This window comes from Allomuricauda sp. F6463D (genome assembly GCF_023015965.1).
Lineage (GTDB): Bacteria > Bacteroidota > Bacteroidia > Flavobacteriales > Flavobacteriaceae > Flagellimonas.
On sequence record NZ_JALKAN010000002.1, the window covers coordinates 173,014 to 288,356 of the forward strand.

A 115,343-nucleotide genomic window follows, 5' to 3' on the forward strand; every position below is an offset into this window, starting at 1 on the left:
GTACAAAATGCCCTACGTTATTTCCCCGAATCATGGCACGCAGAGCTTGCGCCAGAGTTTGCCGAAGAATTAAAAACCTACGGTCGTATCTACATGCATCGGTTTAAACCTGACTATCAAATGTATGCGCGATCTATCTCAGAATATCCGGCAAAAACACATCAGGCAGCCGCCATTATGCTCATGATCCAGAACAATTTGGACCCTGCTGTGGCACAACATCCCGAAGAACTCATCACCTACGGTGGCAATGGTGCGGTATTCCAAAACTGGGCACAATACCTGCTCACCATGAAATATTTGGCGGAAATGACCGATGAGCAGACCTTACACATGTATTCCGGACATCCGATGGGGCTTTTTCCATCATCCAAGGAAGCGCCACGAGTGGTGGTCACAAATGGCATGATGATTCCCAACTACTCCAAACCTGATGATTGGGAAAAATTCAATGCGTTGGGAGTAACTCAATATGGACAAATGACGGCCGGCTCCTACATGTACATCGGGCCACAGGGCATTGTTCACGGAACCGCCATCACGGTGATGAACGCTTTTCGCAAAGTATTGAAGCAAAACGAGTCACCTGAAGGGAAAATCTTTTTAACTGCTGGATTGGGCGGTATGAGTGGTGCCCAACCTAAGGCGGGAAACATTGCTGGAGGAATCACCATTTGTGCCGAGGTAAACCCCGAAGCTGCTAAAAAACGTCATGCTCAAGGTTGGGTGGATGAATTATTAGTGGATTTAGATCTATTGGTAGTTCGCACGAAAGAAGCTGTAAAAAACAAGGAAGTGATTTCCCTGGCCTACATTGGCAATGTGGTGGATGTTTGGGAGCGCTTTTACGAAGCCAACATTTTTGTTCATTTGGGATCGGACCAAACCTCTTTGCACAATCCTTGGGCCGGTGGATATTATCCCGTGGGACTTACTTTTGAAGCATCCAATGCCATGATGGTCGAAAATCCCGAAGCGTTCAAAGAAAAAGTACAGGAATCGCTTCGAAGACAAATCAATTCCATCAACAAACACACCGCAAAAGGCACCTACTTCTTTGATTATGGCAATGCCTTTTTGCTGGAAGTCTCCCGTGCGGGCGGTGATGTTATGGCTGAAAACAATATCGATTTTAGATACCCATCCTACGTACAGGATATTTTGGGGCCCATGTGTTTTGACTACGGCTTTGGCCCATTCCGATGGGTATGTACTTCGGGCGACCCCAAGGACCTCCAAAAAACGGATGCCATTGCATTGGAAGTGATGAAAACCATCAAATCCATAGCTCCTAATGAAATCCAACAGCAGATGCAGGACAATATCAAATGGATTTCGGAGGCTGAACAGAACAAATTAGTGGTAGGCTCGCAAGCACGAATCCTATATGCCGATGCCGAGGGACGAAGCAAAATTGCCGACGCTTTCAATACTGCCATAGCGAAAGGTGAAATCAGCGCCCCCGTGGTTTTGGGCAGGGATCACCACGATGTGAGCGGTACGGATTCTCCTTTTAGGGAAACCAGTAATATTTATGATGGCAGCAAGTTCACTGCCGATATGGCCATCCAGAATGTGATCGGGGACAGTTTTAGGGGAGCTACTTGGGTTTCCATTCATAACGGTGGCGGTGTTGGTTGGGGAGAAGTCATCAATGGCGGTTTTGGCATGGTACTCGATGGTACTAAAGAGGCTTCCAACCGATTGAAGAAAATGTTATTTTTTGATGTGAACAATGGTATTTCCCGGAGAAGTTGGGCACGGAACAAAGAAGCTCGCTTTGCCATTGAACGAGAAATGGAACGCTCTCCAAATTTAAAAGTAACTTTGCCCCATCTGGTGGAACCGGATATTTTGGACAATCTTTTTTAATCTGATGAAACACTACGAACCCCCAAAACAAGACCTCTGGACGGGTCGCATCTCCAATAAATGGCTGTACCTCCACGAAAAGGTACATTGCACGCCTTTGGAAGAAATTGCCGAAGCCCAGAAAAAATCCATTGCTCTTTTGGGATATGCTTGTGATGAAGGGGTACGGCGCAATCAAGGTCGTGTTGGAGCGGTGGACGGTCCAGGTGTAATCAAAAGTAATTTTGGAAAAATGCCCAATCATTTGGGGAGCAACGTGCTTTTGCATGATGTGGGTTCAGTTGTTTGTGTCGATGGCGATATGGAAGCTGCTCAACAAGCGCTTTCTGATGCGGTCACAACTCTTTTAGAGAAAAAACAGTTTCCCATTGTTTTGGGTGGCGGGCATGATGTGGCTTATGGCCATTACCGAGGTATCAAAAATCATTTGGATGCAAAAAAAGAAGGCCAGACCATTGGCGTTATTAATTTTGATGCGCATTTTGACCTTCGGAAAAATACGGAACAAAGTAATTCGGGCACTCCGTTTTACCAGATTGCCAAAGATTGCGAAAAGGAGGGCATTGATTTTAATTATCTCTGCTTGGGTATCCGAAAAGATGCTAATGATAGAACCCTTTTTCAAACGGCCAGAGACCTCGATGTCATCTATGTGATGAACGATACTTTCCAAATTCCTCTGCTGGAAGAAATCACTACCTGGATCAATGCTTTTGCCAAAAACGTGGATCATATTTACCTCACCATTGACTTAGATGGTTTTTCCTCCGCCTATGCTCCCGGAGTGAGCGCAGCTTCACCCATGGGTTTTAGTCCGTACATCGTTTTGGAATGTTTGAAAACCATTATTGGTTCTGGAAAACTGATCAGTATGGACATTGCTGAGATGAACCCCAAATATGATATTGATGGGCAAACTGCAAAATTGGCTGCTTCTTTGGTGCACCATGTGGCTCACAGTATTTCCAATAGTTGATAAAAACAAAAAAAGCCTTCCAAATGGAAAGCCTTTCATTGGCGAGCATCGGTTTGATGCTTCAACCTGATTCCAATCATCGCGACTGGAATCCAACACAACGAGACAAAGATATGATGATTTTTCCGAAATAAGGACAGCAGAAGTTGTTGATATTTATTTTATGGATTATTTCCTTTTTGTTGGAATATTTCCATAATTTAGCTTCCCCTTCAGCTAAACAATGAAAAAGACGATTTTACATCTTGATCTGGACACCTTTTATGTGTCCGTGGAACGCATCATCAATACAGAGCTCAAAAACAAGCCCTTATTGGTAGGTGGCACCAGTGATCGCGGGGTAGTCGCAGCTTGCAGTTATGAGACCCGTGGATTTGGGGTGCACTCCGGAATGCCCATGAAAATGGCCAAGGAACTTTGCCCAGAAGCCGTGGTTATCCGTGGAAATGCCGGTACCTACAGCAAGTATTCGGATGTGGTTACGGAAATCATCAAAGAAAAGGTTCCGCTTTTTGAAAAATCCAGCATTGATGAATTTTATGCCGACCTATCGGGTATGGACCGTTTTTTTGGTTGCTACAAATTTGCCACGGAAATGCGGCATAAAATCATTCATGAAACTGGTCTGCCCATTTCGTTTGGCTTATCTGTAAACAAAGTAGTTTCCAAGGTGGCTACGAACGAAGCCAAACCAAACAATCAACTTAAGATAGATTTTGGTTTGGAAAAACCATTTTTGGCTCCGCTTTCCATTAAAAAAATCCCAATGGTGGGCGATAAAACCTATCAAACTCTAAGAAATCTAGGAATACGACAGGTAAAAACCGTACAAGAGATGCCCATGGATATTATGCAAAGGGTACTGGGCGCCAATGGCAGGGTAATCTGGAAAAGAGCCAATGGCATTGACAATACACCTGTGATTCCTTTTCATGAGCGAAAATCCATTTCCAACGAAAGAACTTTTGACAGGGACACCATTGATATGGTCAAATTGAAGGGCATCTTGATTGCCATGACCGAAAACTTGGCCTACCAGTTACGAAGGGGTGATAAACTAACGGCATGCGTTGCGGTAAAGATTCGGTATTCTGACTTCAACACTTATTCCAAACAATCGCGCATTCCATACACAAGTGCCGACCATGTGCTCATCCCAAAAATATTGGAGCTGTTCAATTCCCTGTACAACAAACGGATGTTGGTTCGGCTCATCGGGATTCGATTCAGCCATTTGGTCTCTGGCAATTACCAAATCAACCTTTTTGAGGATACCGAAGAGACCTTGAACCTCTATCAAGCCATGGACCATGTCCGAAATAGGTTCGGTAGTCGGAGTGTTCTACGTGCTTCTGCCATGGGAGCCAAGACCATTGGCAGCATGCACAATCCCTTTAATGGAGAACCACCTGTGGTTTTGGCGCATCGGAAACAGTGATTAATTTCCAATGAGCAATTGACAACTGATAATTGATAACTGACACTTGTATTTAAACTGCCACACATATTACAGTTTACGGTTCGGAACCTTCTCGGAGGTGGAGCTATTACAATTGGCGCAACAAAACCATGTGTCCCAGTTAGTGCTCACGGACATCAACAACACCTCGGCCGGATTGAATTTTGTTCGAAAGGCAACCGATTTTGGGGTAAAGCCTATTTTGGGTATTGATTTTAGGAATGGAGTCCAACCCTGCTTTATTGGGGTTGCCAGAAACAACGAAGGGTATCTGGAACTGAATGATTTTTTGTCCCAGCACCTTCATGATAAATCAAAGATTCCAAACCGCGCCCCAACTTTTAAAAATGCATTTGTCGTGTATCCTTTTGAACAAGTACTGCTCAACGAACTGAGTCATTTTCAAGACCATGAGTATATCGGAATTTCCATTAAAGATCTGCGCAGGCTTCCGTTCTCGAAATTGGCAACGCTCAAAGACAAGTTAGTGGTTCAGCAACCCGTAACATTCAGGAATAAACAAGATTTTAATGCCCACAGATTGCTCAGGGCGATTGATAATAACCTATTGCTCAGTAAACTTTCAAAGGAAGAAGAGGCGGACGAGGAAGAAAAAATGTACCCTGTGCAAAATCTAGCCGCTGCGTTTTCAGAGTTTCCCCATATCCTTGAAAATACAGAAAAATTACTCAATACGTGCAGCATCCATTTTGATTTTTCCAAGGACAGAAAACCTCAAAATCTAAAAACTTATTTGGGCAGTGTGGAAGAAGATGAAAGACTTTTGGAAAAATTATGCATCGAAGGCCTCCCCTATCGGTATGAAGAAGTGAACGACTCCATTAAAAATCGATTGAACAAGGAGTTGGAACTCATCAAAAAAATGGGCTTTGTCTCCTATTTTTTAATCAATTGGGACATCGTTTCCAAAGCAAGGCAAAGAGGCTTCTTTTATGTGGGGCGTGGCAGTGGTGCCAATAGCATTGTGGCCTATCTGCTCCGCATCACCGATGTAGACCCCATGGAGCTTGACCTCTATTTTGAGCGCTTCATCAACCTTTACCGAACCAATCCACCCGATTTTGATATCGATTTTTCGTGGAGGGATCGCCCCGCGATGACGAAATACATCTTTGAACGCTTTGATCATGTTGCTCTACTGGGAACCTACGTCACTTTTAAAGAACGTGGCGTTATCCGGGAATTGGGCAAAGTGTTTGGGCTCCCACCGCAAGACATTGACTTTTTATTGACGGGAAGATATACTTTGGAGCAACTTGACCATGTTTCAAGATTGGTAATAAAATATGGAGGCCTGTTAAAAGGAAAACCCAACTATTTGAGTATTCACGCAGGGGGGATTTTGATCAGCGACAAACCCCTGCATTGGTTTTCGGCCACCCATCTGCCCCCAAAAGGATTCCCCACCACACAGTACGATATGGTCATCGCCGAAGATGTGGGGCTCTACAAATTTGATATTCTCGGACAGCGTGGATTAGGCAAAATCAAGGAGGCTTTGGAAATTGTTGCTTACAATCAATCTGAAAAATATGAGGGAATAGATATCCACGACATCAAAGGGTTTAAAAAAGACGCTGTAATCAACAACCTGATAAAAACCGCGCAATGCATGGGTTGTTTTTATGTGGAATCGCCCGCTATGCGGATGTTGTTGAAAAAATTACAGGTCGATACTTATTTGGGATTGGTGGCCGCCAGCTCCATTATCCGACCGGGCGTGGCCAAAAGTGGGATGATGCGGGAGTACATCCTACGCCATCGGAACAAGGGCAGAACCGAGGAAAAGGCCCACCCCGTAATGCTGGAAATTATGCCCGACACCTACGGGGTCATGGTCTACCAAGAAGATGTGATCAAGATGGCCCATCATTTTGCAGGATTAGATCTCGGTGAGGCCGATGTACTACGAAGGGGCATGAGCGGCAAGTTCCGTTCCCGGGAAGAATTCCAAAAAGTACAGGATAAATTTATTTCCAATTGCAGAAAAAAGGGATACGCAGAATCCCTGATCTCGGAAATCTGGAATCAAGTTGCCAGTTTTGCGGGCTATGCTTTTGCCAAGGGACATTCCGCTTCGTATGCCGTGGAAAGTTATCAAAGTTTATTTTTGAGGGCTTACTATCCATTGGAATATATGGTAGCCGTTCTCAACAATGGAGGCGGATTTTACCGTTCGGAATTTTATATACACGATGCCCGTATGATGGGTGCCACCATCCATCCACCCTGTGCGAACAAAAGCATGGCAGCAAACCATATTTATGGCACTCATATTTATTTAGGAATGATGTATCTCCGCGATTTGGAACATAGGGTCATGGAACGCATTGTAAAAGAGCGGATGCTTCACGGGAATTTCACCTCTCTAGAAGATTTTCTGGACCGTGTGTTCATCCGCATGGAACAACTCTCCATTCTGATTCGTATCGATGCTTTTCGGTTTACAGGAATCAACAAGCACGAACTCCTCTGGAAAGCCCATTTAATGTTGTCCAAAAATGACCGATCGGAACACCCAAAACTGTTTCCGCCAAGGCATCAAAAATTTCAAATGCCCCAACTGAACACCACCGATTTGGAAACTGCTTTTGAACAATTGGAACTTTTGGGATTCTGTCTTTGCAGTCCTTTTGAGCTTTTGGAAGAACCCCCTAAAAACACCAACGGACAAAAGGACCTACAGCAGTACCTCAACAAACACATAGATATTTACGGATATTTGGTCACCGTGAAAAACACCTCTACGCACCACGGCAAACGCATGTATTTTGCTACTTTAATGGATCAACATGGTGAAGTGTTCGATACGGTGCTCTTCCCTCCGATGGCGGCCAAATATCCCTTTCGTGGCAAGGGCATTTACCGGTTTTATGGCAAAGTAGTAGAAGAATTTGGCTTTTTGAGCATTGAGGTCATCAAGATGAAAAAGGAAAACTATATCCAAGACCCGCGGTATGCGGATATGAGGACAAGCAAAAAGCTATTGGGTTCGAACAAGTGATCGGAATACCGTAACTTAGGGAAGCAATAGAACCATCACATGAAAATTAGAATCAAGGGGAATTCTGTACGTTTTAGGTTGACCCAAAGCGAAGTAAAACAGTTGTCCGAAACAGGTTCAATAACAGAGAACACTGTATTTGGAACCAATGTTCTTCAGTATAAAGTAAAATTGATGCCCTCGATACAAAACCTACGGGCATCGTATTCCAACAATCAAATTGTAATGATGGTTCCGGAACAGGACGGAAAAAATTGGTTCCACAATGAGACTGTTGGTTTTGAAAATGGGATGGAGCTTCCCGAAGGGAAAGAGTTGCATCTATTATTGGAAAAAGACTTTACCTGCCTTGAAGACAGGAATGAAGACCAATCGGACAATTATCCCAATCCAAAACTGCAACATTAACCATGATGGACAAAGCTACAAAACGGAATATCTCTCTGACCGGAGACATCAAATTCACAGGCCTCCGGCTAAAGGATCCCATGCAAACCTCCGCAGGCCTTTTGGGAGTAAAGGAAACATTACGGCACAGTTTTAAGGAAATGGGCGTAGTCCGTTCTATGCGCGCCCTTTTGGAAATGAACCAAGAAGATGGTTTTCGCTGTCCCAGTTGTGCCTGGCCCGTACCTGAACATCCATCCAAAATTGCAGAGTATTGCGAAAACGGGGCAAAGGCCTTGGCCGATGAAGCTACCCGAGAGCATATCGGAGGAATTTTTTTTCAGGAACATTCCGTGGAGGAACTTTCTCGATTGAGCGATTTTGAACTCAACAAATTGGGTCGAATAGTGGAACCCATGGTACTGAAACCAAACAGTATACACTATGAACCTATCTCTTGGCAAGACGCTTTTGAACTGATTTCAGAGGAATTGCACCGTTTGGACAACCCGAACAAAGCCATATTTTACACCTCGGGAAGGTCCAGCAATGAAGCTGCTTACCTCTACGGTATGTTTGCCCGTGCTTTTGGCACCAACAATATGCCCGATTGCTCCAATATGTGCCATGAATCATCCGGGGTGGCGCTTACCGAAACTTTGGGTATTGGCAAAGGTTCGGTAAAGCTTGATGATCTGTACGGCGCGGAAGTTATTTTGGTTGTGGGACAGAACCCGGGAACCAATCATCCTCGAATGTTATCCGCGCTAGAAAAATGTAAAAAGAACGGAGGAAAGGTCATCAGCATCAATCCATTGGCTGAAACAGGATTGGCCAACTTTAAAAATCCACAAAGTGTTTCTGACATGTTGGGGAACGGACAACCGATTGCGGATATCCATTTACCCGTAAAAATCAATGAGGACATTGCTCTAGCCAAGCTTCTTTTGAAAAAATTGATCGCCCTTGATACCAAAAACGACAATGTACTGGACCATGAATTTATTGTGGAATATGTAGATGGTTACGATGACCTCTTAAAAGACCTGGACCGATACGATATGGAACATCTTCAGCAGCGAACAGGGGTGTATATGCGAAAAATTGACAAAGTTGCGGAATTGTTGGCCGAAAACTCCAAGATTGTCATCTGCTGGGCCATGGGCATTACCCAGCACAAAAATGCAGTGGATTGCATTAAGGAATATGTGAACATTTTATTGCTAAAGGGCGCCGTAGGGAAACCATTTGCTGGTACCTGTCCCGTTCGTGGCCATAGCAATGTGCAAGGAGATCGTTCGGTGGGCATTATGCACTACGTGAGCAGAACCTTAAATCACAATATCAGAGAGCACCTTAATTTTGACCCACCTACAGAAAAAGGATATGACACTGTAGAGGCCATCCATGCCATGCACGAGAAAAAGGCCAAAGTTTTTGTCTGCCTGGGAGGTAATTTTGTGATGGCGGCTTCAGACACAAAATATACGGCAGAAGCAATCCAGAATTGTGATTTAACGGTCCAAATAAGTACCAAACTGAACAGAAGTCACTTGGTTACCGGAAAAACCGCATTATTGCTCCCCACCTTCGGTCGTTCCGAAAAAGATGAGAAGAACGGAGACCTACAGTTTTTGACCATAGAAAGCAGTACCGGTAAAGTGCGGCAGAGCAAAGGTTTGTTGAAGCCAGCATCGGAGCATATAAAAAGCGAACCAGAAATCATTGCGCTCCTTGCCCATACATATTTTAGAGGCAATCATTCCATGAATTGGCACGCATTGGGACAAGACTATAATCTTATCCGAAAACTTATAGATAAGACCGTAAGGGGGTTTGAAAAAACGAGTGAACAATCCAAAGGGTTTGGGTATTATCTACCAAATAATGTGCGAGATCGAGATTTTCGGATGCTTCCGAATGGAAGGGCCCAATTATCTATCACCTCTTTGCCAGACCATGGGCTAAAGCCAGATGAATTGCTCCTAATGACGATTCGCTCCCACGACCAGTTCAATACCACAATTTATGGATTGAACGATCGTTACCGGGGTATCCACAATGAGCGTCGTGTGGTTTTTATGAACGTGGAAGATATGGCCAAAAGGAATTTGACCAAATTGGATGTGGTACATCTGCACAGTACTTATGATGGAATCCAGCGAACTGCTGAAAAATTTATCGTTGTACCCTATGAAATCCCGAAAGGAAACATGGCCGCTTATTTTCCAGAAACCAATGTATTGGTTCCCTACAATCATTTTGCAGATAAGAGCCAGACTCCTATCAGTAAATCAATCAAAGTAACTGTAGAAAACGTTTAATGATTTTGATTATTTAAAAGCTGGGATTCCTGTGATGTCCGCACCCGTAATCAACAAATGGATATCGTGGGTACCTTCATAAGTGATGACACTTTCAAGATTCATCATGTGGCGCATAATGCTGTATTCGCCGGTAATCCCCATTCCACCCAACATTTGTCTTGCTTCGCGGGCTATTTTTATGGCCATTTCCACATTGTTTCGCTTGGCCATGGAAATTTGTGCGGTGGTTGCCCTTCCTTCATTCTTTAATTGTCCCAAACGAAAAGCAAGCAATTGTGCCTTGGTGATTTCGGTGATCATTTCGGCCAATTTCTTTTGCTGAAGCTGATATGCGGCAATGGGCTTACCGAACTGGATACGCTCCTTGGCATATCTGAGGGCGGTATCGTAACAATCCATAGCGGCACCAATGGCTCCCCATGCTATTCCGTAACGTGCCGAATCCAAACAGCCTAATGGTGCTCCCAAACCACTTTTACCTGGTAGCAGGTTTTCTTTGGGCACCTTTACATTATCAAAAATAAGTTCCCCTGTGGCAGAGGCACGCAACGACCATTTGTTGTGCGTTTCTGGCGTGGAGAATCCTTCCATACCACGTTCCACGATTAAGCCATATATTCTTCCTTCCTCGTTTTTGGCCCAAACCACGGCAATGTCCGCAAAAGGTGAATTGGATATCCAAAGTTTGGCACCGTTCAGCACATAATGATCCCCGGCATCCTTAAACTTTGCCTCCATACCACTAGGGTTAGATCCATGGTTCGGTTCGGTAAGACCAAAACAGCCCATCCACTCGCCCGTTGCCAATTTCGGTAAATATTTTTTTCGCTGTTCCTCAGAGCCATAAGCAAATATGGGATACATTACCAAAGAAGATTGTACGGAAGCCGTGGAACGCACACCACTATCACCACGCTCAATCTCTTGCATGATCAATCCATAACTAATCTGGTCCAAACCGGCCCCACCGTATTCCTCAGGAATATATGGACCAAAAGCACCAATTTCAGCCAATCCACCAATAATCTGTTTGGGGAATTCTGCCTTTTGGGCATACTCCTCAATAATTGGTGAAATATCCCGCTTTACCCATTGACGGGCCGCATCACGAACTAGCTTGTGCTCTTCGGAAAGTAAATCGTCTAAGTTATAGTAATCTGGGGCTTCAAATAAATCGGGCTTCATTCAGAATAAATTTTAGGTAAATATAACATTTCATCTGCGTATTGTTACATTTTTAAATAAAATGCTTTGGTCAACTCAATATATTCTTTGGTGTACTGATGTCTTCCCTCCTCTATAACCAACGTATCGGTTTTTGGTTCACATAGATGGAAAGTAAACTCCATCAAACTTCTTTTAAAATCGGTTTGGGGGTTACCCTTTACTCTAGTAATTCGATTAGGAAACAATCCAGAGTCTTTGGCAAGGTCGATAAAATTTGCTTCCTCGTTAAAGGGAATAATCACAGTAAAAATTCCGTTTTTAATCAAAAACTTCGAAACGCCTTCGACCAATTCCCCAAAGGGCAACGAACTGCTTTGTCGGGCCTTGTCCCTAGATTGGTCACCACTTGGGACATCTTCAGCGTAGAACGGAGGATTGGAAACGATCAAATCATATTTTTCATCCATCTCATCCACAAACTCATCAAACCCTGCATGGTAACAAAACAGTCTATCCGCCCAAGGTGAAGCTTCAAAATTAGCTACACATTGCTCGTAGGCACCGTCATCCAACTCTATTGCATCTATAATTTCTGCGGTGGATCGTTGTGCCAATTGCAAAGAAATCAGGCCTGTTCCGGCTCCTATATCCAAAATCGATGCTGGATTTGTATCCAATGGTGTCCATGCACCGAGCAAGACCCCATCAGTTCCCACTTTCATGGCGCATTGGTCTTGGTCTATCGTAAATTCTTTGAATTTAAAGGGTTTCATTATATCAAATATAAAGCAATATCCTGTACAACATTTACAACTATCAACCCAAACCCATCATCCGTTAATTGATATGCCCCATCCGTTAATTCTATGGTCAATTCTTCAGTTGAAAATGGTTATTTCGCAATCAATTTTCGGGGTAATCCCGGATAAAATCATTTCCAAATTAATTAAACTTTAGAATTTTAAATTATGAAAAAAATCTTATTTGTATTCCTACTTATGCTGGCCGTGACACAGGTATCCCAAGCACAAGAAGAAGGTAAATTCCGTTTTGGATTAGATTTAGGCTACACTATGCCTAGCGGTGGTGGTGGTGTTTTAATCGCTATAGAGCCTAAGTACAATATTGCGGACAATATGAACATTGGTCTTCGTTTGGAATCTGCTGCCATGGCCAAAAATGTAGGAGAAACTGAGGCTGACTTAACCGCAAGCATGTCCTATATCGGTACATTTGATTATTATTTTAATTCAGGCTCCTCTTCTTTTGCTCCATTTCTTGGAGGTGGTGTTGGGTACAGCACTCTTGGCAACTTAAGCACAAGTGTCGACACTGAATTAGTAGATGCAGAATTTGAAGTAGATGGAAAGTTTGGAGGTCTTATTAGAACAGGTTTTGAAGCAGGTAAATTTAGATTGGCTGCTACTTACAACCTTATTGGCAAGACCGAATTGTTCGAAGGAGCAGAGATTAAAAACTCATATTTCAGTATATCCCTTGGATTCTACTTTGGTGGAGGCAAGTGGAAAAAATAAAATTTCGTCTAGTTTTATTAAGGGAAGAGGGGGGCAATTTCGCCTCCTTTTTCTATTTAGGATACTTTTCAATTTAGATATAAATCTACCAGCCCTTCTGGTGTTTTTACATGTATTGTTTTATTCTCCCTATCCACCTTGGTAATGATCGCATCACTAATGGGTATCAACAATTCTTTGTCACCCTTTTTCACTTCGAACAAATCTTGTGATGTACTGTCGTTTACCGATTCAACAACACCTATATCTCCATACACCTCGTCCATCAAAGTAAAGCCTATTACTTCATGGAAATAAAATTTATTGCCTGTTAATGGAGGCAACATGGTAAGTGGCAAGTATAGTTCTGAACCAATAAGCTTATCTGCTGTAGGTTCATCCTTCACTTCTTCAAAATCGATTCTAAGCAGGTTGGATTTGTGCAAGCGACATCTATCAATAAAAAATGGAATCAGATTGTTTCCTAGTGAAACAAGCACTGATTCCATTTTTTCGTAGCGTTCGGGTTCATCGGTATCCAATTTAACCAACACCTCCCCCTTAAAACTATATTTTGAAACGACTTTGCCCAGATAGAAACATTCTTCTTTGCGCATCGTCTTAATTTCTATTCTTCTTCTTTGGCAGCTTCCTCAGTTGCAGGAGCTTCTTCGGCAGGTGCTTCTGCAGTAGCTTCCTCAGTTGCAGCTTCAACAGTTTCTTCTGCCGCTTCTTCAACTACTTCTTCTTCTGGCAATGCAGCGGCAGCTCTCTTAGCACTTACTTCTTTTTCAGCTTCCAATGCTTTGGCTCTTGCTTCTGCTTCCGCTTTGCTCAAACCATCTTTCTTGTCTTGGATTTTTTGTTCTTTCTCTTCCAACCACGCTTTGAATTTCTCCTCAGCCTGCTCTTCGGTCATCGCACCTTTACGAACACCGGCCAGCAAATGATGTTTCATCATCACTCCTTTATAAGAAAGTATAGTTCTAGCAGTATTTGTTGGCTGTGCACCGTTCTGTAACCATTTTACCGAACCATCAACATCAAGGTTGATTGTTGCTGGATTGGTGTTTGGGTTGTAAGTACCCAGTTTTTCCAAGAATTTACCATCTCTTTTAGCTCTAACATCTGCAGCAACTACCCAGTAGAATGGTTTACCTTTTTTACCGTGTCTTTGAAGTCTAATTTTAACTGGCATATCACATTAATTTGTAGGGTGCCCGACCCTGATTATTAATTCTTTTTAATCGCTTGTTCGTTAAGCGGGTGCAAATATACATTTATTTGCTTATAGGACAGCGTTTCAACAAAAAAAAGTTAAATCCCTTTAACAAGTAACGGTCGTTATGTTAAACCTATTTTAAACCATCTCAACCATTTGGTATTCTGATAATTATCTGTAATTTATTTATAGTCGTTGTCGAAAGCCGACAGCCACAAACTTAAAAATGAAGATGATATTATGAAGTATACTGTAGAAATGTCAAACAAATTGAATGAACTTTTGGAAAGAACCTATGATGCGGAAAAAGGCTTTAAACAAACCGCAGAAAAAGTTGATAATAAAACATTAAAAGATTTTTTCCAGAACAGCGCTAAACAGCGATATAAATTTGGTCACGAATTAAAAGCAGAAATCGTATCCTTTGGCCAAGAACCGGATAAAGGTGGAAGTGCTAAGGGAACATTGCATAGATCATGGATCAATTTTAAATCATTATTTACGTCAAACAATGAAGAGGCGATGCTGGAAGAAGTACAACGCGGTGAAAAAGAAGCCATTGAAACCTATAATGACATTCTCCACGACAAAGATTTTGTGCTGCCACCATCCACTGAAAGTCTTTTAATGAGACATAGAAACGCGATCAGGGAAAATTTAGAGAAAGTAAACCTTTTTGAAACAGCAGTTTCATAATTCCAAAAGTCACTATATAATAATCAAAAAGCTGGGAATATCTCCCAGCTTTTTTAGTTGATAACTCCTTACAACTCTATTTTACCAAATCCATCTTCTTACGTACTTTTATTCTTTCCTTTATTTTACCGAGACGGATAACTTATGTACTTAATTTTTGATACGGAAACCACAGGTTTGCCCAAGCGTTGGAACGCTCCTATTACCGACACAGATAACTGGCCAAGATGCGTTCAGATAGCGTGGCAGTTGCACGATGACCTTGGAAACTTGATCGAGCACCAAGATTTTTTAATAAAACCGGAAGGGTTTAACATCCCTTACGAAGCAGAACAGATACACGGCATATCCACTGCATTGGCCGAGGAAAAAGGCGTACCGTTGAATGAAGTTTTGGAAGCCTTCAATCAAGCATTACAGCAAACCAAATTTGTAGTGGGTCAAAATGTGGGCTTCGACATCAACATTATGGGGTGTGAATTCCATCGTGAAGGCGTAGAAAGTCCAATGACCCAACTCCCCGTTCTCGATACCTGTACCGAACACACCGCGGAACTTTGTAAAATACCCGGAGGTCGAGGTGGTAAATTCAAGTTACCTACCCTTACCGAACTGCACGAATTTTTGTTCGGAGAACCCTTTTCCGAGGCACACAATGCAACGGCAGATGTTGAAGCGACTACTCGTTGCTTTTTGGAACTGATCCGTAAAAAACAGTACTCTTACCAAGAACTCGATGTTCAGCCTGACTATTTTGAGCGTTTCTCTGAGGCCAACCCAAAAGAGATAGAACTCATTGGGCTAAAACACATCAACCTAAAAGCAGCTTCAAAAAAGATTGCAGATGCCCTTTGGGCAGAAGACACTGGAGGAGTTTCTGATGAGGAAATAAAGGAAAATGTGGAAACATTGGAGGAGGAACCTTTTGTCCACCTGCACAACCACTCGCAGTTTTCGGTGCTTCAATCCACCATCAACATAAAAGATTTGGTAAAAGCTACTACCAAACATGGCATGCCCGCCGTTGCCCTTACCGACCACGCCAATATGATGGGCGCCTTTCATTTTGTAAAAGAAGTGATGGGACACAACAAAGCGGTAAAGGCCAAAAACGAGGAACTCATAGCCAATGGTGAACAACCCACCGAAAAAGAAATCACACCCATAGTAGGTTGTGAATTCTTCGTCTGTGAAGATCACACCAATAAAAATGTAAAAGATTATGGGCATCAGATCGTACTCTTGGCCAAAAACAAAAAAGGGTATCACAATCTGGCCAAAATGTCTTCCATTGCCTACACCAACGGATTTTACTATGTACCGAGAATCGATAAAAAAATTATTGAGCAGTACAAGGAAAACGTAATCGCGCTCACTGGAAACCTATATGGTGAGGTACCCAACAAAATTCTGAATGTTGGCGAAAAACAGGCCGAAGAAGCTCTTTTATGGTGGAAGGAACAGTTTGGCGACGATTTTTACATTGAGATTATGCGCCACGGCCAAGAAGATGAAGACCGCGTGAACCAAGTATTGGTAAAAATGGCAAAAGAACACAATGTAAAGCTGGTAGCTACCAACAATACCTATTACTGTGATAAAAAAGATGCCGATGCGCATGATATTTTATTGTGTGTAAAGGATGGAGAAAAGCAATCCACCCCTATTGGCCGTGGTCGAGGTTACCGCTACGGATTGCCCAATCAAGAGTATTATTTTAAGTCTTCGGACGAAATGAAGGAGCTGTTCAAGGATATGCCCGAAGCCATTTTGAACATCAAGGAAATAGTGGACAAGATTGTACCCTATGATCTTGCCAGCGATATTTTGCTTCCAAAATTTGGTATTCCTGAGGAGTTTAAGGATCCAGAAGATGAAGTAGATGGTGGCAACCGAGGTGAAAATGCATATCTAAGACACATTACCTACAAAGGGGCCGAAAAACGCTACGGAGAACTAACCGACGAAATCAGGGATCGGATAGATTTTGAATTGGAAATTATCAAAAACTCAGGTTATCCAGGATATTTCTTGATTGTGGAAGACTTTATCCGCGAAGCTCGGAACATGGATGTATCCGTGGGACCTGGAAGAGGGTCGGCAGCAGGATCGGTAGTTGCGTACTGTTTAACGATTACCAACATCGACCCTTTAAAGTACGATCTGCTTTTTGAGCGGTTCCTCAATCCGGATAGGGTATCCATGCCCGATATCGATATCGATTTTGACGACGAAGGCCGTAGCCGCGTGATGGACTACGTAATCAATAAATACGGTGCCAACCAAGTGGCGCAAATCATTACGTACGGTACCATGGCTGCAAAATCGTCTATTAGGGACACTGCACGTGTATTGGATTTGCCTTTAAGTGATGCCGACCGCATTGCCAAGTTAATACCCAACATGTCCAAACTCAACAAAATATTCGGGGTTGATGAGGCAGTGTTAAAGAAAAAATTCCGTGCCGATGAACTTGAAAAAGTACACGAGCTCCTGAATATTTCCGAGACCGACGATTTGGAAGGACAAACCGTTAAAATGGCCCGTGTACTGGAGGGCTCTTTGCGAAACACTGGAATCCATGCCTGCGGGGTAATCATCACACCAGATGATATAACCAACTTTGTCCCTGTTTCCGTCGCCAAGGATTCAGACCTATACGTTACCCAGTTCGATAACTCCGTAGTAGAAAGCGCCGGCCTGTTGAAAATGGATTTCCTGGGACTTAAAACCTTGACCTTGATCAAGGACACCGTAAAAATCGTAAAGGCACGAAAAGGAATAGATTTAGTGCCGGATGATTTTCCATTGGATGATGAAAAAACGTACGAACTCTTCCAAAGAGGAGACACCGTAGGTATATTCCAATATGAATCTCCAGGGATGCAAAAACACATGAAAAACCTGAAACCTACGGTTTTTGATGATCTTATTGCCATGAACGCCCTTTACAGACCGGGGCCGATGGAATACATTCCCAGCTTTATTGCCCGTAAACACGGTGAAGAAGAAATCACATACGACCTCCCCGATATGGAGGAGTATCTTAAGGAAACTTATGGAATCACCGTATACCAAGAGCAGGTAATGTTGCTCTCCCAAAAACTGGCGGGATTCTCCAAAGGTGATGCCGATGTTTTACGAAAAGCCATGGGTAAAAAGATTTTTGCCCTACTTGAAAAATTAAAACCCCAGTTCTTGGACGGAGGGGAGAAAAATGGTCATCCGCGGGATGTGCTAGAAAAAATATGGAAGGACTGGGAAGCTTTTGCCTCCTATGCTTTTAACAAGAGCCACTCCACATGTTATGCCTACATCGCCTACCAAACGGCATATTTAAAGGCCCACTACCCTGCCGAATATATGGCTGCTGTGTTGTCCAATAATATGAACGACATAAAGCAGGTGACCTTTTTTATGGAAGAATGTAAACGTATGGGACTGGAAGTTCTAGGGCCAGATGTAAACGAATCCTATTATAAATTTGCCGTGAACAAAGACAATGCGGTACGTTTTGGCATGGGTGCCATTAAAGGGGTTGGTCGTTCTGCAGTGGAGACCATTGTGGAAAACAGAAAGGATGGAACTTACAAATCTATTTTTGACCTAGCAAAACGTGTAGATCTAAGAGCCGCCAACAAAAAAGCATTCGAGAACCTGGCCTTGGCCGGGGGATTCGATTCGTTCGGTGATACGCACCGTGCTCAATATTTTCATGATGATGGCGATGGCGTCTCTTTCTTGGAAAAAGCTGTTAAATATGGTTCCAAGTTCCAAGAGAACCAAAATTCGTCACAAGTAAGCCTGTTTGGAGAGGCAAGCGAAGTACAGATCCCTGAACCCATTGTTCCACCTTGTGATGAATGGGGCACCATGGAAAAGCTTCGTCGCGAAAAAGAAGTGGTAGGTATTTATATTTCGGGTCACCCGTTGGATGACTTCAAAAAAGAAATAAAGGCTTTCTGTAAAAACACGGTGAGCGATTTTTCCCGATTGGAAGAATTTGTGAACAGGGAACTAACGGTTGCAGGAGTAATCACCGATGTGCAGCACCGTGTTTCCAAAAATGGTAAGGGCTGGGGACTCTTTACCCTTGAAGATTACAACGAATCGTTTGAACTTCGAATCTTTGGCGAGGAGTACTTAAAATTCCGCCATTTTTTAATGATTAATTCCTTTGTACATGTCAGAGCCTATGTTCGTGAGGGCTGGGTAAACCGTGATACAGGAAAAAAAGGCGACCCAAGGCTACAGTTCAACGATTTTAAGCAACTTCAGGATGTAATGGATGCCTTTGCAAAGAAACTCACCATCAAACTGAACATAGATCATCTTCAAGAACAACGTATCAGAACACTTAAGGACACTTTAACATTGCACAAAGGTGATCATCCCATAAGTTTTGTAATTTATGAGATGAAAGAGGAAATCAAGTTGAATTTGTCCAGCAGAAAACAGAAAGTAAAGATAAACAGCGAATTACTTTCCGAATTGGAAACCCATGAGATTCATTATAAATTAAATTAGAACCATAATTAATAGTAATGGTGCAATAATTAAAATGAATACTTTCTATGTAAGTTACATGGGCATTATTTGACTAACTTTGTATAATATTAAAATAAATAAAATGGCACTAGAAATAACAGATGCAACTTTTGACGAAGTAGTTTTAAAAAGCGACAAGCCTGTCCTAGTTGATTTTTGGGCAGCATGGTGCGGACCTTGTAGAATGGTAGGTCCGATTATTGAAGAAGTAGGACAAGAATATGACGGCAAAGCTGTTGTTGGCAAGGTAGATGTTGATGCCAACCAAGAGTTTGCCGCTAAATACGGTGTACGTAACATCCCTACTGTTTTGGTTTTTAAAGATGGCGAGGTTATTAACCGTCAAGTAGGCGTATCTCCTAAAAAAGTTTATACAGATGCTATTGATGCAGCTTTATAAAACTGTATAATAAACTTATTTTTAAAAAAGGTTTGGCAAATGCCAAGCCTTTTTTATTTTATCTTGTCCGAAGAAACAAGATATGGACTTACGATCGGAACTTAGTAAAGCAAGACTTTTTAAAAATTTGGAACTTTTGGCAAACCAAATTGTTGAAGGATTCATTAGTGGTATCCATAAAAGTCCATTTCATGGTTTTTCTGCTGAATTTGCCGAACATAAAATTTACAATCCCGGTCAAAGCACCAAACACATAGACTGGAAGCTCTACGCCCGTACAGACCGTCTATACACCAAACGTTTTGAAGACGAAACCAATCTCCGCTGCCATATGATATTGGATAATTCGGCATCCATGTATTATCCCGAACTAAAAGAACTGTCTTTGAACAATCTAAATAAAATTGGGTTTGGCGTGCTTTCCATTGCGGCTATAATGCAAGTTCTAAAAAAACAACGCGATGCTGTGGGACTTAGCATCTATTCCGACACCTATGATTTCCATGCCTCAGAAAAGAACAGTGAACGGCATTTTCAGATGCTCTATACCAAATTAAATGAGGTAGCGGCGAATAAAAATCACGCTAAAGAGACCAAGACTTATACCTTTCTGCATCAAATTGCTGAAAAAATCCACAGAAGGAGCCTTATCTTTCTGTTTACGGATATGTTTCAAACAGAAACAGAGGACACAAAACTTTTTGAAGCGTTGCGCCATCTAAAATACAATAAACATGCTGTGGTTCTTTTTCATCTTTTAGATCAAGAGCATGAACTTAATTTTGATTTTGACAATGTTCCCAAACGATTTGTAGATGTGGAAACCGGTGAACATATAGATCTATATGCCGATTCTATTAAAAAAGCCTATTCTGAAAAAGTGTTGGAATACCAAAAGGACATAAGATTGAAATGCGCTCAATACCAAATAAAATATGTAGCGGTTGACATAAGATCGGATTTTTCCCAAGTGTTGAATTCGTTTATGATTGAAAGGCAAAAATTTGTTTGATTATTTTTTTAAAAAAATGTTTTGCCGAATCCGAAATGAGAGTGTATATTTGCACTCGCTTTAAAAAAGCAATGAACAAGATTTGAATCCGACTGTAGTCGGAGTCTTCTAAAGATAAAATCATTGGTCTGGTAGTTCAGTTGGTTAGAATACCTGCCTGTCACGCAGGGGGTCGCGGGTTCGAGTCCCGTCCAGACCGCATAAAGCTCCGAGAAATCGGAGCTTTTTTTATTTCATTTAGTATTTTTGACCAACAAAATACAAGGTTCACTATAACGTTTTTCATACTTCAATTTACAGGCTTACAAACGTTATAAAAAACATAAACCCCACTATTATTGGGATTTAAGGGTAACATTACTTACCTTTGTTCAAATGAACGTCAAGCTCCACGAGAGAAAAAATTGTAGAATCCTAAGTTTTAATTATCTGGTATTCAGAAACCAGCCAGATAAGTTCATTCCGCCTACCTTATAATTATCTTCCCTTAACCTAGGAAGTAAACTAGCGACAATGGGGTGTCTATACATTTCCATTATTCCCTATTTGTAACCATTAACAAAAAAATAGAACCGTTATCGTTCAAAACAAAAGCATGGTAATCAAAACCTACGATGCCTATACAAGACTTTCTACAATGGAGGCAGACCGGTTTACTAATTTCCTTTTTAATTATCAAGAAGGAAAAAAAGCCGAGAAGAACGCTATTAGAAAGGCAATTCAATATTCCACAAAAGATATACCTGGATTGGGTGGATATGTTTTTTCAATGGAAGAGAAAGATGAAATTCTGGGACTGGCCGTTGTGAACAAAACAGGTATGGGAGACTATATTCCGGAAAATTTCTTAGTATTCTTTGTAATACACAGGAAGTATAGAGGTAATGATATTGAACAAAAACTATTGGATTACACCCTTCAATATTGCAAAGGCGATGTAGCCATTCATATTACAAGTGAAAACCAGTATCCGAATATAAAATTTTTTGAAAACAAAGGGTTCAATGCAACCCATTTAGAAATGAGATTGAACAGATAAAACATAATATGCTAAAAATTGAAGTTAAGTCAGGTGAGAGTATCGAAAGGGCTCTAAAACGCTACAAAAGAAAATATAGGAACACCAAGCGTTTAGACCAAATTCGAAGTCACAAAGAATACACCAAAAAGTCTGTAGAGCGTCGTAGAACATTAAAAAAAGCGCAATACAAAGAGCAATTCCTACTCGAACAGGAAGACCAATAAAATTATTAATCAAAGTATCAACAACAAAATGAAACTTTCAAAGATTAAAAGAGAAACGAAATATGAAAAACGCTATAGTGTTAAAATGGGGGAACTTACTACCCAGGTAACTTACATTCGAAAATACATCATGGGACTCCCCGTTCGCACCTTGCACAAATACCGTGAAACTTATGACGGAAAAGTAAAGGATTGCAAAGAATGTAATGTATTGGCATAACACCTTTATAATAGAATATTTAATTTCTTAATAAAACAAATGAAAGTATTGGTTATTGGCGCAGGTAACATGGGGCTTACCTATGCCACAGGTATGTCTAAGTCCAAATTGTTGAAAAAACGCAACATAATGGTCTTGGACAAGTCAAAAGAAAAGTTGGAAGAAGTGAATCAAATTGCTTATTTCGACGCTATTGACAGGATAGAAGACTGTGTACCACAAGCAGATATTATTTTTTTAGCCGTAAAACCTTATCATGCCGAAGAACTTTTTCAACGCATGAAAAAACTGGTTAATCCAGAACAATTGTTCATTTCCATAATGGCAGGAGTTACCATCAATTATATCCAAGAATCCTTGGGAATCAAAAAAGTGGTCAGGGCTATGCCCAACTTACCGGCACAAGTTGGTAAGGGTCTCACAAGTTATGTTTCTGCCGAAGAGGTTTCAAGATTGGAACTGTTCATGGTGGAAGGCCTATTGGACACTACAGGAAAATCGCTCAGGGTGAAGAATGAAAAATTCATTGATGCATCCACTGGAATTTCCGGGAGTGGTCCGGCATACGTTTTTTACTTTATGCAAAGTATGATGGAAGCTGCACTGCAAATGGGCTTTTCCGAAAACGTTTCCAAAGTATTGGTGAGCCAAACTTTTACCGGTGCGGTAGAGTTGTTCAACCAGAACAGCCATAACCCCGATACTTGGATGGAAATGGTTGCCTCCAAAGGAGGAACAACCAGAGCTGCCTTGGACTCCATGGAAGACAACAATGTAAATGAATTAATCAAAGAAGCCGCCTTTGCAGCATTTGGAAGAGCTGTAGAACTTGGCGAAGAATACTAAATATGTATAAACAACTAGTGGTCATCAAAGTAGGAACAAATGTGATGACCAACAAAGACAACAGAATTGTAAGACCTGTGCTCAATAATTTGGTACAACAAATTGCGGAGCTTTACGAAAGAGGCATCATAACCATCTTAGTATCCTCTGGATCGGTAATTGCCGGCAAGGAGGTATTGGGCAAAGCAAAAATCAAAGATAAAACGCAACGTAGGCAAGTGTATTCTGCCATTGGGCAACCCAGGATGATGAGGCATTATTACAACATCTTTAACGATTACGGTATGAAATGTGCCCAAGTATTGCCCACCAAAAGGGATTTTAACCCTGGGGTCCATAGAGACAATATGATTAACTGTCTTGTAGGCCTCCTTTCCGAAGGAGTAATACCGATTGCCAATGAAGATGATGCCGTTTCAGTATCCATGTCCATGTTTTCGGACAATGATGAACTCGCTACATTATTAGCACAATTGATGAAGGCCGATAAGCTTATTATGATGACGGATATTGATGGGCTTTACGATGGACATCCAGATAAAAAAGACTCAAAGGTTATAAACAAAGTTGAACCAAAAGAAGATCTGGACAAGTATATTGAAGAAGGAAACAAACAAGAAGGTGAAGGACGTGGTGGAATGGGTTCCAAATTAAATTATGCCCAAAAAGCGGCAGCTGCGAACATCCCCTCTTTTATTGTGAACGGAAAGAGAGAAAACGTACTCCTTGATATTATAGAAGGAAAGAATGTAGGAACAGAAGTTTCAAAAACAGAGTAATGAAATTATTAAATACAGATTTAAAAAATAAAGTTTTACAAGATATGGAGCGAATACTCGATGAAAATCGGGATGAGCTGCTCCAAGCAAACCAAAAAGACCTGGACGCGTTCAATCGCGACGATCAGGCTTTGTACGACCGTTTGGTAGTTGACCAAAAAAAGGTTGACCAAATGATTCAGGCAGTTAAGGAGGTTCGTATACAGGAAGACCCTGTTAACAAGGAAATTTCCACAAGGGAACTGGACAATGGCTTGGAAATCATCAACCGAACAGCACCGTTCGGAACCATTATGATTATATATGAGTCACGTCCAGATGTAACAGTAGAAGCTGCCGTACTTGCGTTCAAAGCGAATAACAAAATATTGCTCAAAGGAGGTAAAGAAGCCTATCATAGCAATAAAGCCCTTGTTAAGTTCTGGCACCAAGCATTGTCCGAAAATGGATTGCCAAAGGACTTTATCCAGTTCTTGGAAATGGACAGAACCCAGACACAGGAATTTTTAAGAAATCCAGACCAAGATTTGGACCTTATTGTTCCTCGTGGAGGTGAACGACTAATCGCTTTTGTAAAAGAGCATGCCAAATGTGCAGTTCTTATAAGCGGTCGGGGGAACAATTTCCTATATGTGCACAAAGAAGCGGACTGGGCAAAAAGTTTAAAAGTGATCCTAAATGCAAAAACCCATAAAATTTCGGCCTGTAATGCTTTGGACAAAATTTTAATGGATACCCAAATTGAAGGTTATGAGGACAAGCTTAAGGAATTGAAGGAAGTACTCACACTGAACAATGTCTCCATTATAGTGGACCCTATAGTTAAAAAGGTTCTGACTAATGAAGATACCATCACCGATAAAGCAATCTGGCAAGAAGAATTTTTGGCCATGAAATGTGTGATCGGAGCAGCAAACAACATTGATGAAGCCATACAAATAATCAATAAAAACTCTGGCGGACACTCTGCTTCCATTATGACAGAGAACAATGATGTGGCAAAGGTTTTTATGGAAAGTGTGGATTGTGCCGCAGTATATCAGAATGCCTCTACCCGATTCACCGATGGAGGTCAAATGGGGGTCGGAGCAGAACTGGCCATTAGCACCGATAAATTACACCACCGAGGTCCATTGGGCCTAAAACAATTGGTCACCAACAAATACTATGTATTTGGAGATGGACAAATAAGAGTGTAGACCACATATAATATAAAGTATAAAGGGGGCAAATTAGCCCCCTTTATTTTATAAATAACTGTCTTTCTATTTTCTAAATCCTCCCTAAGACATTAAAACCTTAATTTATTAACAATTTTCGCATCTTTTATTGGTCAAATTTTAAGAAAATATCTAGATTTATTACCTAAAATAGATTAAGTATGGGAAAATTTGAGATTAAAACGGATAAAGCTGGTAAGTTCAGGTTTAATTTAAAAGCTGGTAACGGCCAAGTAATTTTAAGCAGTCAGGGATATTCATCCAAAGATGCTTGCGAAAACGGGATCGAATCTGTAAAAAAACATTCACAGGACGATAAGTATTTTGAAAGAAACAAAGCAAAGGATGGAAGTCCATTCTTCAACCTAAAAGCTTCCAACGGACAAGTTATAGGTAATAGCGAAATGTATTCTAGTGATTCGGCCATGGAAAACGGTGTTGCCTCTGTAAAAAAGAATGCACCGGATGCGTCTGTGGAAGAAGTTTAAAAAACTATACCATTCATTAAATATAGAACAGCCCTAAGGGCTGTTTTTTTTGCTTGTTTTTTTCCTTCCTCAAATCAAAACGGCCATTCGTTAGTTCAAATAAGTCATCCGTTAATCGGGGTACTTTTATTCCATATATTGCTATTATGTTTGTCCTGCAATCAAAGCGTTACACAATTGAAAAATCAAGATCAATTTTTAACGTATGCACATATAGCAATTCACTTTTGAAGACTGTTGGTCATTAAAGTGTTTAGTTTAGTTGAGGTTTCCGTTACGCCAAGGAATTTTAAAATTCCTTGGTTGTAATGGTTTTTTTGTTTTTATATCCAACTATTATTAAGTAGGATTTTTCCGATAGCATAAAAAAAACATATACTCAATTCACCCATCCATCAATTCATAAGCCCGATTCGTTTATTAGCATCTAAATAGCATTATTATTTATGTTCTATTTGTGTTTTCAAAAACATGAAACCCAAATAGTAGAATATGAAAAATAAAATAATGTATTTAAGAAAACTAGTTATAGGTTTATTACTAGTTTCTACCATCAATGTAATCCAATCTCAATCTTACATTGGATTTTTAGAAGATAATTATAACGGTGTTCATGGAATTATATCTAACCCTGCCAACATTGCAGACTCCAGACTAAAAATGGATATAAACTTAGCAGGAATAAGCGCCCTCTATGGTAACGATTATATCGGATTTAATTTAAGCGATGCTTTTGCCGATTACAGCTCTGTTTTTGATAATGCTGAGACGTACCCATCAATAGACAACTTTTTGGCCTTTAATATAGATGTTATGGGCCCATCCGTAATGCTCAGCATCAATGAGAAAAGCTCTCTTGCTATTTTTACCCGTGGAAGGGGGGTTTTTAATTTAAATGAAGCTAACGGTTACCTTTTGGAAAAGGAAGGCGGTTTTAATGAAAATGAAGATTTCAATCTAGTGGAAAATAGTATATATGGCTCTTTTACTGCTTGGGGTGAAATTGGAGCAACTTATGCCAGAGTACTTTTAAATGATGAAGAACATTTTTTAAAAGGTGGACTCACAGGAAAAGTACTTCAAGGTATAGGTAATGTTTATATAGATGGTACCGGAATTTCAGTAGACTATAATGCTGGTGCAAGAGAAGTAACCACAACAGGGGAAATACGACTTGGTGATACCGGTAATATCGATGAAAATGGGAATACAGGAGAAGCCCTAGACCTTGACAATGGTTTTGGAATAGGTGGAGATATCGGATTCGTCTATGAGTGGAGGCCAAATCATGCCCGTTACACTAAAATGAAAAGTGATGGGAGTAGCGTTGATGATAGAGGAGCTAATAAATACAAATTAAAGTTGGGTCTTTCCATTACTGATCTAGGAAAAATATTGGACGTAAAAGGTACCGATCGTTTGTATAATCTTAATAAAATTCAAGATATTGATAATTTCGACGGAGATGTTTTGGAAGAAGCATTGTTGGACAACTTTGATCAAATATCGAGCACACAATCCAGAGACTATATATTACCCACAGCATTGCACACCAATGCAGACTTAAGTCTAAGCTCCAAATTTTATCTCAATCTTAATGCAGATATTTCACTTACATCCAAAACCAAAGCAAACACCGGAAGTATATTAAACCAGTATAGGCTTACCCCTCGCTACGAAACCAAATGGTTGGCCGTTTACTCACCTATCAGTCTTTTGAGCGGAGTAGGTTTTCAATGGGGTGCAGGATTTAGACTAGGGCCTATTTATATGGGGTCAGGTTCTGTTTTATCTTCAATAATAGGCAAAGACACTAAGGGTCTTGATTTATATGCTGGTGCAAAAATTCCGATATATCAAAGTAAGTTACGAGATAAGGATAATGATGGCATAATCAACAAAGAGGACAACTGTCCCGATATCGCCGGGCCTATTGAAAACCAAGGATGTCCCTGGAAAGATTCTGATGATGATGGAATATTGGATAAAGATGATGATTGCCCAGATCAAGCGGGCCCAGAAGAAAATAATGGATGTCCATGGAAAGATTCTGATGCAGATGGTATTTTGGACAAAGATGATGAGTGTCCAGAAACTCCAGGTTTAAAACTATTTAATGGATGTCCAGATACCGATGGTGATAGCATAGAAGATCGAAAAGATCGTTGCCCTGAAATTCCAGGTAAAGTAGAATATTCCGGATGCCCAGATACCGATGGTGACAGCTTACCAGATATTGATGACGATTGTCCAGAACTAGCAGGACCAATAAGCAATAATGGTTGTCCGGAAGTAACACAAGAAGTGCAAAAACAACTGAACGATTATGCGAAAACAATTTTGTTCGATACTGGAAAAGCCACTATTAAAACAGAATCTGTATCGACAATGGTAGATATCATTCAAATATTGAACGAATATCCAACAGCCAAATTCACTGTAGAAGGTCATACAGATAGTGTGGGTAGTAGCAACAGCAACCAAAAGCTTTCCGAAGACAGGGCTAATGCTGTGTTGAATTTCTTGATAAATGAAGGCATATCCAACAACAGATTGACTGCACTTGGATATGGTGAAGAAAAACCAATAGCATCCAATGCAACAAGAGACGGGAGACAACAAAACAGAAGGGTAGAAATCAATTTGATCAAATAACCATTCTTAACAAATATTGTATGTAAGAACTAGGTTTAGTGTAACTCTCGAGTTCCTATTACACGTTAGATGGTTCGGCCACCAAGAAAACTTGGTGGCTTTTTTATGAGTATTCCATTACAAGAGTTGTTCAATTACAAATACTTATAGTGCATTTTATTTATGAATAAACTTACAAAAATGTTGTTTTCCAAAACAAGTGATTTCTCATCTATAAACTAATTAGGGGCATTCGTCAATTCTAAAGCATCACTCGTTAATTAAGGGGTAATTATTTAAGACATAGTTCTTTATTTTATATAACCAAATCTTACCTGTTATACTCTTTTCAAGAAAACAACAGAATAAAATCAATTGCTTATGATGGTATTTTTACTCAAATTTTTCCTAGGACATAAACTTGGAAGAGAGTTCTCAGCAAAAAAAAATCAAATCTTTTTCTGTTGCACAATAGTATTGTTTACTTTACTAGTATCGCAACAAGCAACTGGACAGCATGTAGATACTTGGCTAACTGCGGACAGAGCGGTAAACTCACCACCTCTTCCCTCTCCAGGGCAACTCCAACTGTTTACCCCATTGCCTCCTGCCGACGGTACTCCGGTAACAACATGGTACGATTTTATCGACTTTACCGAACAAGATGCAGTGAGGCACCCTTTAAATCCAGCCGATTACCCTTTGGCTCCTCCTGCAGGTTTTCAACATTCGTTTGGAGCTCCTCCTTTTCTTACTCCTGTTGGGTCAGTACCAGGAATACCCACTTTAAGAAGAAACGTATTTAATTTTAACCCTGCAATAGAATTTGATGGCAGTGGAAATGGGCAAGCACTTCATTTTCGATCAGATTCTAGAAGCGAAACCACAATTTTCATCGTGTTCCGTGCGCAAGGAGCAGGTAATTCCGCAGAAACTCAAAGATTACTTTTTGGAGGCGATATAGAAACACACCATAACTCCACCACCAATCTATCTTTGGGTGTTTCGGATGGTAATCGCTTTTCAGTGGGAAGAACATGGGCTGGTGTAGGCACTTATTTTCAAGGCGGTGGAATAGACCTACTTGGAGAACCAACTGTGGGAGTCTTTGTACGGGATATTGACCCTTTGAGCTTTGAAGAAGAAAATCTTATAACAAAGGTAAATGGACTCAACGACATCAATACCTCAAGAAATCACGCACTTGCCGCAGATGACCTTTATTTATACAATAGGTTGGGCAAACATTTTAACAACAATGATTCCAATGCAAATCTTACTGGAGATATAGCAGAAATTCTTGTGGCCGATGGATCATTAGATGCTAATTCTATTCAAAGAGTAGAAAGTTATTTGGCCATAAAGTATGGAATAACATTAAACACTACAGGACAATTAGGCAGTATAGTAGGTAACCAAGGGTATAATTATTTGGCAGCAGATGGCACCATTATATGGAATATAGACCCAACATATCAATATGATATTTCGGGTATTGGTAAAGATAGATATGAAGATTTTGATGCAGGACTACCGGGTACACAAGGAGACCTTAAATTAAGGTACAATTTCTATCAACGCATATCTAAAAGTGTAAATACAGAAGCAAGGGTAACAATATCCACAAACTCCAATTTTACAACAGATAATCTTGATAATTCAAGAACATCAATAGATACAGGCCCTTCTTCATTCTCCTACGACCATAATTATCTTTTATGGGGAAACGATCACGCCAGTATAGCTTTGACCAACATCGAACTACCTATTTCTGGGGGTATTACCGAAAGAATTTCTAGAGAATGGAGAGTACAATCTACCCAAACCCCAGGGCGAACACCCATATCCGGAGTAAGTATTCGAATGGATCTTTCAAGTTCCGGTGACCTTCCAAATGAAGCTTGTCGCATACAACTCATGATAGATAGAGATGGAGATGGCGATTTCACTACTGGGCCTATCGATTTTGTAACAGCTACAAACGTAGTAGGCACGGATGTCTTTTTTGACAATGTTGATTTTGATCACCTAGACGTATTTTCGATTGGTCTAATAGAGGTTCCTGAGCTCGACGAGCCCGCAGAAGATGATGTTGTGGTTTGCGACGAGTATGAACTACCCCCTATCTCGGGGAACAACCTGACCGGCAACGAGGCTTATTTCACCCAACCCGACGGCAACGGGACAGAGTATGCCCCAGGGGATATTATCGCCTATGCGGACTACTCTCCTGGCGACTACCCCTTGACACTCTACATCTATGACGAAACGGGAACCACGCCCAACTGCTTTGACGAGAAGAGTTTCGAGCTTACCATAACAGCCAACGCAACAGCAGATGCAGGGTCCGACGAGACCATCTGCCAGGGAGATGACCTGGACCTCGCCCTATCCACCACCGTCCCTACCGCATCCGGGCAGGACGACCTGGCATGGAGCAGCGCAGGGGACGGGTCCTTTGACGACAGTACCATCCTGACCCCCGTATACACCCCCGGACCCAACGACATCATCGCCGGGAACGTGGTGCTCACACTGGAGGCCACCAGCACCAACTGCGGCGACGCACAGGACACCATGACACTGACCATAACAGCCAACGCAACAGCAGATGCAGGGTCCGACGAGACCATCTGCCAGGGAGATGACCTGGACCTCGCCCTATCCACCACCGTCCCTACCGCATCCGGGCAGGACGACCTGGCATGGAGCAGCGCAGGGGACGGGTCCTTTGACGACAGTACCATCCTGACCCCCGTATACACCCCCGGACCCAACGACATCATCGCCGGGAACGTGGTGCTCACACTGGAGGCCACCAGCACCAACTGCGGCGACGCACAGGACACCATGACACTGACCATAACAGCCAACGCAACAGCAGGGGACGACAGCGTCATTGCCATCTGCGAGGGGGATATTCTGACAGATGCGGATCTTTTCGCCCAACTCGGAGGCAACCCTGATATCGGGGGAACATGGAGCCCTGCCTTCGTAGGAGCCGGGGTCTACACTTATACCGTAGCTGCAATAGCTCCGTGTACCACCAATGCCACCGCACAGGTTACTGTGACCCAACAGCCAAATGCTGGCAATGATGCAGTCTTATATATTTGTCAAGGTGATACCATCACTGCGGCGGACCTTTTCAACGCACTTGGGGGAACACCTCATAATGGAGGAGACTGGAGTCCAGCTCCCATGGGGGCTGGCGTGTACACCTATACCATAGCTGCAGACGGAAACTGTTCCACCTCTACAATGGCACAGGTTACGGTAATTGAAGAAAACTTGGGAGCATCAGTAGATCCCGTCTATTACTGCAATGAGAACAACCTCCCCTCGAATTCGATTCTGGTAACATTTATAGATCCATCTGTAAACAATAATCTCTTGTATGCTCTAGATTCTACAGATCCAAATGACTTTATATTAAGCCCAAATTTTAACAACATAAATTCTGGTGACCACAGTCTCTTCATCATGCGCAATAACGGATGTCTTTTTGAGTATCCGTTTACCATTGAGGATATTGAACCTTTGGAACTTTCTGTTTCAAGTTCCAACATTAATCAGATCATAGCGAACGTGACTGGTGGATATACTCCTTACACTTATTACTTTGATAATGAAGACGGGACATCCTTCAATACATATACCCTTAATCAAAGTGGTTCTGTTGCGGTTAGGGTTGTGGACGATAGAGGTTGTGAAATCATAGAAATCATCACATCAAACTATGAAGATCTTCATATTCCAGACTTTTTTACACCAAACAATGATGGACAAAATGATTACTGGGGTCCAAGGAATATTACACGATTCCCGGATATCGAGACTTACATTTTTGATAGATATGGAAGGAAAATTCAGATTTTGGGTCCAACAGATGAATGGAATGGGGAATATGAATCAAAACCAATGCCTTCTGGAGATTACTGGTATATCGTGAAACTTAATGATGGGTCTGGGCGTGAATTCGTTGGGCACTTCACATTATATAGATAAAATTTAATAGATAAATGAAGAGAGTTCTAATTTTCCTGATATGTATGAATCTATTCCTTGTGAAAGGACAAGAATTAACCGTACCCCAATTGTCACAATACTTGTCCGACAACCCATTTATAATGTCTCCTTCATTTGCAGGAATAGGTAATTACGTGAAAATACGAATGAACGGAGTTACCCAATGGGTCGGTATTAAAGATGCCCCTGACACACAATCTTTATCGGCTGACGTGCGTTTAGGCAACAGATCGGGGGTTGGAATGGTCATCTATAATGATTCCAACGGTGAGACAAAACAAAGAGGAGCAAAAATCTCATTTGCACACCATTTGACCATTGATAAATATGATGATCATTATTTTTCATTCGCTCTTTCTTTTAATCTTAATCAAATTAGGATTGATATCGAAAACTTTGATCCGCAAGCTAAAGAGGATTTAGCGATAATTAACGATAGGGCATCGAGCAATCCAAATTTTGACATAGGAACTTTGTATCGACGTGGTGGATTTTACATGAGCATAAATGCGTCAAACATTCTCAATAAAGAATTCGAAAAGTTCAATCCGATATATGAACCGAACATCCTACGTAACTATTACGTTTATTCAGGCTATAAATTCAGAAAAAATAGGAGAACTGATTTCGAAATAGAACCTTCAGTCTTCTTTCAATATTTTGAAAATGACGGCAGGTCTATTACTGATGTAAACACTAAATTCAAGTGGTATGATTTTCTTGACTATTACTATGCGGGACTAACCTATAGATTTTTGAACGATCAATTGGGGTCACCGCTTTACATAGCACCTGTTATCGGACTTAAAAAAGGAGATTTCTATTTTGGTTACTCTTACCAAATAATTATGAACGAAATACTGGGCTACTCAAAGGGTACCCATGTAGTAACCTTGGGAATTGACCTATTTCAAGGAATTTCTAATTGTAGTTGTACTTATTAAAATTGATACTATGAAAATATTACCTAAATCTTTGTCAAAACTCAATCTAGTTCCTATTATTCTGGGTGTTTTTTGCTCGTCTTGCAGCCAAGACGATGCAATTCTATCCGTATTGGAAAGCCCAAAGGTTGTGTTGGAAAAATCGACAATGGATACAATTGTGTATGCCATAGTGGACAATTATGAAATTCCTATTTACCTGTCAGTTCCAAAAGGTTGCAACAATGTCAACTATCCTGCCGTGGTTGTCATGCATGGATCGGACGGTATGTGGACGAACCATGACTCAAACACTGGAAAAATGTCCGGACAAAATAGTGAATGGAGAGAACTGTTTGATCAGAACTGTATCGTTGGAGCCTTTGTAGATAGTTACTCTGGAAGGGGTGTATCTACAAGAACGGGGAAATGGATTACTGCTCCGGACAATTTTAAAATAAGTTCTCAATTTGTTCGCCCAAAGGATGCCAATGCTGCTTTGGAGGTTCTAAAAAAGCTGAAATTTAGTGATGGAACCAATGTAGTAAGGCCACAAGATATAGGATTATTAGGATTTTCCGACGGGGCAAGTGCCGTAGCATCCACTCTTTATGACACAAATAAAACTCCAAATGATTGGGAGTGGTCACAAAGTTTTGATGATAAAAAATATGATACTTCTTCCGGGGTATTGCCACCTGCACAAAAACCTAAAAGCGGGTTTGCTGGTGGAGTTTTCTATTATGGCGGCTCTGGAGGTTATAATTATTGGGGAGCAAATGCTTGTGGCGACAATGGTTTAAAGGGAAACATTTATGTACCCTATGCTCCAATGTTGTATCAAATTCCTGAAGAAGGTTATCTATCGGAAAACACGCTTTGCCTCATTGAATTATTGAACGAAAAGAAAGCTCCGGTGGAATTCAATTTTTATAAAGGAGTTGGCCATGGTTTTGATTTTGATGACAATAATCAAAGTTCAGTAGCAAGAAAAAACGCATTAAACTGGTTTAATAAAATATTACACATGGAGAAATAAGACCTATAACCAATACAAAATTGCCAGAATACCAATACCCTCCTGCTAAATGAGCATTTGTTAAATCGGATGCTAACTGGAACCTATATTTATAAGATTCTACAACCTCCCCAGGAGCAGAACCATCAACCTCGATAATGAAATTTGAACCGAAAGCCCAAAAAATGGGCCCAAATCAAAACACCTAAAACTTAATCGAAGATGAAAGGGGATTTTTTAGAAAACTGGATATTAGACTTGGTAAAATCAGAATATGAATTTGGTAAAATACCAAAACACGCCTCCTACAAACTAAGGGAGCGTATGGATGATTTTATTGAAGTGACCATTGAATGGGTCGACACAGATACGAATAACTACAAAATTGTGTACCATGCCAGAGCTTATGGAAAAATGAAAATAAATGACAGTATTGAAATCGCAAAAGATCCGGTTTTTGAATTAGAGAACTACTACACTTTAGAGATTCATACTTACATCAATCACATAAAAAGAAATTACAGCACGAGAAAAATTGCAAACTATGATGTAATGGGAGTCATTGGTCAAATGGATAAAACCAATAAAGAATAGTGCTTTTGAAAGTTGATTCAATAATTAATGGCCCATTCTGGACATTAAAAACCTATTATTTACAAAACTCGAATAGGTTTTATTTGAGAACCAACCATGCACTATCAATTATTGACCCGTCGAGATGCATTTCGTCAGTAGAAATGAGCATTTAATCGATATGTTTTCATCCGTCAATTCAGAACATGCATCCGTCTATTCATGGGTCAAAACTTCAATTATTCTTCGTTATTTGAACAATAATTAAAGTTCCCATATTTTTAATTTAAACAATCATCATGCATTTATTAACAATCATTTGGACATTGCTATGTGCACTTATAATCATAGGGTATCCTTTATATCTTTTAAAAAGATCTGCTACCACAACAAAAAGGCATGGAGAGTTATACGAACCAAAAACTCAGAATACGGTGGAGTTACTATCATTTGATATTAGAGAGCAACTGCCTGGTTGGTCCATTACTTTGGATGTTCCACAGATAACCGAAGAAATACTGAATAACAATCCAATATTGTTTTATTTGGAATCGGATGAATCCTGTTTAAAACTACCTCTTAACAATGCCACAATGGGCTATAAGGTAAATGTCTATAAAAATGTAGGGAAAGTTTATGTAACCTTTAAATCCGTTAAGGATGGAGTATCAAATTTTTATATTCCAACATGGCACTTGAAGAAACTGAAGGTTCTAATCATTAAATCAAAAGATAAAAGAATAAATGGTGATTGGGACGTTAGATCAAATGGATCCCTCATACACAAAAATTTAAAAAAATCAGGCATTAATGTAAATGATTACGAGGATGTTCTGGGTTATTTCAGCAACATCACATCCATTGATTTTAAAGGACATTATATTGCAAGAATACCCAATAAACAATTTCATAACCTATCTAAAATGCATCGTAAAGAACATGAATTATCCAATACAGCTTAACCATAAATCAAACTCATGAAATAATTAGTGTCCCCCTGCAAAAGTAAAGTAGGATTCTCCCTTAAAAAGGGGGTTCTATTTTACTTAAAACTGCTTATGTAATTTACTTAAATGAACTCAAAATGGCTATCCATGAACTCAAACCCTATCTACATCAAATTGCTGTTACATTTTAAATCTAGACAATGTAGATTTAACCATTGAGAAATATAAATATTGGGCTGCACTATGGACTTTAATGTTCATGTCTTCGATTCTGGCGATGAAGACGGTGTAGCCCAAAATATAATATCATAACATATCAATAAAACTCACCATTAGTAATTTCTTCAGCTGAAAGCAAGTATGGGGTTATGCTGCGCAACAGTTATCATAAGAAAAGAAAATGGTGAGTTGTTTTTCGTCCTTATATATCGGGAAAACTCTCTTTGATCAGAAATTTAGGAAAGCGAATGACAAGATTTTGAGATATACAATTAACTCTTCCCCCAAAAATGATTATTTTAAACAGGCAAAATTATACATAATTGCCATATCTAAGTTATGCAACAAAATAATTTGTAACCAAAAATATGCAGTAATGATTATTACACTTTTTTTAATCCAATGGTAAGAAATAGATGTGCCAATTAATCAAATATATAAATAATAATCAAATTCCCCAATAAATGAAAGAAAAATCTTTACAAATAATCTCCATAAAATATAACCCTGTCAATGCTTCAAATGATAAACAAACTAAGGTCTCTAAATAATGAGCAAATCATTATTTTAAAAGTTTATCATTGTTTTAAGTCGATTCTACAAATGTTTGGAGTACGATTATATTCCTTTAAAAATATAGTGTTTTGGACCTATACTTTTATAGTTTTTGGAATCCAATTTAACACACTGTCTGCACAAAATCTTTCTGCTGATCGCAAAACAAAGGAAGTTCCCTCTTATTTTTTAAAAGACAAGGCCAACGAGTTAGGAATTGAGGATATCCTTAAAGATGAATATACCTTCGCTCCATTTACTAATAAATCAATGGACGATCTTAATGCCTCCTATTGGATTCGTATTGATTTTAAAGATGAGCTTGACACTTTAACAACCCAAAAAATATGGCGTCTTAGAACAGCTGTTTTTAGTGAGGCTACTTTATATTACATGACTGAAAACACACTAAAACAAAAAGCTTTCGGGCAATTTGACGGTAATGAAAAAGATTCTTCTTTTTTCTACCCCAATGGCTTTCCATTTCAAAAACAGAATCTAATTTCCGGCAGATATTTGTATGTAAAAGCTCAAATGCATTTTAAGACTACTTACACGTTGCCTTTCCGCTATCTATCCAATGATTCCAATCGATTTTACACTACCTATTACACGGTACAGGAAGTAAAAAAAATAATTCCATCCATATTATATTTTGGTGCTTGTTCAATTCTCTTTTTGACCTTTATTGTAGTATACCTAAACATAAAAAAAACTGAATTTCTGTTTTACTCCCTATACGTATTTTTCTCTGCAATTTATCTTTCAGCAGCCAACATACCTTCATTACGATTCCTATCAGAAAGTAAAATAGGTTTCTGGACTGTACTTGTTTCACAAATACTGATCAACCTATTTTACCTGTTATTTTCCAAGCTATATCTAAATACCTCTAAGCACTATCCTTTACTCAACATCATAATCAACATTGTTGTGATAATTTTGGTTTTGTTGATATTATCACATGGTTTTACTTATTTCTCCGGTTTTTATATTGAGCAAGGAAGCATTCTAAATTTTCAAAGAGGTCTAATGACGCTTTTTGGGCTATTTTCTATGACGTATCTATTGTATAAAGCAAAAGATATACTTGTAACGTTTATAGTAGCGGGGTCATTTATTTATATGATTGGTGCATTGGGCTATTTGTTCACATTCAATAAATACTATATGATGGGTGGCTCCACTATAGAAATTTTTATTTTTTCTTTGGGGCTTGCCTACAAGATCAAGCTTGGTTATGAGGACAAATTGACTTTGCAAAAAGAAATCTCGATGAAAGAGATAAGTATCAAGCGAGCTCAAATGAACCCTCATTTTATTTTCAATTCGCTAAACTCAATTCAACACTTAATTCTAAATAACAACAAAGTATCCGCCTTAAGTTATCTTTCAAAATTTGGGAAACTGACCAGAAATATACTTGAGAGTTCCCATATGGCAACAGCAACACTTAAGGAAGAGATCAATTTGTTAAAATCGTATCTTGAACTGGAAGCTCTAAGGTTCGACAACTCGTTCAACTATTCTATAACCATAGATGATGAGCTCGATATCGAAAGTGTGGAAATTCCTTTAATGCTCATTCAGCCTTTTGTTGAAAATTCCTTGATTCACGGTCTAATCGGCAAAAAAGTAGGCAAAAAAAATATAAGCCTTAGATTTCTAAATAATGATGACCACTATATTGTTGAAATAGAAGACAATGGAATTGGAAGACACTCTAAAACAACTATATTTAGAAACGAAGAGCATAAATCACGCGGTATGGGCATCACCAAAAAAAGGTTAGAAATGCTTGATATAGATAATAAAAATAGAAATTCAATAGAAATTGTGGACAAATACGATTCTGACAATCAACCCAGCGGAACCAAAATAATTATACGAATTCATAACCCCTTAAAATAACCCTATGATTTTAAAAGCAGTTATTATCGAAGATGAAAAACATAGCAGGGAAACCTTAAAATCTATGTTGGAAGAATTTTGTAAAGATGTCCAGGTCATAGCAATGGCGGACTCCGTTGAAGAAGCAATAAAGGTTTTGTCCGTTTATAGTCCGGATATCGTTTTCTTGGATATTGAACTTCAATCTGGAGTTGGATTTGATGTTTTGGATAAAATAAAAGACCCAAACTTTGAAGTAATTTTCACAACGGCTTTTGAAAAATATGCGATAAAGGCCATAAAATTCAGTTCTCTTGACTACCTCCTTAAACCAATTGATTTGGATGAACTTCAACAATCGGTAGAAAAAGCCAGAACACGAATGGACACTAATGTTTACAGAGAACAATTGGACACTTTAATGCAAAGCATTTCAAGAGGAAATGTCAGACCCGAAAAAATTTGTTTGGCCACTACTGCCGGCATGGAATTTATCGCAATTGATGACATTATAGCTTGTAAAGCAGATGGTTCTTACACTGGTTTTATTCTGGAAGACAATAACACTCTATTGGTGAGCAAACACTTAAAAGAGTACGAAAACCTGTTGTCAGAACATCAATTTATGCGTGTTCACAATAGCTATGTCATCAATTTAAAAAAAGTGAAAAAATATATCAAGTCGGATGGGGGCTATGTGATAATGAATAATGATTTACAAGTAAACATTTCACCAAGAAAAAAAGATGATCTGATAGAAGCAATGAAGCGTTTATAATATTCAATCTTTCTTGTTCACCAACCCTTTTGTGAATTCGTTCAAAGCATCTACCTTTTGTTCAAAATCACCTTTCAAGGTTTTGCGGTATTTGTTTAGGTTGTTTACAAGGTCGTCTATGTTTTCGGGAAGAACGTCCTCAAAAAATTGACGTAAACGTTTTGCAGTAGTGGGGGATTTACCATTTGTGGATATAGCAACTTTTACATTGCCCTTGGTCACGATGCCGCCCATATAAAAATCACAGAACGGTGGATTGTCCGCCACATTAACCAATATACTCCGTTCTCGACAATCATGATACACCTGCTCGTTCACTTCAGGATTGTCAGTACAGGCCACTACTAAGTGTTTTCCTTTCAAAAACTTTTCGGCATAAACATCTTTCGTTATTTCTACATTGTGTTTTTCGCCCAGTTCCAAGGTGTCTGACAAAAACTCCGGAGCCACCATTTGTACTTGGGCATTAGGGCTCGACTTTAACAAAAATGTCAATTTTTCCAAACCTACATTGCCTCCACCAACGATGAGCACGTTCAAATTCGATACCTTTAAAAAGATGGGGTACAGTTCATTCCTCTCCATAGTAGATCAATTTTACTGGCCATACATTTGTTTGCCATGCTAAAGATAACCACTATTTCTGGCCGCAGAATTTTTCTTTAACCGAAGAGGCTCCTTTCAACCTTTAAAATGTGGGTGCTTCTTTCTGTTTTGTAGATGATTTGAACTCGTACCGAACAAACAGCTCATGTGAGCCACCCGTATAGCCTGCCAAGTTGGATGTAGTAAGATCATAAGCGTAGCCTGCACTAAAATTCGGATTGATCTGCATTCCCAACAAGGTAGAGAAAGAATCATCCCAGCGGTAAGCCAGCCCAAAAGTGAAGGTTTCCTTGAGCATTGCATTTACCGAAACATCGGCAATCATTGGGGCACCTGGCACCCATTTCACAAAGAAAGCGGGCTTTAACTTTACATCAGGAGTCAAATCCACCACCTTCCCACCTATAAAATAGTAATGTAACCGTTCTGCGGCTATTTCTTGTTCCTCGCCATCGTAATGCTTTTGCGAAAAGAAATTGGGTATGGCAAAACCAAGGTATCCCTTGCCAGAATCATAATACAATCCTGCTCCAAGGGTTGGAAAAAACTTGCTTTTAATATTGTTTTGAAAGGCCACATCTGCATCTTCGGTAAGTCCTTTGGAAAAATCCACATCAAAAATGCGACCGCCCAATTTCATCCCGAAGGAAAGTTTGTTATTGGCACTGTCCAATTGAATCGTGTAGGAGACATTTCCGTCCACTGCTATTTCGGAAGAAGGTCCCAAGGCATCCCGGGAAATAATCCCTCCTACCCCAAGATTATTCTCCAAAGGTGAATCCACCGCCAATACTTGAGTATTTGGAGCTCCATTAACCCCAACCCATTGGGAACGATGCAACAATAAAGCCGTCAAATGCCCATTATTTCCCGCATAGGCCGGGTTTACACTCATGGTATTGTACATGTATTGGGTGAATTGAGGGTCTTGCTGTGCATACATAGAAACCGAGCACAGGACCAACAGCAACAAATAAATTTGCCTATATCCCTTTGTTATATGTTTTGTAAAAACAATCCCCATATTTATCTGTTTATATACAACCAATCTGTTCGTGGTTCGGACCCATCACCCAAATCCAATACGTAATAATAAGTGCCCACTGGCAATTGGTCCTCTGGCTGAACTATGGCGCGCCCATTAGGTGTACCATCCCAATCATTTTTATACGATCTTGTTTGAAAAACAATATTTCCCCATCGGTTATACACTTGGAGGGAATTGTTCGGATACCTCGAAATACAATCAATCTTAAAATAGTCGTTGACACCGTCCCCGTTCGGTGAAAATTCGTTGTAGACCACCAAGCAACTTGGATCCACAAAAGCTTCGGCCAAATTATTGGTCTCATCAACGTCCCATTGGTCCACGTAGGCCAAACTGACCCTGTTCACGTAGTCCTCAATATCCAAAACCTTTACGGTGAGCAACAATGTTGCAGTTTCGGAAACGGATAAGGATTCCACCTCCCAAAAAAACGCTTCTGGGTCAAATGTACCTACGGTTGTTTCCGAACTAATCAATTGATAGCCCAACGGCAATTCTTCCTGTATACCAATATGAGTCGCATTGTCCACACCTTGATTGGTAACAGTTATCTCAAAAACAACCTCATCCCCAATGTTCGGCATAGCGTTGTCCACACTTTTTGTGATCGCGATATCAGTAATTTGAGGCACCACAAAAGCCATTGCCTCATCGTCATCCACCATACCATCGGTAAAATCATCTTCTTCAAGTCCCATTGATGGGTCACTATCAGGATCGGGATACAAACTTGCCGAAATAAACGCTTCGTTCAAATATTCATCTTGTGTTCCTGTTGGTGGATTGACCATGGCCAAAATTTCCAAACTTTCGGAATCCTGGTCCAAAATAGTTCTGTTCACACTCCATATTCCTGTTGATACATCGTAGACCCCAGCAGTTGACGTATGTGATTGATAAGTATAACCCGATGATAAAACATCGGTGACCTCAACATTTTTGGCATCGGATGGCCCATTATTGGTCACGTTTATCACAAACCGAACCACATCCCCAACATTGGGATGGCCATTGTCGACCGTTTTGGAAAGTGACAGATCATTTAGTCCACCGGGAACTGGAATTACTGTTGCTTGATCATCCTCGGAACCTAGGTTATTGTTTGGACTGGAATCTGGGTCATAGGTATCCAACGTAATTAGTTCTGCCGTGTTCTTGTATTCACCGCTTGAAAGCACAATCGCCCTGACATTCAAAGTTTCGGTTGAACCATCGGCAATAGCAGACAAATCCCATGAACCTGCAATTTCATCATAGATTCCAGATGATGTAGTAGCCGAGACAAATTGGTAGCCGTTCTGCAATTTATCCTCGATAACCAATCCCGTAGCATCATTGGGACCATCATTGGTTACTTGAACCGTAAAAACAACTTCATCCCCTACCTCTGGATTTAAATCGTTGACTGTTTTGGTTGCTGAAATATCAGTTACTTGTCTTGGGGTGATCGATTGTTCGTCTTGATCATCTTCTGATAGTATATTATTGTTTGGCGTGGAATCGACATCAAAAAAAGTAGCACCTAATACTTCTGAAGTGGTTGTGTAATTCCCCGTAGGGTTCACCTCTGCCAATATGTTCAACTCTATCTGTGATTCCAAAGCGATATTGCCCACGTTCCAGAACCCATTAGATGGATTGAACAGTCCACTTGAATCATCCGAAACATAGGAAAAGCCATCAGGCAATATAGTTTCAATTCCAACACCGATCGCATCACTTGGCCCTTCGTTGGTCAACGTAATGGTAAAGGTGACCTGCGTACCAACGTCTGGAAACTCATTGTCAACATTCACCTGCAAATTCAAATCTGCGGATGGAACAGGAGTTGTTCCTGCGCTATCTTGGTCATTTTCAAAAACATTGTTGTTGTTTGGGATTGAATTGGGATCGTATTGATCGGAAACAAATACTTCGGTAACATTAAAATAATCCCCGGTATTGTTTACCATAGCCACAATGGACAAAGTTTCTGTACTACTATCAACTAAATCACCATTGAGCACCCACATTCCTGTGGTTTCATTATAAATTCCCGCTGTGGCTCCATGGGAAACATAGGTATATCCATCAGGTAACAGGTCCATTACTTCTACCCCTGATGCATCACTCGGCCCCAGATTGGTAATATTTATGGTAAAAATCACTTCTTCGCCCACATAAGGACTAAGTATATTCACAGATTTGCGCAATAGAAGGTCTGCAACCGGAATCACAATAGGTTCAACGGTCTGTTGATCGTCTTCTAATTCGTTGTTGTTGTTTGGACTGGAATCCACATCGGTTTCAGCAACATTGGTCAGCTCTGCTGTATTTATGTAATTCCCTGTTGAGAGCACTTCTACTGTAACCTCCAAGGTTTCGGAATCACCACTGGCAAGGTTGCCCACAACCCACGACCCATTTGTTGCATTATAGGTTCCTACTGAGGGTATAGCATTGCTAAGTTGATACCCTGATGCCAAAACATCGGTAACCACCACATTGGTAGCATCACTTGGGCCATCATTTTGAACTGTAATTGTAAAAACTATTTCCTCTCCCACTTCGGAAATCAGCTCATCAACGGTTTTGGTCACTGCAATATCCACCAAAGGTTCCGGGATAATGGAAACACTATCTTGATCATCTTCACTGATTATATCGTTGTTTGGGGTCGAATCAATATCCGTTTGATCATGGCCAGTGATCTCTGCTGTGTTATTGTAATCTCCGGAAGCGTTTACGGTGGCAACTATGCTAAGACTAGTGGAACTTCCACTTGCCAACGGCCCCAAGTTCCAAATTCCGGTGAGTTCATTATAGGCCGTTCCACCGTTGTCCGACACGTAAGTATAGCCCGAAGACAACAGGTCCGTTACTTCCACAGAAGTGGCTTCGCTTGGACCATCGTTAGTAACAGTAAGCGTAAAACTGACATTATCGTTCACCAATGGGGATGTTTTATCAACTGTTTTTGTAAGAGATAGGTCGATAAGTGGCTCCGGGGCCACGATAACATCACCTTGATCATCTTCTGAAGAAACGCCATTAGCTGGAGTTGAATCAATATCGTATGCATCCGAGGCTATTATCTGAGAAGTATTGGTGTGATTACCAGTTTCATTTACCAAAACATCAATGGTAAGTGTCTCCGTATCACCATTCACCAAGGTTCCCACCTTCCAAAAGCCGTTTGTAGGATTGTATGTGCCGGTTGTTGCGGCGTATGAAACAAAATTGAACCCAGACAACAACTGGTCAACGACCCTAACATTGGTGGCATCGTGGGGACCATCGTTGGTAATGGACACCTCAAAACTTATCTGTTCACCTACGTAAGGGGACAAATCGCCTCCAACAACCGTTTTGACCAACGATAGGTCGGCCTGTAACGGAGCAGCGGTAAGGTTGTCCTCATCATCTTCACTTTGGTCTCCGTCATCATTGTTGGGCGTACTGTCAACATCCAATTGATCTGTAAAAACTACCTCGGTAATATGGGTGAATTCACCAATGGTACCGGTTGGGGTGGAAACTATCGCATCAAAACTCAATGAAGCCGTATTTGACCCCACAGGAACATTGATTCCGGTCCAAGTTATCTTATCTGTAATAAAGCTAAAAGTACCTCCATTGTCAATTGCAGTAATACCTGTAAAACCAGAGGGAACCAAATTTTCAATGGCCACCCCTGTGGCATCCACATCACCTAAATTGCTAAGGTTGATGGTAAAAGTGACAACATCACCAATATTTGGCAATGAATTACTGGCCACCAATTCCAATTCCAGGTCAACACCTTCAATGGTAATTCCGGTAGTATCCGAAGCTGTATCGCATGTGCTATCCGAAACCGACCATTCAAAAATATAAGTTCCGAGTTCAATGTTGAATATTTGGGTATTGGGATTGTTCGTATCATCAAAAGTCACCAATGTTGGGCCTGATAGTTGCACCCAAGTTCCAATTCCAACTGGCGGAGTATCTGCGTTTAAAAATACTGAGTCGGTCTGGTCAAAAGATTGATCTAAGCCTGCATTGACCACGCAGGATTGTGAGTGCAACAATCCAAATGAAGTGAACACAAAAAAAACTACCAATAAAAAACTCCTTGAAACTAGGGAGGATTGGGGTTTGTTCATAGTTTAGTTGATGAGGTTCCTCTTACGTGGTAAGACGTAACCAAACTTATTAAGAACGGGATAAAAATTGGAAGTTATGTTGTAGGGCAAGTTGGTTTTGTTGTGAAACCACAGAAAATAGATGAAAGAAAAATCTTATAATAATAGCTATTTCAGATTTAAAAACTCCATTATTTTTAAAACAGTCCACAAAAAAGGCCGGTATGTAAAACTACCGGCCAATATTATATTTTAATCCTCTAGCCTTTATTGGGCATCATCCTCCCAATAATTGCCCCGCTCTGGACGGGCATTTTTAGCAAGTGGTCCAGTGAGTTTTTTACGAGTTCTATACACTATTGGTGTGGTTTCATATTCACCCTCCCAAACTTTCTTGTTTTTGGCCATGGGACCAGTCTCAATATTTTGTTGGCCATGTACAAAACCAAATCCAAGAAACATCATTATAATTACAGAATAAGCATTTTTAACCATATATTTTTGTTTTTCTTTCGATACAATGTCGATATTATAAGAATATCATAAAAATACTCCGTTATAATTCTTTGTTAAATCATCCAGGTATTTTTTAACTTTGATTAACATATCTTTTTAATAAGTTTGCATCTTAATGAAACAAATTCGTCACAAAAGGAGCCTTTCTTGCTTGTTTCTTGTCTTTTTCTTGGCAACGAAGCTTATTGGCTTGCATTCGCTTACCCATACTGACGACAACGATTACCGTGATCATTGTGAAATATGTCACAATATTGCATCTGAAAGCCATACGCCAGGAATTACCAATGATTCCATAGAGCCAATAATAGAAAACAACACAATTGCCTTACAAAAGGAATTTGGCGCTGAATATAATTTTCAGGCATCCGGAACACTTTCCGTTAGTCACCTCTTTTGTCGGCCACCCCCTGTAGTATAATTTATCCCTTTCATTATTTCGGTATTTAATTTTACCCTTTCGGGCAATGGTTTTTGTTCAAAGCTCTAACATTCATTTTAATGAATTATGAGCATCAATATTGACATCTAACCAGGATACTTATCTAATTTTTCTACCGCAATCGAATGAATAAGGCCTAACCGTAAGTGCTTCTTACCAAAGAAGCGAATAAAGAATTTTCCAGTTTTTACAATATGATCAAAAAAATGTTAGCTGCTTTGCTGCTCACCGGTTTGTGTACAATAACATCTGCCCAAGAATCTTATACGGTTAAAGGTTTAATCGTTGATATATCCACGGAAAACCCAATTATAGGGGCCAATATTGTTGGCAACAATATACATGCGATTTCTTCTCTAAATGGTGAGTTCGTGCTAACAAATGTGCCCAAAGGAACACACTCTCTTGAAATTTCACACATTGGTTATATGAAGGAAAAATTTACCATAGCGGTTAATCAAAACATTGACAATGTAACCATCAGATTAAAAGAAGCAGTTACCAATTTGGAAGAAGTTGAACTGTTGGGAAAGAGCGAAAAAAGGAAAGCCCAAGAGCTTTCCACGATTTCGATAGGGGTATCCAAAGAGTTTTTAGAAAACAACCGTGAGAACAGCCTCATGCAAACTTTACGGAAAATACCTGGGGTAAGCACTATATCCATTGGGTCTGGGCAATCCAAACCAGTAATTAGGGGACTGGGATTTAATAGAGTTAGTGTAGTGCAAAACGGCATTAAGCATGAAGCTCAACAATGGGGGAATGATCATGGACTGGAAATAGACCAATATGGAATAGATAACATTCAAATTATAAAAGGACCCGCTTCTTTATTATATGGTTCAGATGCTATTGCTGGTGTTGTAGACATTCAGCCCCCAAAAGTACCAATGCCCAACTCATTTGATGGCGAAGTGAACCTGTTGGGCGAGACCAATAACAATCTTCTGGGAATCTCCACTGGAATCCAAGGAAGAAAAGAAAGTTGGTTCTACCGAGGACGAATTACCTACCGTGATTATGGTGATTATAAAGTACCTACTGATAAAATTTATTACGAGGGTTACATTTTTGACCTCCATGAAAACCACCTTAGGAATACCGCGGGCATGGAAGCCGATGCCAGTTTCAGTCTGGGCTATGTTTCCGATCATATTAAATCAGAGACATTTTTTAGTAATGTAAATGCAAAAAACGGCTTTTTTGCCAACGCCCATGGCTTGGAGGTAAGGTCATCTTCGATTGATTATGACAGCTCTGACCGGGATGTAGACCTTCCTTATCATAACGTAAATCACTTTAAGATTACCAATAATACTACAATTTACAAAGGGTTACACACCATACAATTGGATTTAGGATTCCAAAACAACCAAAGAGAAGAACATTCAGAGCCTGTTCCCCATGGCTACATGCCAACACCTCCTGATAGCAAGGAAAGAGTGTTTACCAAAAACACCTATTCCCTTAATCTAAAGGACACCTATAAGCCTAATGGAAAACACGACATCGTCCTCGGGGTGAACACTGAATATCAGAATAACAATATTGGCGGTTGGGGCTTTTTGATTCCAGCATACGAGCGATTTGTTGCCGGCATCTTCGCCTTTGACCATTATAAGATTAATGAAAATTTACATTTACAAGGGGGCCTTAGGTACGATGTAGGGTTAATGAAGACCATGGCTTACACCGATTGGTTCCCGTCCACTGTAAGCAATGATGATGGGACCACCTCATCCGTATATTTACAACGGGCACAAAAGAGAAATCTGGATTTTGGAAACCTGAGCGCTTCCATAGGATTGAGCTACCTTAAAAAGAATACCACGTACAAAATCAATCTTGGTAAAAGCTTCAGGATGCCGTTAGCAAACGAACTTGCATCGGATGGTGTCAATTATCACATGTATCGTTATGAACGTGGCAATATTGATTTAGATCCAGAACAATCCTATCAACTAGATTTCGATATCGATCATTCTACCGACCTCTTTGATTTTGGGGTAAGTCCTTTTTTCAACTATTTTGAAAATTACATCTATCTCAACCCCACATCAAACTATTATGAAACTTTGCAGATATACGAATACACACAAAACGAGGTCTTACGTTTTGGTGGAGAGGCGCGCATAGGTTCCAATGTAACAGATGCTTTGCGTTTGGATGCTTCTGTGGAATATGTGTATTCCAGACAAATGAGCGGCCCCAAAAAGGATTTCACTCTACCTTTTACTCCTCCTCTATCCACCTTGCTTTCGGCAAACTATCAGTTCCAGGATGTATACTTCTTACGTGCACCTAAGATTAGAGTGGATTATCGGGTAACGGCGGCTCAAAATGAAATTGTACCACCAGAAGAAAAAACAGAAGGCTATCAAGTATTCAACCTGTCCGCTATGGCCGATATAAAATTGTTCAACAATAAAAATCCATCGCAATTACGCATAAAACTTAATAATGTATTCAATACCGAATTCTACGATCATACCAGTTTTTACCGGCTCATCGAAGTTCCTGAACCTGGCAGGAACCTATCCATTTCGATGACCATTCCATTTTAAATGAATCAAATGAAGTCTAACACCAAAAACAGAAGTAAAATGAAATCATTTTTTAAACCATTAGCAATTATTGCATTTTTAGGAGTTGTTCTACAATCCTGTAGCAGCGACGACGACGAGGGTGCTGATGCCGTTGCCGCCCCAGTAATTTCCAATTTTGAATATGGAGAAGGTAGTGACCACTCCACAGATCAGGTAGCCTATAAAGGTTCTGACCTTCACCTTGAAGCAGAAATTACAGCAGAGGGAGTTGTTAGCAGTATCACCTTGGACATACACGCTCATGACTTAGAACTTGGTGAAGGGGAAGTAGAGTGGGATTTAGAACAAACCTTTACAGACGCCTCTTTGCTCGTTATCAACCCAACATTCCATGAGCATATCGATATTCCATCCGATATCCCTGCAGGAGAATATCATATCACTTTGACTGTAACGGATGAACTGGGAAACAGCACTGAGATCGAAGGTCATATAGATATTTTAGACCCCATAACAACCAGTGGTTTTGAAATGGATGAAACCGTGGTCAGAGGAAGTGATTTTCATGTGGAATTTTTAATTGATGCAGTCAATGGAATCCATGAAATTACTGTGGATGTTCATGCCCATGGTCTAGAATTAGCTGAAGGTGAAGTGGAATGGGATTCAGAGACCGTTTATTCCGAAGGATTCCACGGGCTGACCGAAGCAGAGTTCCATAAACATATAGATGTTCCAGATACTGCTCCAGCTGGAGAATACCACATTATTTTTACCATCGAGGATGAAGACGGGAATATCCATGAATTTGATGATCATATCGATGTAACAGTCTCCTAGTTTAAAAAACAGCCACAGCGTTTTTTAAACGCTGTGGCTACTTTTAAAATAAAAATTCAATGAAAATGAAAATTAAATATTCCTATTTCTGTCTTCTCTTTTTATTCCTAGTATCCTGTTCCAGTAGTGATGGCTCCGATATTGATGAAGAGAAGCCCAGTATTACTTTAAATTATACTGACGGATTTCCACAGGCTTGTGAAGTACTGGAAAGAGGTCAAACCTATATATTTAGGGCCTTAGCAACGGACAATGAAGCACTGACAGCATATAGCTTGGACATCCACCACAATTTTGACCATCACACCCATGACAATCAGGGAATCGAATGTGAATTGGAAGACCTTAAAAATGCAGTTAACCCAATGATCTATATGGAAAACTTTTCGATAACCGAAGGTGGTTCCTCATATGAAATCAGTATCAGCATCACCATTCCCGAAGATGCTGATGTCGGTGACTACCATTGTGCATACTCCGTAACGGATGAAACCGGATGGCAAGGTAGAACCTCCGTGGACATTAAAATAATCTAAAATCTTTTCTAGTTAGTTGCAAAAAAAAGGAGGTGTCGATAATTCGAACCTCCTTTTTTAATTGATTAAATCTGATTTTTACGCTTCGCAGCTAGCACAATCTTTCTTTTGTTTGAATTTTTGAGCAGCGTTCATACTGTGTTGATAATACAACGATTTCAACCCCAGTTTCCAAGCAGTTACATGAATCTTGTTCACATCTTTTGTTGGCATATCGGGATGAACAATAATATTCACCGATTGTCCTTGATCTATATGGTTCTGCCTATTCGCAGCTTGGTACACAATATCCAACTGATCTAATTCCGAATACGTTTTAAATATCGCTTTCTCTTCTTCAGTTAAAAACTCCAGGTGTTGAACGGAACCATCCATGTCGCGGATACTTTTCCAAACTTCTGATGTGTTCTGTCCTTTTTCATCAAGTAAATCCATCAAGAACGGGTTTTTGATGGTCACCTTGATTTTTGCGATATCTTTTACATAGCAATTGGACCAAATTGGCTCGATACCTTGTGATACCTGCCCCAAGATAAAAGCAGATGAAGTGGTCGGTGCAATAGCGTTCAATGTCGCATTTCGTCTTCCGTACCCCTTCAAAACCTCTGGTTCACCAAAACGCTCAGCCAATTGCTCAGACGCTTTGTACGAACGCTCCTTGATTTCTTTGAATATCTCACTGTTCAAATTGTAAGCTTCCTGGCTGTTGAATGCCAACCCTTTAGATTGCAACAAAGAATGCCAACCCAATGCTCCCAAGCCCAATGAACGGTTTTGCTTGGCAAAATTATATGCTCTTTCCATAAATAGGAAGGTTTGTCGGTCTTCCCTATCGGAAGAATCTCTATATACTTCCAGTTTTTCTATAAACTCGGTGATAACGGCATCCAAGAAATGTACCATGGTTTCCACGGCATCTGTTTTTTTCCATTTATCATAATGCATCAAATTGATACTGGAAAGCACACAAACAAAAGACCAGTCATCATTGGATGGCAACATAATCTCCGTACACAAGTTACTGGCATGAATTCGGTGATTCTTATCTTTATAAACATCCGCAGCACCATCATTGGCATTATCGGAGAAAAACACATAAGGGTAGCCCATTTCACCCCTACGTTGCAATACTTTTGCCCAAACCGTCCTTTTTTCCACATCACCTTCGACCATTTCCTGCATCCATTGATTGGTTACGGTCACACCATGTGTCAATTGTTGGATAGGATTACCTTCGGTACCGATTTCCAAAAACTCCATGATATCCTTGTGATCGATTGGCAGATATGGAGAAAAACGACCACGACGCACCGAACCTTGACTTACCACATCGACCATGGATTCGAACAACTGCATAATATGAACTGCTCCGGAAGCTTGACCATTATTTTTAACAGGAGCACCTCTATGCCTTATTTTACCAAAGTATCCCGATGTTCCACCACCGAGTTTCGACATCATTCCGACCTCAGATTGGGTATATAGTATATTACCCATATCATCATCAATATGTGACCCAAAGCAACTTATGGGCAACCCACGTTTTTTTCCAAAATTGGACCACACCGGAGAAGCCAAAGAGAAAAACCCTTCGGACATATAACCATAAAACTTATCTGAATATCCTGGAATTTGAAGAATTTCCTCAGCTCTATCACCAATTTCTCGGATACGTTCCTCTGGGCTAACTCCTTCGGTAAGGTATCCAGAGGCCAAAAACTTTCGGCTATACTCGTTCAACCATTTGAATCCCTTGCCCTCTTCATTCTTGAGCTTAGATAAGGTATCCTTTCTTGCATTTACAAGTTCTTGTGTTTTGTCATCCTGCTTATGGTCGGTGACCTGGGTAGTTTGTGTTCTCTTCTCCATAATTTAAAAAAGGTCGTCGCTAGTTATACTTTGTGTTCTTTTACTATAGTTGATGGATCTCTTTACAAAAAAGTCACCATGTTTTGTCCCTATGATCTCGTCATCAAACCATTCTGTTTGCTCCAATAGTTTTTGATCGACATCGAATATTTTGGAAATCCCAATGCTTTCCAATGAGTTGTTAAATCTGTTCTTGATGAATTCATTGACCAAGTTCTTGGGCAAGAAGTCCAATTCTCCTTCTTCAAAGATCCAATCCACTATTTTACTTTCCGCTTCAAATGCCTTCTCGCATATATCTTGGATCATGGCCTTGTATGCATCATCGAACCATTCTGGATGTTCTTTTTTGATGATGTTGATCACATCGATACCAAAATCGCCATGTATCTGTTCTTCTTTTGAAGTAGCCTCCACCACGTTGGAAATTCCCTTAAGGACATTCTTATGTTTATTGAATGCCATAATAATCAAAAACTGGGAGAACAATGATACGTGCTCAATAAAAAGGGAAAAAAGCAAAATAGATTCTGCATACTCCTTATTATTCTCACTCTTTGCATTTTTAAGTGCAGTCTCCAAATACTGCACCCGTTTCATGATTACAGGTTTTTTCTTCAGGTTCTCAAACTCTTGATTCAGCCCCAAAATTTCCAAAAGATGTGAATAAGCATCATGATGGCGTACTTCACTTTCTGCAAAAGTTGCACCTACCGAACCTATTTCAGGTTTGGGCATACGATGATAAATATCACCCCAAAAGCTTTTAACCGCTACTTCTATCTGGGAAATAGCAAGCATTGTATTTTTTATGGCACTGCGTTCCACCTCGGACAATCCGGATTTAAAATCTTGGATATCGCTGGTAAAATTAAATTCAGTATGTATCCAATAGGAATGTCTTATTGCCGGAACATACTCATACAATTGCGGATACTCGTAAGGCTTCAAATTGATGCGCTTCTCAAAAATATCGGACTCACGCATTTGAGCCCTTTTATTTCTGTAAATAATATACGCTTTTGCTGCATCATGGAACTTACTGTCCATAAGTTCATTTTCTACTACATCTTGAACTTCTTCAACCGTGGGCAAATAATGTTCATCCAGGCTTTTTCGCTCTAGCAGTTCTCGGTTTACGTTGGCAGCGATGGTCTGCGCATCGGTTATCTGACCATGCTCTACAGCTGTCATAGCCTTCAAGACTGCATTGGTAATCTTGTGTAAATCAAATTCTTGCGTACTAAAGTCCCTCTTAGTTATGTGAGTAATCTGCATGAAGAAAACGGTTTGGAGTTGTAAAAAATAGCTTGAGTGTAAAATTCACATTTTCTTTACTTTGATTTTCAGTTAGCCCGATCAGGTTCTTAACACAATTATCAACATTTGCATTTTTGAATAACAAAAATCGATGGGAACAAACGTAGAATAAGGGTTTCGGAAAAAAGCCGCCCAGTGTAGCTTTTAAAATCATTTTTCAACGGGTTATTAACAAAATCTTATAAAGCGCTAAACAGCAACAGGTTTGATACACCTCTCCCCTCTTTACTGTAGCACTAAAAACATATCCAAAAAAATTCGTCGATTACTTTTCATGGTTTGTAGAATAATTTACCTCGAACATCTATTAGATCGGAATACAGAGAGTTTATGATAGAATTTTGGATATAAAATGTATCACAATGAAGATTCATATCATACTATCCTTTCTTTTCACCGGACTATTTCTCAAGGCACAAGAACCAGATTCCTTGATTGTCAAAAAAGTTTGGTCCCTAGAGGACTGTATAAACTATACATTGGAAAACAACATTACTATAAAACAAGTGGAATTGAGAATGAACAGTTCCGAAGTTAATCTCACCCAATCCAAATATGCCAAATTACCAAACTTGAGCAATAGTGCCTCACAGAATTTCTCATGGGGTTCATCTATTGATCCGATTACCAGTGATTTTGTATCAGAACAATTAAATTCCACCAACTTGCAATTAAGCACTTCTGTGACTTTGTACAATGGAAATCAAATGAACAATACCATAAAACAAACTATTAGTAGAACAGAATGAACTTTACGTGGAGGAAGCCAAAAACAATATCTCTTTGAGCATTTTGGAAGCATACCTCCAAATACTCTACAATAAAGAAAACATTGAAGTGGCAGAAAACAACTTGACGGCATCCGAAAAAGAAGTTGAACGTGCCAAGGCCAGATTGGATGCTGGCAACATAGCCATGATAGATTATACGGACGCACTATCGCAAGCAGCGACCAACAAAACCAATTTGATTTCCGACCAACATAAAGAAAAATTTCAAGCATACATCGAGAACAATTCCCTGTAACCACTAAAAAAGGAAACATGGAAATATGAAAAATATATCTTTCCAATGATATATTTGTATGTCCATTTATAAATGGGCATGTAAAAAATCTTCTTATATTTGGCTGCAAATATTTAATCTTCCTTGACAGTTAAAGGGTCATCCATATTTTTCGTCTTCCTATACCTGGTGGCAATGGTCAAGCCGGTATTGCCCGTATTCGAATATGTGGTGAACCAAGATTATATAGCAGAATACCTTTGCATCAACAAAGACAAGCCCATGCTCAATTGTAATGGAAAGTGCTATCTGGCCAAAATGTTGCAAGAAGAGCAAAATGAAAAGCAACAAAATCTACCTGCTATAGATCTAAAGGAATATCCAATAGGTTTTGTTGAAATCCTTCTCATAGATTTTCAAACAAAATTTCACAAAAAAAATGGTTTGCCCGACCTATCCGCCGGGGAGCCAAAACGATTCATCGACCCTATTTTTCACCCTCCCAACTGTTGATTCCAATTAACAAACTTGGCCACTTCCCAATTTATGTTGGGGAATACTTTTGTACGCCATAGTTTTTCAATTGCCCTTACATTAAAAGGCAAAACCTATTCATTAAATCATTTTTAACAAAGGGGGCTCTATATTCAACTTTTTGGGCTTCCCATAATATCATAATTGAAATCAACCATGAAATCATTTTATAAAATATCAGCATTTTTGTTCCTAGTTGTTTTTGCAGCCTCTTGTAGCAGCGACGATGACGGAACCATGGACCTAACCGGAACGGGAGAGGTCAAAATCGAATTTGACAACAGTATGGCTGGTGACGACCTTCTGTTATCCGCTTCAAGCTATACCAATTCACAGAACGAGACACTTACAGTCAGTCGTTTGAACTACATCGTAAGTAACTTTAGATTGACCGACGAAGATGGTAACGTTTTCACCTATCCTAAGGACGATAGTTATTTTATCACCAGTGAAGAAACTGGCAGCACGGAGATTGTTCTTACAAATATCCCTGCGGGAAGATATACTTCACTGACCTTCGGGATTGGGGTAGATCAAGAAAAATACCTTCAAGGTGCCGAAGGACAAGGTGTCTTTCTTTCAAAAGCAGAAGAAAGTGATATGATGTGGGCCTGGCAAGCAGGCTACAAGTTCCTGAATTATGAAGGTACTTTCACCTCGGCCACGGTCACCGATGCCACTAATTTTAAAATTCACGTGGGCAGCCATGGATCTAGCTTGGACAATTATAAAGAGACCTCTTTGGCTTTGGGAACCGAAGCCTTGGTCAGTGATGATATGTCACCCATAATACATCTGGTTGTGGATGCCAGTGCCATTCTTGATGGCACCAATAAGATGTCCTTAACCGAAAAGGCAGTCATTATGGTAGATGGGGAAAACTCACCCAAAATTGCTGAGAACATCTCCAATATGTTCTCTGTGGACCATGTTCACAATGGAGACGGCAGTTCCCACTAAATGAGTTTATGGGCTGTCCATTTAGGGCAGCCCTTAACCCTAAAACCAAGTAATGTTATGAAATATCTATTATGGGTTCCATTGTTTTTGGCATTGGGCTCTTGTAATGACGATACTGAATACATTGAGGTGGAACAAGATGAGAGGTTAGCCGTTACCGTTCCCTCAAACTTTCCTCCAATGGTATATGATATAGAAGAAAACCCTCCCTCCAAATTCGGCTTTGCTTTAGGGAAAAAATTGTTCTACGATGGGAAGTTATCCTCCAATGGTTTCATTTCTTGTGGCTTTTGTCACGAACAGCGCTATTCCTTTACGCACCATGGACACCAATTTAGCCATGGAATAGATGATCTGGAAGGGACCCGGAACGCACCTTCCATTGCCAATATGGCCTTTTTCTCTGAGTTTGCTTGGGACGGAGCTACCAGTCATCTGGACCTGTTCCCCATTATTCCCATTACCAATGAAGTGGAAATGGGAGAAACCATGATCGGTGTTCTTCAAAAATTACAGGCGGACAGTGATTACCAGAAAGCATTCGATGCTGCATTTGAGGAAGGTGGCGTAAATCACGAAAACTTTTTAAAAGCCATTGCACAGTTCATGGTGATGATGGTATCCTACAACTCCAAATATGACAAATATGTACGCAATGAAGATGGAGTTACATTGACCGAACAGGAACTCCAAGGTTTGTCCATTTTTAATGAAAAGTGCGCTAGTTGCCATACCACCGACCTATTTTCCGATGGAAGTTTCAGGAACAATGGTCTCCCGCCAAATCCAAACATCGATGATTTGGGCAGGGCCTTGGTAAGTGGGAGTACCGACGACAATTACAAGTTCAAGGTGCCCAGTTTAAGAAATGTTGTTCTTACCGCCCCTTATATGCACGATGGCAGGTTTGGAAGTTTGGAATCCGTGTTGAACTTCTATCAAAATGGCGTACAGGACTCCTCCACTTTGGATCCCCTGCTCAAAACTGAAGAAGGTCTGGGAATTTCTTTAAACGATACTGAAAAACTTGCCTTGATTGCCTTTTTGAACACCCTTACCGATGAGGAATTTATTAATGACGAACGATTCGCCGAATATTAACTTATGAAAAATTATATAACAGTTTCTTTTTTATTGATCTTGGGAATGCACGCTGGCGCAGCCAACGAAATACCCACAGGACCAAGTCCACAAACCACATCTACCACTTTGATGTACGATGATTTTTGCGATACTTGCGGTTGTAGCGGAAATGGAGGGAGTATGGGATTTGGAACCGGATTGAACAACAATTTTATCGGACTTAGATATATCACCCAGCGTTATCAATCCCGTGATGGAATTTTTGCCAATTCGCCATGGATCGATGAACACTTCAACACATTGCAATTGTGGACACAGGTTCCGCTTGGAGAACGGTTTATAGTCAATGCCGTACTCCCCTATCAGTTCCATTCCAGGGAATTTGCAGATAACACGGAACAGCACATTGACGGAATGGGTGACGCCACCATTCTAGGGTTCTATCAAATACTGAAACAAACCTCCGATAGCATCATTTCAATCAAACCACAACACACCTTGCAATTGGGAGGTGGAGTTAAAATGCCCACGGGCAAATTTGATGAAGCAAACCTTGAAGGCAGTGTTAACCCCAGTTTTCAATTGGGGACAGGCAGCTGGGATTATTTGTTGGCGGCCAATTATGGCATTACCCATCGAAATTGGGGCTTGTCAGTAATGGCCAATTACACCATAAAGTCCAAAAATGACAAAGAATATCATTTTGGAAATCAATTTAATTATGCCCTCAACACATACAAAACCTATTATTTTGGGACTAATTTCTCGTTAACCCCACAACTTGGTATTGGTGGTGAGTATTTTGACAAAAATGAAGAATATGGCTTAGAGGTAGCCGATACCGGGGGAAATGCTTTTTTTGGCAAATTGGGCACCGAGGTGAATTACAACCAATATGCGCTTGGTGTTTCTGCCATGCTACCAATTTCACAGGACCTGAACAATGGAAAAGTAGAAGTCAAAAGTAGGTTCTCCGTGTATCTTAATATCAATATTTGAAAAAAAAGCTGCCTAAAAATCGATCTACATCAACCTGAACTTATTTCAGAGACGCATTTCGGCACATTTTAGGCAGCTTTATTCCATTAAACTAGGTTTGGTTAAATTTTAATTTTTACACCGCCATTCACCACAAAGCCATCTACTGGCGCGTAAATATCTAAAAACTGTGGATCGTTCAAGCTTCCGGTATATATTTGATCAAACCGTGTTTGACGAGTATCCAAAAAGTTTTCAAAATTCAGGAAAATCGAAAAATTCTCACCAAATTTCTTTTCACTCATTAAGCCCATTATCCAATAGGATTGTCCTGTTCCTCCTGTGCTTAATTGTTGCGGGCTATAATAATAAGCTTCCAGGCCTACCCAAAATTTCTCTTCTTTTTCATACATCAACACATTGTTCAGTCGATGTTTTGCCACCAATGGAAAATCGGTAACAACCCCATCTTGATGTTGTTTTACATTGGCATGGGTATATCCCGTAAACAATTTAAAATCTCCATACTTCACCTTCAAGTTCACCTCGGCACCACGGGTATCCACATATCCATCTGGCTGGTAAAATGTATAATAACCTCCATTATCCAATTCCAATACCATGGGGTCATCTATTTTAGTATAGAAAAGTAAGGTGTTCAAAGACATGGTTACGCCCGGAAATGGTATCCATTTATAATTTATATCAAAATTACCTCCTATGGATCTTTCAAGATCAGTTTGATCTATATCTATGGGCAATACATTTCTAAATTGCACCCGTTCTGCATCTTCGGTGAAAACGGTGGGCGTTTTATACCCCATTCCACCTCCCAACCTAAATGTCAATGCTTGGCTAGGCTCATACAACACAGATAGCCGCGGCAATGCCATTGCACCGTAATCCGAATGAAAATCTGCGCGAAAACCAGTTTCCAAGGACAAGGTTTCATCAATGGGCCATACATTTTGGGCGAACAGTCCAAATATCTGGTAGGATTGATCAAGAGCTTCAGATTCAATTTCCCGAGTATCATTAAAGTATTCTGTCCAAAGATTTGCTCCAAATACCCACTCCATTTCATTGTCTGAATTCTTGGAATAGTTAAGTTCACTAAAAGACGATCGTTGATATCCTGAAAATGTAAAGTCGGGCACTGCAATAATCCTATCGTAAAAACTAAAACTGTTCTTTACCTCTATACGGTTTTGATCATTGAAGGAATGTTTGAACCCCAATTGAGTGGAGAATCTCTCGGTTTCGTTCGACTCAAAATAAGGATCGGTCACATTTTCGCCTTCAACATATTCCATATTGCCACCAAGACGATCCTCCCAGATGGCGTTTACACCCAACAACAATTCGGTCTGTTCATCCAAGTACCAATACAATTTTGGGTTCAAGGTAACCCTATCAAACTCTGGAATGGCAGTCAACCCAATATCGGCAGGGTCATAGGGTGTTCCTAAATTGTAGGAAGCGAATACCGTGGTCCCCACTTTATCAAATTTTTGTGAATAAAACCCACTCAAATCCAAACCAAGGGCTGATGTTGCATTTGCCATAAAGCTTAACTCAGGTGTGTCTTCCGGTGTTTTGGAGATAAGGTTGACCAAACCAGCTATAGCTCCTCCTCCGTAAAGGGTGGAGCTGGAGCCCTTTATTACCTCAACCTGTTTTAGGTCCAATGGGGCAATTTGCATTAAACTTAAGCCACTCGCAAATCCTGAGTACAAGGGGAACCCGTCCCTAAGCAATTGCGTGTACTTGCCATCTAATCCTTGAATCCGGATACTGGAATTATAACTGGTAGCGGAGGTCTGTTGTGTGCGTATTCCCGTGCTTTCATTCAAAAGCATCCGAATGTCACCAGGTTTCATATTTCCCTTTTCGGAGAGTTCCTCTCCAGCAATCACCTCCACCCGTGTCGGGATATCTTCTATGGTCCGTGTACTTCTAGTGGAAACCAAAGTAATCTCTTCCATTTCCTCGGTTTGTGGAACCATGGCAAAGGTTTGTCCTTGAGATTGTTGGCTCAATGGAAATGTAAAGGTTGTTTCTATTGGGGCATATCCCAAATAACTCAAAAGCAGTTTATAGGTACCGTTGGGGATGTTTTCCATATGAATATTACCATTTTCATCGGAAATAGCGCCCTTTTCCAAGGCTTCCAAAACAGCAGTAACCCCTATCAATGGTTCATCACTATGGGAGTCTTTCACTGTAATATCCAACGTGTTCTGTGCAAAAGATGATACCACCCCAAATAGGGACAGCAGTATTACTATTTTAATTTTCATGTATTAGGTTTTTTGAAACGATTGTGTTCTTGACCTAAAAGTATTGTCAAGAAAGTTTTGAACTAACAATTACAACAATTCAAAAAACCTGGGGAGGTTTTAAATCAAAAAAGTAAACTTCCTTGGACAATGGCTCCATATATGGCACTGGGAGTACTTTCATGACAGATTCAAAAGAATCCAATTCGATTAACTCATAATTTATGGTAAATCCCGAACATCTACCACAATTATAAAAGGGCGAGCAAGGTGATTCATTTTGATGTGGAACATCATCATGTGAATCATCATGTTCACAATAATTTAAAGAAGAAGATATTGCGCATGAGTCTTTGTCCTGACAACATGGAAATGATGACAAGGCTACAATCAATATGGACAAGATGACCGCCAAGATTTTCATACCCCAAAAGTATGAAAAATTAAACTTGATAAATGGGAAGAATGTATAGGTTCAATCAAAAAATCACAAAAAAAGAATATACATTTAATATTACCCAATTAAGGTTTTGGCCATTATGAACAGGGTTTATGTCTATGACGATAGCACATGCACTATAAAACAGCTTTTAATAAAGATAGACCAACAATATTAATCCATACAGATTTCACATTCCCTGTTTCACGTTTGGGTCTCAATTATTTTTTTGATTGAGAAAATTGCGGAGAGAACAATCCACCTTACCACAAGCAACACATTGAAAATGGGGACAAACATCTTTGTGTCTCGTCAAGGGGTATAAAGGATAAAAATAGTTTTACTACCACCATTGAATATGGCGGGTGTTTTGAAAACGAAAAAAATAGACAGGATTTTTTTAAAATAATCGGGAATGATGCCGTCATCTAGAAATTATCCGTGAAGTCACATCTATAACACATAACATATAATCAAAAATAAAAAAGGCCGAGATTTAAATCTCGGCCTTTACAATTCGTACCTTGGGAGGGAATCGAACCCTCACTCCCGAAGGAACTGGATTTTGAATCCAGCGCGTCTACCAGTTCCGCCACCAAGGCAAATGATACTACACTTTTTCAAATGCGAGTGCAAAGCTAAAAAAATATTTTTATTTATCCTCAAAAATACTTTCATTTATCCTTTAGCAACCCAATTTAATTCTTAAATTTGCACCTCTTTATTTAAATCCACTTTAAAACGCTAGTTAACAAGAGTTTGTAATGGCCTATCAAGTTCCCGAACCTAAAATTTTTGCATGTACCCAAAGTGTTGAGCTGGGTAAGAAAATCGCTTCCTCATATGGTGCCGAACTGGGGAAAGTCCAATTTTCACGCTATAGTGATGGAGAATTTCAACCATCGTTCGAAGAATCCATTAGAGGAGCACGAATTTTCATTATAGGCTCTACAAATCCAAGTTCGGAAAATTTGATGGAAATGTTGCTGATGTTGGATGCGGCCAAAAGAGCCTCTGCCAGACACATTACAGCTGTTATACCATATTTTGGATGGGCTAGACAGGACAGAAAAGACAAACCTCGTGTTCCTATCGCAGCAAAACTAGTAGCCAAAATGTTGGAGACCGCAGGTGCAACAAGGATCATTACTATGGACTTACATGCGGACCAAATCCAAGGTTTCTTTGAAAAACCAGTAGACCATCTGTTTGCATCCACATTGTTTTTACCGTATTTGAGAAATTTAAATTTGAACAACCTTTGTATCGCATCACCCGACATGGGAGGCTCCAAAAGAGCCTATGCCTATTCCAAAGCACTGGAATGTGATGTGGTCATCTGTTACAAACAAAGAGCAAAGGCAAATATAATTTCCCACATGGAACTCATCGGTGATGTAAAGGGGAAAAATGTAGTTTTGGTAGACGATATGGTAGATACCGCAGGTACCCTTACAAAAGCTGCCGATTTGATGATGGAAAGAGGAGCTGAAAGTGTACGTGCCGTAACAACACATGGATTGCTTTCTGGTAATGCATATGAAAGAATAGAAAAATCAGATCTAAAGGAATTGATTATTAGCGATTCCATTCCCGTAGATTATAATAAGGTAAAGGTAAAGGTATTGTCTTGTGCTGACTTGTTCGCTGATGTAATGCACAGAGTTCATCACAACACATCAATATCTTCAAAATTTTTAATGTAAATCAATTTAATTTATAACAATGAAGTCAATAACAATCAAAGGATCCCAAAGAGAAAGCGTGGGCAAGGTTTCTACCAAAGCCTTACGTAATGCTGGAAAGGTCCCTTGCGTGCTGTACGGAGGGGATAAACCAGTGCATTTTTCAGCTGATGAAATCGCATTTAAAGATTTGGTGTACACTCCAAATGCCTACACTGCAGTAATCGAATTGGAGGGTGGTCAAAAGTTTGACGCCGTATTACAGGATATCCAATTTCATCCTGTAACCGATAAAATCATACATATTGATTTCTATCAGTTGTTCGAGGACAAACCAATTACAATGAAAATTCCAGTGCGCTTGGAAGGAAATTCTCCTGGTGTACGTAATGGTGGACGTCTACTTTTCAGAAAAAGGAAATTATCCATTAGGGCACTCCCTAATCTACTTCCTGATTTTATCACTGTAGATATTTCCAAGCTAAAAATTGGTCAAACAATTGCTGTGGAAACCATTCTAAACGACGACTATACATTCTTACACCCAGATAGCACTGCTATTGTTCAGGTTAAAGCTTCTAGAACTTCTGTTGACGATGAGTTAGAAGATGAAGATGAAGAAGGTGTAGAAGGAGAAGGCGCTGAAGCTGGAGAGGCTCCACAGGCCGAAGCTGCGGAATAAGCACCTTGCATATTTACAGAAGCATCCCTTTTTACTTTGGTAAAATTTGGGATGCTTTTGTATTTTTAGACAAATTGAACACAATTGATGCTCACATTTATCCGCAAACTTTTTAGCGATAAAAAACAATTACTGACAGAAACCGACACCATGAAAAAATTTTTGATTGTTGGTCTTGGAAATATTGGGGCTGATTACGAGAATACACGTCACAATATTGGATTCAAAATCCTTGATTTTTTAGCAGAACAAGAAGGATTTACTTTTGAGAACGCGAAATTAGGAGCTTTGGCCACTTTTAAGCATAAAGGAAAAAGCGTGGTTTGCTTAAAACCATCTACTTATATGAACCTGAGTGGAAAAGCTTTAAAATATTGGATGAACAAAGAGAATATTAGCTTGGACAACATATTGGTCATTACAGATGATTTAAATCTACCTTTTGGAGCTATTCGTCTTAAAGGCAAAGGAAGTGATGGTGGACACAATGGGTTAAAGGACATTCAAAATGTTTTACAAACCACTAAATACAATCGGTTTAGGTTTGGAGTTGGTTCCAATTTTAATAAAGGCAACCAAGTAGATTATGTTTTGGGCAAATGGGACAATGACCAAGAAAAAGCCATGCCTGAACGCTTAAAAAAATCTACTGACCTTATACGATCATTCATATTTGCAGGCGCAAAAAACACCATGAACGAATTCAACGGCAAATAATAAACTAGAGCACTTTAAAATCGAACACTCCGGAATCTGAGGTATTTCCCTCTACATCCGTTGTTATTACTTTCCAATAATAAACCGTTCCAGACACTACGTTAACAGACAATTCCATAGTAGTTGCATTGGTACTGCCAGCAGTAGTAGTTGGTGGATTTACGTCCGAGAAGAAAATCTCAAAAGAATCAATATCATCGTCCACATCTGCACCGGACCATTCCAAAAGTACTTCATTTGCAATATTCTTTTGCACCGTGGAACCAGAAACCGGAGCGATTAATTGCGCTGGAAATGGTGCATAAGTGGTTTGTACTCCAGCATTGTAGAACAACCATGTTTCACTAGCAACCACCTGGTCAGAAGATGCATTCTGAGATGTTACGGACCACGAATATGGTGTCCCTTTTGCAATGGTAAGACTTGCCGATGTTGATGTTGTAGTTATATTCTGAGGGACATTGGTATCCAAGTTTATTACATTTAAGGTATACCTGTCCGTATTATTGGAGGCCATCCATCGAAAAGTAATCTGTGTGGATGTTTGATTGATATCGATTCCCGTAGTACACTCCGAATTTTCTTCGGGAAATACCAATGCAGCCCCTTCTGGAGCTGGCGGTGGACCATCATCGCCTCCACAAGAAACCATTAAAATTGATATGAACAGCCAAATTAAATTCCTGATCATCTTTTTATGAATTTAAACATTTCTTGTACCCCAGCTTTATCAACACCAAGGTAATAAATCCCCTTAGAAAGGTTGGATAAATCTAACTGTAGATTTTCGCCATAAACCGTTTTATATTGGGTTTGAACAAGCCTGCCGTTTGCCGTAAATATTTGTATTCCGACATCTCCTTGATACCCTCCCAGATAAACTTCTGTTATAGTTTCAACAGGATTTGGGGAAAGAACCGGCCTAGAGGAATAAAACAAGGTTTTTTCTATTACACCTTGACAAGGAATATTGGAATAAACCCTCAACACGTTCTTCCCTTCTTGCAAGGCTAACTGGATTTTCACATCTTCTGTTTGGGTTACCAATCCGTTCAATTCTACATTATAAAATGTAGCACCATTCAAGTCAACCGAAACAATGCCGGAATCCACTAGGGCATCTATAGCCAGAACATCTGGTTGGGTGATCACTAAATTAAAACACACCTCTTGGTAAGTGATCAAACCATTGGTGCCGGTAATGCAAAGGGAATAATCCCCGGCATTTAGGTTATTTAATGTTTGGGAACCTGTAAAATCCACAGACTGTGTTCCATCAGCACCATCCAAAACCGCCGTATAGGCTATGGAGGTATTAAAAGGTGTCACTGTGATTGAACCATTATTACTGGTGCGGCAGGTTTCGCTGTCAATTTCAATCTCAAAATTATCGGAAGCAAACCTATATATTGCACATCCGTTGGTATCCACTTCAATACCTTTTGGAGTGCCAAGACATAAATCATCCCCATCATCGAACACGCCATCATCATCTTCATCTGGTCGATAAACACCTTCTACACACATATCCAAAGAAAAACCGATTAATGACCCTCCGTCACCTGCAGCTGTATCTTCTATTTCCAATATCCACTCACCTAAAATTGACTCTCCTTTTAAAGAGGTCAAGGAACCTAAAGGGGTAACAGTTCCAGAAATTGCGGGGTTACCTGTACATTCAATGGGGTCTCCATCATCATCAAAAATTACATTGATATTGTTTAAATCGCCACAAGTATTTGAAATCAAGGTTACTTCGGTGCCCGAAGGGGATATAAGCGTGATGATCAAATCCTCCAAGTAGGTATGGTCCAATTCCAAGTTCACATTTACATCCGCAACAGGTAGGTCTTCAAGAAAAAGTACTGATGTGGTAATTATCGACGTGCCTGAAGAAGAAATGTCAATGGGCAAATCACTAGGCTCTCTGTTTTTGCAATCCACTTGGGATGTTATAAAATTGAATACGGTTCCAAAAGTTCCGCTGCCACACCCATTACTTGGTCTCACTCTCCAGAAATACTCGGTTTCCGACTCTAAACCGGATGTTTTATAGGTTGTGAACGGAATTGTTGCAGACTCCACAACATTGACAAACCCAACATCTGTAGCCACTTCCACATCAAAACTGGAATACAGTACATTTTCTTCCCAGTTAAGTTCCGTATCCAAAGATATACCGCCTTCTCCATTGGCAGGCGAAAGTAAGGTGACATCGGAAAAGGTACCATCTTGCACTAGAAGAGACAATGTCACACTTTTGTTTACCGATAACGAAGTAGAGGTTACTATAATATCGTATGTGCCGGGTGTAAGGGCATTTGTATTGGACAAAGTCAAATCTACAGCGGTATTGTTGATACTCGTCTCGGTTGGGGAAAAATTAGCGGACAAACCTAATGGTATATCTGCAGAAAACGTCGAGTTTTCATTAAAACCGGCGTAGGTTTCGTATGTAAATGGAATAACAATATCGTCCGGTTGACATACCTCATACGTAAGTGCTTCAAAATTGAGTACCACCTCCGATTCTTCTATAGTAAAGTCTGATGAATTGACCGCAAAGAAAATATTATTGCTTGCTTTTACCATGATTCTTGCCGTGGTTGTTACATCCCCTGGCAAAAGCACTTGCTCTGAGCCATCGTTAATAGTGTTTTCCAACAGCGTAATAGGAAAAGTAAGGCCTCCATCCAAAGAAAGAAAAACATCCACTGTTTGTGCATTGATGGGAGCAATGTCGGTATTGGCCACATCCCATGATATTTCTTGGATCGACCCTGCCGTATACGTTTCGCTGCCTGTTTGGGAAGTAACTACAAATGGCCCCGATGCCTTAACCACATTAACATCCAACACATCCGAAACCACTTGTCCACCACCAACGGCATTGTCTCTAACGGTACAAGCAAAACTAAAACTACGTTCTATTTCCGAAACAGTTTCCCATGCGTCACCAATCGTCGGATTGGTCTGTGTAAGATTTCCTTGAGCTATTTCAGATAACTTTGGAAAATAGCGTACTGGATCGGTACTAGGTGGAAGTGACCTAAAATTGGCTCCACTAGGGTTCGAGGATCCAAAAGTTGACACGGTTACCAAACCATCGTTTATTTGTTCCCAAGTATAGGTAAGCACATCCCCAAAGTCTGGATCCGTGGCAACACCTTCTAGAACAAAAGCAGTACCTTTTGGTATGGTATAATCATTTACAGGTGTAAGTACCGGCGGTGAATTAACCAAGGCTTCGGTCTGTGCGCATGATGTGGTTTCCAAGTAGGTAGTTATTTGAAGAATACTGTTGTAATGAAAATAATCATCTCCATGGGAAGCCACATTATTATCTCCTACAATTCCCGCATATCCCATTATAGTAGTCCCACTGGCTGGTTCGGCTTGTACACCCGTACCTTCAGACTCGAACGACCATGTATGGTTTGCACCGAACTGGTGACCCAGTTCGTGGGCCACATAGTCCAAATCGAACGCATCACCCTGCGGATTGAAAGCTGAAGAAAAACCGCTTCCCTTTCTATTGTCCACACAAACAGAACCAATAAAACCAGCATTGCCATTATCCTCCCCTTCATTTACTTTATGAAAAAGATGGCCTACATCGTAGTTTTCCTCACCTATTGTAGAGGTAATGGTTGCCTGCACCTCCGCATTTAAGGAATTGTCAAAAGGATCAGTATTGGGATTGGTAAAAATTATAAGATCATTATCGGCGACAAGTTCCAGAGTAACTCCTAAATCCGTCTCAAAAACCTCATTTACCCTTGTAATGGTCGCGTTTATACCAGCTAAAGCATCTTCCACAGTGCCACCCATTTCTTCGGTATATTCTCCAGAAGCCGAAACGGCAATTCTATATTTTCGGAGCACTTGTCCATCAACCAGAGGAACTATGGTTTTCGCCATTGTCCCAAATGATTTATCAAGAGTGCCAAGCAAATCTTTACTGGTTTCACAGATAAAATCCATTTTTGAAGAAAGGCCAACATCTTTATCGTACAGCACATAGGTATCCGAATTATTGGAAACAGGCTCCATAAATGCAGTTTTATTGCTATTTAAGTCAACAACCATGGTCTGCAAACCTTTATGGGAGCTACTAAGTTTTACTTTGTATCTTCCATTGGAACTAACCCCGGTATAGGATTTTATTGTAGGATATTTTCTGGCAAGGTCAGGATGAAGCACCGATGTCTCACTTAACTTAAAAGAAACCATTTCCCCATCATTATTAGGAAGGTAGACATAGTGATTGTTGTCTTTGGCAGTTGAAAAAGATTTCATTTCTTTAGAAAACATCTTCTTTTCCAATGTAAAAACACCCTTTGCACTAGAGACATCCTTTAAAGAAGCACTGCGCAGGTTGGTTGTTTTGGGAACACTTTTCCAATATCCTTGCTGTCCGTAAACGCAAAAGCAGCTAAAAATTATGGTTATTGAAAAAACTAGATGTAACTTAGCTTTCATACTTGGTTAGGCATAGTATAATTTCAAATGTAAGCCTTTTTTTATTTCTTGATCAGTTGGAAGCAATCCACAACATTTCTCATTTTAAAGACGTTCCACATCAAACGGTGGTAACCATCGGAACTTTTGATGGTGTTCACCTTGGTCACCGCAAGATATTGGAACGCCTCATAAATAATGCCAAAAACTCGGGATTAACATCCGCGGTGCTTACTTTTTTCCCTCATCCACGCATGGTACTGCAAAAAGATGTGGATATTAAACTGTTGAATACCCTCGAGGAGAAAAAGCAAATTTTGGAGACTTTGGGACTGGATTACCTGATTATTCACCCCTTTACCAAAGAATTTTCAAGACTTTCCGCCATTGATTTTGTTCGGGATATCCTACTCAACAGCTTAAAGGCAAAAAAAATAATCATTGGCTACGACCATAGATTTGGTCGTAACAGAAATGCCAATATCCAGGACTTGATCTCTTTTGGCAACGCTTTGGATTTTGAAGTAGAAGAAATTCCAGCTCAAGAAATCGATGATGTATCTGTGAGCTCTACAAAAATAAGAAGAGCGCTTTTAGATGGTGAAATAGAAACAGCTAACAGTTATTTGAATTATGCCTATATGCTGACAGGAACGGTAAAAAAAGGAAAAGGCTTAGGAAAGGGATTTGGCTTCCCTACCGCCAACCTTAATATCGCCGAAGCCTACAAGCTAATTCCAAAAAACGGTGCCTACGTGGTAAAAAGTAATCTGGACGGAAAGGATTACTTTGGTATGATGAACATCGGGTTCAATCCCACCGTTGATGGCTCCCAAAAAAGCATAGAAATCAATTTTTTTGAGTTTGAGGGAAACCTATATGATAAAAAAATACAAGTGCAATTATTGCACCGTATCCGCGACGAGCATAAGTTCAATTCCATTGAAGAACTTAAAGAACAATTAAGAAAAGACAAAAAACACTCATTGGAACTAATTTCCAAATAAATGCTCAGTCAATTTCTATTTAAGAGGATAGACAACGCACAGTTAGTCGTATTTAGAATATTTTACGGCTTATTGGTAAGCGTGGAATGTTATGGTGCCATAGCCACGGGCTGGGTTCGAAGAACATTGGTAGAACCCCAATTTACCTTTTCATTTATAGGTTTTGAATGGCTCCAACCCTTACCTGGCAACGGCATGTACATTTATTTTGCCATAATGGGCACACTGGGCCTCTTTATAGCCTTTGGATATAAATATCGTTTTAGTGCATTGGCATTTGCAATACTATGGACAGGAGTCTACCTAATGCAAAAAACATCGTACAACAACCATTATTATTTATTGATGTTGCTGGCCTACATAATGGCGTTTTTACCAGCCGACAGGGATGCATCACTGGATGCTAAATTAAATCCCAGGTTACGTACACAAACCATGTACAATTGGGTACGATGGTTCATTGTTCTACAGCTCTTGATCATGTACACCTATGCATCGATTGCTAAGCTTTATGGTGATTGGTTCGACCTAAGCATCATTGAATTACTAATGCAACCCAAAAAAGATTATTTTTTGATTGGGGAGTTGCTTCAAACAAAATGGGCACATAAAATAATTGCATTCTTTGGAATTTTATTTGACCTCCTCATTGTGCCGGCACTCCTTTGGAAACCTTCTCGAAAAATAGCATTTGTACTGGCCATTTTTTTTCATTTGTTCAATAGTATCGTATTTCAGATTGGCATATTTCCTTATTTGTCCCTTGCCTTCACAGTATTCTTTTTTGAGCCCCAAACAATCCGAAACCTCTTTTTAAAGACCAAAAAGGTAATTCCAGAATCGAAAACGATCACTTCCAAATCCAAAAACATAATTATGGTGGTTCTGGGCATTTACTTTTCGTTTCAATTATTTTTGCCCCTTAGGCATCATTTTTTTAAAGATGACGTATTATGGACCGAAGAAGGGCACCGTTTGAGCTGGCGTATGATGCTCCGCAGCCGTTCCGGAAACATTACTTTTAGGGTTGTTAATATCCAGACCAAAGACACAACTATAATTAATCTGAGCGACTACCTTACTAAAAAACAACGGAGAAAAGTAGCTTGCTACCCCGATTTTATTTGGCAGTTTGCACAATACTTAAAAAAAGATTACGCTGAAAAAGGAGAAAATGTTCAGGTTTTTGCCAAAAACAAAGTGCGGGTAAACCAAGCTCCACGACGGCAACTGGTGGACCCAACAGTAGATTTGGCAAGCGTACCATGGAAACATTTTACCCATAACGATTGGATTCTTCCCTCTGTACAGGATTAAACTTGGGCACTTCTTAATATTGGATTAAATTTGCGCCTCAAAACAAGGTCATGCTTCAAATACAGAACATTAGGGAAAACAAGGAAAGTATCATCACCGCTTTAAAAAAACGCAACGTCGATGCCGCACCTATGATATCAAAGGTTTTGGAACTCGATGAAAAAAGACGTTCCATCCAAACCGAACTGGACGCTACCTTGGCCGAATCCAACAAACTTTCCAAGGAAATAGGTATGCTTTTCAAAACAGGAAAAGCACCTGAAGCCAATATTCTAAAAGAAAAAACCGCTGGACTCAAAGAAGCATCAAAAAAATTAGGAGATGATTTAAACATTACAGCAGATGAACTTCTACAGCAACTATATTTAATTCCGAACATTCCCCACAATTCAGTTCCATCTGGCAACTCAGAAGAGGACAACGAAGAAATATTCAAAGAAGGAGAAATACCTACACTATCCCAAGATGCGCTACCGCACTGGGAATTGGCAAAAAAGTATGACATTATCGATTTTGAGCTAGGGGTAAAAATCACAGGAGCAGGTTTTCCAGTTTATAAAGGAAAAGGTGCTCGTTTGCAGCGCGCCTTAATTGCTTATTTCTTGGACAAAAATTCTGAAGCGGGTTACACTGAAATGCAAGTACCCCTCATGGTGAACGAAGATTCAGGTTATGGCACTGGTCAGTTACCCGACAAAGAAGGGCAAATGTACCACGTACAGGCTGATGACCTATATCTTATCCCAACTGCCGAGGTACCTGTCACCAACTTGCATAGAGGCGATCTATTGGCAGAAGGTGATTTTCCCATCAAATACACAGGCTACACTCCTTGTTTCCGTCGCGAAGCAGGTAGTTATGGAGCACACGTTCGCGGTTTAAACCGTTTGCATCAATTTGATAAAGTGGAAATCGTGCGTTTGGAGCACCCGAACAATTCATACCAAGCTTTGGATGAAATGGTGGAACACGTAAAAAATATTCTACGTGAATTAAAGTTGCCTTACCGCATCTTACGCCTTTGTGGCGGTGATCTTGGATTTACATCAGCTCTAACTTATGATTTTGAAGTATTTTCCACTGCACAAGACCGTTGGCTGGAAATAAGTTCCGTATCCAATTTCGAAACCTTCCAAGCCAACCGTTTAAAACTACGCTACAAAGATGAAAATGGAAAAAGCCAATTAGCTCACACCTTAAATGGCAGCTCTTTGGCTTTGCCAAGGGTATTGGCGGGAATCTTGGAAAACTATCAAACCGATAAAGGCATAAAAATACCTGAGGTATTGGTTCCATATTGTGGTTTTGATACTATCGATTAAGCGTTTAAACCATTAATTTGGATTCGCTTAACAGAATCCCCCACATTTCTACATTATATTTGAAATAAAACAAGCTCTTGCAACGTCTTTTATTTCTCATATTCCTTTTAACCAGCTCTATTGGGTCGGCACAAGAAGATTTCTTGGCCAAACAATACTTTAATGATGGAGACTATGGGAAAGCTGTGATCTTTTATGAAAAATTGGTCGAGACCAATCCACGACGTACTGATTATGCTGAAGGATTGGTAGCTTGCTACCAACAATTGGAACGCTATGACGAAGCCCAAACCTTTCTACTTCAAAAGATAGAGGATAGTTACGCCTTCCCTACTTTTTATATTGAATTAGGATATAATTTCACTTTAAAAAATGAAGCTGAAAAGGCCAACGAGTATTATGACAAAGCCATCAACAAAATAGAGGACAATCCAAACTATGGGTACAGCGTAGGCTATCGGTTCCAAAAATATGCGTTGCTGGATTATGCCATTCAGGCGTACACCAAGGCAATGGAATTAAAACCCGACCTCAACTACGATTTTCAGTTGGCCCGCATTTATGGTGAACAAGGAGATGTTACAAAAATGTACCAATCCTACCTCAACCTAATTTGGGAAGGACGCACTTCACGATCTAACGTATTACGGAACATCGACGATTTTATCACCGAGGACCCATCTAATGAGAACAATGTTCTGCTAAGAAAAGTACTGCTTCAGAATGCGCAAAAAGCACCTGATATACTCTGGAACGAACTCCTAAGTTGGCTTTTTGTTCAGCAAAAACAATATAATAGCGCCTTGAGCCAAGAAAAAGCCATTTATAAAAGAAGTGAAGGCCAGTCTGTAAATCGTTTGGAAAACTTGGGAAGCATTGCTATTGAGGACAAGGATTTGGAGACTGCAACCTCCATTTATGAATACATCGTGGATAACTCGGAAAATCCACGGACCAAACTCAATGCAGAATTAAGCTTGATTGATATTGCTCTGGAAAATCCGACGGAAAAAGTAGTAAAAGATATTGAAAAGCAATTTGGAGAGTTGGTTGAAATTTATGGAACCCAGAGTAGTACCCTTCAGCTACAAATTGCCTATGCAAATTTTCTAACCTTCAAAAAAGAACAACCGGACCCGGCCATTGCCATGCTCAAACAAAGCTTGACACTCCCAATGGCACGAATGACCAAGGCATACGTAAAACTTGCGCTTGGAGACATTTTGGTTTTCGACCGCAGGTTCAATGAAGCCCTAATCCTGTTCACACAAGTACAAAAAAGTGTGAAAAACGATATTCTTGGCCAGGATGCACGATTTAAAGTTGCACAAACCAGTTTTTACAAAGGTGATTTTGATTGGGCGCTAACCCAGTTGAAAGTACTACGTAGCTCAACTTCCCAGCTTATTGCAAACGATGCCATGCAATTGAGCCTATTAATTTCTGATAACTCGCTCGAAGATTCAACACAAACTGCTTTAAAAAAATACGCCAGGGCAGATTTGCTTGCTTATCAAAATAAAAATAAGGAAGCGATTGAAGAACTGGAAGACATTTTGCAGAACCACAAAGGTGAGAAGATTGAGGACGAAGCCCTGTTAAAACAAGCAGAACTATTGGTAGAACAAAAACAATATGAAACTGCAGAATTTAACTATCAAAAAATTGTGGAGTTCTACGCTGACGGTATTTTGGCAGACGATGCCCATTTTGCCTTGGGAGAATTATACGCCAACATCTTGGAAGAACCCGAAAAGGCCAAAAACCATTATGAAAAAATAATATATAATTATCAGGACAGCTATTATTTCCCCCAAGCCCGTGCAAATTTTAGAAGACTGCGAGGAGATGCAATCAACTAGTTTTTGGTAATTTCATCAAAAGCGGGTATGCGATAAGTAGATGTCTAAAATATTACACTAATTTCACTCACAAAGTTACATACGAAGCATATGCTCATATACAACGTTACCATCAATATAGACAAGAATGTTCATGATCAATGGTTGACTTGGATGAAGGACAAACACCTTCCCGACATGCTTGCCACCGGAAAATTCTCCCATGCCAAAATGGTCAAGGTTTTGGTGGAGGAAGATATGGGAGGCATTACTTACTCTGTGCAATATACCACTCAGAACAGGACCGTCCTCGAAGCATATTACAGAGAAGATGCCGAACGTCTTCGCGCGGATGCCCAAAAAATGTTCCCTAACAAATTCGTCGCCTTTAGAACCGAATTGGAAGTTATAAGTCAACAAATACGCTAAAAATTGGAATATCTTTTTTCCTACGGAACCATACAAGACCCACAGGTACAGAAATATGTTTTTGGTCGTTTGCTTAAAGGAAAAGCCGACACCGCTTTAGGGTTCAAAAAAGTAGAAAATGCCATTTATGGTCGTTATCCGTTGATCATCAAAACCAATAACGCTAGAGATAAGGTAAATGGGATGTCCTTTGAAGTTAATGATCTAGACCTTAAAAAAGCCGACATTTACGAGACAAGCGCATACAAAAGAGAAAAGTTCCCTCTGGAATCAGGGGGTGAAGCATGGGTCTATATTAAAAATTCCAACTAACTTGCAAAAAAACCATCTGTGTCCAAAAAGAAAAAAAAGAAGTACTCCAACGGCGCCTCCAACAAAAACAAATATCCGCAGGAAGATGGTGCAGTAAAGGCAAAAAAACATTTGGGGCAACATTTTCTTAAAGATGAATCCGTTGCAAAAAAAATAGCACAGACCCTTTCTCTGGAAGGCTACACCAATGTTATAGAAATTGGTCCCGGCATGGGAGTCCTAACCAAATATTTACTGGAAAGGGATTTGGACTTGGTCGCCATGGATTTAGATGAAGAATCCATTGTATATCTCAACCACAGCTTTCCTTTAGAACATGCCAACATCTTAAAAAACAATAATCGATTCAACATTGTCGAAGCAGATTTTCTCAAGTTTGATCTTGCCAAGCTTTACGGAAACGAACAATTCGCTATTACGGGCAACTTCCCGTACAACATTTCCAGTCAGATAGTTTTTAAAATGCTGGAGATGCGTAAACAAGTACCAGAGTTTTCGGGAATGTTCCAAAAAGAAGTGGCCAAGCGCATCTGTGAAGGGCCAGGAAGCAAAAGTTATGGTATTCTCTCCGTGCTGGTTCAGGCCTATTATGATGCAGAATATCTTTTTACAGTACCCCCCGGGGTGTTCGTCCCTCCACCAAAAGTGGATTCCGGGGTTTTACGTCTTACCCGAAAAAAAGAACTAAACCTACCATGTGACGAGCGACTTTTTTTTAGGGTAGTTAAAACAGCATTTAACCAAAGGCGTAAAACTATGCGCAATAGTCTTAAAGTCTTCAACCTTTCCGATAATCTAAAAGAAGATACTATCTTTGACCAACGTCCGGAACAGCTAAGTGTAGCTGACTTTATAATGTTGACACAGAAGATAGCCAATGACCCCGTTTAAACTCACAGACGAGCTTTTAGAAGAAATCAGGCGACTGATTTCGGAAAACAAGGACAATGAACTTCAGGCTACAATGAAGGAGTTCCACTATGCCGATATTGCTGAAATAGCGGACGAATTAGTGGTTGATGAAGCTACCTATCTAATCAAACTTCTGGACAGCGAAAAAACCTCGGATATTCTTGCAGAAATGCACGAAGACATCCGGGAAGCTGTATTAAAGAATCTAACAGCCAAAGAAATTGCGGGCGAATTGTCCGAATTGGATACGGATGATGCCGCGGATATCATCAACGAACTTCCAAAGGAAATTGTCCAAGAAGTAATTTCGGAGATTGAAAATCGGGAACACGCCAAAGACATCGTGGACCTTTTAAGATATGAAGAGGATTCTGCAGGAGGGTTAATGGCCAAAGAGCTGGTAAAAGTAAATGAAAATTGGACAGTGACCTCCTGTGTCAAAGAAATGCGTGCACAAGCGGAAAACGTTACCCGAGTACACTCCATCTATGTTGTGGACAATGAAGGCAAACTCAAAGGCAGACTTTCTTTAAAGGATTTGCTCACAGCCCCTTCCAAAAGCCATATAAAAGATATTTATATTCCCAAAGTAGATGCTGTAAACGTCAACGAAAAAGGAGAAGAAGTCGCCAAAATTATGTCTAAATACGATTTGGAAGCTATACCAGTAGTGGATGAAATTGGACGTTTGGTAGGACGAATTACTATTGATGATATAGTGGATGTGATACGTGAAGAGGCTGACAAGGATTATCAAATGGCGGCCGGTATTTCACTAGGTGTTGAGGTTAGCGATAATATTTGGATTCTTACCCGTGCCCGGCTCCCATGGTTGACCCTTGGCCTATTGGGCGGACTTGGTGCTGCCGCGATTATGGGCACTTTCGAGGATATGATATCCAAACATGCCGTATTGTTCTTTTTTACTCCTTTGATTGCAGCGATGGCTGGTAATGTAGGGGTGCAATCCAGTGCCATCGTGGTTCAAGGTCTCGCTAACGACGATTTAAAAGGCAGCGTAAGAAACCACTTGTTTAAAGAAATGCTGTTGGCACTTTTAAATGGATTTATCCTAGCGATATTACTATTGGTCTTTACCTGGATTTGGAAAGGAGATTTTGCTACGGCATTGGCCATTTCACTTTCATTGATCGTTGTTATCGTTGTAGCAGGATTCATCGGCACTTTTATTCCATTGTTCCTTCATAAAAAAAATATTGACCCTGCCATTGCCACTGGCCCGTTTATCACCACAAGCAATGATATTTTTGGAATCCTGATTTATTTTTGGATTGCAAAGGTGATTTTGGGGATATAAAACTATTTCATGAAACCCATCAACCTAAAAGAAAAACATGCTGAATTTACGAAGCAATGGCATCCTCACCAAATTGCAACAGTAGATGATATGCAGGTGCTTTTGGCCAAATTGCAAGGAGAGTTTGTTTGGCATGCACATGAAAATGAGGACGAATTGTTCCAAGTTGTAAAAGGTACGCTATATATGCAGTTTCGTAACAGAACGGAGGTAGTGAAGGAAGGAGAGATCATAGTAATACCCAAAGGAGTGGAACATAATCCGATGACTAAAAACGGTGAGGAAGTACATGTGTTACTTTTTGAAAAAATAAGTACTTCGCACACCGGATATGTTCAACATAAAAAAACTCAGACCCACTATCCAAAAATCTAGGAATTGTATATTTGACCCCATGAAAGTTCTCCACCTTGACACCAATCACCCTTTACTCATAGAGCAATTTACCGAACTTGGTTTTGAAAACCACGAAGACTACACCTCTACCAAAGAACAGGTAGAGAAAAAAATCCACTTATATGATGGCGTCATCATTAGAAGTAGGTTCACCATAGATCAAAAATTCTTGGACAAGGCCACCAACCTAAAATTTATTGGGAGGGTCGGAGCTGGTTTGGAAAATATTGATGTAGAGCATGCCAAATTCAGGGACATATTTCTTGCCTCAGCTCCAGAAGGGAACCGAAATGCCGTAGGTGAGCACACCTTGGGTATGTTACTTTCCATAATGAACCAAATGTGCAAAGCCAATCGCCAAGTAAAAAAAGGGAGGTGGAAACGCGAGAACAATAGAGGTGTGGAACTCGATGGAAAAACCGTAGGAATCATTGGCTATGGTAACATGGGCAAGGCATTTGCCAAAAAACTGCAAGGCTTCGATGTTGAGGTAATCTGTTATGATATTATTGGGGGTGTTGGGGATGAAAATGCCCGTCAAGTTGGTATTATGGAATTCCAACAACGTTCGGATGTCGTCAGTTTACATGTCCCTGAGACTGAACAAACCATAGAAATGGTAAACGCCGAGTTTATAGAAGCATTCCACAAGCCTTTTTGGCTACTGAACACGGCCCGAGGGAAGTGTGTAGTAACCAAGGATTTGGTTGAAAGTTTGAAATCTGGAAAAATTCTAGGTGCTGGGTTGGATGTGTTGGAATATGAAAAAAAGTCTTTCGAAAATATGTTTGTTCAAAAGCCAAAAGCTTTTAAATACCTACGTAAGGCTAAAAATGTACTTTTGACTCCGCATGTAGCGGGTTGGACCGTGGAAAGCAAGGAAAAATTGGCGCAGACAATAGTGGATAAAATCAAAGAAAGATTTAGTTAACTTTATAAACCTTATCTCCCCTACTTTTGGCTCTGGCAGTTCAATAAAAATGACCATGCATGACTATAGATGCCAAAACACCTGACGAATACATCGATAATCTTCCCGAGGACCGCAAGCTAGCCGTTTCAAGACTTCGGGAGACCATAAAAAACAACTTGCCCAAAGGATTTGAAGAATGTATCAATTACAAAATGATTGGTTTTGTAGTGCCGCATTCCGTTTATCCGGACGGATATCACGTTGACCCCGAGTTGCCACTCCCTTTTATCAATATTGCGTCACAGAAAAACTATATTGCATTTTATCATTCGGGTAGTTATGCCAAACCGCAACTGCATGATTGGTTTGTGAGCGAATACCCTAAACATGTAAGCACAAAACTGGATATGGGCAAAAGTTGTATCCGTTTTAAAAACATCAACAACATACCCTATGATCTAATTGCTAAGCTTTGTAGAAAAATAACACCACAGCAATGGATTGAATTGTATGAAAAAAACACAAAGTAATCATGACAAAAAGAGTAACAGGGCTGGGTGGATTCTTCTTTAAAAGTAAAGATCCAAACAAAATAAAAGATTGGTACAAAAACCATTTAGGATTGAGCACAGACCAATATGGCTGTACCTTTTGGTGGAAGGACAATGAAGGTAACGACTGTTCCACCCAATGGAGCCCCATGGATGAAAAAACGGAATATTTTAAACCAAGTGAAAAGCAGTTCATGATGAACTTTCGAGTGGAAAACTTGGTGGAATTGCTCAAAGTATTAAAAACAGAAGGTGTTACCTTGGTAGGAGAAATTGAAGAATATGAATATGGGAAGTTTGGTTGGATACTGGACCCAGAAGGCAATAAGTTGGAACTTTGGGAACCTGTTGATAAAGCCTTTCTTTAAGTATTGATTTATTTGCTACATTTAACAATCATTAACCAACATATTAAAATCATGTCAGAAGAAGAGAGAAAAGATTTTGGAGATAAGGCAGAAGAAGCCGCCAAAGAATTTAAAGAAGACGTTAAGGGAACTTTTGATCCTGAAAATCCGGAAAGTGGAAAAACAATTGCCATTATTGCGCATTTAACACTTATTGGATGGATAATCGCTATTATTATGAACAATAGCAATAAAACGGAGCTTGGTTCTTTTTATATTAGGCAAACCCTTGGGATTGGCTTGTTAGGGTTAGCCTTAGGACTTATTCCAATTATCAACTTTATCGGATGGATTCTTCCACTTATCTTATGGATCATTAGTTTAATAGGAGCCATCAATGGAAACCAAAAGCCCGTATTTTTGGTGGGTGAGTATTTCCAAGATTGGTTCAAGAGCCTATAATATTCAGAATAAAACCAGATAAAATATCTGGTTTTATTTTACCCTTATATATCGTAATATTACAATTAAGAGACCCAAAACATGACTATCAGAAACATGGAACCTTCGGATTGGGGAAAAGTCTCCAAAATTTATTCCGAAGGAATAGACACGGACATCGCCACTTTTGAAACTGAAGTGCCTTGCTATAAAAATTGGGACAATGCTCATACCCAACATTGTAGGTTCGTCGCAAAAAAGATGGAAAGATAATCGGTTGGGCATCCCTTTCGCCCGTATCCAGTCGGTGCGTTTACGGCGGGGTTGGTGAGGTAAGCGTATACATCTCCAGTAATAGCCGCGGTAAAGGAGTAGGAAAACTACTCATGGAGCATTTGATTACAGAAAGTGAAAAAGCTGGTTACTGGACTCTGCAATCCGGTGTATTTCCCGAAAATACGGCAAGCATTGCACTACATAAAAAAACAGGCTTCCGTTATATTGGCAAACGAAAAAGCATAGGCAAAATCCACGGTGTTTGGAAAGATAACCTATTGTTTGAAAAACGTAGCGACAAAGTGGGTGTGGATTAATCCACTTCCATAGTTCCGTTGCCTTCCGCCACTTTGCGTTCCAATTCTGCCTGAAATTCTTCCATTACTGGTTTTACGGTACTTTCCGGCAGGTCCGCAATACGGATATACATTAACCCATCCACGGAATTATTGAACAATGGATCCACATTAAAGGCCACTACCTTGGCGTTTTGTTTGATATACTTTTTTATCAATACCGGTAGTCTTAAGCTTCCAGGCTCTACTTCGCTGATCAACCTATCAAACTTATTGAGATCTGCTTGTGTCTCATCGAACACGAACTCTTTATCGGCATCCTTCAACTTTACCTTAAAATCTTTTTTGGGACGTATATATTGTGCAACGTAGGGGTCCCAATAATTGGATTTCATAAATTCTATCATCAACGACTTAGAAAAGTTGGAAAATTGGTTACTGATACTTACCCCGCCAATTAAGTACTCATGTTCCGGATGTCTCAAAGTGGTGTGAACAATTCCTTTCCAAAGTAAAAACAAGGGCATAGGTTTTTGTTGATACTCTTTTACAATGTAGGCTCGCCCCATCTCAATGGATTTTTCCATCATTCCATACAATTCAGGTTCAAATCGAAAAAGATCTTGAAGATAAAACCCATCTATCCCATAGTTTTTAAAAATCTCCGAACCCAATCCCATCCGGTACGCTCCAACTATTGTTTTTTTATCATTGTCCCATAAAAACAAATGATGGTAATACGAATCAAACTTATCCAAATCAATGGCATTGTTGGTGCCCTCTCCAACTTCTCTAAAAGTTATTTCCCGCTGGCGTCCGATTTCGTTTAAACAGAAATGCATGTCCTTGGCGTCTGCCAGGAATACTTCATAATTTTTACTGACCAGCATTCGGCAATCTTTTTCCCGTAATTTATCAATTTCACCTTCCAAGACCTCGGCATTTATGGCTGTAGCTATTTTCTTTGGAGGTTTTGGGATTTTAAGAGAAGTAGGAACTTTATCTATAAATCGTTCCTTTTCAAATGCATTTGCCAACAAATAGGTTTTTTTTCGTAGCAATTCTGCAAAATCTTCCAAGGTTTTTTCTTCATTCTGGGTATTAACTGATATAGGTTGACCGATTCGTACTTTTATGGGGCGTCTATTTTGCGAAGTAAGTTCTGAAGGCAATTTTGCCGTCCGGAACACATCATTCACCTTTGATAACCGATAAAACAACCGACTATTTCTTGCGTGAAAATATATAGGAACTACGGGAACTTCGGCCTTTCTAATCAATTTTATGGCTGCTTCTTCCCAAGGTTTATCCACGACCAATCTGCCATCTCTAAAGGTAGACACCTCACCTGCAGGAAAAATACCAAGTGGGTGGCCATCTCTTAAATGTTTTAGGGCATTTTTAAAACCAGCTACACTGCTCTTGGCATCCTTATGGTTTTCAAAAGGGTTTACCGGCATTATATATGGTTTTAATGGTTCAATTCTATGCAGCAAAAAGTTTGCGATTATTTTATAATCAGGTCTTTGGTTAAGCAATAACTTTAGCAGCAACACTCCATCTATACCACCCAATGGATGATTGCTAATGGTAATATAGGCGCCGGATTTGGGAAGTCGTTTTAAATCCTCTTCCGGTATATCAAAATCAATTTCGTAGTGGTCCAAAATGGCATCCAGAAAATCCGGGGCAGAAAGATCCTTGTTCTTATCGTAAAATCTATTGATTGTACTAATCTTAGTGACCATCATTAATAGCCACCCGACAAACGTGCCCAAAAAACCATATTTGTCCAAATGGATAACTTTCGCCACCTCTTTAGCGGAAACCAAGCCCATAAAAAAAGTATTTAGGTATCTGTAAAGATAGAAAATAAAGCCTATTGGGCCTGTTACCTAAATATTATGGTTAAGCGCTTATTTTACAACAAGTTGCACTGTCTCCCTACCTCTCTGTTCTACCAATACGGACTTTCCATTTTGAAGGGATTTAACGGCCGAATCGTTAAAGTGGCGAATCGTATATAACGATACATCCTCATGACACACAACTTTAAATTTCCTTTTGAGTTCTTCCAATAAAGGCTGAAGTCCACGGAACTTATTATCCAGACAAACAGAAAAACTAATTGCGGAATTTTGAATAAGGTCTACTTTTAATCTATGGTCACTGAACAGCTTAAAGATTTCACTGATGTTATCTTCTACAATGAAGGAAAAATCAAGAGATGACAATTTGAGCAAAACTTGATTCTTTTTTACGATAAAACAGGGGATTTTGGGTTCAATCCCATTCCCTTTGCCCACAGTGGTTCCATTGTCCGTTGGTCTTATAAAGGATTTTACCTTTAGTGGAATTTCCTTTCTTTGTAAGGGCTGTAATGTTTTTGGGTGAATTACCGAGGCTCCGTAAAAAGCCAACTCAATAGCTTCCCGATACGAAATCTTATCCAACAATTGAGCATCTTCAAAATTTCTAGGATCTGCGTTCAAAACTCCGGGTACATCCTTCCATATGGTCACCGATTCAGCATTAAGGCAGTAGGCCAGAATCGCTGCAGAATAATCGGAGCCCTCTCTGCCCAAAGTGGTGGTAAAATTGTTTTCATCACTACCCAAAAAGCCTTGGGTAATATATAGTTTGGATACATCTACTTTGGAAACCACTTCCTGTTGGCTACGTTCCCAGTTTACTTGGGCATCTCTGTGATTGGAATCGGTTTTGATCATGGTACGTACATCCAACCAGGTATTGGAAATGCCTACTTCGTTCAAATAAGCACTAACTATGGTTGTTGACAATAATTCTCCATAACAGACCACTTGGTCATACACGAACCCGTATTTAGGTGATTTGTTCCAAGCCAAAAAACCCTTTACTTCATCAATAAGTACTTTTACATTTGTATAAACGGGATGGTTAGGGTTTTGAAATAAGTCTGATACAATTTCATTGTGATAATCAATTATCTCTTGAATTGTTCCAGCAATACTATCCTTATCATTAAAATAGGATTCTACAACTTTCTCCATGGCATTGGTGATTTTTCCCATAGCAGAAACAACCACCAAAGTATCGCTATAACCAACTTCCTGTAAAACATTGACCACGTTTTTTATCGCATCCGCATCTTTAACGGAGGCCCCACCAAACTTAAATATCCTCATGCTTATTTATATTCTTGAACTTGACCAACCTAGCCTATATTGTTTATATAATTCTTTATTCCTTTTTCATCCAAATGGACTACATCCCAATCACGAAGAACATTCGCTCCTTTTTTCTCATAGAATTCTATGGCAGGCTCGTTCCAATCCAAAACCTCCCAAGAAATCCGTTTCACGCCCATACGATCACCATATTTTACTACTTCATCCAACAAAGCTGTTCCCAAACCACTTCCTCTCATTTTCTCTGAAACAATCAAATCCTCCAAGTGGATAGCGGGCCCCTTCCAAGTGGAATATCGGGAATAAAACAGTGCAATTCCCACAATACCATCATTGGTATCGGCTACAAAACAATCAAACATCTTTTGTTCACCAAAACCATCCTTGATCAAATCAGTTTTCGTAATCTCCACGGCGTTGGGTTCATTTTCAAAATCGGCCAATTCCTGTACCAAGTTCAGTACCTGTTCCATGTCCTCAATTTGCGCTTCCCTAATTGTATATTCCATAATTGTTACAAATAAAACTCAAAGTTATAGACTTACATAATTAAACTGTTTCGAAATCGTTATAGTATCACAAAATGCCCGATATTTGCCTAAAAATAAAACAGCCTTTTTTCCATGTCCGATAAACAGAGACTCACAATGGGCGAGTTCATCATCGCCAATCAAAACTCATTTCAATATACTTCAGGAGAACTTTCGAGATTGCTAAATGGTATTCGTTTGGCCGCCAAAGTAGTTAATCATGAGGTAAACAAGGCTGGCTTGGTAGACATCATTGGTGGTGCTGGTGATACCAATATTCAAGGTGAAGATCAACAAAAACTTGATGTTCTTGCCAACGAAAAGTTTATTGAAACATTGAAGAACCGTGAAATTGTTTGTGGCATAGCTTCGGAGGAAGAAGACGATTTTATAACCATCAATAGTTTTGACAAACAACACCAGAACAAGTACGTAGTCTTAATAGATCCTTTGGATGGCTCTTCTAATATTGATGTAAATGTATCTGTTGGAACCATTTTTTCAATTTACAGAAGAATTACCCCTGTTGGAACTCCGGTTACACTAGAAGATTTTCTTCAACCGGGAAAAAAACAAATAGCTGCAGGTTATATTATTTATGGCACCTCTACTATGTATGTATATACTACGGGACACGGTGTAAATGGATTTACTTTAAACCCTGCTCTGGGCACATTTTATTTATCCCATCCAAATATGCAGTTTCCTGAAACCGGTAAAATCTACTCCGTAAATGAAGGTAATTACATCCATTTTCCCCAAGGGGTAAAAGATTACATAAAATACTGCCAACAAGAAGAAGGTGACCGGCCCTATACCTCCCGATATATTGGATCACTCGTTTCGGATTTCCACCGTAATATGATAAAAGGCGGAATCTACATGTACCCAAAAAGTAGTAAAGCGCACAATGGCAAACTACGTTTACTGTACGAGTGCAATCCCATGGCATTTTTAGCGGAACAAGCCAACGGAAAAGCTAGCGATGGATTCCAACGCATTATGGATATAGAGCCCACAGAGCTACATGAACGGGTACCCTTTTTCTGTGGAAGTAAAAAAATGGTGGAAAAAGCCGAAGAATTTATGGCTAACACCCTGTCCTAGTTACACTCTCGCTTTATCAATTGATGGTAGTCTTCGAAGGCAATCTGACCAGAGAATATAGCAATGGATTTATTGATGATTTCCAAAGCTTTTTTAGGGGCAAAACCTAGGCCAATAGCATACTTTTCTACAATAACACGTTCGTCATTATCGATATGATGATCGGAAAAAATAATCTGGAAAAACTCGAAAAGCCTTTTAAATCTTTTTTCGCCACTATGTGGAGTCTCAATAGGATATTTGTTCTCTTTTTTCATTACCTCCTTGAACTCATCTTCACTAATATTGAGTTTAAAGGCAAATTTTTCCAAAACGGCCATTTCTTTTGCGTTGATGTCCCCATCAACAGCTGCCAAACTTGCCAATGTGGCAAAATGGGCCAAATTCTTCCTATGGTCACCGTGCTCGTAAAGATCTAATATTGGCATATCTAAAATTTTGTGGCACAAATATAATTCTTATCGCAAAATAGTAGCTACATTACCCTTAAAGAAATTCGTATTTTTCAATCCAAAGCACTATACACTGCAAGAATTAGAATTGTTCCATATTGCTGAAGATTGGTTCCAGAAACAAAATTGGAAACCTTTTCCATTTCAAAAAAAAACCTGGAAAGCTTTTTTGATGGGTAAACACGGCCTTTTAAATGCACCTACCGGAAGTGGAAAAACCTATGCGCTTTGGTTCCCGATTGTACTGAACTACATCAAAAACAACCCTAATTATAAGACCAAGCACAAAAAGGGCCTGAAAGCTATTTGGATTACCCCACTTAGGGCTCTTTCCCAAGAGATAAAACAATCGGCGGAGCGGATAACCCAAGATTTGGAAACCCAAATGACTGTAGGCATAAGAACGGGTGACACCTCCACTAAAGAACGTGCAAAAATGCGTTCCAACATGCCCGATTTGTTGATTACCACCCCTGAGAGTTTACAGTTATTGCTCTCATCCAAGGGTTATGAAAAGACCTTTAAAAATTGCTCTGCCATTGTGGTTGATGAATGGCACGAGCTTTTAGGCACAAAACGGGGCGTTCAAATGGAATTGGGCCTCTCCCGATTAAAAACCACCTGCAAAGATTTACGGGTATGGGGCATATCCGCAACCATTGGCAATTTGGAACAGGCTCGGAAAGTTTTACTGGGACCAAGCTCACACGAACTGGAAAATTCCATATTGGTAAAGGCCAGTCTCAACAAAAAAATAACGGTGAAAAGTATTATTCCAAAGGAAATGGAAACCTTCCCTTGGCGTGGACATTTGGGCTTGCATCTTTTAGACCAAGTAGTACCGATCATCAACAACAGTAAAACCACTTTACTTTTCACCAACACGCGAAGCCAATGCGAAATTTGGTTTCAGAAAATATTGGAAAAACACCCTGAGTTTGCGGGTGAAATGGCAATGCACCACGGTAGTATTAATAAAGAAACCCGACTTTGGGTTGAACAGGCCATCCGTAACGAAAGTCTAAAGGCCGTGGTTTGTACGTCGAGCCTTGACCTTGGGGTAGATTTTGCCCCGGTGGAAACCGTAATTCAGATTGGCGGACCCAAAGGGGTCGCCCGTTTTTTGCAACGGGCAGGTCGAAGTGGCCACCGACCAGGTAAGGAAAGTGTCATCTATTTTTTACCTACCCACGCTATTGAACTGGTTGAAGCATCGGCTATGCAAAAAGCAGTATTGACCAGTTCGGTGGAGGATCGCATTCCCTACCTCAACAGTTTTGATGTGCTTCTTCAATATTTGACCACATTGGCGGTTTCCGATGGGTTTTATCCCGAGGAAATCTACCAGGAAGTTAAACAAACGTTTTGCTACCAAACCCTTTCGGAAGAGCAATGGCAGTGGCTTCTCAATTTTCTGGTTATGGGAAGTCAAAGCCTGAAGAGCTACGACGAATATAAAAAAGTCGAGATTGAAGAAGATGGCAAGTTTAAAGTGAACAGCAGGGCAGTGGCCATGCGACACCGTTTCCAAATCGGAACCATCGTTGGGGATGCCACGATTTCCGTTCGCTATCAAAAAGGAGGTTATATTGGTAGTATTGAAGAGTATTTTATTTCCAAACTGAGCCCTGGTGACGTATTTACCTTTGCTGGTCGAAATTTAGAGTTCATTAGAATCAAAGGAATGGCAGCACACGTTCGGAACTCTAAAAAACGAACCACCAAAGTACCTAGCTGGATGGGCGGTCGATTGAGTTTTTCCGCAAAAATGTCCGAGCTGCTACGCCAAGAATTGTACACCGCAGCATTGGAATTTTCCGAACAATCAAAAGAAATACAAGCATTGCAACCTATGTTCGCAAAGCAACGGGAAGAAAGTATAGTGCCGCAACCCCATCAATTTTTAATTGAAACTTTTAAAACCCGAGATGGTTACCATCATATGTTTTACCCTTTTGAAGGTAGAGCAATTCATGAAGGAATGAGCAGTTTGCTGGCCTATCGAATTAGCCTACTGTCACCGATTACCTGCTCCCTCGCTTTCAACGATTATGGCTTTGAACTGTTGTCCGACAGGGAGATTGATATTCAAGAGATTTTGGACAATGATTTATTTACTCCAGCATATATGCTGTCCGATCTTCAAAAAAGCTTGAACTCGAACGAAATGGCCCATAGAAAGTTTCGAGATATCGCTGTGATAAGTGGCATGGTATTTACCGGTTACCCTGAGAAAGGAGTCAAAATGAAACACTTGCAAAGCAGTTCTCAGCTGCTATTTGATGTGTTTCGTGATTTTGAAGACAACAACTTGCTCTATCAGCAAGCGTATACAGAAACCTTTGAGCACCAATTGGAAGAAGGTCGACTACGACTCGCTTTGGAGCGTATCTCCGAACAAGATATTGTATGGAATCAATGCACCCAACCCACTCCCCTTTCCTTTCCAATAATTACGGATAGACTTCGAGAAAAATTATCCAACGAAAAATTGGCTGACCGTATTAAAAGAATGATTAAAAAAATGACCAAGTGAAGCTTACAATCGAAAATCAAGAATTTCATCTCCACCCATCGGGCGGATTGTTCTGGGTGGAAAAATCACTTTTGATCATTAGCGATGTTCACTTGGGAAAAATATCCCATTTTAGAAAATTTGGGGCTGCCGTTCCCCGAAAGGCTATCCATAAAAACTTTATTCTACTAGATAGAATCGTGGCGGATTATCAACCCTTTCAAATCTGTTTTTTAGGCGACTTGTTCCACTCTGAACTAAACAAAGAATGGGACTTGTTCGAGAATTGGGTTAGCAAAACCCCGGCAGAAATGGTTTTGGTCGCTGGCAACCATGATATCATTGCCCCCAAAATGTTTGACAACATTAATATTTCCATATTTCAAGAGCTTGTGATTGACTCATTTTTGTTGACCCATCATCCTGAAGAGCGAAAGGAACATTTTACTATTTGCGGACACATCCACCCTTCCATTAAACTCAAAGGTTTTGGAAGGGAACGTATAAAATTACCTTGCTTTTTTATGTCCAACAACCAAATGATTTTACCAGCCTTTGGTCAATTCACGGGAACACATGCACTAAAACCTAAGAAAGGCGACCAGATTTATGCAATTGTCGAAGACAGTATTTTAAAAGTTTAATGGTAGCTTGTCAACAAAGTTTCTGCGGTTTATCTTTGCCACAAAGTTTTTTGGATTGACCAAAACCACAATTCCCAATTTATTAGAACAGTCTCCTTCGCTTGGGAAACTGAGGGACATTATTGCGCAATCGCAAAATAACCCATCCGCAGCAGCACAAAAAATCAATCTAAAAGGGCTTGTAGGCTCATCACTCTCATTTGTAGTTTCCGAAGCTTTCAAGTCGGCCGAATCTCCGTTTCTGTTGATTTTGAACGATAAGGAAGAGGCTGCTTATCATTTAAACGACCTAGAGCAGCTCATAGGAGAAAAAGATGTGCTCTTTTATCCCGGAAGTTACCGTAGACCCTATCAAATTGAGGAAACGGATAATGCCAACGTACTCTTGCGTGCCGAGGTTTTGAACCGCATCAATTCAAGAAAGAAACCGGCGGTGGTCGTTACCTATCCCGATGCGCTGTTTGAGAAAGTGGTCACCCGAAAAGAATTGGACAAAAACACCCAAAAATTAAAACTGGGCGATGAGATTTCCTTGGATTTTTTGAACGAAGTCCTTTTTGAATACCAATTTAAACGAGTGGATTTTGTAACCGAGCCCGGTGAGTTCTCCGTTCGTGGAGGTATTGTGGATGTCTTCTCTTTCTCGCATGATGAACCGTACCGCATTGAATTCTTCGGTGACGAAGTTGACAGCATCCGAACCTTTGATGTGGAAACACAACTTTCCACCGACAAGGTGAATAAAATCACGATCATTCCCAATGTGGAAAACAAATTCACCGAGGAAGTACGGGAGAGTTTTCTAAAATATATCTCATCCAAAACGGTGGTATTCGCAAGGAATCCTGCGTTGTTATATGACCGAATAGATACCTTTTTTGAAAAAGCAGAGGAGAGCTTTGCCAAGTTGAGCCAAGAAATAAGGCATGCAGAACCCAAAGAACTCTTTTTGGATTCAGCTTTGCTGAAAGCTCAATTGCAAGATTATTTATGTATTGAGATTGGCGTTTCGAATGAGACCCTGAAACAAGTTGAGGGTGACGAAATTGTATTTCACACCAAACCACAGCCTGCGTTCAATAAAAAATTTGACCTGCTAATTGAAAATCTCAACGAAAATAGGGACGCTGGTTACAGCAACTATATTTTCTGTTCCACCGAACAACAGGCCAAGCGTTTTCACGATATTTTTGAGGAAGTGGACCAAGCCGTTCACTACCAGACCATTATTTTTCCTTTATATAAAGGATTTATTGATGATGACCTCAAACTGGTCTGCTATACCGATCATCAAATTTTTGAGCGATACCACAAGTTCCACTTAAAAAATGGCTATGCCAAAAAGCAGGCCATCACACTGAAGGAACTCAACAAATTGGAAATTGGTGACTATGTCACACACATTGATCATGGCATCGGCAAGTTCGGTGGTTTGCAAAAAATTGATGTAGAAGGCAAAAAGCAGGAAGCTATCAAACTTATTTATGGGGACCGCGACATTTTGTACGTCAGCATACATTCGCTCCATAAAATTTCCAAATACAACGGCAAGGATGGTGCTCCGCCAAAAATATTCAAGTTAGGTTCCGCTGCCTGGAAAAAATTAAAGCAAAAGACCAAAGCAAGGGTAAAGAAAATCGCATTCGACCTTATCAAAGTTTACGCTAAACGCCGATTGGAAAAAGGGTTCCAATATGCTCCAGACAGTTATTTGCAGCACGAATTGGAAGCTTCGTTTATTTACGAGGACACCCCTGACCAGGAAAAAAGCACCCAGGATGTAAAAAAGGACATGGAGAGCGAACGCCCCATGGACCGTCTCATTTGTGGGGACGTCGGTTTTGGGAAAACAGAGGTTGCCATCCGAGCCGCCTTTAAGGCCGTTGATAATGGCAAACAGGTTGCTATTTTAGTGCCCACCACGATCTTGGCCTTTCAGCATAGTAGAACGTTTCGGGAACGCTTAAAAGAAATGCCAGTGACGGTGGATTACCTCAACCGTTTTAGGACTGCAAAGGAGAAAAGAGATACCTTGGAAAACTTAGCAAATGGCAAGGTAGATATCATCATTGGAACGCACCAATTAGTGAACAAAAATGTAAAGTTCAAGGATTTGGGTCTGCTTATCGTGGATGAAGAACAAAAATTTGGGGTTTCAGTCAAGGAAAAACTACGTTCCATCAAGGAAAATGTGGATGTACTGACCTTAACCGCCACGCCCATTCCCCGAACGCTGCAATTTAGTTTGATGGCCGCACGGGACCTTTCGGTCATCAATACACCACCGCCCAATCGCTATCCTATCGAAAGCCATGTAATTCGATTTAATGAAGAAATCATCCGTGATGCAGTATCCTATGAGATCCAACGTGGCGGACAAGTTTTCTTTATCCATAATCGGATAGAAAACATTAAAGAAGTGGCAGGGATGCTCCAACGATTGGTGCCCGATGCCAAAATTGGGATTGGCCATGGACAAATGGAGGGCAAAAAACTGGAATTGCTCATGCTTTCCTTTATGAACGGTGAGTTTGATGTCCTTGTTTCCACCACCATTATAGAAAGTGGCTTGGATGTGACCAATGCCAATACCATTTTTATCCACAATGCCAATAACTTTGGATTGAGCGACCTCCACCAAATGCGCGGTCGTGTAGGACGAAGCAATAAAAAAGCGTTCTGTTATTTCATTACGCCACCTTATGAGGTGATGACCACCGAAGCCCGAAAGCGTATCGAAGCCCTAGAACAGTTTACCGAGTTGGGCAGTGGTTTCAATATAGCGATGAAAGATTTGGAAATTCGTGGTGCAGGTGACCTATTGGGAGGCGAACAGAGTGGATTTATCAATGAAATTGGATTTGAAACCTATCAAAAAATATTATCCGAAGCCATTGAGGAACTCAAGGAAAATGAGTTTAAGGAACTGTATGAGGAAGTAGAGGGCGATAAAGAAAAAGTATATGTAAAAGAGATGCAGTTGGATACGGATTTTGAACTGCTTTTCCCCGATGATTACATCAACAATATTACAGAACGCCTCAACCTGTACACTCAATTGAACGGTGTGGAAGATGAGGAGAGCCTACAAAAATTTGAAGCACAATTAGTGGACCGTTTTGGAGAACTCCCCACTCGCGCCGTAGATTTATTAAACTCTATTCGGATTAAATGGATTGCCACCCATATTGGTTTGGAAAGGGTGATTATGAAGAAAGATAAGTTTATCGGCTACTTTATTGCCGACCAACAATCCAGTTTTTACCAAAGCCCAACATTCACCGGAATTCTACAATACGTGCAGGCACACCCACAACAGGTAAAACTTAAAGAAAAACAGACCCGAAACGGATTACGGTTGTTGTTGGTTTTTGATGGTATAACGAGTGTGGAAAAAGCACTTAAGGTTTTGGAGCCTTTTACACCTGTAAAATCCCCTAAAGGCGATAATGTCCCAGCTTCATAAGGCCCCCTACAAGAACAAAACAACAAACTCTTCAAATAGAATTCTCACATCCCTTCAAAATGAGACCTCAACAACTATGGGGTCATTTTCGACCGAGGGAACCGACGCGAAATCTAAAACGCCTCATACACCTGCTTCACAAACTCCCCGATTTTAGAGGGTTCCAACCAGCGCGTTACGATCACCAATCCGCTTTTTTGGTCCACTACAATAAAATTGCCACCAAAACCAGCAGCATAGAATACATGTTCCGGAACACCATCCCAATGGCGGCCTCCCTGTTGATTTAACCACCACATATAGCCATAATTCACATTGGACGCAGAAGGCGTGGTTGCTTTTTTAATCCAACCTTCACTAATAATTTGTTGGTCATCCCATTTGCCATTATTCAAGAATAGGGTTCCAAAACGGGCCATATCCTCAGTAGAAATAAAAAGTCCTGCCCCAGAGTGCCCGCCACCAGTCACGGATTTCATTTTCATACCATCAACAACGGTCCACGCATGGTCGTACCCAAGCCAGCGCCAAGTTGTGGTGGCACCAATTTTGTCCATTACCTCTTCTTTTAAAACCAACGGAACGGGCTTTCTCCAAAGATGGGTCAGCGAATAAGCCAGCACATTCACTCGAACGTCATTATACTCCATTACGGTACCGGGTTCGTTGAGCTTTCGGTATTTCCAATCGTCCAGGCCTCCTTCACTTGGTGGACGGTCTGCCCAATCCTTACCGCCCCAGAGTTCTCCAGACCAATCCGAGTTTTGCTGCAATAAATGTTCCCATGTAATTTTGGAATTATGTGCTCCATCAAAAGTGCCATCCCAAATATAGTCGGCCACTTTATTTTTAGTATCCTTGATCAAACCTTGATCTTCGGCAAGTCCAGCCACTGTGGAAAGAAAGCTCTTGGTAACGCTAAAGGTCATATCCACTCGCTTGGTATCTCCCCACAAAGCCAAAACATAGCCGTTTTTCATAATCATACCCGCAGGGCCACCTCGTTTTTTGGTAGGGCCCAAAACCTGATGGAAAGGTTCGTGTTTAAATCCTTCCAAAATTGCAATACGTAAATCCCTTGATCCAGAATATTCATTTGCCTTGGCATAATCCACCGCTTTGGCCAATGAACTGTCATCATATTTAAACTGACCTTTTTCTGCCGTTTTCCATGTTTCGTATCGATTTGGAAAATTGAGTTCTTGTGCTTGGGTTTTAATGGTAGTGGCAAAAGCAACAAAAAGTGCTGCCGCTAAAAGAGAATTTTTCATTAAAAGGAGGTTTGTTTTGGGCAAGTAAGGTACTAATTGTTGATGAATATTCCATTTATTATAACAATGGGAACAGTTTAGATGATGCTGTGTATCAAACAAGGAGTGACAGATTATTATAGAAATGGAGATTTCTTACATCCGTTCGAAATGACACATCAACAACCATGGTCATTACGACAGCGCGAAGCGACGAGAAAATTAAAACCGTTTCTTATGGACTTGGTCTCCTTCTTTATTATAGTATCGCCAAGTCCCCACTTGTTCATCGTTTCGAAAGCGGCCACGGATTTTTCGGGTCCCGTCGGGATAATACACTTCATAATTCCCATGTTTCAACCCATCTTTTAGTTCAACTTCAAACCTGATGTTTCCGTTGGCATATTTTCTACTGAACGATTTGGCATTTAAATCGGTTGGATATATAGGGGCCAGATTAAAAACAGCATCTGTAATTTCTGATGGAGCTGTACGCTGGTTTTTTGGTTTTGATGCGGTAGTGTTTTTTGGAACGTTAATGGCCTTCTTTACTTCTTCCACATCTTGATAGTTCAAAACCAATCGACTTTCGAACATATCATCTTCAGGAGTTAATTGCAATCCTACCTGTGGAAAACAAACGATAAAATCCATGTTCTTGCGCATCTTCTTTTTGGTAGGAGCATCGGCCAAGGCAAACATTGAATCAAACAACAAAGGAACATTACTGTACATAAACATGGTGGATTCCGAATCAAATTTTTGCTCAAACTTTCTAAATTCCTCTGAAGTGGCAAGCGTTTCGCCCTCCAGAACTTTGTCAATTATTCCCTTTAGGGTATTGGGATTATCACTAAAGACGACATTGTCATCAATTTGGGTAAAATAGGGTTTGTCAAACTCATTGAACCTGCCGCCAAGCAAGATTTTAAAAAAACCTTTAATGGACAAAAAATTGATTTCGTAGTCCTTATAATTTACCGCTTTGAACTTTACGGGTGTTTTTTTACGAATTTGTTCCAATATAAAATCCAAGTTTGATTTTGCATCTGCCGAATCTTTGGTCTTTAGCACAAGTGCCATGTCATTTTTTTCCTTGGTAATTGGGGATTGAATTTGAAGCATAGCAATTTCATCACCGATCCAACTGATGAAGTTCTCTTTCACATCAATTTTAAGGAATTTTTCCACCTTGGCTATTCCTTCCTGGTAGGTCTCGAACTGCTCGGGGTCGTTTTGCTGAACCACCTCAAAATTCTCGTAAAATTCAGAAAAACTATCAAAACCATAACTTATATAAAGTGCCGTGCTCTTTGGTGCAATTTTAGGAATGGAACGTTTCGCCGTACCAGATTTTTGAAGTGCCTCCAAGTAATATTCGTTCACAGCGCTTATGTTGGTATACCCATTGGCCGTTAGGGTGCTGTTTTCGTCCAAGTCAAAATAGAAGCCTGAGAACAAAAAGTTTTCGCTCACCCGCTTTACCCAGTCGGAAGGTTTGTCGGTGTATTGTTTTATATAATTATCAAAATAATGGTATTGCACATACATTCTGAACAGATCTTCGTGCCCCACCTTTTGGTTGACCTCCAAAAAATTGAGATTTCTCCCCAGCACAGGCTCATGGTATTCATCTATGGAAGCTTCGACCAACGTATGGGTATACGAGGCCACCAATTGATTTTTGATAAAAGCCATATACAAGGTTTCCTTGCTGTCCCTATCGTGTGCTTCTAAAATTTCGTGTTCGTGATAGGTTCGCTTACTCAGTACATACCCGTCATCCAATAAAGTGTTCAGATAAGTCTTGAGCAATTGTAGTTTGGCAATTCGTTTAAGGTCCAGCACATAAAAAATCCCGTAATCTTTGGGTGAGATCATGTGAATAGAGATGAAGAGAGAACGATCATCAAAAAACTCGAACAACTTGTGGTTTTCGCTGAACACGGTGTCTACCCGTTGAATGTTTTCGGTAAGCTCCGAAAAGTAGTCGTTCTTTTTTAAGTGGTGCCAAGCTTCACTCTCACTGATTTTTTCCCAACTTTTCACGGGCTGTTCCGATTCAATGATGAAAACAGCATCCTTTGGAATTAGATAAATGGATTGTAGATTGGTCTTTGGCGAGAGCACAAAAATATAGGCCAAATAGCACAGGTAGAGTACCAATAGGGCCAAAAAACTGTAAAAAATCCTTTTTTTGGTCATTTTTCCAAAAAGTGTCTCAATCTAAAACGAAGAAGATTACATTTTAGTTTAGATCAAGAAAAGGAATGTTTTTTATAAGGCTTTTAAATCTTTAATGGTCTTGAAAGCGACATCCACCTGCTCATCGTTCACCAAAATAGTAAACTCATTGGTGGTGGATATTACTTCGTATAAAACAATACCTTCCCAAGCCAATCGTTGGAATATAAAGTAATAGATTCCAGGAACCGAAACATTTTCCGCAGGTAACTTAACCGTGATTGACGAAAGGCCTTCCGCTTTTTGGGTACACCGCTCCATTTTAAAATAATTTTCCACCACAGAGTCCAACACATTGCTGATCACGATATTGATTTCGTTCACACCTCGTGAAGAGGTGTAAAAAACATCTTGGTTTGCATTTACTTCTTCCAACAATCTAGCTTGTTGCTGTAATATGGTATCCGATGCTAAAAAAGTATAATCAGTAAGATTGGAACGCACTGTGATCTCCCCAATATTTTTTAGCACTTTTACAATCTTGTGGGTGGCTCGAAATTCCAAATCATCGGAAAGACGCTTTAGCGCCATTACAATAGCGCCATCTTTCACATCTTTTCCCAATTCTTCGGCAATCTCTGGTTTTATCTGCCTAGATAAAGAAGTTAAATTAATAATGCCCTGTGCTAAAGCGGTTTGCAAAAATGGCTTTTTCTTGATGTAATGCTCAACTACTGCGGATATAGTTTTCATCTTTTGGTTGGTTTTTGAACAAAAATAACATATTGTTACAAAACAAACAAATGGTTAAAAATGATAAAATGCATTTTCAAAGTGCTCAATTTCAAAATCATCCCCTTTTTTCACAACCGTAATTACATCAAACCTAACCTCAACATCACTATCCATTTGTTCTACATAGTGGTTGGCCGCCATGGTTAAAAGCTTTACTTTTTTCGGGGTGATTACATTTGAAATATCCTCTAAAAACCCCGTATTTCTGGCCTTTACCTCAACTATCACCACGTAATTATTTTTCTGCGCAATGATGTCTATTTCAGCATGGAGATAGCGATAGTTTCGTTCAAGAATTTTATAACCTCTATCCAACAAAAAAGTAGTCGCTTTTTGCTCACCGAGTTTCCCAAAGTTGTTATGATTTCCCATAGAATTTGTAAAAATCAAAAAAAAATATGCATTTCATCGAAAAATTTGGTCGTTCATGGACTTTAAAACGTTAAGATTGTACTTTGTTGGCTCAATTGAACCACACCCAACACTAGCATAAACATATAGTTGCCTCAAAACTATGATGTACTTAATTAACGCCAGACATTGCTATGGAGTACTTTATCAATTGTAATTCCTCAACCTTGGCGCCGTATACTACTCCATTGGATGAGTTGCGTGCGGCCCACTTGTACAGAAGGCTAGGTTTTAGCGCCTCTGTACAAACCATTAATAATGCTGTTGGACAAACAGCGGGTTCTCTCGTAGACAACATAATAGATCAAGCTCTAACAACCCCAACCATTCCTGCACCCGTATGGGCAGATTGGACCAATGCAGATTACCCAGCAGATGATGATCTGGCCGGTCAGTTGCGAAGAGCGCAAATAGATGATATTACCACGGCTTACGGGAATGCCTTGGTTGATAATGAACTATTGGATAGGTTGAGCTTTTTTTGGAGCAATCATTTTGTAACTCAATTACAGACCTATAATTGTCCTCAGTTTTTATTTTATTATATCAATTGTTTACAGCAGAACGCTTTGGGCAATTTTAAAATCTTTACCAGCGAAATCGGACTAACCAGTGCAATGCTCTACTATTTGGATGGTGTTCGCAACCGTGGAAACAATCCCAATGAGAACTATGCGCGTGAGCTATATGAATTGTTCACCTTGGGGGAGGGAAATAATTATACGGAGGACGATATCATTGAAACAGCAAAAGCTATTTCCGGATATACCGAACGCGGTGAAGAAGGTTGTACCCAGGTCACCTTTAACCCGGAGGATTTTAATACCGAAAACAAGACCATATTTGGACAAACTGGCAACTGGGGCTATGATGATGTCATGGATATTCTTTTTGCCCAAAGAACAGATGAAATTGGTTGGTTCATCTGTAAAAAGTTGTATGAATTCTTTGTCCATCCCGATTCAACCAACGATGATGGAGGAATTGCTCCCCAAATAATAGATGGTCTAGCTCAGACCTTTATCAGCAGTGGCTTTGAAATTGCACCAGTTTTGCGACAGCTATTTAAAAGTCAACACTTTTTTGATGAAACCGCTATAGGCGTAATCATCAAAAGTCCTGCAGATCTATATTTCAACTTTTTAAAAGAAACCGGTTTCTCATATGATGATGGAACTATTACGAATATGATCGATTCGTGCGCCTTAATCGGTCAAGATTTTTTTGAACCACCAGAAGTGGAAGGTTGGCAACGTGACCGGCAATGGATCAATACAAATTCTATGATCGGTCGATGGTTGACCATGGAAGTTTTTATTGATCGCTTTTTTCAAAATGACCCAGAGGAGTTCAGAACCTTGGCTATGAACGCGGTCGGTGCGGCCAACAGCAATACCAGTAATCCAGAAATAGTGGTTACGGCATTGGTGAACAAGTTTACACCAAAGGGCCTTTTGACGGATGCTGATTTTGAAAAGGCCATGGACGCCTTCAAAATTGATGATGTACCCGAGGAATATTACTCTACAGACTATATTCCAGGCGGTAACGGATGGTGGGTTCTTTCCTCAAGTATGGAAGTTCCTACCCAAGTCTATGTTTTATTGCGTCATCTATCCAGAGAACCCGAATTTCAACTTAAATAACCCCAACACCATGTGCGACAATCACCACACCCACGATACATCCCCACACAAAGGCATTGAACACGAAGGACATGACTTGGAACATAAAAAATGGAGCAGACGATCCTTTGTCCAAGCCTTGGGCATTGCCGGTTCCGGTTCCATGTTTTTGGGAAGTAATCTAATCTCAGCCTCTGCCCCATCACCACTTACTGCGGCAGTTGCGGCAGCGGAGACCGATAATATCCTAGTCTTGATTCGACTATCAGGTGGAAATGACGGGCTCAGTACCGTGATTCCCATCCAACAATATGACAGTTATGCCAATGCAAGGCCCAATATTTATATTCCAGAAAGTAAGGTCCTAAAACTTACGGACGATTTTGGGGTTCCCACTTATATGAGTGCCTTGGAACCTTTATGGGGCGATGGACAGTTTAAAGCTGTTCACGGAGTAGGCTACGAAAACCAAAGTCTGTCCCATTTTACCGGATCCGATATTTTTGCCAACACCGATTTGGAAACAACAGGATTCTCTGGAGAGAATACCGGATGGATGGGCAGGCATTTTGAAGATCTTTACCCAGACTACCTGATTAATCCACCAGCTTCACCGGCCGCCATCCAGATTGGAAACTTGTCCAACTTGGTCTTCCAAGGAGAAGAAACCAACTATGCCTTCGTGACCAATAATGTGGATCAGTTGGAACAAATTGCGCAAACAGGCCTTTTTTACGACGTTGATGCAGAAACCCCATTTGACAATTGTATGTACGGCGATCAACTTAGGTTTCTACGCGGGGTTGCCAATACCACCTATGAATATGCAGGAACCATTCATGAGGCCTATATGGCCGGTCAAAACCAAGTAGAGTACCAGGACAACGGTTTTGCAAGACAATTGGCACTTTTGGCACGTCTGATCAAGGGAAATTTGGGCACCAAAGTTTATATGATATCCTTGGGAGGATTTGATACACACGGTAATCAGCCCGAAGTACATGAACGTTTAATGTCCAATTTGTCGGTAGCCATCAATAACTTTTACGAAGATCTTGCATTCACCGAACAAGATGACAATGTACTAAGCATGACCTTCTCAGAATTTGGCCGTAGGATTTTTGAAAACGGTTCCAATGGTACGGATCACGGAAAGGCAGCTCCAACGTTATTTTTTGGGTCCGGATTGAGTGGAAGTGCATTTGTAGGAGACCACCCATCCTTGGATGAACCCAATAACAGAGGGAACCTAGAGTACACCATGGATTTTAGAAATCTATACGGTACCGTTTTGGCAGAATGGCTTTGTGTACCCAGAGCATCCGTGGAAAAACATTTATTGGGACACCCCTACCAAGCTATTGACCTAGGCTTTAATTGTAGTGGCGAAACTTTCGATGATATTGCCATGGACAACGATCCACCCATTTTACCAGAAACACCTCCAAGTCAAGACCCCAATGACCCGAATATTGACATTCTTGATGGCATAGTACATACACCCTATTATCCGCAATCCAGTGCGCCACACATTCACTTGGAAATGCCCGTGTCAGCACATGTCGACATTGAACTCTTCAATATTTTGGGACAACGAGTAGGAACTCTTTACAACCAAATAATGTTGGAAGGCGAATTGGACATTAATATTCGTGAGCAAATGCGCGATAGTTTATCCACAGGAAAATACATTTATCGGATTTCTGTAGGAGATAAAAAAATGAGTAAATCAGTAATGATTTCTTAAAGAAACAAGATCGTTTTTATCCATTTTTCGGAAACCTTTGATAATGCACCCCTCACCCCAAATAGGGTCGCATTTTTGGAGGTTTCCTTTTTTATGTCCATCCCGTTAAAATCAGTATTTTTGGGCTTAATTAGAAAATTACATGGCTCAAGAAACATCACCCGCTAGATATACCATTACCGCAGCACTGCCTTACACCAACGGCCCTATTCACATTGGGCATTTGGCTGGCGTTTATGTTCCTGCGGACATTTACTCCCGTTATTTACGCTTAAAAGGAAACGACGTGGCCTTTGTTTGTGGTAGTGACGAACATGGTGTGGCCATCTCTATGAAGGCTAAAAAAGAAGGTGTCTCTCCAACAGAAATCATAGACAAGTACCATGCAATTATAAAAAAGTCCTTTTCGGATTTTGGAATTGCATTTGATAATTACTCAAGAACCTCAGCTCAAGTACATCATGATACGGCCTCGGAATTTTTCAAAAAAATGTACGAGCAAGGTGATTTTATTGAAGAAGAAACCGAGCAGTTGTATGATGATGAAGCCAAACAATTTTTAGCGGACAGGTTTGTTATCGGTACATGCCCAAAATGTGGGCACGAGGAAGCTTATGGTGATCAATGTGAAAATTGTGGGTCGTCTTTAAATGCTACAGACCTCATCAATCCAAAATCCACCATCACAGGTGGTGTTCCTGTGCTAAAAAAGACCAAACACTGGTTTTTGCCCTTGGATCGTTATGAAGGTTTTCTAAAAGAATGGATCTTGGAAGGCCATAAGGCCGATTGGAAGCCCAATGTATACGGTCAATGTAAATCTTGGATTGACGAAGGATTGAAACCACGTGCCGTAACCCGTGACCTGGATTGGGGAATTCCCGTTCCCGTGGAAGGTGGCGATGGAAAAGTACTTTATGTATGGTTCGATGCTCCTATTGGTTACATTTCCTCCACAAAGGAATGGGCCAAGCGTGAAGGAAAGGACTGGAAACCCTATTGGATGGGCAAGGACACTAAATTGGTGCACTTTATAGGGAAGGACAACATTGTGTTCCATTGTATTATTTTTCCATGCATGTTAAAGGCAAACGGCGATTTTATTTTACCGGACAATGTGCCCGCCAATGAGTTCCTTAACTTAGAGGGAAATAAGCTCTCCACATCAAAAAATTGGGCCGTATGGCTGCATGAATATTTGGAAGAATTTCCGGATATGCAGGATGTACTTCGCTATACGTTAACGGCAAATGCACCCGAGACCAAGGATAACGATTTTACCTGGAAAGATTTTCAAGCAAGGAACAACAACGAGTTGGTAGCCATTTTCGGCAATTTTGTAAACCGTGTAACCGTATTGACCCATAAATACTATGATGGTGTAGTTCCTGCTCCGGGTGAATTTACCGACACCGACTTGGAAACTTTAAAAGCCCTTAAGGGTTACCCCGAAATACTGTCCAATTCATTGGAACGATATCGATTCCGCGAAGGAAGTCAAGAGTTGATGAATCTGGCCCGTTTAGGGAACAAATATCTCGCAGATGCCGAACCTTGGAAATTGGTAAAGACCGATGAAGAGCGGGTAAAGACCATAATGTTCGTAGCACTTCAAATTGCGACAGGATTGGCGGTTCTTAGCGAACCCTTTTTGCCCTTTACGTCTAAGAAATTGAAAGGGATTCTCAATATCCTTTCGGACGAAGGTGAGAAATCTATTGAATGGGATGATGTCAGCACTAACGACACCTTGCTGTCTGCAGGGCACACCATCAACAAGAGTGAATTGCTCTTCAGGAAAATCGAGGACAAAGAAATTCAACAACAACTGGACAAATTGGAAGCCACCAAAAAAATCAATGCACAAATGGATAAAGAAGTAGCTCCGCAAAAAGATACCATCAGTTTTGATGATTTCTCCAAATTGGATATGCGCGTGGGAACAATCATTGAGGCCGAAAAAATGCCCAAAGCGAACAAACTTTTGGTTTTGAAAGTGGACACCGGATTGGATACCCGAACCATTGTTTCTGGAATTGCCGAGAGCTTTAAGCCAGAAGAAATTGTAGGCAAAAAGGTGACCGTTTTGGTCAACTTGGCTCCCAGAAAATTACGTGGTGTAGAAAGCGAGGGCATGATTTTGATGACTGAGAACAAAGATGGAAAACTCGTTTTTGTAAATCCTGATGAGGATGGGGTCGAAAATGGGGAGACCATCAATTAAACTCTCATGCAACCCAATAAAATATACTTTTTATAGGCAACCCATGTCTATAAAGAGGTTCTAACCTACTTTAAATTCTAAAAGAAATGCAGCTTGTCCCCTATATCGTTCAACACACCAACCTTTCACAAAAGAGTGTTGAGAATACCGTAGCACTTTTAAACGAAGATTGTACTGTTCCCTTTATTTCTAGATACAGAAAAGAACGCACCGGTAATTTGGACGAGGTTCAAATTGGTGCCATTGTGCAGTACAAAACCCAGTTTGAGGCGCTGGAAAAAAGAAAAGCTGCCATTATAAAAGCGGTTGAGGAACAGGGTTTGCTCACTCCCGAACTGAAAGCAAAATTTTCGAACTGTACTGATCTCACCAGTTTGGAAGACCTCTATCTCCCGTTCAAGAAAAGTAAAAAAACCAAAGCGGAAACCGCTCGTAAAAATGGTCTGGAGCCATTGGCCAAGATCATTATGGCACAACGCAGTGATGAAATCGAGTTTATCGCTTCCAAATATTTGGGTAAGGATGTAATCAACGAAGATGATGCGCTCGAAGGAGCTAGACACATCATTTCGGAGTGGATAAACGAACGCACGGATATTCGTACCCAACTGCGAGGTCAGTTGGAGCGTCATGCTATCATAACCACAAAGGTGGTCAAAACCAAAAAGGATGATGAAAAAGCACAAAAGTTCCGTGATTATTTTGATTGGAGCGAACCGTTGAACCGTTGTCCATCACATCGCTTTTTGGCCATCATGAGGGCAGAAAAAGAAGGCTTTGTCCGAGTGAAAATCGAAATAGATGATGATAGGGCCCTAGAAAATATGGAGCGACGCATCATCAAAACAAACAACGCTTGCGCAGAACAAATCGAATTGGCCATTGCAGATGCCTATAAAAGGCTGTTGTTCCCTTCACTATCCAAAGAAATTTTAAAATCTGCCAAGGAAAAAGCAGATGCATCCGCCATTCAGGTTTTTTCCAAAAACTTAAAACAATTACTTCTTGGCGCACCTTTGGGCGAAAAACGAATTTTAGCCATAGACCCAGGTTTTAGAACAGGCTGCAAAGTGGTTTGCTTGGACGAGCAAGGTGATTTAAAACACAACGAAACCATTTATCCACATGCCCCACAACGGGATAGCTCAGGGGCCATCAAAAAGTTAAGTTCTTTGGTGGATGCTTATAAAATTGAAGCCATTGCCATTGGCAACGGCACAGCATCCCGTGAAACCGAGCAGCTGGTAAAGCGAATTCCTTTTAGAAAACCAATTGAGGTATTTGTGGTTAGTGAAGCTGGGGCTTCCATTTATTCAGCTTCCAAAATAGCCAGGGACGAATTTCCGAATTATGATGTTACAGTACGGGGAGCTGTTTCCATTGGTCGCCGTTTGGCAGACCCTTTGGCAGAATTGGTAAAGATAGATGCCAAATCCATTGGTGTGGGACAATACCAGCACGATGTGGACCAAACCCAGTTAAAAACTTCATTGGATACCGTGGTGGAAAGTTGTGTAAATTCCGTGGGGGTAAACATTAATACCGCCAGTGTGCCCTTACTCAGTTATGTTTCCGGAATTGGACCAAAACTCGCGGAGAACATTGTGGCTTATCGAAATGAACAGGGAGCGTTCAAGAGCAGGGAACAAATCAAAAAAGTGGCTCGTTTAGGTGGAAAGGCTTTTGAACAAAGTGCTGGATTTTTACGTATCAAAAATGGGGATAATCCTTTGGACGATTCCGCAGTGCATCCTGAAAGCTATTCTTTGGTTTCCCAAATGGCCAAGGACCAAGGTGTTCAAATCAAAGAAATTGTAGGGAACAAATCAGCCTTGAAAGATATCAATTTAAAATCCTATTGTACGGATGCCATAGGCATGCCCACTTTGGAAGATATTATAAAGGAGCTTGAAAAACCTGGCTTGGATCTCAGAGAAAAAGCCAAGGTTTTCACCTTTAACCAAAACATCCGAGAAATTACAGACCTTAGGGAAGGGCAATTGTTGCCGGGTATTGTAAACAACATTACCAATTTTGGTTGTTTTGTGGATATTGGGATCAAGGAAAGTGGTCTCATCCACATTTCCAACCTATCCGATACTTTTGTGAAAGATGTCAACGAACATGTGAGCCTTCATCAGCAAGTGGTGGTCAAAGTTTTGGATGTTGATGTACCACGGAAACGCATCCAGTTGGCCTTACACAAATAAGATATTTAATGCTTAAAATCGCCTATCATCCCATCTACAAGCATCCTTTGCCCGAAGGCCACCGATTTCCGATGATAAAATATGAATTGTTGCCCCAACAATTGCTCTACGAAGGCACTTGTGCGGAGGAGAACTTTTATCAACCAGAGTTACCAGATGACGAACATATTTTAGCCGTACATGATGAAGCATATTATCAGGATTTAGTGCAACTGCGCTTGTCCAAAAGTGCGGTACGAAAGATTGGCTTTCCTTTGAGTGATGTATTGGTACAGCGGGAACGAATCATTGTTGATGGCACGATCAAAGGGTGTGAATTTGCATTGGAACATGGTATTGCCATGAACATTGCGGGAGGCACACACCATGCTTACTCCAATCGAGGGGAAGCTTTTTGCCTATTGAACGACCAAGCCATTGGGGCGCGACTTCTTTTAAACAACCACCTGGCAACCAATATTTTAATTATTGACCTAGATGTTCACCAAGGAAATGGAACCGCCGAAATATTTAAGACAGACCGTTCTGTTTATACATTTTCCATGCACGGCAAGGGCAATTACCCCTTCAAAAAGGAACTATCAGACCTTGACATACCTTTGGATAAGGGTACAACGGATGAAGAGTATTTATCCATCCTAAAAAAGACCCTACCAGAATTGTTGGAACAACTGCAACCCGATTTTATTTTTTATCTCTGTGGTGTGGATGTTTTGGAATCCGATAAGTTGGGAACCTTATCACTGACTTTGGATGGCTGTAAGGAACGGGACCGTTATGTGCTTCAAACCTCTTATGATGCCAATATTCCTGTTCAATGTAGTATGGGTGGTGGATACTCCCCAAACATAAAAACCATTGTGGAGGCCCATGCCAATACTTTTCGGCTTGCCCTTGAAATCTATGAGTAACATTTAAGCACGGAATTAATAAGTGTGTTAAATTTTATTTAGATTCATTTAAAATAATTATTTTCGTCGCCAATATTGCACATGGCAATGGGAAAGAAGAAAGAAAAGAAGAAAATAAAAAAAGATAAGCTCCGGGAATTACCTCCAACTGGCAAGGTTAAATCCAAGTGTTGCAAAAAGTACAAAAAAAGCGAAAGCAAGCGCTGTAAAAAATGCCCTTGCTTTGATCTTCTTAAGAAGGTTGCTTAATTATCCCTCTAATACTTCCGACGGATTAGGATTATGGCAATTTCATTGTTTTATTGTTTTTAAAGTTGATATGCCACGAATAGGCCTTTTCCAAAATATGCGGGGTATGTCCTCCTAAGGCTTTGGCTTCCTCAAAATAATCCCTTAGTTGCTGCCTGTATTCTGGATGCACACAATTTTCAAGAATAACCTCTGCCCGTTCTATGGGTGCGAGCCCTCTTAAATCTGCCAATCCCTGTTCGGTAACAAGAATATCAACATCATGTTCACTATGGTCTACATGCGGAACCATGGGCACTACATGTGAAATCGTATTGTTTTTGGAAGCAGAAGGACAAACAAATATGCTTAAGTAGGAATTACGTGCAAAGTCACCCGAACCTCCAATACCGTTCATCATGGTGGTACCCAAAATGTTGGTGGAGTTCACATTTCCGTAGATATCAAACTCAATGGCCGTATTGATTGCGATAACGCCCAACCGTCGAATAACCTCAGCGGAATTACTAATGTTCTGTGGACGTAAAATCAGTTTATCCTTATAGTACTCAAAATTGGAAATGAAATGCCCATGGCATTCTTCCGACACCGTTATTGATGAGGCCGAAGCAAAAACCATTTTGCCAGCATCCATTAATTCAAATGTACTGTCCTGCAACACTTCAGAATACATGGTAAGTTCTTCAAACTGGCTATTCTTGAACCCGGACAACACCGCATTGGCTATTTTGCCTATTCCAGCTTGCAAGGGCAACAATGATTTGGTCAGCCTGCCCTCTTCCACCTCTTTATCAAAGAAATTTAAAAGGTGCTGGGAGATTGCGGTAGTATTCTCATCTGGTGGAGAAATTCGAGCTGGACTATCCGGTTTGTTCGTAAACACCACTGCGACCACCTTTTCGGGGTCAATCTTCATATACTCGGTTCCTATTCTGGAATCTGGCTCGGTAATCTGTAGAATTTCACGATTTGGATATGGTTTCGGAATATAAACGTCATGAATACCCTTAAACGATAATGGAATGGACATGTTGACTTCCACGATAATTTCATCTGCAGAATCGGTAAAAGAAGCAGAGTTGCCCACCGAAGTAGTTGGGACAATATACCCATTGGCATCTACATAAGTAGCTTCTACAATGGCAAGATCTATTTTGGGCAAATGACCATTGTGCAACATTTCGGCAGTTTCACCTAAATGTTGATCTACATATAAGGTTTGATGTGTATTTATACTGTTTCTGAGGGTTGGGTCGGCTTGAAATGGCATGCGTTTTATCAACGCTCCATTTTCGGCAAGGTCGGCATCCGTATTATAGCCCAAGGAGGCCCCGCTCAAAAGCGTTATTTTAATATTTTCTTCCTTGGCTCTGGCGGCAAAAGCTGGCAATACTGACTTACTGTCCCCAGCTTTGGTAAAACCACTTACCCCAACGGCATAATTGTTTTTAATAAATTTCGCAGCATTTTCGGGCGTAAGAATCTTGTCTTTATACGGTCCGTACAAGATTCTTTCCATTTGTTCTGTTTTCATTTAAATTTTATGGGCATTAATACTGTAGCCTTCCTTGGTTTATTAAGGTGAAGAATAAAGGCTGTTTTAAGTTTAGTTACCTATAAAAATACGGATATATGTAGGAGATTCAGAACCTTTTAAGTTCTGATTAAAGCAAAAAATGTTATTCAAAAAAATATACTGGTTTCATTGACAAAAAATCAATTTATGATAGGTGATTTTTAGAAATAAACAACATCACGTTAATATCCAGCTTTACTAATTGTACATCCATCATCAAAATAATGAAAATCGACTTTTCCAAAGATGAAGTAATTGTGCTATTTTTAAAGCAAACTAGAAACTATGATCAACAAAATCACACTTTTATTTACCCTGCTCCTTTTGAGTAATTTCTCTTTGCTTGCACAAGACAAGGAGGCAGTAATCGACAAAATTATTGAAGAAGCTAACGAAAATTCCCAATTGGAAATCCTTGGTCATGAACTAATGGATGGGATTGGACCACGCTTGGTAGGCACACCGCAGATGAAAATAGCCCATGATTGGGCAGTTGCTAAATACGAAAGCTGGGGTATTGCCGCACGTAACGAGCAGTGGGGCGAATGGAAAGGATGGGAACGCGGCATAAGCCATATTGATATGGTGCACCCTAGAGTGCAAAGTTTAAAGGGAACACAATTGGCATGGAGCCCAAGTACATCAAAAAAAGGAATAACCGCTGAACTAGTGGTTTTACCAATGGTATCAGACTCTCTGGATTTCGTAAACTGGCTGCCTACTGTTAAAGGCAAATTGGTAATGATATCCATGCCTCAATCCACAGGAAGACCAGACTATAATTGGGAAGAATTTGCCACAGAGAAGTCCTTTGAAAAGATGAAAAACGAACGCGCAACACAAACTGAGGCTTGGAACAAGAACATGGGGAACACCGGATTGAACAGACGCACCCTGCCTCTCGCCTTGGAAAAAGCGGGCGCTGCGGGTATTGTGTCTTCATACTGGTCCAAAGGTTTTGGCGCAAACAAAATATTCGGGGCGTACACCAAAGAGGTCCCAACAGTAGATTTGGAATTGGAAGACTATGGCATGCTATATAGATTGGTCGCATCAGGGCAAAAACCTCAACTTCATATCGTGGCAGAGTCTAAAGAATTGGGCACCGTGCCCACTTTTAACACCATTGCGGAAATCAAAGGTTCTGAAAAACCAGATGAATATGTCATCCTATCTGCCCATTTTGATTCTTGGGATGGCGGTACGGGTGCTACGGACAACGGAACAGGTACTTTGGTGATGATGGAAGCCATGCGTATTTTGAAAAAAGCTTATCCGAACCCAAAACGCACCATTCTTGTTGGCCATTGGGGCAGCGAGGAACAGGGTCTTAATGGGTCTAGAGCATTTGTTGAGGACAACCCAAATATTGTTGATGGTGTGCAGGCGGTTTTCAATCAGGACAATGGAACTGGTAGAGTGGTTCGAATTTCCGGTGGTGGTTTTTTAAATTCTTACGACTATTTAAGCAAATGGTTGCACGAGGTGCCCAAAGAAATCACCGATGAAATCGAAACAACTTTTCCTGGAACCCCTGCACGTGGCGGCTCGGATTATGCTTCTTTTCAGGCTGCGGGCGCACCAGCTTTTAGTCTTAGCTCCTTAAGTTGGTCCTACTGGAACTATACATGGCACACCAACAGGGACACGTATGACAAAATAATTTTCGATGATGTTCGAAACAACGCCATTTTAACCGCTATTTTAGCATACATGGCTAGTGAACACCCAGAGAAAACTGACCGGAAAAAGGCTATTCTACCCATAAGTAATAGAACTGGGGAACAACTTGAATGGCCCACTCCCCGTTCACCCGAGCGAAGTGGAAGTCAGAATTAAAAAAATCTATATATTAAAAAAAGCGTCCTATTAAATAGGACGCTTTTTAATAAACTAACTAAATTTAAAATATCCGTGGAGAAGCCACTTGGACTATCGAACCAAAGGCCTCTTTGGAATTATTTTCATTGTCTTTATACATAAAATAGAAACTTGCCTGTTGATAAAAATAGTCGCTATGAGTGCAAAGATCTTTACACAATTGGGCATGTTTGGTATAGGCGGATCTTTTTTCGTTCATGTAAACGTTGTATGCCTCACTGTTTTGGTTTTTTAGATCTCTTTCATAGCGTTCTTGGTCTTCCCAATAATCTTTTTCGTCTTCTGCACTTACCACTACAAAGGATTGTTCGTATTTAGCATCGCTTTGAGCTTGTGCCTTATAAAAGGAGTATTGGTTTTCTTGAGCAGTTGACATGGTCGCCAAACCAAAAGTAAGCAGTAGAATTATTTGAACTTTTAAATTCATTGTTCTGAGTTTTAATAAAAACATTGTTCATTTACTAAAGTTCTGGCGTTTGTTTATATAACAACTCAAAATACATATACCCTAATTTGGTAATTAAAAAAAAGGAGCATTTGCCCCTTTTTTAGTAGTCTACAAGAATTATATTTATTTTCCCAGCATCAACAGCTCGTTGCATTTAATCTCTGTGATATATCTTTTTTCTCCATCATTGTTCTCGTATGAACGATTTGTTAACCGGCCCTCTATAGCCACCTCTTTTCCTTTAGATAGAAAATTTTCGGTGATTTCAGCCAGTTTACCCCAAGCCACTATATTGTGCCATTGCGTATCCGTTACCTTTTCGCCATTGGCATTTTTGTAGGATTCGTTCGTTGCAATTGAAAACTTTGCCAATTTACTCCCATTTTCAAGTGTAATGATTTCTGGATCGTTTCCAAGATTACCGATTAACTGTACTTTGTTTTTAAGTGAATTCATAATTGATAAGATTTAAGTTTTTAATAATAATCCATCGAACTCTTATTGTCCGACGAGACAAACATATACTCTCTCAAAAATCACATTCGGTTTGTAATCACTTGTTTTCGTTTGTAAACGTATGTAAATAATTATACACGATAAGATAAGACAGCTAAACATAGTTTGGGAAGGGTAATCCAAAAAAGTTTATGTAACGTTCATTTCAGTTAAACTTTTGGTTTTATGATAGATACATTCATATAATTAAGAGATATCGTATCTAATAGTTCTTAATAAATAATGTCTATAGAGCTATAAAATCCCTTCGACGGCTCCTCAACCTTCGTCCAAAATCAATTGGATCAAGAATTATAGTATTACAATCAATATGCTTCAACACTCAACTGTATCTTTAAAATGAACAATACTAAAAATCTATTTATATCATATGGAGGCAACTAAAACAACAAACAAAACATACAAAAAACTCGGATTCACTTACTTGGAAACCGCTGAAATTGTAGTCAGCCTAAACACATTATTGGCCAATTATCAAGTGTTTTACAATAAACTCCGAAACTTTCATTGGAATATTGAAGGTCCTGATTTTTTTGAGTTGCATGAAGAGTTTGAAAACGAATACAATACGGTTAAAGAAAATATTGACATTGTAGCGGAAAGAATACGAGTGTTTGGTGTAAAGAGCAACTTTACATTTAAAAAAACCTTGGAACTATCTGAAATCAAAGAACAGGAAAAAAACATTTCTGCACTTGAAATGGTGCGAGAAGTATTGACCGACTATGAGATTTTACATGACAGTATGTTGAATGCCGTAAATGCATCTCTTGAAACCGGTGATGTTGTTACTGAAAATATGTTGACCGAGTTTATGACCGAATTGGAGAAAAGGCATTGGATGTTCACTTCTTTCTTAAAATAAAAATTGAAGATCCATTGTTAGAACTGATTTATTAACCGTAAAAACAAATACTATGAAAAAGTTATTTACTATACTATCATTTGCAACCTTAACCACCTTCGCAGGATATGGGCAAAATCCAAATTCTGGGGTTATGCAAGCTACTACGCAACTTAAAACCTTTACCGTATCGGAAAATGGAAAAGAAAAACAATACAGTGTAAAGGTGATGGAACGAAGAAAATACACCATGGAATTCAACAGCAAAGACAAAGGCATGGTCGATAAAGATAGAAAACCCTCCGCCGCATATATAACCAAATTGGTAGCAATTGACAGCGACGCGGATAACGACTATGACGAATACATGGTGTTAAAGTACAAAGGTTCCGAAAAGAACAATTTGGAAGTTGTGCAGACCGATAAAGGTTTTGATATCACCGTTAACGACAAAACCATGCACTATGACATTCTCGAAAATAACTACTTCATTGACAAAAAGAGCAAAGAGTTCTTTATTATTGAGGAGTTTGAATCGAAATAGATCATACTATTTCGTTTGTTGATTGATGATTGGGCTGGAGATTTATCTCTGGCCTTTTTTTTCGTTTAAAGTGGGCACATTTAAACATATATTTGGGTTTTAAATTCAACCTATGGAATTTTATTTACAGCCCATCGAACTTGAAGGGAAATTGGTGAAACTTGTCCCTTTGCATAAATCACAAAAGGTGGACTTGGTATTTGCCGCATCCGATGGAAATCTTTGGAAATTATGGTATACCGCAGTACCATCTCCCAAAACGATAGAATCCTACTTGGAAAATGCCCTTGCCGAGCAAGAAAATGGAAGCGCACTGCCCTTTGCCGTAGTTGACAAAAAAACCAATACCGTGGTTGGGAGTACACGCTATTTAAATATAGACTCCAATAATAAAAGGGTTGAAATCGGGGCGACGTGGTATGCTAAAAAAAAACAACGTACCGGCATCAATACCGAGTGCAAATACCTTTTGCTTAAACATGCTTTTGAAAACTTGAACTGTATTGCTGTGGAATTCAGAACCCACTACCACAACCATCCTTCTCGAAATGCAATCCTTCGTTTGGGGGCAAAACAAGATGGTATTTTACGTAACCACAGAATAGATGCACGTGGAAACCTTCGTGATACCGTGGTGTTTTCCATTCTGAACAGTGAATGGAAGACCGTAAAAACCTCGTTGGAATTCAAGATGGGCATCAACCCTTTAGATTAGCATTTACTCAATTTTAATAAGTGCGCAAAATTATAGCTTGCCAGTTTCAAGTTCTCTGTGGTGCTAGCCTTGGCATCATCCAAGTTGCCTATTTGATTTAGGATGGAAACAGCGTAATCCAGTCCCATTTTTTGCATTTCTTCTATTGAAACATCTATGGAGCCACAGAATGCCGCAATAGGAATATTCTTTTTTTTAGCGGATTGTACTACGCCATTAATGGTTTTTCCTGAAAAAGTTTGACCATCTAACTGCCCTTCACCGGTGATTATCCAGTCGGCGCCTATCAGTACTTCATCAAAATTGGCAAGGTCCATCACCAAGTCAACCCCAGAGGCCAGCTCGGCATTCAAAAAAACAACAGCAGCGCCACCAAGACCCCCAGCCGCTCCAGCACCAGGTATGTTTTGTACATCAATATCAAAAACAGACCGTAGCACTTTGGCAAAATGTTGTAACCCTTTGTCCAAAAATATTATTTCTTCCACCGAAGCTCCTTTTTGTGGTCCATATATTGTAGCAGCTCCATTGTCACCATAAAAAGGGTTGTTCACATCGCAAGCAACTTTTATCTGTACATTGTGCAGCTTAGGATTCACATGCTTACGTTGAATTTCCTTCACTTTTCCCAAATTTTTCCCAATCGGTTCCAATTCATTTCCATCTGCATCCAAAAAAGAATAGCCCAAAGCTTTGGCCATGCCCATGCCACCATCATTTGTGGCACTTCCCCCTATGCCCAAAACAATACTTTTGGCTCCTTTTTCCATAGCATCCACAATCATTTCACCAGTGCCCAAGGTGGTTGTGTCCATACAGTTCATTTCGGACTTTTTGAGCAATTTATAACCAGACGCTTCGGACATTTCAATAAAAGCCGTCTGCCCGTCTTCCGAAAGCAGGTATTGTGCGGTAATTTCTCTAAACAGCGGGTCCTTTGCCTTTATGAGCACGGTTGATGCATTCAGATAATCCGAGACCACATCAATAGTCCCATCGCCACCATCCGCTAATGGTCTATGGATGATTTGACCGTTTGGAAAAACTTTTTTGATGCCATCGGCAACGGTTTCGCAAAATTCACGTCCTGTAAGGGAGCCTTTATATTTATCGGGTGCCAAAACAAATTTCATAGCCACAATGTACTCAAGTTAGTTGAGTTAAAATAACGATTTTGAAGATTCCGGTTAACATAAAGAATACGGCACAGGTTTTGAATGTAAATGGGAAGTATTTACCTTTAATAAAATTACATCATGAAAAAAATAATCTTTTTTATAGCAACTGTACTGATATCTACATCCATTTTTGCCCAATCCAAGAACTTTTTGGACACCCCTTATTTGGAAACAATGGCCAAAGTGGACACCTTGGTTACCCCAGATAAAATTTATCTCAACATCATCATTCAAGAAAAAGATACCAAAGGCCGGGTATCCGTTGAGGAACAAGAGAACCAAATGGCTGAACGCTTTAAAGCCATGGGGATCAATTTAGACGAGCAATTGACCATCAAGGATATGGGCAGTAACTTTAAAAAATATTTTTTACGTCAAAAGGAGGTTTTAAAAAGTAAACAATACTCCTTACTTGTTTATTCCGGAAAAGAATTGGGCGATGCTATGATGGCCTTGGAACAATTGGACATTGCCAATACTCGAATTGAAAAGACCGAGTATTCCAAAATGGACGAACTGGAACTTTCACTAAAATCGAGAGCCGTAAAAAAAGCCAAACAAAAAGCCGATGCGCTTACCAAACCTCTTGGACAACAGGTGGGAATGGCGATTCATATCGCAGACAACTCACAACCCTATTACCCAAGATACAATACTGCTCCAATGATGGAGATGAAAGCCGTTTCCGCAGACATGGGCCAAGCACAACCCTTGGATATCGATTTTGAAAAAATAAAAGTGGAGACCACGGTAAACGTAAAATTCGTCTTGTCCAATTAAGGTCAAGACATTCATCAACCAAAAAACCAAATTTTGAAATCAATCACACTATTTTTCTTGTTTAGCGCAGGTATTATTACTGCACAGCACACGTTGCAATTACCTAAAGGTGAAGCATCGCCCAAAGCAGAACTCCAAGATGTTGCTTGGATTGAAGGTCACTGGGCAGGTGAAGCTTTTGGAGGAATCGCCGAAGAAATCTGGAGCGCGCCCATGGGCAACTCCATGATGTTTGTTTTTCGACTAGTGAACGATGGCAAAGTTTCCTTCTACGAATCGGGCCACATTCAACAATTGGATGATTCCATCATATTACAGCTCAAACATTTTGATGGTGATATGAAAGGATGGGAAGAAAAGGACAAGACGATTAATTTTAAACTGGTTCAACTGGAAATGGACAAGGTATATTTTGAAGGACTCACCATGGAAAAAGTTGACGATGACCAAATGAATGTCCACGTACTTATAGAAGAGGAGGGCAATGCAGAAGAAATCTTGTTCGCCTACTAACGGGTGGAATAATTCAAATAACAAAACATGTCAGACACCTTTTGGATAGAACAGGAGTTCACAAAACAGGATTATTCCCAAAATATACTGCCCAAGGGCGATTATGAAAATTGTCGTTTTGTGAACTGCCTGTTCTCCAAGGGTTTTTTGGACAATCAAAATTTTGTGGAATGCACCTTTGAAGATTGTGACCTTACAAATGCCAATATATCCCATACCATTTTCAATAATGTGACCTTTGAGAGATGCAAAATGGTAGGTCTACAGTTTGAAACTTGCGGCCAACTGTTATTGTCCTTGAAATTTGTCGGATGCAATCTTTCGGTAGCTTCTTTTAGTGGCATGAACATACCTCAAACCCAATTTGAAGATTGTAAGATGCATCAGGCCGACTTTACCGAAACTAATTTAAAAAAGGCCAAGTTTTCCAATTGCAACATGGACAATGCCATATTCACAAACACAAATTTGGAGCAAACCGATCTTATCTCGGCATTTAATTTCAACATAGACCCATCCATCAACCGGATAAAAAAAGCCAAGTTCAGTAAAGATGGATTGATTGGTTTATTAAAAAAGTATGATATTGTGGTAACCTAATCTTATCCTATGTCCGATAGAAATTGTTTGGTATGCGGAGAAAAGCTTGTAGGCCGTATTGACCAAAAATACTGTTCCGATCATTGCAGGAATGCCTATAACAATCTACTGAACCGAGATAGTAAAAACTTGGTGCGCAACATTAATAACAAACTACGCAAAAACTATAGAATTTTGGACAGTTTCCCTCTTAAAGACGGAAAAACCAAAACCACAAAAATGCGTTTATTGGACAAAGGGTTTGATTTTGAATATATCACAAATCTATACACTACCAAAAAAGGAAGCACCTACTATTTTGTCTACGATTTAGGGTATTTACCGTTAGACAACGACTATTATATGATCGTAAAAAGGGAATAAACTATTTCCAGCTGTGGGATGTTAATTTAAGAGCAGCGATCACAATGTCCTTACGACTTATTTGTCCTACCAAAATATCATTTTTCATTACAGGCAACCGGCGCCTATTATGCCTGTCAAAAACACCCGCTGCATCAAAAATGGACATGTCATATGGAATTGTTTCTACATTTTTGGTCATAAAACGTTCCACACTCTTATCTAGAATAGGCTGGTTAAAGTACCTGCTTTCTGAAATTTGTTTCATACAATCGGCTTCGGAAATAATACCAACCAAAAAACCATTGTTGTCCACTACAGGCCCACCAGAAATATGATGTTTGGCAAAAGCCTCCATCACCTCCAAAATGGATTGTTCGGGAGAAAAGGTAATCAATTTTTTGGTCATGTAATCTTCCACCAAGATAGGAGCATTGTACTTTTTTTTGTTCTCCTCTTTGCTTCGTACGCCTTGAAAACTTTTGATTGCCATAAGGTTAGATTTTTAAAGTTGATTAATAAATATAGTTTTTTTTAGCGAATAACCTAATTTTAGACATTCAAAGATGAGAACCTTTCATAATTTTACACTTTTAATCACCAACAACATATTGTTATGA

General features: G+C 40.1%; 97 protein-coding genes, 2 tRNA genes and 2 pseudogenes (2 of these 101 only partly in view). 73 read left to right on the forward strand and 28 right to left on the reverse strand.

The window, feature by feature from the left end:
• From MWU56_RS09315 to MWU56_RS09340, 6 genes are all read left to right on the forward strand, one after another.
• Positions 1 to 1,872, forward strand: the 3' portion of a protein-coding gene (locus MWU56_RS09315) for a urocanate hydratase (RefSeq protein ID WP_247043936.1). It extends 132 nt beyond the left edge of the window; only the last 1,872 of its 2,004 coding nucleotides appear in the window; its start codon lies off the left edge, out of view; it ends in the stop codon at positions 1,870 to 1,872.
• Positions 1,873 to 1,876: 4 nt separating this feature from the next.
• A complete protein-coding gene (hutG, locus tag MWU56_RS09320; protein WP_247043937.1) occupies positions 1,877 to 2,848 on the forward strand; it encodes a formimidoylglutamase in 972 nt (323 codons plus the stop codon).
• Positions 2,849 to 3,071: 223 nt separating this feature from the next.
• Complete coding sequence (gene dinB / locus MWU56_RS09325; protein ID WP_247043938.1) at positions 3,072 to 4,286, forward strand: DNA polymerase IV; 1,215 nt, start codon at positions 3,072 to 3,074, stop codon at positions 4,284 to 4,286.
• 46 nt (positions 4,287 to 4,332) lie between these two features.
• Positions 4,333 to 7,332, forward strand: coding sequence for a DNA polymerase III subunit alpha (locus tag MWU56_RS09330; RefSeq protein ID WP_247043939.1), 3,000 nt, complete (start codon positions 4,333 to 4,335; stop codon positions 7,330 to 7,332).
• Positions 7,333 to 7,371: 39 nt separating this feature from the next.
• Positions 7,372 to 7,740 carry a DUF7009 family protein gene (locus MWU56_RS09335; protein WP_247043940.1) on the forward strand — a complete coding sequence of 123 codons (369 nt, stop codon included), beginning with the start codon at positions 7,372 to 7,374 and terminating at the stop codon, positions 7,738 to 7,740.
• 5 nt (positions 7,741 to 7,745) lie between these two features.
• Positions 7,746 to 10,043: an FdhF/YdeP family oxidoreductase gene (locus tag MWU56_RS09340; protein WP_247045224.1), complete on the forward strand. Its 2,298-nt coding sequence runs from the start codon at positions 7,746 to 7,748 to the stop codon at positions 10,041 to 10,043.
• A 9-nt stretch (positions 10,044 to 10,052) separates the two neighbouring features.
• Here the strand turns inward: MWU56_RS09340 and MWU56_RS09345 are convergent, their stop codons facing one another.
• Both MWU56_RS09345 and MWU56_RS09350 read right to left on the reverse strand, forming a co-directional pair.
• Positions 10,053 to 11,231, reverse strand: coding sequence for an acyl-CoA dehydrogenase family protein (locus tag MWU56_RS09345; RefSeq protein ID WP_247043941.1), 1,179 nt, complete (start codon positions 11,229 to 11,231; stop codon positions 10,053 to 10,055).
• A gap of 44 nt (positions 11,232 to 11,275) precedes the next feature.
• The gene (locus MWU56_RS09350) at positions 11,276 to 11,986 is read right to left on the reverse strand and encodes a tRNA1(Val) (adenine(37)-N6)-methyltransferase (RefSeq protein ID WP_247043942.1); all 711 of its coding nucleotides are present in this window, start codon (positions 11,984 to 11,986) and stop codon (positions 11,276 to 11,278) included.
• Positions 11,987 to 12,181: 195 nt separating this feature from the next.
• On the opposite strand from MWU56_RS09350, the gene MWU56_RS09355 reads away from it, so the two are divergent.
• Positions 12,182 to 12,748 (forward strand): outer membrane beta-barrel protein, encoded by a 567-nt coding sequence (locus tag MWU56_RS09355; protein WP_247043943.1) that lies wholly within the window; start codon positions 12,182 to 12,184, stop codon positions 12,746 to 12,748.
• Between the two features lie 68 nt (positions 12,749 to 12,816).
• Here MWU56_RS09355 and rimM read toward each other — a convergent pair whose 3' ends face one another.
• Complete coding sequence (rimM, locus tag MWU56_RS09360) at positions 12,817 to 13,344, reverse strand: ribosome maturation factor RimM (protein ID WP_247043944.1); 528 nt, start codon at positions 13,342 to 13,344, stop codon at positions 12,817 to 12,819.
• 11 nt (positions 13,345 to 13,355) lie between these two features.
• Positions 13,356 to 13,925, reverse strand: coding sequence for a 30S ribosomal protein S16 (locus MWU56_RS09365; protein WP_247043945.1), 570 nt, complete (start codon positions 13,923 to 13,925; stop codon positions 13,356 to 13,358).
• A 264-nt stretch (positions 13,926 to 14,189) separates the two neighbouring features.
• Between MWU56_RS09365 and MWU56_RS09370 the strand changes: the two genes are divergently transcribed.
• The 20 genes from MWU56_RS09370 (at position 14,190) to MWU56_RS09465 (ending at position 38,969) form a co-directional block, all read left to right on the forward strand.
• The gene (locus tag MWU56_RS09370; RefSeq protein ID WP_247043946.1) at positions 14,190 to 14,645 is read left to right on the forward strand and encodes a ferritin-like domain-containing protein; all 456 of its coding nucleotides are present in this window, start codon (positions 14,190 to 14,192) and stop codon (positions 14,643 to 14,645) included.
• Positions 14,646 to 14,789: 144 nt separating this feature from the next.
• Entirely contained in the window at positions 14,790 to 19,172 is a 4,383-nt protein-coding gene (gene dnaE / locus MWU56_RS09375) for a DNA polymerase III subunit alpha (RefSeq protein WP_247043948.1), read from the forward strand.
• Positions 19,173 to 19,275: 103 nt separating this feature from the next.
• Positions 19,276 to 19,593 (forward strand): thioredoxin, encoded by a 318-nt coding sequence (gene trxA / locus MWU56_RS09380; RefSeq protein WP_247043949.1) that lies wholly within the window; start codon positions 19,276 to 19,278, stop codon positions 19,591 to 19,593.
• Positions 19,594 to 19,675: 82 nt separating this feature from the next.
• On the forward strand, positions 19,676 to 20,605 hold the full coding sequence (locus MWU56_RS09385; protein ID WP_247043950.1) for a DUF58 domain-containing protein: 930 nt from the start codon (positions 19,676 to 19,678) through the stop codon (positions 20,603 to 20,605).
• 125 nt (positions 20,606 to 20,730) lie between these two features.
• A tRNA-Asp gene (locus MWU56_RS09390) sits at positions 20,731 to 20,804 on the forward strand.
• A gap of 396 nt (positions 20,805 to 21,200) precedes the next feature.
• A complete protein-coding gene (locus MWU56_RS09395; RefSeq protein ID WP_247043951.1) occupies positions 21,201 to 21,644 on the forward strand; it encodes a GNAT family N-acetyltransferase in 444 nt (147 codons plus the stop codon).
• Positions 21,645 to 21,652: 8 nt separating this feature from the next.
• Complete coding sequence (gene rpsU / locus MWU56_RS09400; protein WP_247043952.1) at positions 21,653 to 21,850, forward strand: 30S ribosomal protein S21; 198 nt, start codon at positions 21,653 to 21,655, stop codon at positions 21,848 to 21,850.
• Positions 21,851 to 21,878: 28 nt separating this feature from the next.
• Positions 21,879 to 22,070 carry a hypothetical protein gene (locus MWU56_RS09405; RefSeq protein ID WP_247043953.1) on the forward strand — a complete coding sequence of 64 codons (192 nt, stop codon included), beginning with the start codon at positions 21,879 to 21,881 and terminating at the stop codon, positions 22,068 to 22,070.
• 15 nt (positions 22,071 to 22,085) lie between these two features.
• The gene (gene proC / locus MWU56_RS09410; RefSeq protein ID WP_317236551.1) at positions 22,086 to 22,916 is read left to right on the forward strand and encodes a pyrroline-5-carboxylate reductase; all 831 of its coding nucleotides are present in this window, start codon (positions 22,086 to 22,088) and stop codon (positions 22,914 to 22,916) included.
• Between the two features lie 2 nt (positions 22,917 to 22,918).
• A complete protein-coding gene (proB, locus tag MWU56_RS09415; RefSeq protein ID WP_247043956.1) occupies positions 22,919 to 23,695 on the forward strand; it encodes a glutamate 5-kinase in 777 nt (258 codons plus the stop codon).
• The gene (locus MWU56_RS09420; RefSeq protein ID WP_247043958.1) at positions 23,695 to 24,894 is read left to right on the forward strand and encodes a glutamate-5-semialdehyde dehydrogenase; all 1,200 of its coding nucleotides are present in this window, start codon (positions 23,695 to 23,697) and stop codon (positions 24,892 to 24,894) included. Before proB ends, MWU56_RS09420 begins: the two co-directional genes overlap by 1 nt.
• A gap of 182 nt (positions 24,895 to 25,076) precedes the next feature.
• Entirely contained in the window at positions 25,077 to 25,403 is a 327-nt protein-coding gene (locus tag MWU56_RS09425) for a YegP family protein (protein WP_247043960.1), read from the forward strand.
• A 492-nt stretch (positions 25,404 to 25,895) separates the two neighbouring features.
• Entirely contained in the window at positions 25,896 to 28,058 is a 2,163-nt protein-coding gene (locus MWU56_RS09430) for a DUF5723 family protein (RefSeq protein ID WP_247043962.1), read from the forward strand.
• A 360-nt stretch (positions 28,059 to 28,418) separates the two neighbouring features.
• On the forward strand, positions 28,419 to 32,045 hold the full coding sequence (locus MWU56_RS09435; protein ID WP_247043964.1) for a T9SS type B sorting domain-containing protein: 3,627 nt from the start codon (positions 28,419 to 28,421) through the stop codon (positions 32,043 to 32,045).
• Between the two features lie 14 nt (positions 32,046 to 32,059).
• Positions 32,060 to 33,010: a type IX secretion system membrane protein PorP/SprF gene (locus MWU56_RS09440; protein WP_247043966.1), complete on the forward strand. Its 951-nt coding sequence runs from the start codon at positions 32,060 to 32,062 to the stop codon at positions 33,008 to 33,010.
• Positions 33,011 to 33,020: 10 nt separating this feature from the next.
• Positions 33,021 to 34,028 (forward strand): hypothetical protein, encoded by a 1,008-nt coding sequence (locus MWU56_RS09445; RefSeq protein ID WP_247043968.1) that lies wholly within the window; start codon positions 33,021 to 33,023, stop codon positions 34,026 to 34,028.
• A gap of 201 nt (positions 34,029 to 34,229) precedes the next feature.
• Positions 34,230 to 34,601, forward strand: a complete 372-nt coding sequence (locus tag MWU56_RS09450; RefSeq protein ID WP_247043970.1) for a hypothetical protein — start codon at positions 34,230 to 34,232, stop codon at positions 34,599 to 34,601.
• 278 nt (positions 34,602 to 34,879) lie between these two features.
• Positions 34,880 to 35,542: a hypothetical protein gene (locus tag MWU56_RS09455; RefSeq protein WP_247043972.1), complete on the forward strand. Its 663-nt coding sequence runs from the start codon at positions 34,880 to 34,882 to the stop codon at positions 35,540 to 35,542.
• Between the two features lie 807 nt (positions 35,543 to 36,349).
• The gene (locus tag MWU56_RS09460) at positions 36,350 to 38,212 is read left to right on the forward strand and encodes a sensor histidine kinase (RefSeq protein WP_247043974.1); all 1,863 of its coding nucleotides are present in this window, start codon (positions 36,350 to 36,352) and stop codon (positions 38,210 to 38,212) included.
• A gap of 4 nt (positions 38,213 to 38,216) precedes the next feature.
• On the forward strand, positions 38,217 to 38,969 hold the full coding sequence (locus tag MWU56_RS09465; protein WP_247043976.1) for a LytR/AlgR family response regulator transcription factor: 753 nt from the start codon (positions 38,217 to 38,219) through the stop codon (positions 38,967 to 38,969).
• A 3-nt stretch (positions 38,970 to 38,972) separates the two neighbouring features.
• Here the strand turns inward: MWU56_RS09465 and MWU56_RS09470 are convergent, their stop codons facing one another.
• The 4 genes from MWU56_RS09470 to MWU56_RS09485 all read right to left on the reverse strand — a co-directional run bounded on the left by MWU56_RS09470 (position 38,973) and on the right by MWU56_RS09485 (position 45,221).
• Positions 38,973 to 39,554: a bifunctional precorrin-2 dehydrogenase/sirohydrochlorin ferrochelatase gene (locus MWU56_RS09470; protein ID WP_247043977.1), complete on the reverse strand. Its 582-nt coding sequence runs from the start codon at positions 39,552 to 39,554 to the stop codon at positions 38,973 to 38,975.
• Positions 39,555 to 39,657: 103 nt separating this feature from the next.
• Positions 39,658 to 40,599 carry a type IX secretion system membrane protein PorP/SprF gene (locus MWU56_RS09475; RefSeq protein WP_247043979.1) on the reverse strand — a complete coding sequence of 314 codons (942 nt, stop codon included), beginning with the start codon at positions 40,597 to 40,599 and terminating at the stop codon, positions 39,658 to 39,660.
• 2 nt (positions 40,600 to 40,601) lie between these two features.
• On the reverse strand, positions 40,602 to 44,747 hold the full coding sequence (locus tag MWU56_RS09480) for a gliding motility-associated C-terminal domain-containing protein (protein ID WP_247043980.1): 4,146 nt from the start codon (positions 44,745 to 44,747) through the stop codon (positions 40,602 to 40,604).
• 246 nt (positions 44,748 to 44,993) lie between these two features.
• Positions 44,994 to 45,221, reverse strand: coding sequence for a hypothetical protein (locus MWU56_RS09485; protein ID WP_247043981.1), 228 nt, complete (start codon positions 45,219 to 45,221; stop codon positions 44,994 to 44,996).
• Positions 45,222 to 45,357: 136 nt separating this feature from the next.
• Between MWU56_RS09485 and MWU56_RS09490 the strand changes: the two genes are divergently transcribed.
• From MWU56_RS09490 to MWU56_RS09505, 4 genes are all read left to right on the forward strand, one after another.
• The gene (locus tag MWU56_RS09490) at positions 45,358 to 45,663 is read left to right on the forward strand and encodes a hypothetical protein (RefSeq protein ID WP_247043982.1); all 306 of its coding nucleotides are present in this window, start codon (positions 45,358 to 45,360) and stop codon (positions 45,661 to 45,663) included.
• A gap of 167 nt (positions 45,664 to 45,830) precedes the next feature.
• Complete coding sequence (locus tag MWU56_RS09495; RefSeq protein WP_247043983.1) at positions 45,831 to 48,248, forward strand: TonB-dependent receptor; 2,418 nt, start codon at positions 45,831 to 45,833, stop codon at positions 48,246 to 48,248.
• 39 nt (positions 48,249 to 48,287) lie between these two features.
• Positions 48,288 to 49,070, forward strand: coding sequence for a DUF4625 domain-containing protein (locus MWU56_RS09500; RefSeq protein WP_247043984.1), 783 nt, complete (start codon positions 48,288 to 48,290; stop codon positions 49,068 to 49,070).
• Between the two features lie 59 nt (positions 49,071 to 49,129).
• Positions 49,130 to 49,606 carry a DUF4625 domain-containing protein gene (locus MWU56_RS09505; protein ID WP_247043985.1) on the forward strand — a complete coding sequence of 159 codons (477 nt, stop codon included), beginning with the start codon at positions 49,130 to 49,132 and terminating at the stop codon, positions 49,604 to 49,606.
• A 78-nt stretch (positions 49,607 to 49,684) separates the two neighbouring features.
• On the opposite strand, the gene MWU56_RS09510 is transcribed toward MWU56_RS09505, so the two are convergent.
• Both MWU56_RS09510 and MWU56_RS09515 read right to left on the reverse strand, forming a co-directional pair.
• Positions 49,685 to 51,475, reverse strand: coding sequence for a ribonucleoside-diphosphate reductase subunit alpha (locus MWU56_RS09510; RefSeq protein ID WP_247043987.1), 1,791 nt, complete (start codon positions 51,473 to 51,475; stop codon positions 49,685 to 49,687).
• A 3-nt stretch (positions 51,476 to 51,478) separates the two neighbouring features.
• Complete coding sequence (locus MWU56_RS09515; protein WP_247043989.1) at positions 51,479 to 52,753, reverse strand: ribonucleotide-diphosphate reductase subunit beta; 1,275 nt, start codon at positions 52,751 to 52,753, stop codon at positions 51,479 to 51,481.
• 404 nt (positions 52,754 to 53,157) lie between these two features.
• Here MWU56_RS09515 and MWU56_RS09520 point away from each other — a divergent pair.
• From MWU56_RS09520 to MWU56_RS09540, 5 genes and pseudogenes are all read left to right on the forward strand, one after another.
• Positions 53,158 to 53,821, forward strand: a pseudogene (locus tag MWU56_RS09520) (TolC family protein).
• Positions 53,822 to 53,995: 174 nt separating this feature from the next.
• The gene (locus tag MWU56_RS09525; protein WP_247043991.1) at positions 53,996 to 54,313 is read left to right on the forward strand and encodes a hypothetical protein; all 318 of its coding nucleotides are present in this window, start codon (positions 53,996 to 53,998) and stop codon (positions 54,311 to 54,313) included.
• 177 nt (positions 54,314 to 54,490) lie between these two features.
• A complete protein-coding gene (locus tag MWU56_RS09530; RefSeq protein WP_247043992.1) occupies positions 54,491 to 55,294 on the forward strand; it encodes an MbnP family protein in 804 nt (267 codons plus the stop codon).
• 57 nt (positions 55,295 to 55,351) lie between these two features.
• Positions 55,352 to 56,395, forward strand: a complete 1,044-nt coding sequence (locus MWU56_RS09535) for a cytochrome-c peroxidase (RefSeq protein ID WP_247043994.1) — start codon at positions 55,352 to 55,354, stop codon at positions 56,393 to 56,395.
• A gap of 3 nt (positions 56,396 to 56,398) precedes the next feature.
• The gene (locus MWU56_RS09540) at positions 56,399 to 57,376 is read left to right on the forward strand and encodes a transporter (RefSeq protein ID WP_247043996.1); all 978 of its coding nucleotides are present in this window, start codon (positions 56,399 to 56,401) and stop codon (positions 57,374 to 57,376) included.
• A 101-nt stretch (positions 57,377 to 57,477) separates the two neighbouring features.
• Here MWU56_RS09540 and MWU56_RS09545 read toward each other — a convergent pair whose 3' ends face one another.
• On the reverse strand, positions 57,478 to 59,655 hold the full coding sequence (locus MWU56_RS09545; protein WP_247043998.1) for a TonB-dependent receptor: 2,178 nt from the start codon (positions 59,653 to 59,655) through the stop codon (positions 57,478 to 57,480).
• 79 nt (positions 59,656 to 59,734) lie between these two features.
• Entirely contained in the window at positions 59,735 to 60,058 is a 324-nt protein-coding gene (locus MWU56_RS16670) for a DUF6660 family protein (RefSeq protein WP_410548935.1), read from the reverse strand.
• Positions 60,059 to 60,367: 309 nt separating this feature from the next.
• Here MWU56_RS16670 and MWU56_RS09550 point away from each other — a divergent pair.
• Positions 60,368 to 60,505: pseudogene (locus MWU56_RS09550) on the forward strand (GTP cyclohydrolase I); the annotation flags it as partial.
• A gap of 88 nt (positions 60,506 to 60,593) precedes the next feature.
• Here MWU56_RS09550 and MWU56_RS09555 read toward each other — a convergent pair.
• Positions 60,594 to 60,675 (reverse strand) — tRNA-Leu (locus MWU56_RS09555).
• A 162-nt stretch (positions 60,676 to 60,837) separates the two neighbouring features.
• Here MWU56_RS09555 and MWU56_RS09560 point away from each other — a divergent pair.
• The 3 genes from MWU56_RS09560 to pth all read left to right on the forward strand — a co-directional run bounded on the left by MWU56_RS09560 (position 60,838) and on the right by pth (position 63,157).
• Positions 60,838 to 61,779 (forward strand): ribose-phosphate pyrophosphokinase, encoded by a 942-nt coding sequence (locus tag MWU56_RS09560; RefSeq protein WP_247044000.1) that lies wholly within the window; start codon positions 60,838 to 60,840, stop codon positions 61,777 to 61,779.
• 19 nt (positions 61,780 to 61,798) lie between these two features.
• A complete protein-coding gene (locus MWU56_RS09565) occupies positions 61,799 to 62,440 on the forward strand; it encodes a 50S ribosomal protein L25/general stress protein Ctc (RefSeq protein ID WP_247044001.1) in 642 nt (213 codons plus the stop codon).
• Between the two features lie 87 nt (positions 62,441 to 62,527).
• Entirely contained in the window at positions 62,528 to 63,157 is a 630-nt protein-coding gene (pth, locus tag MWU56_RS09570; protein ID WP_247044002.1) for an aminoacyl-tRNA hydrolase, read from the forward strand.
• 4 nt (positions 63,158 to 63,161) lie between these two features.
• On the opposite strand, the gene MWU56_RS09575 is transcribed toward pth, so the two are convergent.
• Both MWU56_RS09575 and MWU56_RS09580 read right to left on the reverse strand, forming a co-directional pair.
• Positions 63,162 to 63,848: a hypothetical protein gene (locus MWU56_RS09575; RefSeq protein ID WP_247044003.1), complete on the reverse strand. Its 687-nt coding sequence runs from the start codon at positions 63,846 to 63,848 to the stop codon at positions 63,162 to 63,164.
• The gene (locus MWU56_RS09580) at positions 63,845 to 67,639 is read right to left on the reverse strand and encodes a reprolysin-like metallopeptidase (RefSeq protein WP_247044004.1); all 3,795 of its coding nucleotides are present in this window, start codon (positions 67,637 to 67,639) and stop codon (positions 63,845 to 63,847) included. The genes MWU56_RS09575 and MWU56_RS09580 overlap by 4 nt, the downstream gene beginning before the upstream one ends.
• Before the next feature lie 56 nt (positions 67,640 to 67,695).
• Between MWU56_RS09580 and MWU56_RS09585 the strand changes: the two genes are divergently transcribed.
• The 15 genes from MWU56_RS09585 to MWU56_RS09650 all read left to right on the forward strand — a co-directional run bounded on the left by MWU56_RS09585 (position 67,696) and on the right by MWU56_RS09650 (position 79,317).
• Positions 67,696 to 68,625: a bifunctional riboflavin kinase/FAD synthetase gene (locus tag MWU56_RS09585; RefSeq protein ID WP_247044005.1), complete on the forward strand. Its 930-nt coding sequence runs from the start codon at positions 67,696 to 67,698 to the stop codon at positions 68,623 to 68,625.
• On the forward strand, positions 68,626 to 69,942 hold the full coding sequence (locus MWU56_RS09590; protein WP_247044006.1) for an HTTM domain-containing protein: 1,317 nt from the start codon (positions 68,626 to 68,628) through the stop codon (positions 69,940 to 69,942). It begins immediately after the preceding gene.
• Positions 69,943 to 69,992: 50 nt separating this feature from the next.
• Positions 69,993 to 71,264: a serine--tRNA ligase gene (serS, locus tag MWU56_RS09595; RefSeq protein ID WP_247044008.1), complete on the forward strand. Its 1,272-nt coding sequence runs from the start codon at positions 69,993 to 69,995 to the stop codon at positions 71,262 to 71,264.
• Positions 71,265 to 71,341: 77 nt separating this feature from the next.
• Complete coding sequence (locus MWU56_RS09600; RefSeq protein ID WP_247044010.1) at positions 71,342 to 73,126, forward strand: tetratricopeptide repeat protein; 1,785 nt, start codon at positions 71,342 to 71,344, stop codon at positions 73,124 to 73,126.
• A 90-nt stretch (positions 73,127 to 73,216) separates the two neighbouring features.
• Complete coding sequence (locus MWU56_RS09605; RefSeq protein ID WP_247044011.1) at positions 73,217 to 73,534, forward strand: DUF4286 family protein; 318 nt, start codon at positions 73,217 to 73,219, stop codon at positions 73,532 to 73,534.
• 3 nt (positions 73,535 to 73,537) lie between these two features.
• Positions 73,538 to 73,846 (forward strand): gamma-glutamylcyclotransferase family protein, encoded by a 309-nt coding sequence (locus MWU56_RS09610; RefSeq protein WP_247044012.1) that lies wholly within the window; start codon positions 73,538 to 73,540, stop codon positions 73,844 to 73,846.
• Between the two features lie 18 nt (positions 73,847 to 73,864).
• The gene (gene rsmA, locus MWU56_RS09615) at positions 73,865 to 74,737 is read left to right on the forward strand and encodes a 16S rRNA (adenine(1518)-N(6)/adenine(1519)-N(6))-dimethyltransferase RsmA (protein WP_247044013.1); all 873 of its coding nucleotides are present in this window, start codon (positions 73,865 to 73,867) and stop codon (positions 74,735 to 74,737) included.
• A complete protein-coding gene (gene mgtE / locus MWU56_RS09620; RefSeq protein ID WP_247044014.1) occupies positions 74,724 to 76,076 on the forward strand; it encodes a magnesium transporter in 1,353 nt (450 codons plus the stop codon). Before rsmA ends, mgtE begins: the two co-directional genes overlap by 14 nt.
• 9 nt (positions 76,077 to 76,085) lie before the next feature.
• Positions 76,086 to 76,451: a cupin domain-containing protein gene (locus MWU56_RS09625; protein WP_247044015.1), complete on the forward strand. Its 366-nt coding sequence runs from the start codon at positions 76,086 to 76,088 to the stop codon at positions 76,449 to 76,451.
• Positions 76,452 to 76,470: 19 nt separating this feature from the next.
• Positions 76,471 to 77,403, forward strand: a complete 933-nt coding sequence (locus MWU56_RS09630; protein ID WP_247044016.1) for a 2-hydroxyacid dehydrogenase — start codon at positions 76,471 to 76,473, stop codon at positions 77,401 to 77,403.
• Positions 77,404 to 77,462: 59 nt separating this feature from the next.
• A complete protein-coding gene (locus tag MWU56_RS09635; protein WP_247044018.1) occupies positions 77,463 to 77,915 on the forward strand; it encodes a DUF1801 domain-containing protein in 453 nt (150 codons plus the stop codon).
• Between the two features lie 2 nt (positions 77,916 to 77,917).
• Positions 77,918 to 78,304 (forward strand): VOC family protein, encoded by a 387-nt coding sequence (locus tag MWU56_RS09640; RefSeq protein ID WP_247044019.1) that lies wholly within the window; start codon positions 77,918 to 77,920, stop codon positions 78,302 to 78,304.
• Between the two features lie 51 nt (positions 78,305 to 78,355).
• The gene (locus tag MWU56_RS09645; protein WP_247044020.1) at positions 78,356 to 78,745 is read left to right on the forward strand and encodes a heat shock 9/12 family protein; all 390 of its coding nucleotides are present in this window, start codon (positions 78,356 to 78,358) and stop codon (positions 78,743 to 78,745) included.
• Between the two features lie 81 nt (positions 78,746 to 78,826).
• The gene (locus MWU56_RS16625) at positions 78,827 to 78,997 is read left to right on the forward strand and encodes a hypothetical protein (protein ID WP_317236532.1); all 171 of its coding nucleotides are present in this window, start codon (positions 78,827 to 78,829) and stop codon (positions 78,995 to 78,997) included.
• Positions 78,997 to 79,317, forward strand: a complete 321-nt coding sequence (locus MWU56_RS09650; RefSeq protein ID WP_317236552.1) for an N-acetyltransferase family protein — start codon at positions 78,997 to 78,999, stop codon at positions 79,315 to 79,317. The genes MWU56_RS16625 and MWU56_RS09650 overlap by 1 nt, the downstream gene beginning before the upstream one ends.
• Here MWU56_RS09650 and MWU56_RS09655 read toward each other — a convergent pair.
• The 3 genes from MWU56_RS09655 to MWU56_RS09665 all read right to left on the reverse strand — a co-directional run bounded on the left by MWU56_RS09655 (position 79,314) and on the right by MWU56_RS09665 (position 82,975).
• Entirely contained in the window at positions 79,314 to 81,134 is a 1,821-nt protein-coding gene (locus MWU56_RS09655; protein WP_247044022.1) for a GNAT family N-acyltransferase, read from the reverse strand. The two genes, MWU56_RS09650 and MWU56_RS09655, sit on opposite strands and share 4 nt — an antisense overlap.
• Positions 81,135 to 81,212: 78 nt before the next feature.
• Positions 81,213 to 82,463 (reverse strand): aspartate kinase, encoded by a 1,251-nt coding sequence (locus tag MWU56_RS09660; protein ID WP_247044024.1) that lies wholly within the window; start codon positions 82,461 to 82,463, stop codon positions 81,213 to 81,215.
• Between the two features lie 29 nt (positions 82,464 to 82,492).
• Positions 82,493 to 82,975, reverse strand: coding sequence for a GNAT family N-acetyltransferase (locus MWU56_RS09665; protein WP_247044025.1), 483 nt, complete (start codon positions 82,973 to 82,975; stop codon positions 82,493 to 82,495).
• A gap of 114 nt (positions 82,976 to 83,089) precedes the next feature.
• Between MWU56_RS09665 and fbp the strand changes: the two genes are divergently transcribed.
• On the forward strand, positions 83,090 to 84,103 hold the full coding sequence (fbp, locus tag MWU56_RS09670) for a class 1 fructose-bisphosphatase (protein ID WP_247044027.1): 1,014 nt from the start codon (positions 83,090 to 83,092) through the stop codon (positions 84,101 to 84,103).
• On the opposite strand, the gene MWU56_RS09675 is transcribed toward fbp, so the two are convergent.
• Positions 84,100 to 84,531 carry a TerB family tellurite resistance protein gene (locus tag MWU56_RS09675; RefSeq protein WP_247044029.1) on the reverse strand — a complete coding sequence of 144 codons (432 nt, stop codon included), beginning with the start codon at positions 84,529 to 84,531 and terminating at the stop codon, positions 84,100 to 84,102. The two genes, fbp and MWU56_RS09675, sit on opposite strands and share 4 nt — an antisense overlap.
• 97 nt (positions 84,532 to 84,628) lie before the next feature.
• Between MWU56_RS09675 and MWU56_RS09680 the strand changes: the two genes are divergently transcribed.
• The 3 genes from MWU56_RS09680 to mfd are packed head-to-tail and all read left to right on the forward strand — an operon-like array spanning position 84,629 to position 91,180.
• Entirely contained in the window at positions 84,629 to 87,091 is a 2,463-nt protein-coding gene (locus MWU56_RS09680) for a ligase-associated DNA damage response DEXH box helicase (protein ID WP_247045225.1), read from the forward strand.
• Positions 87,088 to 87,714 (forward strand): ligase-associated DNA damage response endonuclease PdeM, encoded by a 627-nt coding sequence (gene pdeM, locus MWU56_RS09685; protein ID WP_247044031.1) that lies wholly within the window; start codon positions 87,088 to 87,090, stop codon positions 87,712 to 87,714. Before MWU56_RS09680 ends, pdeM begins: the two co-directional genes overlap by 4 nt.
• A gap of 55 nt (positions 87,715 to 87,769) precedes the next feature.
• Positions 87,770 to 91,180, forward strand: coding sequence for a transcription-repair coupling factor (gene mfd / locus MWU56_RS09690; RefSeq protein ID WP_247044032.1), 3,411 nt, complete (start codon positions 87,770 to 87,772; stop codon positions 91,178 to 91,180).
• A gap of 113 nt (positions 91,181 to 91,293) precedes the next feature.
• Here the strand turns inward: mfd and MWU56_RS09695 are convergent, their stop codons facing one another.
• The 4 genes from MWU56_RS09695 to MWU56_RS09710 all read right to left on the reverse strand — a co-directional run bounded on the left by MWU56_RS09695 (position 91,294) and on the right by MWU56_RS09710 (position 95,781).
• Entirely contained in the window at positions 91,294 to 92,451 is a 1,158-nt protein-coding gene (locus MWU56_RS09695; RefSeq protein ID WP_247044034.1) for a serine hydrolase domain-containing protein, read from the reverse strand.
• A gap of 201 nt (positions 92,452 to 92,652) precedes the next feature.
• Positions 92,653 to 94,635 (reverse strand): DUF3352 domain-containing protein, encoded by a 1,983-nt coding sequence (locus MWU56_RS09700; RefSeq protein ID WP_247044036.1) that lies wholly within the window; start codon positions 94,633 to 94,635, stop codon positions 92,653 to 92,655.
• A gap of 72 nt (positions 94,636 to 94,707) precedes the next feature.
• Entirely contained in the window at positions 94,708 to 95,367 is a 660-nt protein-coding gene (locus tag MWU56_RS09705) for an aspartate kinase (protein ID WP_247044038.1), read from the reverse strand.
• Between the two features lie 54 nt (positions 95,368 to 95,421).
• The gene (locus tag MWU56_RS09710; RefSeq protein ID WP_247044040.1) at positions 95,422 to 95,781 is read right to left on the reverse strand and encodes a YraN family protein; all 360 of its coding nucleotides are present in this window, start codon (positions 95,779 to 95,781) and stop codon (positions 95,422 to 95,424) included.
• Between the two features lie 173 nt (positions 95,782 to 95,954).
• Between MWU56_RS09710 and MWU56_RS09715 the strand changes: the two genes are divergently transcribed.
• The 5 genes from MWU56_RS09715 (at position 95,955) to MWU56_RS09735 (ending at position 104,537) form a co-directional block, all read left to right on the forward strand.
• A complete protein-coding gene (locus MWU56_RS09715; RefSeq protein ID WP_247044041.1) occupies positions 95,955 to 97,466 on the forward strand; it encodes a DUF1800 family protein in 1,512 nt (503 codons plus the stop codon).
• A 10-nt stretch (positions 97,467 to 97,476) separates the two neighbouring features.
• A complete protein-coding gene (locus MWU56_RS09720; RefSeq protein WP_247044042.1) occupies positions 97,477 to 99,192 on the forward strand; it encodes a DUF1501 domain-containing protein in 1,716 nt (571 codons plus the stop codon).
• 142 nt (positions 99,193 to 99,334) lie between these two features.
• Positions 99,335 to 101,416 (forward strand): methionine--tRNA ligase, encoded by a 2,082-nt coding sequence (gene metG / locus MWU56_RS09725; RefSeq protein ID WP_247044044.1) that lies wholly within the window; start codon positions 99,335 to 99,337, stop codon positions 101,414 to 101,416.
• Between the two features lie 86 nt (positions 101,417 to 101,502).
• Positions 101,503 to 103,626, forward strand: a complete 2,124-nt coding sequence (locus MWU56_RS09730; RefSeq protein WP_247044045.1) for a Tex family protein — start codon at positions 101,503 to 101,505, stop codon at positions 103,624 to 103,626.
• 8 nt (positions 103,627 to 103,634) lie between these two features.
• Entirely contained in the window at positions 103,635 to 104,537 is a 903-nt protein-coding gene (locus MWU56_RS09735; RefSeq protein WP_247044047.1) for a histone deacetylase, read from the forward strand.
• A 280-nt stretch (positions 104,538 to 104,817) separates the two neighbouring features.
• Here the strand turns inward: MWU56_RS09735 and MWU56_RS09740 are convergent, their stop codons facing one another.
• Positions 104,818 to 106,305 (reverse strand): succinate CoA transferase, encoded by a 1,488-nt coding sequence (locus tag MWU56_RS09740; RefSeq protein WP_247044049.1) that lies wholly within the window; start codon positions 106,303 to 106,305, stop codon positions 104,818 to 104,820.
• Between the two features lie 342 nt (positions 106,306 to 106,647).
• Here MWU56_RS09740 and MWU56_RS09745 point away from each other — a divergent pair, with 342 nt between their 5' ends.
• On the forward strand, positions 106,648 to 108,201 hold the full coding sequence (locus tag MWU56_RS09745) for a M20/M25/M40 family metallo-hydrolase (RefSeq protein WP_247044050.1): 1,554 nt from the start codon (positions 106,648 to 106,650) through the stop codon (positions 108,199 to 108,201).
• Positions 108,202 to 108,265: 64 nt separating this feature from the next.
• On the opposite strand, the gene MWU56_RS09750 is transcribed toward MWU56_RS09745, so the two are convergent.
• Together MWU56_RS09750 and MWU56_RS09755 are read right to left on the reverse strand one after the other, a co-directional pair.
• Positions 108,266 to 108,670, reverse strand: coding sequence for a hypothetical protein (locus tag MWU56_RS09750; protein WP_247044052.1), 405 nt, complete (start codon positions 108,668 to 108,670; stop codon positions 108,266 to 108,268).
• A 144-nt stretch (positions 108,671 to 108,814) separates the two neighbouring features.
• Complete coding sequence (locus tag MWU56_RS09755) at positions 108,815 to 109,147, reverse strand: single-stranded DNA-binding protein (protein WP_247044054.1); 333 nt, start codon at positions 109,145 to 109,147, stop codon at positions 108,815 to 108,817.
• A 430-nt stretch (positions 109,148 to 109,577) separates the two neighbouring features.
• On the opposite strand from MWU56_RS09755, the gene MWU56_RS09760 reads away from it, so the two are divergent.
• The 3 genes from MWU56_RS09760 (at position 109,578) to MWU56_RS09770 (ending at position 111,310) form a co-directional block, all read left to right on the forward strand.
• Complete coding sequence (locus MWU56_RS09760; RefSeq protein WP_247044055.1) at positions 109,578 to 110,072, forward strand: Dps family protein; 495 nt, start codon at positions 109,578 to 109,580, stop codon at positions 110,070 to 110,072.
• Positions 110,073 to 110,124: 52 nt separating this feature from the next.
• Positions 110,125 to 110,595 (forward strand): hypothetical protein, encoded by a 471-nt coding sequence (locus MWU56_RS09765; RefSeq protein ID WP_247044058.1) that lies wholly within the window; start codon positions 110,125 to 110,127, stop codon positions 110,593 to 110,595.
• Between the two features lie 112 nt (positions 110,596 to 110,707).
• Positions 110,708 to 111,310, forward strand: coding sequence for a GNAT family N-acetyltransferase (locus MWU56_RS09770; RefSeq protein WP_247044061.1), 603 nt, complete (start codon positions 110,708 to 110,710; stop codon positions 111,308 to 111,310).
• On the opposite strand, the gene MWU56_RS09775 is transcribed toward MWU56_RS09770, so the two are convergent.
• Entirely contained in the window at positions 111,307 to 112,443 is a 1,137-nt protein-coding gene (locus tag MWU56_RS09775; protein WP_247044062.1) for a glycerate kinase, read from the reverse strand. The genes MWU56_RS09770 and MWU56_RS09775 overlap by 4 nt on opposite strands.
• A 123-nt stretch (positions 112,444 to 112,566) precedes the next feature.
• Between MWU56_RS09775 and MWU56_RS09780 the strand changes: the two genes are divergently transcribed.
• Genes MWU56_RS09780 through MWU56_RS09795 form a run of 4 tightly spaced genes read left to right on the forward strand, consistent with a single transcriptional unit; the run spans position 112,567 to position 114,744 of the window.
• Complete coding sequence (locus tag MWU56_RS09780) at positions 112,567 to 113,268, forward strand: SIMPL domain-containing protein (RefSeq protein ID WP_247044064.1); 702 nt, start codon at positions 112,567 to 112,569, stop codon at positions 113,266 to 113,268.
• Between the two features lie 33 nt (positions 113,269 to 113,301).
• On the forward strand, positions 113,302 to 113,781 hold the full coding sequence (locus tag MWU56_RS09785; protein ID WP_247044066.1) for a DUF6265 family protein: 480 nt from the start codon (positions 113,302 to 113,304) through the stop codon (positions 113,779 to 113,781).
• Between the two features lie 27 nt (positions 113,782 to 113,808).
• Positions 113,809 to 114,381: a pentapeptide repeat-containing protein gene (locus MWU56_RS09790; RefSeq protein WP_247044069.1), complete on the forward strand. Its 573-nt coding sequence runs from the start codon at positions 113,809 to 113,811 to the stop codon at positions 114,379 to 114,381.
• Between the two features lie 9 nt (positions 114,382 to 114,390).
• Entirely contained in the window at positions 114,391 to 114,744 is a 354-nt protein-coding gene (locus MWU56_RS09795; protein WP_247044070.1) for a hypothetical protein, read from the forward strand.
• A gap of 1 nt (position 114,745) precedes the next feature.
• On the opposite strand, the gene MWU56_RS09800 is transcribed toward MWU56_RS09795, so the two are convergent.
• Entirely contained in the window at positions 114,746 to 115,216 is a 471-nt protein-coding gene (locus MWU56_RS09800; RefSeq protein ID WP_247044071.1) for a CBS domain-containing protein, read from the reverse strand.
• Positions 115,217 to 115,339: 123 nt separating this feature from the next.
• Between MWU56_RS09800 and MWU56_RS09805 the strand changes: the two genes are divergently transcribed.
• Positions 115,340 to 115,343: the start of a M28 family peptidase gene (locus MWU56_RS09805; RefSeq protein ID WP_247044073.1), read on the forward strand. It continues 2,267 nt past the right edge of the window; only the first 4 of its 2,271 coding nucleotides appear in the window; it begins with the start codon at positions 115,340 to 115,342; the stop codon falls past the right edge of the window.

What these genes read in the sequence shown, in the direction of transcription:
- hutG (WP_247043937.1), top strand. Translation starts at nt 1,877, where the DNA reads ATGAAACACTACGAACCCCCAAAACAAGACCTCTGGACGGGTCGCATC.
- dinB (WP_247043938.1), top strand. Translation starts at nt 3,072, where the DNA reads ATGAAAAAGACGATTTTACATCTTGATCTGGACACCTTTTATGTGTCC.
- MWU56_RS09335 (WP_247043940.1), top strand. Translation starts at nt 7,372, where the DNA reads ATGAAAATTAGAATCAAGGGGAATTCTGTACGTTTTAGGTTGACCCAA.
- MWU56_RS09340 (WP_247045224.1), top strand. Translation starts at nt 7,746, where the DNA reads ATGGACAAAGCTACAAAACGGAATATCTCTCTGACCGGAGACATCAAA.
- MWU56_RS09345 (WP_247043941.1), bottom strand. Translation starts at nt 11,231, where the DNA reads ATGAAGCCCGATTTATTTGAAGCCCCAGATTACTATAACTTAGACGAT.
- MWU56_RS09350 (WP_247043942.1), bottom strand. Translation starts at nt 11,986, where the DNA reads ATGAAACCCTTTAAATTCAAAGAATTTACGATAGACCAAGACCAATGC.
- MWU56_RS09355 (WP_247043943.1), top strand. Translation starts at nt 12,182, where the DNA reads ATGAAAAAAATCTTATTTGTATTCCTACTTATGCTGGCCGTGACACAG.
- rimM (WP_247043944.1), bottom strand. Translation starts at nt 13,344, where the DNA reads ATGCGCAAAGAAGAATGTTTCTATCTGGGCAAAGTCGTTTCAAAATAT.
- MWU56_RS09365 (WP_247043945.1), bottom strand. Translation starts at nt 13,925, where the DNA reads ATGCCAGTTAAAATTAGACTTCAAAGACACGGTAAAAAAGGTAAACCA.
- MWU56_RS09370 (WP_247043946.1), top strand. Translation starts at nt 14,190, where the DNA reads ATGAAGTATACTGTAGAAATGTCAAACAAATTGAATGAACTTTTGGAA.
- dnaE (WP_247043948.1), top strand. Translation starts at nt 14,790, where the DNA reads ATGTACTTAATTTTTGATACGGAAACCACAGGTTTGCCCAAGCGTTGG.
- trxA (WP_247043949.1), top strand. Translation starts at nt 19,276, where the DNA reads ATGGCACTAGAAATAACAGATGCAACTTTTGACGAAGTAGTTTTAAAA.
- MWU56_RS09385 (WP_247043950.1), top strand. Translation starts at nt 19,676, where the DNA reads ATGGACTTACGATCGGAACTTAGTAAAGCAAGACTTTTTAAAAATTTG.
- MWU56_RS09395 (WP_247043951.1), top strand. Translation starts at nt 21,201, where the DNA reads ATGGTAATCAAAACCTACGATGCCTATACAAGACTTTCTACAATGGAG.
- rpsU (WP_247043952.1), top strand. Translation starts at nt 21,653, where the DNA reads ATGCTAAAAATTGAAGTTAAGTCAGGTGAGAGTATCGAAAGGGCTCTA.
- MWU56_RS09405 (WP_247043953.1), top strand. Translation starts at nt 21,879, where the DNA reads ATGAAACTTTCAAAGATTAAAAGAGAAACGAAATATGAAAAACGCTAT.
- proB (WP_247043956.1), top strand. Translation starts at nt 22,919, where the DNA reads ATGTATAAACAACTAGTGGTCATCAAAGTAGGAACAAATGTGATGACC.
- MWU56_RS09420 (WP_247043958.1), top strand. Translation starts at nt 23,695, where the DNA reads ATGAAATTATTAAATACAGATTTAAAAAATAAAGTTTTACAAGATATG.
- MWU56_RS09425 (WP_247043960.1), top strand. Translation starts at nt 25,077, where the DNA reads ATGGGAAAATTTGAGATTAAAACGGATAAAGCTGGTAAGTTCAGGTTT.
- MWU56_RS09430 (WP_247043962.1), top strand. Translation starts at nt 25,896, where the DNA reads ATGAAAAATAAAATAATGTATTTAAGAAAACTAGTTATAGGTTTATTA.
- MWU56_RS09435 (WP_247043964.1), top strand. Translation starts at nt 28,419, where the DNA reads ATGATGGTATTTTTACTCAAATTTTTCCTAGGACATAAACTTGGAAGA.
- MWU56_RS09440 (WP_247043966.1), top strand. Translation starts at nt 32,060, where the DNA reads ATGAAGAGAGTTCTAATTTTCCTGATATGTATGAATCTATTCCTTGTG.
- MWU56_RS09445 (WP_247043968.1), top strand. Translation starts at nt 33,021, where the DNA reads ATGAAAATATTACCTAAATCTTTGTCAAAACTCAATCTAGTTCCTATT.
- MWU56_RS09450 (WP_247043970.1), top strand. Translation starts at nt 34,230, where the DNA reads ATGAAAGGGGATTTTTTAGAAAACTGGATATTAGACTTGGTAAAATCA.
- MWU56_RS09455 (WP_247043972.1), top strand. Translation starts at nt 34,880, where the DNA reads ATGCATTTATTAACAATCATTTGGACATTGCTATGTGCACTTATAATC.
- MWU56_RS09460 (WP_247043974.1), top strand. Translation starts at nt 36,350, where the DNA reads ATGTTTGGAGTACGATTATATTCCTTTAAAAATATAGTGTTTTGGACC.
- MWU56_RS09465 (WP_247043976.1), top strand. Translation starts at nt 38,217, where the DNA reads ATGATTTTAAAAGCAGTTATTATCGAAGATGAAAAACATAGCAGGGAA.
- MWU56_RS09470 (WP_247043977.1), bottom strand. Translation starts at nt 39,554, where the DNA reads ATGGAGAGGAATGAACTGTACCCCATCTTTTTAAAGGTATCGAATTTG.
- MWU56_RS09475 (WP_247043979.1), bottom strand. Translation starts at nt 40,599, where the DNA reads ATGGGGATTGTTTTTACAAAACATATAACAAAGGGATATAGGCAAATT.
- MWU56_RS09480 (WP_247043980.1), bottom strand. Translation starts at nt 44,747, where the DNA reads ATGAACAAACCCCAATCCTCCCTAGTTTCAAGGAGTTTTTTATTGGTA.
- MWU56_RS09485 (WP_247043981.1), bottom strand. Translation starts at nt 45,221, where the DNA reads ATGGTTAAAAATGCTTATTCTGTAATTATAATGATGTTTCTTGGATTT.
- MWU56_RS09490 (WP_247043982.1), top strand. Translation starts at nt 45,358, where the DNA reads ATGAAACAAATTCGTCACAAAAGGAGCCTTTCTTGCTTGTTTCTTGTC.
- MWU56_RS09500 (WP_247043984.1), top strand. Translation starts at nt 48,288, where the DNA reads ATGAAATCATTTTTTAAACCATTAGCAATTATTGCATTTTTAGGAGTT.
- MWU56_RS09505 (WP_247043985.1), top strand. Translation starts at nt 49,130, where the DNA reads ATGAAAATGAAAATTAAATATTCCTATTTCTGTCTTCTCTTTTTATTC.
- MWU56_RS09510 (WP_247043987.1), bottom strand. Translation starts at nt 51,475, where the DNA reads ATGGAGAAGAGAACACAAACTACCCAGGTCACCGACCATAAGCAGGAT.
- MWU56_RS09515 (WP_247043989.1), bottom strand. Translation starts at nt 52,753, where the DNA reads ATGCAGATTACTCACATAACTAAGAGGGACTTTAGTACGCAAGAATTT.
- MWU56_RS09525 (WP_247043991.1), top strand. Translation starts at nt 53,996, where the DNA reads ATGGTCAAGCCGGTATTGCCCGTATTCGAATATGTGGTGAACCAAGAT.
- MWU56_RS09530 (WP_247043992.1), top strand. Translation starts at nt 54,491, where the DNA reads ATGAAATCATTTTATAAAATATCAGCATTTTTGTTCCTAGTTGTTTTT.
- MWU56_RS09535 (WP_247043994.1), top strand. Translation starts at nt 55,352, where the DNA reads ATGAAATATCTATTATGGGTTCCATTGTTTTTGGCATTGGGCTCTTGT.
- MWU56_RS09540 (WP_247043996.1), top strand. Translation starts at nt 56,399, where the DNA reads ATGAAAAATTATATAACAGTTTCTTTTTTATTGATCTTGGGAATGCAC.
- MWU56_RS09545 (WP_247043998.1), bottom strand. Translation starts at nt 59,655, where the DNA reads ATGAAAATTAAAATAGTAATACTGCTGTCCCTATTTGGGGTGGTATCA.
- MWU56_RS16670 (WP_410548935.1), bottom strand. Translation starts at nt 60,058, where the DNA reads ATGAAAATCTTGGCGGTCATCTTGTCCATATTGATTGTAGCCTTGTCA.
- MWU56_RS09560 (WP_247044000.1), top strand. Translation starts at nt 60,838, where the DNA reads ATGGCCTATCAAGTTCCCGAACCTAAAATTTTTGCATGTACCCAAAGT.
- MWU56_RS09565 (WP_247044001.1), top strand. Translation starts at nt 61,799, where the DNA reads ATGAAGTCAATAACAATCAAAGGATCCCAAAGAGAAAGCGTGGGCAAG.
- pth (WP_247044002.1), top strand. Translation starts at nt 62,528, where the DNA reads ATGCTCACATTTATCCGCAAACTTTTTAGCGATAAAAAACAATTACTG.
- MWU56_RS09575 (WP_247044003.1), bottom strand. Translation starts at nt 63,848, where the DNA reads ATGATCAGGAATTTAATTTGGCTGTTCATATCAATTTTAATGGTTTCT.
- MWU56_RS09580 (WP_247044004.1), bottom strand. Translation starts at nt 67,639, where the DNA reads ATGAAAGCTAAGTTACATCTAGTTTTTTCAATAACCATAATTTTTAGC.
- MWU56_RS09590 (WP_247044006.1), top strand. Translation starts at nt 68,626, where the DNA reads ATGCTCAGTCAATTTCTATTTAAGAGGATAGACAACGCACAGTTAGTC.
- serS (WP_247044008.1), top strand. Translation starts at nt 69,993, where the DNA reads ATGCTTCAAATACAGAACATTAGGGAAAACAAGGAAAGTATCATCACC.
- MWU56_RS09605 (WP_247044011.1), top strand. Translation starts at nt 73,217, where the DNA reads ATGCTCATATACAACGTTACCATCAATATAGACAAGAATGTTCATGAT.
- mgtE (WP_247044014.1), top strand. Translation starts at nt 74,724, where the DNA reads ATGACCCCGTTTAAACTCACAGACGAGCTTTTAGAAGAAATCAGGCGA.
- MWU56_RS09625 (WP_247044015.1), top strand. Translation starts at nt 76,086, where the DNA reads ATGAAACCCATCAACCTAAAAGAAAAACATGCTGAATTTACGAAGCAA.
- MWU56_RS09630 (WP_247044016.1), top strand. Translation starts at nt 76,471, where the DNA reads ATGAAAGTTCTCCACCTTGACACCAATCACCCTTTACTCATAGAGCAA.
- MWU56_RS09635 (WP_247044018.1), top strand. Translation starts at nt 77,463, where the DNA reads ATGACTATAGATGCCAAAACACCTGACGAATACATCGATAATCTTCCC.
- MWU56_RS09640 (WP_247044019.1), top strand. Translation starts at nt 77,918, where the DNA reads ATGACAAAAAGAGTAACAGGGCTGGGTGGATTCTTCTTTAAAAGTAAA.
- MWU56_RS09645 (WP_247044020.1), top strand. Translation starts at nt 78,356, where the DNA reads ATGTCAGAAGAAGAGAGAAAAGATTTTGGAGATAAGGCAGAAGAAGCC.
- MWU56_RS16625 (WP_317236532.1), top strand. Translation starts at nt 78,827, where the DNA reads ATGACTATCAGAAACATGGAACCTTCGGATTGGGGAAAAGTCTCCAAA.
- MWU56_RS09655 (WP_247044022.1), bottom strand. Translation starts at nt 81,134, where the DNA reads ATGGGCTTGGTTTCCGCTAAAGAGGTGGCGAAAGTTATCCATTTGGAC.
- MWU56_RS09660 (WP_247044024.1), bottom strand. Translation starts at nt 82,463, where the DNA reads ATGAGGATATTTAAGTTTGGTGGGGCCTCCGTTAAAGATGCGGATGCG.
- MWU56_RS09665 (WP_247044025.1), bottom strand. Translation starts at nt 82,975, where the DNA reads ATGGAATATACAATTAGGGAAGCGCAAATTGAGGACATGGAACAGGTA.
- fbp (WP_247044027.1), top strand. Translation starts at nt 83,090, where the DNA reads ATGTCCGATAAACAGAGACTCACAATGGGCGAGTTCATCATCGCCAAT.
- MWU56_RS09675 (WP_247044029.1), bottom strand. Translation starts at nt 84,531, where the DNA reads ATGCCAATATTAGATCTTTACGAGCACGGTGACCATAGGAAGAATTTG.
- MWU56_RS09695 (WP_247044034.1), bottom strand. Translation starts at nt 92,451, where the DNA reads ATGAAAAATTCTCTTTTAGCGGCAGCACTTTTTGTTGCTTTTGCCACT.
- MWU56_RS09700 (WP_247044036.1), bottom strand. Translation starts at nt 94,635, where the DNA reads ATGACCAAAAAAAGGATTTTTTACAGTTTTTTGGCCCTATTGGTACTC.
- MWU56_RS09705 (WP_247044038.1), bottom strand. Translation starts at nt 95,367, where the DNA reads ATGAAAACTATATCCGCAGTAGTTGAGCATTACATCAAGAAAAAGCCA.
- MWU56_RS09710 (WP_247044040.1), bottom strand. Translation starts at nt 95,781, where the DNA reads ATGGGAAATCATAACAACTTTGGGAAACTCGGTGAGCAAAAAGCGACT.
- MWU56_RS09715 (WP_247044041.1), top strand. Translation starts at nt 95,955, where the DNA reads ATGGAGTACTTTATCAATTGTAATTCCTCAACCTTGGCGCCGTATACT.
- MWU56_RS09720 (WP_247044042.1), top strand. Translation starts at nt 97,477, where the DNA reads ATGTGCGACAATCACCACACCCACGATACATCCCCACACAAAGGCATT.
- metG (WP_247044044.1), top strand. Translation starts at nt 99,335, where the DNA reads ATGGCTCAAGAAACATCACCCGCTAGATATACCATTACCGCAGCACTG.
- MWU56_RS09730 (WP_247044045.1), top strand. Translation starts at nt 101,503, where the DNA reads ATGCAGCTTGTCCCCTATATCGTTCAACACACCAACCTTTCACAAAAG.
- MWU56_RS09735 (WP_247044047.1), top strand. Translation starts at nt 103,635, where the DNA reads ATGCTTAAAATCGCCTATCATCCCATCTACAAGCATCCTTTGCCCGAA.
- MWU56_RS09740 (WP_247044049.1), bottom strand. Translation starts at nt 106,305, where the DNA reads ATGGAAAGAATCTTGTACGGACCGTATAAAGACAAGATTCTTACGCCC.
- MWU56_RS09745 (WP_247044050.1), top strand. Translation starts at nt 106,648, where the DNA reads ATGATCAACAAAATCACACTTTTATTTACCCTGCTCCTTTTGAGTAAT.
- MWU56_RS09750 (WP_247044052.1), bottom strand. Translation starts at nt 108,670, where the DNA reads ATGAATTTAAAAGTTCAAATAATTCTACTGCTTACTTTTGGTTTGGCG.
- MWU56_RS09755 (WP_247044054.1), bottom strand. Translation starts at nt 109,147, where the DNA reads ATGAATTCACTTAAAAACAAAGTACAGTTAATCGGTAATCTTGGAAAC.
- MWU56_RS09760 (WP_247044055.1), top strand. Translation starts at nt 109,578, where the DNA reads ATGGAGGCAACTAAAACAACAAACAAAACATACAAAAAACTCGGATTC.
- MWU56_RS09765 (WP_247044058.1), top strand. Translation starts at nt 110,125, where the DNA reads ATGAAAAAGTTATTTACTATACTATCATTTGCAACCTTAACCACCTTC.
- MWU56_RS09770 (WP_247044061.1), top strand. Translation starts at nt 110,708, where the DNA reads ATGGAATTTTATTTACAGCCCATCGAACTTGAAGGGAAATTGGTGAAA.
- MWU56_RS09775 (WP_247044062.1), bottom strand. Translation starts at nt 112,443, where the DNA reads ATGAAATTTGTTTTGGCACCCGATAAATATAAAGGCTCCCTTACAGGA.
- MWU56_RS09780 (WP_247044064.1), top strand. Translation starts at nt 112,567, where the DNA reads ATGAAAAAAATAATCTTTTTTATAGCAACTGTACTGATATCTACATCC.
- MWU56_RS09790 (WP_247044069.1), top strand. Translation starts at nt 113,809, where the DNA reads ATGTCAGACACCTTTTGGATAGAACAGGAGTTCACAAAACAGGATTAT.
- MWU56_RS09795 (WP_247044070.1), top strand. Translation starts at nt 114,391, where the DNA reads ATGTCCGATAGAAATTGTTTGGTATGCGGAGAAAAGCTTGTAGGCCGT.
- MWU56_RS09800 (WP_247044071.1), bottom strand. Translation starts at nt 115,216, where the DNA reads ATGGCAATCAAAAGTTTTCAAGGCGTACGAAGCAAAGAGGAGAACAAA.